Annotated in this window: 107 protein-coding genes and 2 tRNA genes (1 of these 109 cut by a window edge); 52 read left to right on the top strand and 57 right to left on the bottom strand. The window is 64.3% G+C overall.

Features of this window, described 5'->3' with window-relative positions; translation table 11 throughout:
• From NZK81_RS02875 to NZK81_RS02865, 3 genes are all read left to right on the top strand, one after another.
• On the top strand, window positions 1-135 hold the 3' portion of the coding sequence (locus tag NZK81_RS02875; protein ID WP_260043639.1) for a tyrosine-type recombinase/integrase. It extends 1005 nt beyond the left edge of the window; the window shows 135 of its 1140 coding nt (coding positions 1006-1140); its start codon lies beyond the left edge, outside the window; its stop codon occupies window positions 133-135.
• 49 nt (window positions 136-184) lie between these two features.
• Window positions 185-258, top strand: a tRNA-Gly gene (locus NZK81_RS02870).
• Window positions 259-263: 5 nt separating this feature from the next.
• Window positions 264-494: a cysteine hydrolase family protein gene (locus NZK81_RS02865; RefSeq protein ID WP_260043638.1), complete on the top strand. Its 231-nt coding sequence runs from the start codon at window positions 264-266 to the stop codon at window positions 492-494.
• On the opposite strand, the gene NZK81_RS02860 is transcribed toward NZK81_RS02865, so the two are convergent.
• Window positions 471-884, bottom strand: coding sequence for a hypothetical protein (locus NZK81_RS02860; protein WP_260043637.1), 414 nt, complete (start codon window positions 882-884; stop codon window positions 471-473). The two genes, NZK81_RS02865 and NZK81_RS02860, sit on opposite strands and share 24 nt — an antisense overlap.
• A 191-nt stretch (window positions 885-1075) precedes the next feature.
• On the opposite strand from NZK81_RS02860, the gene NZK81_RS02855 reads away from it, so the two are divergent.
• From NZK81_RS02855 to NZK81_RS02840, 4 genes are all read left to right on the top strand, one after another.
• Entirely contained in the window at window positions 1076-1657 is a 582-nt protein-coding gene (locus tag NZK81_RS02855) for a GbsR/MarR family transcriptional regulator (RefSeq protein WP_260043636.1), read from the top strand.
• Between the two features lie 63 nt (window positions 1658-1720).
• On the top strand, window positions 1721-2422 hold the full coding sequence (locus tag NZK81_RS02850; protein WP_260043634.1) for a DUF4166 domain-containing protein: 702 nt from the start codon (window positions 1721-1723) through the stop codon (window positions 2420-2422).
• On the top strand, window positions 2415-3917 hold the full coding sequence (locus NZK81_RS02845) for a TIGR01777 family oxidoreductase (protein WP_260043632.1): 1503 nt from the start codon (window positions 2415-2417) through the stop codon (window positions 3915-3917). Before NZK81_RS02850 ends, NZK81_RS02845 begins: the two co-directional genes overlap by 8 nt.
• Window positions 3918-3920: 3 nt before the next feature.
• Window positions 3921-4811 carry an oxygenase MpaB family protein gene (locus tag NZK81_RS02840; RefSeq protein ID WP_260043630.1) on the top strand — a complete coding sequence of 297 codons (891 nt, stop codon included), beginning with the start codon at window positions 3921-3923 and terminating at the stop codon, window positions 4809-4811.
• Between the two features lie 570 nt (window positions 4812-5381).
• Here the strand turns inward: NZK81_RS02840 and NZK81_RS02835 are convergent.
• Window positions 5382-6074 carry a GntR family transcriptional regulator gene (locus tag NZK81_RS02835; RefSeq protein ID WP_260043627.1) on the bottom strand — a complete coding sequence of 231 codons (693 nt, stop codon included), beginning with the start codon at window positions 6072-6074 and terminating at the stop codon, window positions 5382-5384.
• A 156-nt stretch (window positions 6075-6230) separates the two neighbouring features.
• Between NZK81_RS02835 and NZK81_RS02830 the strand changes: the two genes are divergently transcribed.
• From NZK81_RS02830 to NZK81_RS02800, 7 genes are all read left to right on the top strand, one after another.
• On the top strand, window positions 6231-7235 hold the full coding sequence (locus tag NZK81_RS02830) for a bile acid:sodium symporter family protein (RefSeq protein WP_260043625.1): 1005 nt from the start codon (window positions 6231-6233) through the stop codon (window positions 7233-7235).
• On the top strand, window positions 7232-8065 hold the full coding sequence (locus NZK81_RS02825; protein WP_260043623.1) for an aspartate dehydrogenase: 834 nt from the start codon (window positions 7232-7234) through the stop codon (window positions 8063-8065). Before NZK81_RS02830 ends, NZK81_RS02825 begins: the two co-directional genes overlap by 4 nt.
• Window positions 8066-8140: 75 nt before the next feature.
• Window positions 8141-8884, top strand: a complete 744-nt coding sequence (locus NZK81_RS02820; protein ID WP_260043621.1) for an iron-containing redox enzyme family protein — start codon at window positions 8141-8143, stop codon at window positions 8882-8884.
• A gap of 71 nt (window positions 8885-8955) precedes the next feature.
• A complete protein-coding gene (locus tag NZK81_RS02815) occupies window positions 8956-9297 on the top strand; it encodes a Rieske (2Fe-2S) protein (RefSeq protein ID WP_260043620.1) in 342 nt (113 codons plus the stop codon).
• 60 nt (window positions 9298-9357) lie between these two features.
• Window positions 9358-10938, top strand: coding sequence for an FAD-dependent oxidoreductase (locus NZK81_RS02810; RefSeq protein ID WP_260043619.1), 1581 nt, complete (start codon window positions 9358-9360; stop codon window positions 10936-10938).
• Complete coding sequence (locus tag NZK81_RS02805) at window positions 10938-12365, top strand: hypothetical protein (protein ID WP_260043617.1); 1428 nt, start codon at window positions 10938-10940, stop codon at window positions 12363-12365. Before NZK81_RS02810 ends, NZK81_RS02805 begins: the two co-directional genes overlap by 1 nt.
• Before the next feature lie 14 nt (window positions 12366-12379).
• Window positions 12380-13870, top strand: coding sequence for a gamma-glutamyltransferase family protein (locus tag NZK81_RS02800; protein ID WP_260043614.1), 1491 nt, complete (start codon window positions 12380-12382; stop codon window positions 13868-13870).
• A 9-nt stretch (window positions 13871-13879) separates the two neighbouring features.
• On the opposite strand, the gene NZK81_RS02795 is transcribed toward NZK81_RS02800, so the two are convergent.
• From NZK81_RS02795 to NZK81_RS02785, 3 genes are read right to left on the bottom strand one after another with little or no spacing between them, the layout of a single operon-like run.
• Window positions 13880-14647 carry a sulfite exporter TauE/SafE family protein gene (locus NZK81_RS02795; protein ID WP_260043939.1) on the bottom strand — a complete coding sequence of 256 codons (768 nt, stop codon included), beginning with the start codon at window positions 14645-14647 and terminating at the stop codon, window positions 13880-13882.
• 5 nt (window positions 14648-14652) lie between these two features.
• Entirely contained in the window at window positions 14653-16098 is a 1446-nt protein-coding gene (locus NZK81_RS02790; RefSeq protein WP_260043613.1) for an aldehyde dehydrogenase family protein, read from the bottom strand.
• A complete protein-coding gene (locus NZK81_RS02785; RefSeq protein ID WP_260043612.1) occupies window positions 16095-16565 on the bottom strand; it encodes a GlcG/HbpS family heme-binding protein in 471 nt (156 codons plus the stop codon). The genes NZK81_RS02790 and NZK81_RS02785 overlap by 4 nt, the downstream gene beginning before the upstream one ends.
• A gap of 273 nt (window positions 16566-16838) precedes the next feature.
• Here NZK81_RS02785 and NZK81_RS02780 point away from each other — a divergent pair, with 273 nt between their 5' ends.
• The gene (locus NZK81_RS02780; protein WP_260043611.1) at window positions 16839-19439 is read left to right on the top strand and encodes a TonB-dependent receptor plug domain-containing protein; all 2601 of its coding nucleotides are present in this window, start codon (window positions 16839-16841) and stop codon (window positions 19437-19439) included.
• A gap of 376 nt (window positions 19440-19815) precedes the next feature.
• Here NZK81_RS02780 and NZK81_RS02775 read toward each other — a convergent pair whose 3' ends face one another.
• Together NZK81_RS02775 and NZK81_RS02770 are read right to left on the bottom strand one after the other, a co-directional pair.
• On the bottom strand, window positions 19816-21243 hold the full coding sequence (locus NZK81_RS02775) for a hypothetical protein (RefSeq protein ID WP_260043610.1): 1428 nt from the start codon (window positions 21241-21243) through the stop codon (window positions 19816-19818).
• 2 nt (window positions 21244-21245) lie between these two features.
• Window positions 21246-21830, bottom strand: coding sequence for a MarR family winged helix-turn-helix transcriptional regulator (locus NZK81_RS02770; RefSeq protein WP_260043609.1), 585 nt, complete (start codon window positions 21828-21830; stop codon window positions 21246-21248).
• Window positions 21831-21933: 103 nt separating this feature from the next.
• Between NZK81_RS02770 and NZK81_RS02765 the strand changes: the two genes are divergently transcribed.
• From NZK81_RS02765 to maiA, 3 genes are read left to right on the top strand one after another with little or no spacing between them, the layout of a single operon-like run.
• Window positions 21934-23253 carry an amidase gene (locus tag NZK81_RS02765; protein WP_260043608.1) on the top strand — a complete coding sequence of 440 codons (1320 nt, stop codon included), beginning with the start codon at window positions 21934-21936 and terminating at the stop codon, window positions 23251-23253.
• 17 nt (window positions 23254-23270) lie between these two features.
• Complete coding sequence (locus tag NZK81_RS02760; protein WP_260043607.1) at window positions 23271-23636, top strand: antibiotic biosynthesis monooxygenase; 366 nt, start codon at window positions 23271-23273, stop codon at window positions 23634-23636.
• Window positions 23633-24280: a maleylacetoacetate isomerase gene (gene maiA / locus NZK81_RS02755; RefSeq protein WP_260043606.1), complete on the top strand. Its 648-nt coding sequence runs from the start codon at window positions 23633-23635 to the stop codon at window positions 24278-24280. Before NZK81_RS02760 ends, maiA begins: the two co-directional genes overlap by 4 nt.
• Window positions 24281-24292: 12 nt before the next feature.
• On the opposite strand, the gene NZK81_RS02750 is transcribed toward maiA, so the two are convergent.
• The gene (locus NZK81_RS02750; protein ID WP_260043604.1) at window positions 24293-25540 is read right to left on the bottom strand and encodes a flavin-dependent oxidoreductase; all 1248 of its coding nucleotides are present in this window, start codon (window positions 25538-25540) and stop codon (window positions 24293-24295) included.
• Between the two features lie 206 nt (window positions 25541-25746).
• Window positions 25747-26130 (bottom strand): ribonuclease HI, encoded by a 384-nt coding sequence (locus NZK81_RS02745; protein WP_260043602.1) that lies wholly within the window; start codon window positions 26128-26130, stop codon window positions 25747-25749.
• A 342-nt stretch (window positions 26131-26472) separates the two neighbouring features.
• Here NZK81_RS02745 and NZK81_RS02740 point away from each other — a divergent pair, with 342 nt between their 5' ends.
• The 5 genes from NZK81_RS02740 (at window position 26473) to NZK81_RS02720 (ending at window position 34170) form a co-directional block, all read left to right on the top strand.
• Window positions 26473-27009: an RNA polymerase sigma factor gene (locus NZK81_RS02740; protein WP_260043601.1), complete on the top strand. Its 537-nt coding sequence runs from the start codon at window positions 26473-26475 to the stop codon at window positions 27007-27009.
• A 45-nt stretch (window positions 27010-27054) separates the two neighbouring features.
• The gene (locus NZK81_RS02735) at window positions 27055-28002 is read left to right on the top strand and encodes a FecR family protein (protein ID WP_260043600.1); all 948 of its coding nucleotides are present in this window, start codon (window positions 27055-27057) and stop codon (window positions 28000-28002) included.
• 2 nt (window positions 28003-28004) lie between these two features.
• On the top strand, window positions 28005-30371 hold the full coding sequence (locus tag NZK81_RS02730; RefSeq protein WP_260043938.1) for a TonB-dependent receptor: 2367 nt from the start codon (window positions 28005-28007) through the stop codon (window positions 30369-30371).
• 68 nt (window positions 30372-30439) lie between these two features.
• The gene (locus NZK81_RS02725; RefSeq protein ID WP_260043599.1) at window positions 30440-33652 is read left to right on the top strand and encodes an autotransporter outer membrane beta-barrel domain-containing protein; all 3213 of its coding nucleotides are present in this window, start codon (window positions 30440-30442) and stop codon (window positions 33650-33652) included.
• Window positions 33646-34170, top strand: coding sequence for a DUF6438 domain-containing protein (locus tag NZK81_RS02720; RefSeq protein ID WP_260043598.1), 525 nt, complete (start codon window positions 33646-33648; stop codon window positions 34168-34170). The genes NZK81_RS02725 and NZK81_RS02720 overlap by 7 nt, the downstream gene beginning before the upstream one ends.
• 15 nt (window positions 34171-34185) lie before the next feature.
• Here NZK81_RS02720 and NZK81_RS02715 read toward each other — a convergent pair whose 3' ends face one another.
• From NZK81_RS02715 to NZK81_RS02665, 11 genes are all read right to left on the bottom strand, one after another.
• Window positions 34186-34587 (bottom strand): hypothetical protein, encoded by a 402-nt coding sequence (locus NZK81_RS02715; protein ID WP_260043597.1) that lies wholly within the window; start codon window positions 34585-34587, stop codon window positions 34186-34188.
• Complete coding sequence (locus NZK81_RS02710) at window positions 34584-35450, bottom strand: F0F1 ATP synthase subunit gamma (protein ID WP_260043596.1); 867 nt, start codon at window positions 35448-35450, stop codon at window positions 34584-34586. Before NZK81_RS02710 ends, NZK81_RS02715 begins: the two co-directional genes overlap by 4 nt.
• Window positions 35443-36972, bottom strand: coding sequence for a F0F1 ATP synthase subunit alpha (locus tag NZK81_RS02705; RefSeq protein ID WP_260043595.1), 1530 nt, complete (start codon window positions 36970-36972; stop codon window positions 35443-35445). Before NZK81_RS02705 ends, NZK81_RS02710 begins: the two co-directional genes overlap by 8 nt.
• Window positions 36962-37702: a F0F1 ATP synthase subunit delta gene (locus NZK81_RS02700; protein ID WP_260043593.1), complete on the bottom strand. Its 741-nt coding sequence runs from the start codon at window positions 37700-37702 to the stop codon at window positions 36962-36964. The genes NZK81_RS02705 and NZK81_RS02700 overlap by 11 nt, the downstream gene beginning before the upstream one ends.
• A gap of 20 nt (window positions 37703-37722) precedes the next feature.
• Window positions 37723-37965 carry a F0F1 ATP synthase subunit C gene (locus tag NZK81_RS02695; RefSeq protein WP_260043591.1) on the bottom strand — a complete coding sequence of 81 codons (243 nt, stop codon included), beginning with the start codon at window positions 37963-37965 and terminating at the stop codon, window positions 37723-37725.
• A complete protein-coding gene (locus NZK81_RS02690) occupies window positions 37962-38663 on the bottom strand; it encodes a F0F1 ATP synthase subunit A (RefSeq protein ID WP_260043590.1) in 702 nt (233 codons plus the stop codon). Before NZK81_RS02690 ends, NZK81_RS02695 begins: the two co-directional genes overlap by 4 nt.
• A complete protein-coding gene (locus tag NZK81_RS02685) occupies window positions 38660-38938 on the bottom strand; it encodes an N-ATPase subunit AtpR (protein WP_260043588.1) in 279 nt (92 codons plus the stop codon). The genes NZK81_RS02690 and NZK81_RS02685 overlap by 4 nt, the downstream gene beginning before the upstream one ends.
• The gene (locus NZK81_RS02680; RefSeq protein WP_260043586.1) at window positions 38938-39216 is read right to left on the bottom strand and encodes an AtpZ/AtpI family protein; all 279 of its coding nucleotides are present in this window, start codon (window positions 39214-39216) and stop codon (window positions 38938-38940) included. Before NZK81_RS02680 ends, NZK81_RS02685 begins: the two co-directional genes overlap by 1 nt.
• Window positions 39213-39659, bottom strand: a complete 447-nt coding sequence (locus NZK81_RS02675) for a F0F1 ATP synthase subunit epsilon (protein ID WP_260043584.1) — start codon at window positions 39657-39659, stop codon at window positions 39213-39215. Before NZK81_RS02675 ends, NZK81_RS02680 begins: the two co-directional genes overlap by 4 nt.
• Window positions 39656-41059 carry a F0F1 ATP synthase subunit beta gene (gene atpD, locus NZK81_RS02670; protein WP_260043936.1) on the bottom strand — a complete coding sequence of 468 codons (1404 nt, stop codon included), beginning with the start codon at window positions 41057-41059 and terminating at the stop codon, window positions 39656-39658. Before atpD ends, NZK81_RS02675 begins: the two co-directional genes overlap by 4 nt.
• Before the next feature lie 115 nt (window positions 41060-41174).
• Complete coding sequence (locus NZK81_RS02665; RefSeq protein WP_260043582.1) at window positions 41175-42719, bottom strand: bifunctional aminoglycoside phosphotransferase/ATP-binding protein; 1545 nt, start codon at window positions 42717-42719, stop codon at window positions 41175-41177.
• A 257-nt stretch (window positions 42720-42976) separates the two neighbouring features.
• On the opposite strand from NZK81_RS02665, the gene NZK81_RS02660 reads away from it, so the two are divergent.
• The 7 genes from NZK81_RS02660 to NZK81_RS02630 all read left to right on the top strand — a co-directional run bounded on the left by NZK81_RS02660 (window position 42977) and on the right by NZK81_RS02630 (window position 49938).
• Window positions 42977-43660 (top strand): Fe2+-dependent dioxygenase, encoded by a 684-nt coding sequence (locus tag NZK81_RS02660; RefSeq protein WP_419181633.1) that lies wholly within the window; start codon window positions 42977-42979, stop codon window positions 43658-43660.
• Between the two features lie 98 nt (window positions 43661-43758).
• A complete protein-coding gene (locus tag NZK81_RS02655; protein ID WP_260043581.1) occupies window positions 43759-45996 on the top strand; it encodes a TonB-dependent receptor in 2238 nt (745 codons plus the stop codon).
• 62 nt (window positions 45997-46058) lie between these two features.
• Window positions 46059-46871, top strand: a complete 813-nt coding sequence (locus tag NZK81_RS02650; RefSeq protein ID WP_260043580.1) for an energy transducer TonB — start codon at window positions 46059-46061, stop codon at window positions 46869-46871.
• A gap of 3 nt (window positions 46872-46874) precedes the next feature.
• Complete coding sequence (locus tag NZK81_RS02645) at window positions 46875-47555, top strand: PepSY-associated TM helix domain-containing protein (RefSeq protein WP_260043579.1); 681 nt, start codon at window positions 46875-46877, stop codon at window positions 47553-47555.
• 29 nt (window positions 47556-47584) lie between these two features.
• Window positions 47585-48100, top strand: coding sequence for a DUF2271 domain-containing protein (locus NZK81_RS02640; RefSeq protein ID WP_260043578.1), 516 nt, complete (start codon window positions 47585-47587; stop codon window positions 48098-48100).
• A 13-nt stretch (window positions 48101-48113) separates the two neighbouring features.
• Entirely contained in the window at window positions 48114-48941 is an 828-nt protein-coding gene (locus NZK81_RS02635) for a DUF4198 domain-containing protein (RefSeq protein ID WP_260043577.1), read from the top strand.
• Window positions 48942-48948: 7 nt separating this feature from the next.
• A complete protein-coding gene (locus NZK81_RS02630; protein WP_260043575.1) occupies window positions 48949-49938 on the top strand; it encodes an FAD:protein FMN transferase in 990 nt (329 codons plus the stop codon).
• A 52-nt stretch (window positions 49939-49990) separates the two neighbouring features.
• Here the strand turns inward: NZK81_RS02630 and NZK81_RS02625 are convergent, their stop codons facing one another.
• The 6 genes from NZK81_RS02625 to NZK81_RS02600 all read right to left on the bottom strand — a co-directional run bounded on the left by NZK81_RS02625 (window position 49991) and on the right by NZK81_RS02600 (window position 52454).
• A complete protein-coding gene (locus tag NZK81_RS02625) occupies window positions 49991-50626 on the bottom strand; it encodes an SCO family protein (RefSeq protein ID WP_260043574.1) in 636 nt (211 codons plus the stop codon).
• Window positions 50613-51092: a copper chaperone PCu(A)C gene (locus NZK81_RS02620; RefSeq protein ID WP_260043573.1), complete on the bottom strand. Its 480-nt coding sequence runs from the start codon at window positions 51090-51092 to the stop codon at window positions 50613-50615. The genes NZK81_RS02625 and NZK81_RS02620 overlap by 14 nt, the downstream gene beginning before the upstream one ends.
• Window positions 51089-51283, bottom strand: coding sequence for a hypothetical protein (locus NZK81_RS02615; protein ID WP_260043572.1), 195 nt, complete (start codon window positions 51281-51283; stop codon window positions 51089-51091). Before NZK81_RS02615 ends, NZK81_RS02620 begins: the two co-directional genes overlap by 4 nt.
• 3 nt (window positions 51284-51286) lie before the next feature.
• Entirely contained in the window at window positions 51287-51817 is a 531-nt protein-coding gene (locus NZK81_RS02610; protein WP_260043571.1) for a DUF2244 domain-containing protein, read from the bottom strand.
• 78 nt (window positions 51818-51895) lie between these two features.
• The gene (locus tag NZK81_RS02605; protein ID WP_260043570.1) at window positions 51896-52303 is read right to left on the bottom strand and encodes a DUF2946 family protein; all 408 of its coding nucleotides are present in this window, start codon (window positions 52301-52303) and stop codon (window positions 51896-51898) included.
• A gap of 77 nt (window positions 52304-52380) precedes the next feature.
• Window positions 52381-52454, bottom strand: a tRNA-Gly gene (locus NZK81_RS02600).
• Between the two features lie 264 nt (window positions 52455-52718).
• Between NZK81_RS02600 and NZK81_RS02595 the strand changes: the two genes are divergently transcribed.
• Window positions 52719-53834 carry a VIT1/CCC1 transporter family protein gene (locus NZK81_RS02595; RefSeq protein ID WP_260043569.1) on the top strand — a complete coding sequence of 372 codons (1116 nt, stop codon included), beginning with the start codon at window positions 52719-52721 and terminating at the stop codon, window positions 53832-53834.
• A gap of 448 nt (window positions 53835-54282) precedes the next feature.
• Here the strand turns inward: NZK81_RS02595 and NZK81_RS02590 are convergent, their stop codons facing one another.
• Window positions 54283-56709, bottom strand: coding sequence for a PQQ-dependent dehydrogenase, methanol/ethanol family (locus tag NZK81_RS02590; protein ID WP_260043568.1), 2427 nt, complete (start codon window positions 56707-56709; stop codon window positions 54283-54285).
• Between the two features lie 195 nt (window positions 56710-56904).
• Window positions 56905-57132 (bottom strand): DUF2171 domain-containing protein, encoded by a 228-nt coding sequence (locus NZK81_RS02585; RefSeq protein WP_260043566.1) that lies wholly within the window; start codon window positions 57130-57132, stop codon window positions 56905-56907.
• Between the two features lie 150 nt (window positions 57133-57282).
• Between NZK81_RS02585 and NZK81_RS02580 the strand changes: the two genes are divergently transcribed.
• Window positions 57283-57705: a PepSY domain-containing protein gene (locus NZK81_RS02580; protein ID WP_260043932.1), complete on the top strand. Its 423-nt coding sequence runs from the start codon at window positions 57283-57285 to the stop codon at window positions 57703-57705.
• Between the two features lie 105 nt (window positions 57706-57810).
• On the opposite strand, the gene NZK81_RS02575 is transcribed toward NZK81_RS02580, so the two are convergent.
• The gene (locus tag NZK81_RS02575; protein ID WP_260043565.1) at window positions 57811-58062 is read right to left on the bottom strand and encodes a DUF2171 domain-containing protein; all 252 of its coding nucleotides are present in this window, start codon (window positions 58060-58062) and stop codon (window positions 57811-57813) included.
• Between the two features lie 294 nt (window positions 58063-58356).
• Between NZK81_RS02575 and NZK81_RS02570 the strand changes: the two genes are divergently transcribed.
• Window positions 58357-59409, top strand: a complete 1053-nt coding sequence (locus NZK81_RS02570; RefSeq protein WP_260043564.1) for a ribonucleotide-diphosphate reductase subunit beta — start codon at window positions 58357-58359, stop codon at window positions 59407-59409.
• A gap of 82 nt (window positions 59410-59491) precedes the next feature.
• Here the strand turns inward: NZK81_RS02570 and NZK81_RS02565 are convergent, their stop codons facing one another.
• The 5 genes from NZK81_RS02565 to NZK81_RS02545 form a co-directional block, all read right to left on the bottom strand.
• Window positions 59492-60793: a UDP-glucose dehydrogenase family protein gene (locus NZK81_RS02565; RefSeq protein ID WP_260043563.1), complete on the bottom strand. Its 1302-nt coding sequence runs from the start codon at window positions 60791-60793 to the stop codon at window positions 59492-59494.
• Between the two features lie 255 nt (window positions 60794-61048).
• Window positions 61049-62092, bottom strand: coding sequence for a glycoside hydrolase family 5 protein (locus NZK81_RS02560; RefSeq protein ID WP_260043562.1), 1044 nt, complete (start codon window positions 62090-62092; stop codon window positions 61049-61051).
• 244 nt (window positions 62093-62336) lie between these two features.
• Entirely contained in the window at window positions 62337-63455 is a 1119-nt protein-coding gene (locus NZK81_RS02555) for a glycosyltransferase family 4 protein (RefSeq protein ID WP_260043561.1), read from the bottom strand.
• Window positions 63456-63522: 67 nt separating this feature from the next.
• The gene (locus NZK81_RS02550; RefSeq protein ID WP_260043560.1) at window positions 63523-64725 is read right to left on the bottom strand and encodes a beta-ketoacyl-[acyl-carrier-protein] synthase family protein; all 1203 of its coding nucleotides are present in this window, start codon (window positions 64723-64725) and stop codon (window positions 63523-63525) included.
• Window positions 64722-64979 (bottom strand): acyl carrier protein, encoded by a 258-nt coding sequence (locus NZK81_RS02545; RefSeq protein ID WP_260043558.1) that lies wholly within the window; start codon window positions 64977-64979, stop codon window positions 64722-64724. Before NZK81_RS02545 ends, NZK81_RS02550 begins: the two co-directional genes overlap by 4 nt.
• A gap of 495 nt (window positions 64980-65474) precedes the next feature.
• Between NZK81_RS02545 and NZK81_RS02540 the strand changes: the two genes are divergently transcribed.
• The 5 genes from NZK81_RS02540 (at window position 65475) to NZK81_RS02520 (ending at window position 69804) form a co-directional block, all read left to right on the top strand.
• The gene (locus NZK81_RS02540) at window positions 65475-65921 is read left to right on the top strand and encodes an acyltransferase (RefSeq protein ID WP_260043929.1); all 447 of its coding nucleotides are present in this window, start codon (window positions 65475-65477) and stop codon (window positions 65919-65921) included.
• Between the two features lie 42 nt (window positions 65922-65963).
• On the top strand, window positions 65964-66218 hold the full coding sequence (locus tag NZK81_RS02535; protein ID WP_260043556.1) for an acyl carrier protein: 255 nt from the start codon (window positions 65964-65966) through the stop codon (window positions 66216-66218).
• Window positions 66215-67537 (top strand): AMP-binding protein, encoded by a 1323-nt coding sequence (locus NZK81_RS02530; protein WP_260043554.1) that lies wholly within the window; start codon window positions 66215-66217, stop codon window positions 67535-67537. The genes NZK81_RS02535 and NZK81_RS02530 overlap by 4 nt, the downstream gene beginning before the upstream one ends.
• Before the next feature lies 1 nt (window position 67538).
• Window positions 67539-68258, top strand: a complete 720-nt coding sequence (locus NZK81_RS02525; protein WP_260043552.1) for an SDR family NAD(P)-dependent oxidoreductase — start codon at window positions 67539-67541, stop codon at window positions 68256-68258.
• Window positions 68259-68529: 271 nt separating this feature from the next.
• Window positions 68530-69804 (top strand): oligosaccharide flippase family protein, encoded by a 1275-nt coding sequence (locus NZK81_RS02520; RefSeq protein WP_260043550.1) that lies wholly within the window; start codon window positions 68530-68532, stop codon window positions 69802-69804.
• Window positions 69805-69942: 138 nt separating this feature from the next.
• Here the strand turns inward: NZK81_RS02520 and NZK81_RS02515 are convergent, their stop codons facing one another.
• Window positions 69943-71910 (bottom strand): calcium-binding protein, encoded by a 1968-nt coding sequence (locus NZK81_RS02515; protein WP_260043549.1) that lies wholly within the window; start codon window positions 71908-71910, stop codon window positions 69943-69945.
• 261 nt (window positions 71911-72171) lie between these two features.
• The gene (welK, locus tag NZK81_RS02510; protein WP_419181632.1) at window positions 72172-73206 is read right to left on the bottom strand and encodes a beta-1,4-glucuronosyltransferase WelK; all 1035 of its coding nucleotides are present in this window, start codon (window positions 73204-73206) and stop codon (window positions 72172-72174) included.
• Between the two features lie 450 nt (window positions 73207-73656).
• Between welK and NZK81_RS02505 the strand changes: the two genes are divergently transcribed.
• Genes NZK81_RS02505 through NZK81_RS02480 form a run of 6 tightly spaced genes read left to right on the top strand, consistent with a single transcriptional unit; the run spans window position 73657 to window position 80371 of the window.
• Window positions 73657-74889, top strand: coding sequence for a polysaccharide pyruvyl transferase family protein (locus NZK81_RS02505; protein WP_260043547.1), 1233 nt, complete (start codon window positions 73657-73659; stop codon window positions 74887-74889).
• A complete protein-coding gene (locus tag NZK81_RS02500) occupies window positions 74886-76106 on the top strand; it encodes a Coenzyme F420 hydrogenase/dehydrogenase, beta subunit C-terminal domain (RefSeq protein ID WP_311202065.1) in 1221 nt (406 codons plus the stop codon). Before NZK81_RS02505 ends, NZK81_RS02500 begins: the two co-directional genes overlap by 4 nt.
• Window positions 76107-76156: 50 nt before the next feature.
• Window positions 76157-77386: a porin family protein gene (locus NZK81_RS02495; protein WP_260043546.1), complete on the top strand. Its 1230-nt coding sequence runs from the start codon at window positions 76157-76159 to the stop codon at window positions 77384-77386.
• 19 nt (window positions 77387-77405) lie between these two features.
• Window positions 77406-78212 carry an SLBB domain-containing protein gene (locus NZK81_RS02490; protein WP_260043545.1) on the top strand — a complete coding sequence of 269 codons (807 nt, stop codon included), beginning with the start codon at window positions 77406-77408 and terminating at the stop codon, window positions 78210-78212.
• A 28-nt stretch (window positions 78213-78240) separates the two neighbouring features.
• Complete coding sequence (locus tag NZK81_RS02485; protein WP_260043544.1) at window positions 78241-79569, top strand: Wzz/FepE/Etk N-terminal domain-containing protein; 1329 nt, start codon at window positions 78241-78243, stop codon at window positions 79567-79569.
• Between the two features lie 34 nt (window positions 79570-79603).
• A complete protein-coding gene (locus tag NZK81_RS02480; RefSeq protein ID WP_260043543.1) occupies window positions 79604-80371 on the top strand; it encodes a CpsD/CapB family tyrosine-protein kinase in 768 nt (255 codons plus the stop codon).
• 33 nt (window positions 80372-80404) lie between these two features.
• Here NZK81_RS02480 and NZK81_RS02475 read toward each other — a convergent pair whose 3' ends face one another.
• The 8 genes from NZK81_RS02475 to rfbA all read right to left on the bottom strand — a co-directional run bounded on the left by NZK81_RS02475 (window position 80405) and on the right by rfbA (window position 87980).
• Entirely contained in the window at window positions 80405-81322 is a 918-nt protein-coding gene (locus NZK81_RS02475) for a glycosyltransferase family 2 protein (protein WP_260043542.1), read from the bottom strand.
• Entirely contained in the window at window positions 81322-82242 is a 921-nt protein-coding gene (locus tag NZK81_RS02470) for a glycosyltransferase family 2 protein (protein WP_260043541.1), read from the bottom strand. Before NZK81_RS02470 ends, NZK81_RS02475 begins: the two co-directional genes overlap by 1 nt.
• Window positions 82239-82871 carry a CatB-related O-acetyltransferase gene (locus tag NZK81_RS21605; protein ID WP_311202064.1) on the bottom strand — a complete coding sequence of 211 codons (633 nt, stop codon included), beginning with the start codon at window positions 82869-82871 and terminating at the stop codon, window positions 82239-82241. The genes NZK81_RS02470 and NZK81_RS21605 overlap by 4 nt, the downstream gene beginning before the upstream one ends.
• Window positions 82872-82920: 49 nt before the next feature.
• Window positions 82921-84081, bottom strand: coding sequence for an AAA family ATPase (locus NZK81_RS02460; protein ID WP_260043540.1), 1161 nt, complete (start codon window positions 84079-84081; stop codon window positions 82921-82923).
• Between the two features lie 559 nt (window positions 84082-84640).
• Complete coding sequence (gene rfbB, locus NZK81_RS02455) at window positions 84641-85693, bottom strand: dTDP-glucose 4,6-dehydratase (protein ID WP_260043539.1); 1053 nt, start codon at window positions 85691-85693, stop codon at window positions 84641-84643.
• The gene (rfbD, locus tag NZK81_RS02450; protein ID WP_260043537.1) at window positions 85686-86543 is read right to left on the bottom strand and encodes a dTDP-4-dehydrorhamnose reductase; all 858 of its coding nucleotides are present in this window, start codon (window positions 86541-86543) and stop codon (window positions 85686-85688) included. The genes rfbB and rfbD overlap by 8 nt, the downstream gene beginning before the upstream one ends.
• Complete coding sequence (gene rfbC / locus NZK81_RS02445; RefSeq protein WP_260043535.1) at window positions 86540-87085, bottom strand: dTDP-4-dehydrorhamnose 3,5-epimerase; 546 nt, start codon at window positions 87083-87085, stop codon at window positions 86540-86542. The genes rfbD and rfbC overlap by 4 nt, the downstream gene beginning before the upstream one ends.
• A 16-nt stretch (window positions 87086-87101) precedes the next feature.
• Window positions 87102-87980: a glucose-1-phosphate thymidylyltransferase RfbA gene (gene rfbA / locus NZK81_RS02440; protein ID WP_260043533.1), complete on the bottom strand. Its 879-nt coding sequence runs from the start codon at window positions 87978-87980 to the stop codon at window positions 87102-87104.
• Between the two features lie 179 nt (window positions 87981-88159).
• On the opposite strand from rfbA, the gene NZK81_RS02435 reads away from it, so the two are divergent.
• The gene (locus tag NZK81_RS02435) at window positions 88160-89230 is read left to right on the top strand and encodes a glycosyltransferase family 2 protein (RefSeq protein ID WP_260043531.1); all 1071 of its coding nucleotides are present in this window, start codon (window positions 88160-88162) and stop codon (window positions 89228-89230) included.
• Here the strand turns inward: NZK81_RS02435 and NZK81_RS02430 are convergent.
• From NZK81_RS02430 to NZK81_RS02405, 6 genes are all read right to left on the bottom strand, one after another.
• A complete protein-coding gene (locus tag NZK81_RS02430) occupies window positions 89227-90252 on the bottom strand; it encodes an NAD-dependent epimerase/dehydratase family protein (protein WP_260043529.1) in 1026 nt (341 codons plus the stop codon). The genes NZK81_RS02435 and NZK81_RS02430 overlap by 4 nt on opposite strands.
• A gap of 520 nt (window positions 90253-90772) precedes the next feature.
• A complete protein-coding gene (locus tag NZK81_RS02425; RefSeq protein WP_260043528.1) occupies window positions 90773-91909 on the bottom strand; it encodes an acyltransferase in 1137 nt (378 codons plus the stop codon).
• Window positions 91910-91946: 37 nt separating this feature from the next.
• Entirely contained in the window at window positions 91947-93299 is a 1353-nt protein-coding gene (locus NZK81_RS02420) for a glycosyltransferase family 2 protein (protein WP_260043527.1), read from the bottom strand.
• Window position 93300: 1 nt separating this feature from the next.
• Window positions 93301-94473: a glycosyltransferase family 2 protein gene (locus NZK81_RS02415; RefSeq protein ID WP_260043526.1), complete on the bottom strand. Its 1173-nt coding sequence runs from the start codon at window positions 94471-94473 to the stop codon at window positions 93301-93303.
• Window positions 94470-95744: an ABC transporter ATP-binding protein gene (locus tag NZK81_RS02410; RefSeq protein WP_260043525.1), complete on the bottom strand. Its 1275-nt coding sequence runs from the start codon at window positions 95742-95744 to the stop codon at window positions 94470-94472. Before NZK81_RS02410 ends, NZK81_RS02415 begins: the two co-directional genes overlap by 4 nt.
• Window positions 95741-96517, bottom strand: a complete 777-nt coding sequence (locus tag NZK81_RS02405) for an ABC transporter permease (RefSeq protein WP_260043524.1) — start codon at window positions 96515-96517, stop codon at window positions 95741-95743. Before NZK81_RS02405 ends, NZK81_RS02410 begins: the two co-directional genes overlap by 4 nt.
• 259 nt (window positions 96518-96776) lie before the next feature.
• On the opposite strand from NZK81_RS02405, the gene NZK81_RS02400 reads away from it, so the two are divergent.
• Window positions 96777-99134: a glycosyltransferase gene (locus tag NZK81_RS02400; protein ID WP_260043523.1), complete on the top strand. Its 2358-nt coding sequence runs from the start codon at window positions 96777-96779 to the stop codon at window positions 99132-99134.
• On the opposite strand, the gene NZK81_RS02395 is transcribed toward NZK81_RS02400, so the two are convergent.
• Window positions 99131-100150 carry a glycosyltransferase family 2 protein gene (locus NZK81_RS02395; RefSeq protein ID WP_260043521.1) on the bottom strand — a complete coding sequence of 340 codons (1020 nt, stop codon included), beginning with the start codon at window positions 100148-100150 and terminating at the stop codon, window positions 99131-99133. The genes NZK81_RS02400 and NZK81_RS02395 overlap by 4 nt on opposite strands.
• Before the next feature lie 429 nt (window positions 100151-100579).
• On the opposite strand from NZK81_RS02395, the gene NZK81_RS02390 reads away from it, so the two are divergent.
• Window positions 100580-101530, top strand: coding sequence for a sulfotransferase (locus tag NZK81_RS02390; protein ID WP_260043520.1), 951 nt, complete (start codon window positions 100580-100582; stop codon window positions 101528-101530).
• Between the two features lie 116 nt (window positions 101531-101646).
• The gene (locus tag NZK81_RS02385; RefSeq protein WP_260043519.1) at window positions 101647-102453 is read left to right on the top strand and encodes a right-handed parallel beta-helix repeat-containing protein; all 807 of its coding nucleotides are present in this window, start codon (window positions 101647-101649) and stop codon (window positions 102451-102453) included.
• Between the two features lie 13 nt (window positions 102454-102466).
• Here NZK81_RS02385 and NZK81_RS02380 read toward each other — a convergent pair whose 3' ends face one another.
• Complete coding sequence (locus tag NZK81_RS02380) at window positions 102467-104065, bottom strand: O-antigen ligase family protein (RefSeq protein WP_260043518.1); 1599 nt, start codon at window positions 104063-104065, stop codon at window positions 102467-102469.
• Window positions 104066-104235: 170 nt separating this feature from the next.
• On the opposite strand from NZK81_RS02380, the gene NZK81_RS02375 reads away from it, so the two are divergent.
• Both NZK81_RS02375 and NZK81_RS02370 read left to right on the top strand, forming a co-directional pair.
• Window positions 104236-105303, top strand: coding sequence for an acyltransferase family protein (locus NZK81_RS02375; protein ID WP_260043517.1), 1068 nt, complete (start codon window positions 104236-104238; stop codon window positions 105301-105303).
• Window positions 105304-105373: 70 nt separating this feature from the next.
• On the top strand, window positions 105374-106666 hold the full coding sequence (locus NZK81_RS02370; protein ID WP_260043516.1) for a GumC domain-containing protein: 1293 nt from the start codon (window positions 105374-105376) through the stop codon (window positions 106664-106666).
• Between the two features lie 125 nt (window positions 106667-106791).
• On the opposite strand, the gene NZK81_RS02365 is transcribed toward NZK81_RS02370, so the two are convergent.
• The 3 genes from NZK81_RS02365 to NZK81_RS02355 form a co-directional block, all read right to left on the bottom strand.
• Window positions 106792-107253: a PilZ domain-containing protein gene (locus NZK81_RS02365; RefSeq protein ID WP_260043515.1), complete on the bottom strand. Its 462-nt coding sequence runs from the start codon at window positions 107251-107253 to the stop codon at window positions 106792-106794.
• A 194-nt stretch (window positions 107254-107447) separates the two neighbouring features.
• Window positions 107448-108791, bottom strand: a complete 1344-nt coding sequence (locus tag NZK81_RS02360) for an HlyD family type I secretion periplasmic adaptor subunit (protein ID WP_260043514.1) — start codon at window positions 108789-108791, stop codon at window positions 107448-107450.
• Between the two features lie 22 nt (window positions 108792-108813).
• A complete protein-coding gene (locus tag NZK81_RS02355; RefSeq protein ID WP_260043513.1) occupies window positions 108814-110550 on the bottom strand; it encodes a type I secretion system permease/ATPase in 1737 nt (578 codons plus the stop codon).
• A 305-nt stretch (window positions 110551-110855) separates the two neighbouring features.
• Between NZK81_RS02355 and NZK81_RS02350 the strand changes: the two genes are divergently transcribed.
• Window positions 110856-111101, top strand: coding sequence for a hypothetical protein (locus NZK81_RS02350; protein WP_260043512.1), 246 nt, complete (start codon window positions 110856-110858; stop codon window positions 111099-111101).
• A 140-nt stretch (window positions 111102-111241) separates the two neighbouring features.
• Complete coding sequence (locus NZK81_RS02345) at window positions 111242-111673, top strand: MAPEG family protein (RefSeq protein ID WP_260043511.1); 432 nt, start codon at window positions 111242-111244, stop codon at window positions 111671-111673.
• A 3-nt stretch (window positions 111674-111676) separates the two neighbouring features.
• On the opposite strand, the gene NZK81_RS02340 is transcribed toward NZK81_RS02345, so the two are convergent.
• Together NZK81_RS02340 and NZK81_RS02335 are read right to left on the bottom strand one after the other, a co-directional pair.
• Window positions 111677-111964: a ribosomal protein L7/L12 gene (locus tag NZK81_RS02340; protein WP_260043510.1), complete on the bottom strand. Its 288-nt coding sequence runs from the start codon at window positions 111962-111964 to the stop codon at window positions 111677-111679.
• Complete coding sequence (locus NZK81_RS02335) at window positions 111961-112299, bottom strand: hypothetical protein (protein ID WP_260043509.1); 339 nt, start codon at window positions 112297-112299, stop codon at window positions 111961-111963. Before NZK81_RS02335 ends, NZK81_RS02340 begins: the two co-directional genes overlap by 4 nt.
• Window positions 112300-112420 lie beyond the last annotated feature (121 nt).

Genomic DNA, 112420 nt, shown 5'->3' with positions numbered 1-112420 from the left:
GGAAGCCTGACCGACGATCAGATCGCGATGATCATGGGATGGAGCGCCAACCAGGTCGCCGCTATCCGCAAAAGATACGTTGACGAAGCGGCCATCGTCGTGGCAATCGGCAAGCGCATCAGCGGCCAGTTGTAAAACGCGCTGTAAAACACGGTTACCACATCAGGCATAAGTGCTTGATTTAGCGGGTATAGCTTAGTGGTAAAGCCCTAGCCTTCCAAGCTAGTTATGCGGGTTCGATTCCCGCTACCCGCTCCAATTCCTTGACCGCCTTCATTGAATTCCTGAAAACGCCTCAGGTCGAGACCGTGACGGTGATCGGGGTCGCTGCGGACTACTGCGTGGGCTGGGCCATCGAGGGGCTGGTTGCAAGAGGCTTTGGTGTCACGGTTCGCGAACACCTGACACAGGGAATCGACCGGCAGATTTGGCAGGTTGTCGACGAAGAATTCGCCAACCTGCCCGTGCGGCTAACCAGCCCCGTCAACACCTGAGCTTGAGCCGCGGTGAAAACTGCGGTCCGCTTCCGCGTCCTGGATATCATAGGCGAACCATGCACTCTCGCCGTGATCGTATAGCTGGACGAGACCATCGGTTACATGGACCTCGAAGTGCGTTGATGTGCCGCGATCGTAGCCCCGGGCTTTCATGCCGTCGGCCTCGAACGACACGAAAGTCCTGTCGCCGGCATCGTAGATCTCGGGAAGGGTGCCGCCAAACTTCACGCCGCGATCGCCGTCAAAGCCCTGCACTCGGCTTCCCCGGCATTCAGCGGCAATCCGCCTGTCCTGTCCGGCCGCGTGATCGAAGATTCCGGCAACGTTCTTGCCGGTGATGAAGGCAAAGGCAGCCGCGGCAACGATGGCGCGAGTATGGGAGAGCATTCCTCCACTAGGACTGTCTCGCCCGGGAGATCAAGCCGTCGTTGAAACTGTGCGTACCGGCAGTTGGTGTGAAGCTTCCGGATACCCGGGCCCGAAAGACAGGCTTCACAGGATGATCGCGGATTCCGGGCCGTGCTGAGCGCTGGAATGTATCGCTTGACTCTGCAGCCTTAAGATCAGATATTTCTGTTATGACAGAAATTATCGACGAGTCGGGCAATTTACCGCCAGCGGTTGAGGCGTTCGTGCTGCGCTGGGGGGATCTGGGCGGCCAGTGGGGCGTCAACCGATCGGTGGCGCAGATCCAGGCGCTGCTGCTTTTGTCTGATCGTCCGCTGACGGCCGAAGACATTTCCGAGAAGCTGGGCATGGCCCGCTCCAACGTATCGAACAGTCTCAAGGAACTGCTGAACTGGAAGCTCGTCATGCGGGTTCCGGTGCTGGGTGACCGGCGCGACCACTACGTGGCCGAGACCGATCTGTGGCAGATGGCCAGCAAGGTTGCGCAGGGGCGCAAGGAGCGGGAGATCGATCCGATGGTGGCGGCCATCCGGGCCGCCATGGAGCATGCGGACGATCCGAAGATCAGCCCGGTCGTGCGCGAACGGCTGCATGGCATGCACGATTTCATCAACACGGTGGAAGGCTGGTACAACCAGATGATCAACGTCCCTCCAGCCCAGATCATGCGGCTGATCCGGCTTGGTTCCAAGGTGGTCGGCCTGCTCAAGTTCGTCGGCCGCAAGGATGCTTCCGGCAAGGGAGATGGCTGAAAAAATTTTGCCGCCAAATTTCTCTTTATACAGAAATAACTAACACTACAGGAGATCGGGGAGATGCGTAGTTCGACACAAGTGCGCCGCCCCTGCCGGGGTGAAGGTGGGGAAACACGGGCACCGGGAAGTCTGACCGATCTGCGTTTTCGAGCGCTGCTCGGCGCCGATGCGTGGAACGGCTTGCCCGAAACCGTCCGCATTCGCTTCGGCAAGCGGCTCGGCCTGGGCCAGTCGGCCAACTATGCCGGGCACGTGATGTCCTGCCGCATGAGCCTGGGCGGCTGGCTGCTAGCCCAGACCTGCCGCCTGATCGGGGCGCCCTTGCCGCTGGAGCGCGATGGCGGCGTGGCGGCCGTGGTCAGCGTGACCGAGGACGGAGCCAGCGGCGGCCAGGTCTGGACGCGCATCTACGCCCGCAGGCGCGGCTTCCCGCAGGTGATTCACAGCGCCAAGCGCTTCAGCGGACCAACAGGCCTTGAGGAGTATCTGGGAGGCGGCTTCGGCATTGCGCTTGCCGTCAGCGCGGACGCGGCAGGCATTCGCTTTTCGAGTGACCACTATTTCCTGCAGCTGGGCCGTCTGCGGTTGCGATTGCCGCCGTGGCTCGGCCCGGGCCGTCTCACCATCGACCATTCCGATTGCGGCGCGGGTCAGTTCACTTTCACGCTCACTCTGCGCCACCGCCTGCTTGGCGAGCTGATGCATCAGCACAGCCTGTTCGCCGATCAGCCCGCTTCCAAGGAGGGACGCGATCATGACTGACATTCTCTGGACGGCCATCTTCGTGCAGATGATGATGGGCGCTTTCGACACATTCTATCATCATGAAGGCACCGAACGACTGGCCTGGCGCCCTTCGCAGCACATGGAGCTGCGCCTGCATGGCGTGCGCAACCTTGCCTACGCGGTGATGTTTGCGATGCTCGGCTGGAGCGAGCCGCAAGGGCTTTGGGCGGCCGGGCTTATCGCGCTGATGGCCGGCGAACTGCTTATAACCTTGTGGGACTTCGTCGAGGAGGACCGCACGCGCCATCTGCCGGGCACCGAGCGCGTCACGCACACTTTGCTGACGTTGAACTATGGCGTGATCCTGGCCCTGCTCATTCCCTGGCTTTTCGAGGGAGCCTCCGCTCCCACCGCGCTGAAACCAGCCTTCCATGGCCCCATGAGCTGGCTTTGCGCGATCGCAGCCATCGGTGTCATCATCTCGGGCCTGCGCGATCTGGCCGCGGCGGCGCGCTGCAAGCGTCTTGTCGACACGGAGGCCGCCAGTCTCGCTGCCGTTCTGACGGCACGTAAGTCGGTGCTTGTGACGGGCGGAACCGGCTTTGTCGGGAGACGGCTCGTGGACGCGCTGGTGTCCGCCGGGCACGAGGTCATTGTGCTGACGCGCAACCGGAAGGCGGCGCAGGGTGCCCTCGGGCCGGTCCGCATCGTCACGTCACTCGATGAAATCAGCGACGATGCGCGCATCGATGCGGTGGTGAACCTTGCCGGCGAGCCGATCTCCGACAGCCCATGGACCCGGGACAAGCGCATCCGCATCGTCCGTTCGCGGCTCGACGTGACGCGTGAGGTTTTGCGCCTGATAGCCCGGCTGGATCGCAAGCCCGAGGTGCTGGTGAGCGGATCGGCAATCGGCTGGTATGGCCTGCGCGGTGACCAGCCGCTGACCGAGAGCAATCTTGGCACGCCGTGCTTCTCGCGCCGCATCTGCGTGAGTTGGGAGCGGGCCGCGAAAAGGGCCGAGGCCATGGGGGTGCGCACCGTGCTGCTGCGGACAGGGCTCGTACTGGACCGGCATGGCGGAATGCTCGCCCGGTTGCTTGCTCCCTTCGAGTTCGGCCTGGGCGGACGGTTTGGCGACGGCCGTCACTGGATGAGCTGGATCCACCGCGACGATCTGGTGCGGCTGATCGCCCACGCCATTGCCGAACCCGGTCTGTCCGGACCGGTCAACGGCACTGCCCCCGGTCCGGTCACCAATCGGCACTTCGTGCGCGCGCTGGGCAAGGTGCTCCATCGCCCGGCCCTGGTGCCGATCCCGGGTTGGCCCCTGCGCCTGGTCCTTGGCGGGTTCGCGGAGGAGCTGCTGCTATCCGGGCAGCGCGTCTATCCCGATGCGGCGATGCGCAGCGGCTTTGTCTTTCACTACGCCACAATCGAGGAAGCCTTGTGTAAGATCGTTGGCAACGATCCCGCGCCGCATGGAGTCGCAGCTCGGTCCGCGAACCATCGGCAACTTGCAGGAGTGTGACCCATGGCCGTTCGTTCCCCATCCGACATGCTGCGCGGCCGGCTGGTCCGGCAAGTGCAGGCCGTGTTCAACGACCGCTCGAAGGGAGAAACCCCTGTGGTCCGCTCGTCGAATGCCCTGTTTGCCCCGGGCTCGGTGATCTGGCGTGTGCATGGTGATGTCACCACCATGATGATCGGGGGCATTGCAGCCCTGCTGCTCCAGATGCTGCATCCCGCCGCGCTCGCCGGGGTCTGGGATCACAGCGCGTTTCGCGACGACATGCTGGGCCGCTTGCGGCGCACCGCACGCTTTATCGCCGTCACGACCTTTGCCGACCGGGATCAGGCTATGGCCTTGATCGAGCGCGTGAATACGATCCACGGGGCCGTGCACGGGACACTGCCCGACGGGACACCCTATAGCGCGCGCGACCCTGAACTGCTCGCCTGGGTTCATACCTGCGAAGCCTATTGCTTCCTTGAGGCATGGAAGCGGTTCGGCGAAGGCGGCATGGCCCGCGAAGATCAGGACACCTATTTCCGCCAGGCTGCCGTCATTGCGCGGATGCTGGGCGCCGATCCGGCGCCGGATTGCCGCAGCGGGGCCATCTGCCAGATCCTGAATGGCTGCAAGGACCTGGTCGCCGATGAACGAACGCGCGCCGTTGCGGAGCGGATCGTGAATCAGAAATCCACCCATCCGGCGTTGGCGCCTGTCCAGAAGGCTCTGGTCCTCGCCGCCATAGACATGCTTCCGGATTGGGCGAGAGCCATGCATGGGCTGGAACTTCGCTCCGTGACCGCACTTGCCGCGAATGCTTCTGCCCGCGTGCTTGCCGGGACGCTTCGCTGGGGGTTTGCACAGCGGCAAGTCCCGGCGCCGCCGGTTTCGCCCATGCGGCTGGTCGGTTGAGACGATTGCCGGTTTGTCGCCTGATTGCGGTCCTCTACAGTTCGGTTTCTGCCCCCCCCCCCCCCCGCGCGCGGGCCGCACGGCCGGGCTCTATGCGCTTGCGCTCAACCGAGCCACCTGTTGCGCCGCGTCTCGTCCCTGTCGGGCTGGCAGGCGTTGGCCCTTGCGTACTGACATGTCGCCATCGCTCTGCTCGCGATGACGTGGTTTGTCTGGCCTGCCGGACCGCTCCTGCTCCTCCCTCTGCTATCCGGCGGGCCAATGGGGCGAAAGAGGATGCACATTGATATTGATCGGCGCTTTATCGCATGCAGGATCGACCTTTCGCAGCAGCTAGGCAGCGAGCCTCTGCTGACGGTCGGCTAGGCAGAAAGCGCCGGCGTTGCTGGCTTCGGTACACGGGCTGACGCGGGGGGACCTTGCCGTGGTTTCTCGCCAGTTGCTTCATGATCCGGCGCGCGATGGAGAGGAGGTCGTTGCCCGGCTGCGTGCGGAAGTGGCGGCCAGGCCGCCGATCGGTTTTTAGAGAGCATCAATGCCAGGGTTCAGCGATGGCCCTCGGTGTGGGCGTTAACGGTCGACTTCCAGCCCCTTGACCAGGCTTTCTCCGACTTTCTGCACATGCTCGAATGCCATTTTAGCAGCACGTTGGGCATCGCCTGCGATGACCGCCTCGAGCACGGCCGCGTGTTCATTCCACGACGTGGTGATGCGTTCGCGGGCGGTGCGTGAAAACAGCCAGTGAGTCCGGTCGCGCAGAGAGCGCATGAACTCGGCGAGATAGCGGTTGCGCGCTGCTCCCGCGAGGGCGACGTGAAACTCGCTGTTGCATTCGAGCAGGACTTCTTCGTCCTGCGCCTCGAGCGCCGCATTTCCCCGCTCCAGAAGAGCGACCAGAGCCTCGCGTGTTTTCCCGCTGCAATGACGCGCGGCATTGCGGGCGCTGATCCCTTCGAGCTCGGCGCGCAGTTCGATCGTCTCGAGCAGCTCCTCGGGGGAGAGAAGGGGCACGCGCGCGCCCTTGCGCGGGCTGATTTCGACGAGACCTTCGTTCGACAGAACTTGCAGCGCTTCGCGAATGGGGTTGCGCGAGACGCCGAACATCTCGGCGAGCTGAGGCTCGGGCAGGCGGTCGCCCGGCTCGAAGCGGCCGGACAGGATCGCCTCGCGCAGGGCGTCGGCCACAACGTTGTTGAGAGATTGCCGGCTGGTGCCGATTGCCTGCCATCTTTCCTCGGCATCCGTCGCCGACTTAGCGCTCATTCTTCTTTGCCTCGCAAGCTTGGAACTGTCCCATTCCCTGTCCCCCTACATCACTCGCGTTCATACGTCTCTACAAAATGCATTAGGTATACAGTAGACATATCGTGCATGTCCTCGTAACGATCCGCCGGGAATTCCAACGAGGTGAGGTTGCCCATGACGCGTCTGAAACTGGACGGTTTTACAGGACTTCTGCTGCTCACGGTCGCGCTGACCAGCATTCTGCCTTGTCGCGGCAGTGCGGCCAGCGTTTTTGCCGTGTTGACCAAGGCGGCCATTGTCCTGCTGTTTTTCATGCATGGCGCGAAACTCTCGCGCGACGCGGTCCTTGCGGGGCTCGGGGCATGGCGCCTGCATCTTCTGGTGCTGGCCGCGACTTTTGGTCTGTTTCCCCTGCTTGGCCTGGGCATCGCCCGGATACCCGCTTCCGTGCTCGATCCCGACATCGCACAGGGGATGGTTTTCCTGTCGATCCTGCCGTCAACCGTACAGTCCTCCATCGCGCTGACCGCGATCGCTGGCGGAAACGTGGCTGCGGCCGTGTGCAGCGCATCCCTTTCGAACATTCTGGGGGTCTTCGTGACGCCGGCCCTCGCCGCCGTCATGCTGCCGCACACCACGGGGGCCGGGCAGGGCGGTTTCCTGGCGGCCGTGACCGACATCGCCACGACCCTGCTGCTGCCGTTCCTTGCCGGCCATATGTCGCGTCGCTGGACCGCACACTTCGTTCACCGGCACAAGGCGTTGCTGATGAGGCTGGACCGGGGATCAATCCTGCTTGTCGTCTACACGGCGTTCAGTGCGGCCGTGGTCGAGGGCCTCTGGCAGCGGATCACGGCGGCTGACCTCGTGGCGATCCTCGTCCTCGATGCCCTGCTGTTGGCCGTGGTCCTGTTCGTCACGACGCGCGTGGCGCGGCTGTTCGGCTTTGCGCGGGCAGACGAGATCGTCGTCGTGTTTTGCGGTTCCAAGAAGAGCCTCGCGAGCGGCGTGCCCATGGCGGCGGCGCTGTTCCCGGTCAGCCTGGTGGGGACGATGGTGCTTCCGCTGATGTTCTTCCACCAGCTGCAATTGCTCGTCTGTGCCGTCCTGGCCCGCCGTTATGCTGAACGTACGGCCGAAAGCGCGGCGGCCGGCGCACCGGTTCCGGAAGCGGCATGATGGGCAACGCTGCGAACGTGCCCGGAACCTTGCGGGTTGTCGTCGTCGGTCTGGGCGTCATCGGCAGATCGGTGGTCTCGGCGCTTGTCCGGGGCATCCCGGGCCTCACTCTTGCCGGCGTCGCCGTGCGTGATCGCGAAAAGGGCCGCATGACGCTCGATTTGCTCGGTAGCGATGCGCCGGTCGGCGTGCTCGAAGACCTCGCCGGATCTGCGGATGTCGTCTTCGACTGCGCTGTGGCGGCATCGCACCCGCAGGTCGCCGCCACCGCGCTGGCGGCGGGGTGCACATTCCTGACCATGAACTCGGGTGCGCTGATGGCGCATCCCGAACTGCTCGAACTTGCGCGTGAGAAGGGCGCGCGCATCGTTGTGCCCACCGGTGGCCTGGCGGGGCTCGACGGGTTGCGGGCCATGGCCGGCGGCCACTTGCGCGAGGTGCGCCTGACCAGCCGGAAGCCACCGGCCAGCCTTGCCGATGCACCGCACGTGATCGAACAGGGCTTGGACCTCGCCAGTCTGGAAACCGCGCTCTGCGTCTTCTCGGGCACGGCCCGCGATGCCGCCCGGCTGTTTCCCGCCAATGCCAATGTCGCCGCGACGCTCAGCCTCGCGGGGCTGGGGCCCGATGCCACCATGGTGGAGATCTGGGCGGACCCGCAGGTCTCGCGGATTACCCAATGGGTCCACGTGGTGTCGGACGAGGCGGAACTTCGCCTCGAGATCTACAGCAATGCGATGCCGGACAACCCCCGCACCGGCAGTCTCACGCCGCTCAGCGCGATCGAAGCGCTGCGGTCGCTGGCAACGCCTTTGCGCATCGGCAGCTGACAAAAAATCGCAGTTTCAGGCTTGTGTCACCAATGTGTATACAGTATGTAACATGGAAAGACATGGAGGCATTAAATGGCTGAGCTATTGAATCCCGTTGAATTCCGCGCTGCTATCAAGGAGGCCATGAAGGGCCGCGAGGCTCGCAATGCCTCCTTCAGTCTGGCTTGGGCCAACGGCGAGTTGACCCGCGACGACTTTGCCCGCTGGGCCGAGAACCACTATCACTACGTCGGTCCCTTCGCCGACTATCTGGGCTACATCTACGCGAACGCCCCGCTGGACGCGATCGACGCCAAGGACTTCCTTCTGCAGAACATGTACGAGGAAGAACTGGCGGACATTCGCCACACGGACCTGCTGATCCGCTTTGCCGAGGCATGCGGCACCACGCGTGAGCGCGTCATGGACCCGCGCAATGCCAATCCCGTCACGCGCGGCCTTCAGGGCTACTGCTATGCGATGGCGATGCGTCGCAACTGGGTTGTGGCGACCGCGTCTCTCGTCGTCGGCCTGGAATCGCAGGTGCCGGACATCTATCGTCGCCAGTATCCGGCGCTGATCGAGAAGTATGGCTTTACCGAGGATGAGGCCGAGTTCTTCGAGCTGCACATCTCGTCGGACGAAGTCCATGGCGAGCGTGGCTACGAGATCGTCCTGAAGTACGCGGACACCCCCGAATTGCAGGAAGAATGCCTGGAGGCGATCCGTGAAGGTGCCGACATGCGCTTTTCCTACACGCGTGCGCTCTACGACTACCACGTCCTTCCCGCCCGCGAGGCGCGCGAGGCCGGCGTCAAAGAGACGGTTGCAGCCTGAACATCCCGCGGCCGCGCCGGAGCCCAGACTCCGGTGCGGTTCCCCTTCGGCTCATGCAATTTCGAGGTACGATGACAGACTGGGTCGATGTCGGCAGCCGCACGGAGATCATGCGCAAGCGCAAGATGGTGGTGCATGTCGATGAAACGGACATCGTGCTGTTCACGCACGAGGACAGGATCTACGCCTTGGCCGACCTGTGCGTGCACAAGCAGAAACGGCTTTCCCGAGGCCTGCTCTTCAAGGGCAAGGCCATATGTCCGGGGCACCAGTGGGCCTTCGATCTCGAGAGCGGGTGGACTGACGAATGGTCGGTCTGCCAGCCAACCTACCGGGTCCGCTGCGAGGAGGATCGCGTCCTGCTCGACCCGGAAGCGCGCATTCTTGCCGAGAAACCGGCCGCGACGGGCTGAACGCCCGAACGCGAACCTGTTCCCGGATTTCACAATTTCATCGGTCGGAGACTCCAAGCGATGCAGCAAGTAGTGCTGATCGGCGCGGGCCATGCGTCGGCGTCGGCTGCGAAGACATTACGGCGTGAAGGCTTTGCCGGTACGATCATAGTCGTTGGCGATGAAGCCTATCCTCCTTACCAGCGTCCCATGCTGTCCAAGGAATTCCTGCTGGAAGATGCCGAACAGGATGAACTCTGGTCGATGTCGGAAGACTGGTGCCGTGAAAACGACGTGACGCTGATGCTGGGGCGCCGTGCCGACCGGATCGACATCGAGCAACTCGCTGTCGAATTGGCGGATGGCGAAAGGCTTCCGGCCGACGCCGTCCTGATCGCGACCGGCGTGCAGCCGCGCCGCCTGCCATCGGCGCCGTCGCCGCGTGTTCATTATCTCAAGACGCTCGATGAGGCTCTGGCCCTGCGCGGGGCGCTGCGCGAGGGCGCCCGCGTCGCCATCGTCGGCGGCGGCTTCATTGGCCTGGAAATTGCCGCCGCGGCAAGGTCGCGCGACTGTGCGGTCACGCTCTTCGAGGCCGACAAGCTGCCGCTGGCGCGCATCCTCGGCGATGAGCTTGGCGCGGCCATGGCGCGCTTGCATGCGGATAACGGCGTGGATCTGCGCACCGGCGTCAAGGTGGCGGAAATCGTCGATCTGGGCGATGCCGGAATCGAGGTCGTGACCGATGACGGCCAGCGCCATCAGGCGGACATTGCCGTCGTCGGTATCGGCGTCACGCCGAACGATGCCATCGCGCGCGTGTCCGAGATCACTGTCGGCAACGGCATTCGCGTCGACCAGTTCTGCCGCACTTCGGCCATTGGCGTGTTTGCCGCGGGCGACGTCGCCAACCACTATCATCCGGGCCTCGATACGCGTCTGCGCGTGGAGCATTTCGACAATGCCTCGCGGCAGGGTGCTGCGGCCGCCCGCAACATGCTGGGCCAGCGAGTCGTCTATGACGACGTGCACTGGTTCTGGTCGGATCAGTACGACCACGGTCTCCAGTTCGTGGGACATGCGGCCGACTACGACCGGATCGTGGTGCGCGGCGATGTCGATGCGTTCGATTTCGCGGCGTTCTATATGAAGGGCGATCGCGTGGTTGCCGCCTTCGGCATCGACAGGGGGGCGGAAATCCTCGCGGCGAAGTCGCTGATTGCCGACAAGGTGCCTGTCGACGACGCGCAACTGGCCGATGAAGACGTCGATCTGCTCGAACTCGGCTCGACCGAGGCCGCCGATGAGGTCGACGACGAACTGCCCCAGACCCCGGATGCGCTTGCCGACACGCGGTTCGAGCGCGTGGCCCGCAGTGGACAGGTGACCGAGGGCAACGCGCGCCGCTTCATGATCGGCGAGACCGAAGTGGCCGTGGCCCGCTGGGAAGGCAAGGTTTACGCCCTGCACAACCTGTGCACGCACCTTGCCTGCAGGCTTACCGCCGGCAAGGTCGATCAGGCCGGGCTCACCTGCCTGTGCCACGGCTCGATCTTCGAACTGGCGACCGGTTTCCCGGTCAACCCGCCGGCGACCAAGCCGGTCCGCACCTTCCCGGTCATCGAAACGGAAGGCCAGATCTACGTGCGGGTTCGCGACTGATGACAACGGTGGCGCTGACCGCAGGGCACTGGACTTTCGCTGCGGTCGTCGTCGCCATTGTTCTGGCGTTCCTGTTTCGGCGCGGCGTCACGATTCTCGCGATCCTGGGGATCATGGCGGTGGCGGCCCAGTCGGGCAACGCCGGCGGCGGGCTGCTGAACCATTCGATTTTCGCGGTTCAGGGCGTGTTTCGGGCAATGCTGCTGGCCGGGACCGAACTGTTCGATGTGATCCTGCTGATCGCCGTGATGCTGGCCTTGCTGCGAAGCCTGCAGACGCAGGGTGTGAACCAGTTGATCATGGCGCCGCTGCGCGCGACGATGAAGGGGCCACGTTCCTCTTTCCTCAGTCTCGCGATCATCACTTATGTCACTTCGGCATTCTTCTGGCCTTCACCGGCCATCGCGCTGATCGGTGCGGTCCTGCTGCCAGCTGCGGGACGGGCAGGCCTTTCGGCCATTTCCGCCGCCGTGGCGCTGAACCTGGCGGGTCACGGCATGGCACTTTCGGCGGACCCGGTTCTTCAGGCGGCAACTCGCATCACGGCGGGTGCGGCGACCGAACCGGTCCAGTCGATATTTCCCTATACCCTTCTGTTCTCGCTGATTGTCGGCGGTGTTGCGCTCGGCCTTGGCGCCATTCCGGTTCTGCGGGGCGAGCATGCCGACCATGTGCCTGCCGAGAGCGCCTCGTCCTTCAACGGGCTGCAAGAGGCGCCGACCGAACGCAGCCGCCACGCGCTGCTGCTCGCCATACTGGTGCCCGCGGTCCTTTTCACCGTCACGCTGACCCTGGCCTGGCGCGACCTGGCAGACCCGGCGCGCGCCATCTTCGGTGCGGACGCCACCGCCTTTCTGGGCGGCACCGGACTGGCGCTGCTGATCATATCCTGCGCGCTCGACGACGGTCATCGTGCGCTCGAAACCGTGGTCGAGCATCTGACCACCGGCGTTGCATTCGCCGTCAGCGTGTTCGCACCGGTATTGCCCATCTATTCCTTCTTCCTGCTCGGGGACACCGAGCACGCGCGCCAGATTCTCGGACCGGGCACGCCGGGGTACATGCTCGACCTTGGCAGCATGCTGGGAACCCAGATGGGCCACGGCACGGTTCCGCTCGTTGTCGGGATCGTCGTGGCCGGCGCCCTGTGCGGGATCGATGGCACGGGCTTCGCCGGTCTGCCGATCGTCGGCGCGCTGAGCGCGACAGTGGCGCCCGACGCGCCGGAGCATGTCGCCGTGCTCGCGGCCATCGGACAGATCTCGACGATCTGGGTGGGCAGCGGGACGTTGATTCCCTGGTCCAGCGTCTGCGTCGTCGCGGGCATCTGCGGGGTTTCGCCCGAAGCGCTTGTACGCCGTAACCTCGTGCCCGTTCTGGGCGGCCTTGGGGCCGCGATGGTGGTCGCGATCCTCCTCCTCAATTAGACGTAGGAATTTCGATGCCGAAAGCCGATGGATCGAGCGCGCAGAAGGCCGCCAGGTGGCGCGGGACCGGCGCCGAGGCGATCATGGCAGAGCAGTGCCAGGCGCGGGGCGTCTGGGGTATCTGCGGGGCGGCGGCGCCCGGTGCCGCGCGCATTGGCGCCGGTGTCCTCGATCGGGGTGGCAATGCCTATGACGCGGCGGTGGCGGCGGCGTTGGCCGAGACGGTTCTGCTGCCGCCCAAGTGCGGGCTGGGAGGCGACCTGATCGCGATCGTCTGGCCGGCTGGCGCGGAGGAGCCGGAATGCCTGATCGCCGTCGGCGGCGCCCCTGCCGGCCTTGCGGAAGCGGCCCGTGCGGGGCAGCTCGATGATACGGGGCCCTTTTCGGTTGGCGTCCCGGCCGCGCCGCACGGCTATGCCGCCTTGGCCGAACGGGGGCGCCTTGGCCTTGAGGCACTGGCCGAGCCTGCCATCGCGCTTGCTCGCCGGGGCATAGCCTGGGCGCGCATCTGCGCGGTTCTCTCGGACGAGAGCCGTGATCTTGTGCTCGGGCTCAACCCCCAGGGCACGAGCTACTACCCGGGCGGCAGGGGGCTGGAGCCGGGCGAGACAATCGCGCTTCCCGGAATGGCCCGCCTGATGGAACGCTTTGCCGAGTATGGGGCGGCCCTCTACGAGAGCGATGTCGGCAGCCATGTCGTGGAACGGGTGCGGGAGGCGGGCGGCGTTCTCACCGCTGCGGATTTCGCCTATGCCCGTGCCGAGTGGATCGCGCCGGCGCGCGCCGCGAGCGCGGGCCTTGCCCTTTTCGCGACGCCTGCACCCACGCACGGCGCATCGCTGTTGGAAGCGGTGTCGCGTCTCGGCGCGGCGGATGGCCAGGTGGCCGGCTACGATGCGGCGCTGGAGGCTATTGCGCGGCGGCGCGACACGCTGTCCGACCCGTCCGGCACCTCGATGGTGTCGGCGGTCGATGCGGAGGAGACGATGGTGGTGATCGTCCATTCCAACTCCTATCCGCGCTTTGGCAGCGGCCTCATCGTGGAGCCGTACCAGCTCATCCTCGCGAACCGGGCCGGAAGGGGCTTCAGCGCCACGCCCGGACATCCCAACTTCCCCGCCGCGGGCAAACGGCCGGCGACGACGCTGCATGCCTGGGGCGTGCTGTGCGATGATGGTTCGCGCATGCTCGGGGCGACGCCGGGCGGCACCAACCAGATGCCGTGGAACGTGGCTACCCTCGGACGCATCCTGAATGGGCAGCGGGACGCAGGCCACCTTATCGTGGCGCCGCGCTGGGAATGGCGGCCTTCGGATGACGGGGTGCTGCTGGAAGCGGGATTCGACGAAGCGACCCGCGAGGCCTTTCGCGACCGGGCTCCGTCATTCGCCGAGGTCGATCGCTGGGCGATGCGTTCGGCCATGCAGATCGTCACGCGCTCGCCGGACGGTGTCGCGACCATCGCGGCTGATCCGCGCACGGTGGGAACCGCGCTGGCGCTTTGACGCCGGGGCTCAGATCAGGGCCAGCAGAGAACGCGCTACCAGCGCGGTCGCGGAAAGAGCCGCAACGATCAGCACCGTGGCCCTCACCTGCCGGGCGCTGACCCAAGGCGCGATCACGCCCGACACGAGGAAGCCGAGTACCATCGCGGGAACGAAGACAAGGCTCTCCAGGGCCTGCTGCAGGCTGAACCTGCCGGTCAGGAGCAACGCAAGGATGGAAATCGCGGAACTCGCGCAGAAAAACGCGGCCAGCGTGGACTTGGCCGTGTCGCCATCGCTCTTGTGGTAGATGAGCGCGATCGCCGGGGAGCCGGCGGACGTCAGCGTGCCCATGACCCCGGAGATGAACCCCGCCGACACGAGGTTGCCGCGCGTCCGCTCGACCGAAAAGCCCAGGGCCGTCAGCAGTACGCCGAGCAGGATGAGCAATCCGAAGACGAGGCCGAAGACGGACAGAGGCAGCAGCGCATAGGCCCCGGCCCCGGCCAGCGAGCCGACTATGCGACCCGACAAGGTCAGGGCGAGGCCGGGTCGGTCCAGCGGTCCGTGGCGGCGCAGCAGCATCAGGATGGAAACAAGCATCGCCAGGACCAGCAGCGGGCCGGGGCCGATCGACGGATCGATCAGGATGACCACCGGCGCCGCCACCAGTCCCAGGCCCACGCCGCTCAGGCCCTGCATCACCGAGCCAAGCAGCACGGCCAGGCAGGCAAGCAGGAAGATCTGCGGCGTGGCGACGATCGACACGCCGAGAACGTCCGCGAGTGCCTGGCCCATAGCGCTCACGCGGCGAGGTATACCGTGCGGGTCGTGGTGTAGAAGTCCATGACGCCCAGGCCCGCCTGTTCGCGGTAGGTCTGGTTGCTGGAATTCTTGATGCCGCCGAACGGTGCCGCACCGGAAACGCCGCCGGTTGCGCTGTTGATCTTGACGATGCCGGCATCGATGTCGCGCGCGAAACGCTCGATCGTGGCATAGTCGTTAGTGACGATCGAAGCGGCAAGGCCGTAATCGGTGGCGTTGGCGAGCGCGACCGCTTCTTCATAGCTCGCGGTACGGTGGAAGGCGAGGACCGGGCCGAAGATTTCCTCCCGCGACAGCATGGAGCTTGTCGGCACGTTGGCGAAGATCGTCGGCGTGACGAAGAAACCGCCCTGTTCCTCGGTGAGGTCCGGCAGCGAATCGGAACCGAGCGCCAGTTCGAGACCTTCCGCGCGTGCCATCGCGATGGCCTTGCGCACCTTGTCGTATTGCGCGCGCGTGGCCACCGGTCCGATCTTGGTGGCCGGATCGAAGCCGTCGCCCGCGACCATGGTCGAGGCGATTTCCGCGACCCGGGCCACGATGGCATCGTGGTTGTCGCCGACGATGATCGCTCGGCTGGTCGCCGTGCATGCCTGGCCCGTGAGGTTGAAGGCCCCCTGGGCGATGATTGCCGCGGCGCGGGAGACATCGGCATCGGGCATGACGATGCAGGCGTTCTTGCCGCCCATCTCCAGTTGCAGGCGCCGGCCGGGCCCGGCGGCGCCGTGGATGGCGGCGCCGACCGCGTAGGACCCGGTGAAGGTCACGGCCTTGACCTGCGGCGCGGTCACGATCGCATGCCCCAGTTCTGCGCCGGTGCCCTGCAGGAGCGCGATGGCATCGGTCGGAACGCCCGCGTCCAGCAGGACCTGAACGAAGTTGCGGCCGGTCAGCGGCGTGGCTTCGGACGGCTTGAACAGCACGGCGTTGCCTGTCGCGAGGGCAGGGCCGATCTTGCGCGAAGGCAGCGAGATCGGAAAGTTCCACGGCGTGATGACTGCAATGACCCCCAGGGGCGCACGCACCGAATAGACGAGGCCGTCGGCGGAGGGGTAGGTCTCGCCCCGCATGCGAACCGCTTCGCCCGCATAGAGCCGCAGGTTCGCCGCCGCGCGCTTCCATTCCATGCGCGAAGCCCCAATCGTCTTGCCCTCTTCGCGGGTGAGATCTTCGGCATAGGCCTCCACGCGCTCGATGATGAGGTCCGCGGCACGATTGAGAATCTCGACGCGGCGTTCGTGGGGCGTGGCGGCCCATTCCGGCCAGCCGGCCTCCAGAGCCGCGCAGGCCGCATCGACATCGGCCGGTCCGGACCGGGGGATGATCCCGACAAGGTCCTCGCCGCGCGCGGGATTTCGCCGTTCGTAGCTGCCGCCGCCTGCGGCGCCGCACCAGGCGCCGGCAATGAAATTGTGCTCGCTCATGCGCGCTTGGCCGCTTCGGGGATGGTCACTTCGCCGCCGCCGGTCTCGCGCATGTGCTCTGCGAAGGCCTCGATCGCGGCTTCGCACACGGCGATGTCCTGTTCGCCGTTGCCACCGGAAACGCCGATGCCGCCGACGACCTTGCCGTCAACGTAGATCGGGTAGCCGCCGACGAACACGGTGATGCGGCCATCGTGCTGGGTGAAGATACCCCACGCTTCCTCGCCGGGGTAGGTGTTGGTGAAGGTGTGCGTGACCCGGCGATGCGCGGCGGCCGTGAAAGCCTTGTTCTGCGCGATCTGCACGCTCGTCACCTTGCCCTTGTCGAGGCGGCGTAGTGCGATCGGGTAGCCGGCATCATCGGCGATGCAGATGACATGGGCGCCGCCCAGTTCCTCGGACTTGGCCTGTGCGGCATTCAGAAGCAGTTCCGCTTCGGCGAGACTCAGCACGTTTTTCGTAAGCAAAAGGCGTACTCCACTACATTTACATACTGTATACACACTAGCAGCCAAGCGCTGTCAAGCGCCGGAAGCGCGCGGGATGGGTGGGAAAAAGGGGTTGTGCGACGCACTTGCAAAATGCCGCTTGACAATCAGTATACCTCGCATAATCTCCAAATCGCACACTGTATACCGCATGCGATTTATCATGCGATAAGTGGCTCGCAGGAAACGGCATCAGCGACGCATATAAAGTGCGGGCTGTTGGGATCAGGCATCTTTCATGAGGGGTATTCCATGCGTTTGAGCAGCGGACTTTCGATTTCCAACAGACATCTGTGGTCTACAGCGTCTCCACTCGTCCTGGGGCTGGCGAGTGTCCTGACGGCGACGCCGGCCTTCGCCGAGGCCGCTGCGGCTTCGGCGGCCAGCGTGGATGCGGGCACTTCCGATGAAGGCGCCTCCATTGTCGTCACCGGCTCGCGCCGCGCGGCGCGCTCGCCTTCCGATGTGCCGGCACCGGTGGACATCGTGAGCGCCGCCGAACTGAGCCAGCAGCCGAGCCCCGACGTGTCGAACCAGCTTCGCCTCGTGGTGCCTTCGCTCAACGTCAACGACAATCCGATCAGCGGTACGTCGGCCGGCATTCGGCCTGTCACGTTGCGCGGTCTTTCGCCCGATCACACGCTGGTGCTGGTAAACGGCAAGCGCTTCAACCGGTCGGCCGACATTCCCAGCTTCTCCGGCGGTCTATCCGATGGCTCGCAGAGCCCCGACATCTCTGTCATTCCCTCCATCGCGCTGAAGCAGGTTCAGGTGTTGCGCGACGGTGCGGCCGCGCAATACGGCGCTGACGCGATTGCGGGCGTCGTCAACTTCATCATGAACGACGATGTCTCAGGCGGCCTGATCCAGTCGCAGTTCAGCAGCACGTACGAGGGCGACGGCGACACCTACCAGGTCGCCGGGACTTACGGCGTGCCTGTCGGCGATACCGGCTTCGTGCGGCTGAGCGGGGAATACAGCAGCGCCGACCGTGCCGTGCGTGCCGTGCAGCGCGACGATGCGGCCGCTCTGCAGGCAGCGGGCTATACCGGCGTGCCGGATCCCGCGACCCGTTTCGGCACCCCGCAGATCCGCGATAACATCAAGCTGTTCCTGAACAGCGGCGTCGATGTCGGCATCGGTGAACTCTACGCCTTCGGCGGCTACAGCAGCCGTAAGACCAGCGTGGACTTCTTCTATCGCAACCCGATCGACCGCGACGGTGTCTTCACCGACGGTGCCGGCAACTTCCTCGTCGGTGACATGACGCCCGACGATGGGGTCGCCTGCCCTGGCACCGGAGCCGATGCTATCCCCGTCGGTTCGGCGGATGCCGCCGCGCGGCTGGCGGAAGTGATCGCGACGCCGAATTGCTTCGCCACTGCGAGCCTCTACCCGGGCGGCTACAGCCCCTACTTCATCAACAAGGTGAAGACCGTGTTCGGCACCGCCGGCCTGCGCGGCGAGCTGCTTCCGGACCTCCAGTACGACCTCAGCTTCGGCGCGAGCCGCTACAAGATGTCGATCTACGTCCATAACTCGATCAATCCGAGCCTGGGCAGCGACAGCCCGACCGAGTTCTACAACGGCTCGCGCATTCAGGAAGAGCAGGTTGCCAACCTCGACTTGAGCTATCCGCTCGAGGTGGGCTTTGCGACGCCGCTGAACATTGCCGGGGGTGTCGAGTGGCATCGCGAGAAGTTCACGGTCAAGGCGGGTGAGCCGGCGTCTTATGAGGCCGGCGTGCTGGCCACGCAGGGCTTCACGGTCGGCGAGGATGCCTATGCCGGTTATTCGCCCGACATCGCGGGTAGCCGGTCGCGCGACAACTGGTCGTTCTACCTGGATCTCGAGACCAATCCGATCGAGCAGCTCGATCTCGGTCTCGCCGCGCGCTACGAAAGCTTCAGCGACTTCGGCGACAAGGTTACCTACAAGGTTTCCGGACTGTTCCACATCACCGACAGCCTGGGCGTCCGCTCGACCTATGCGACCGGCTTCCACGCGCCGAGCCCCGGCCAGCAGGCCTACACCGGCCTTGGTCAGCAGCTGACCGCCGATGGCACCCTGGTCCAGACCGGCATCATTCCGGCGGACAACCCGATCGCGCTCGCGGTGGGCGGGCAGAAGCTGAAGCCGGAAACGTCGAAGAGCTTCAGCGCGGGCCTGGTCTTCGACGAGCCCTGGCTGAATGTCACGATCGACTACTTCAACATCAAGATGAAGAACCGCCTGACGCAGTCGCAAAGCTATTCGCTGACCGACCTGCAGCGTGCCGACCTGATCGCGCAGGGCTACGCCTTCGCCAGCCAGATCGGCACCTTCAAGTTCTTCACCAACGACTTCTCCTCGACCACGCAGGGTGTCGACGTCGTCGCGACGGTGCCGCTCAACTTCATTCCGGCGGGGCAGACGGCCTTCAGCGCGGCGATGAACTACACCAAGAACGAGGTCACGTCCTACGATCCCAGCGATCCTAACGAACTGCTGGACGAAGGCCGCGTGATCCAGCTTGAGAAGATGCTGCCGCGCTGGCGCGGGAATGCGACGATTACGCATAGCAGCGAGCGCTGGCACGGCCTTGTCCGCATGAACTACTTCGGCAAGTACACCGAACTGCACGTCAACTCGCTCGGCCTGCGTTTCGACCCGGGATCGGAGATCACCTTCGACGCGGAAGTGGGCTTCAAGCCGCTCGAGAACCTCGACATCGCGGTCGGTGCGACCGACATCTTCGACAACCGCCCCGACCTCAATCCCTACCGCGGCATCCTCGGGTCGAAGTATCCGACGACCTCGCCGATGGGGCTTGCCGGTGGCACCTACTACATTCGCGCCGGTATCACCTTCTAACGATTACCCAACCTGCATGACAGCCGGTCTGCCCGATACCAAAGGGCAGGCCGGCTTTTTTTTTGTTCGAAGTATGTGCCCGACATGATCCCGGATTTGGCTGGAACGGCACCGTCCATGTTTTGTTAGGGGGCTGTCTTGCGGGACGTTCCAGTGGACGGGGAGCGGGAGCCTTGCAGCCTTTGCGCAGGATGTCGCGTGGAAGGCGAGCCGGTTCCGCCACGGTCGGGCTATTGGCCAGTTGTGGGCTTCAGGTCTGTCCTATGGCCTCGGGTCTTGCCGCAGGTCGTGTCTCGGCCGAAAAGACGAACCCCCGGGTGCGCGGGATGCGCGCCCGGGGGCCATGTCCTGAAAGGTCCTTGCGGACCGCAGGCTCTTATTTGTTCGCGTATATCAGGAACAGGGCGAGCGTGGCCGCAGCCAGGAAGCCGAGGGCCACGGGCAGGAAGTTGCGCCGGGCCAGTTCGTCGGGGTTCACATCGGCCATGGCCGCGGCCACGCAGACGCCCGACCATGGGACGATGGTGCCGCCCCCGACCCAGACGCTGCCGATCTGCCCGATACTGGCGAGGATCGCGGCATTAGCGGGAACCGTACTGGCGACGGCACCGGCGATGCTGCCTGTCAGCGGCAAGCCGGAAAAGCCGAAGCCGTCGATGCCCGATAGAATCCCGACGACCATCACGCCGAAGGGCAGGATCGGATTGTCCTGTCCCAGAAAGCTGCTTGCGGCCTTGCCGAGATCGAGGAGGAACCCCGGGGTGCCCGGACCGAGGACTTTGGCGGCATGCTCGGGGTCGCCGAGGAAGAAGAAGGCGACGATCGGCAGGACGGGCGCAAAGACCTTGACGGCAAAGGCAAATCCTTCGCGAAGATGGACGATGACCTGTTCCAGCGCGTGATGCCCGTCCTGCACGACGCAGGCGATGACGAGGATGCAGACCGCGCACCCGCCGAGAAGCGCCGTGGCATCGCCGCCGTAGATGGCGTGAGCAGGGTCGAACAGGGCGCGCGAGATGATGAGGGTTCCCATTCCGAACAGCACGGACGGTGTCAGAATGGCGAGGAAGCGGGCATGGGGGCCGAACTCGGAGCGCCCCTGAGAGTCGCCGAGCGGCAGGGTCGAAGCGCTGGCAACCACCTTGCCGCGTCGCATGTCCCGTCCGAGCAGCAGGCCGAAGACCGTAAGCGCGATCACGCCGACGACACCCGCGAACAGTACCGTGTAGAAAAGGACAAGGCCGGGGGACACATGGGCCGCGCCTGCGGAAATGCGGGTTGCCGCCTGGATTACCGGGTCGGAAGAGAGAGCCATCCCGTGCCCGGCGATGTTGACGGCCGCCACCGCGCCGATCGCAGGCAGCCTTGCCCGGATCGCGACCGGCACCAGGACCGTGCCGACCAGCGCCGTCGCCGGCGAGGGCCAGAAGAAGATGCCGCACACGTATGTCGTGCAGGCGAGCGTGATGAACGCGGAACGCGGGCCGACGATCAGCCGGCGCACCGGGATGATCATGAGTTCGTCCGCGCCCTCCTTGCTCATGGCTTTCAGCATGGCCAGCATGAGGGCCACCAGCAGCATGATGTCGAACAGGCCGATGCCCGCCATCAGGATCGCACGGAACAGGCTTTGCGTGGCGAAGATCATGCGATCGGGCAGCGTCGTGCCGGCATTGGCGGACATGAAGGCCAGAGCCACGGTACCGGCGATGGCGACAATCGCGACGTTGCGGCGCACCACCATCACGAAAATGATGGTGGCGACGGTGAAGAGGAAGACCCAATGGGCCGCGGTGATCGGCATGATTACTCCGTGCTGCGCTTCTTGCGACCTCGCGCACTCTTTGTCTCGGTCCCCCCGGCCTCGTTTGTGAGGCTGGAACGGCCGAACTGGTTGTTCGCTTCGATGATGGTGACCAGCGCATCGAGAAAGGCTTCGCGCTGCTTGCTATTGAGGCATGCCAGCAGCCGGGTCTGCGCACGCGTCATGTCGGGATAGTGCCGACTGAGCATCTCGCGTCCGGCCCGGGTCAGGCGCACGAGCTTGGCCCTGCGGTCGATTTCGCTCTGGCGGCGCTCGACGAGGCCGGCGCGTTCCAGCCGGCGCAGCACGTCGGCGACGTTGGTCCGGTCGATGCCAAGCTTGGTCGCAATGGCGATCTGGTCGATGTCCGGGTTGGTCGAAAGGATCGTCATCAGCCCGTACTGGACAGGGGTGATGTCCGAATCGCCGACTTCCTCGAAGAACAGCGCGTAGTGCAGCTGGTGGACCCTGCGGATCAGGTATCCGGGCCGCTTCCACAGCGGCAGATCCTCCATCAACTGGCGCAGGGAACCCTGTTCCTCACCCGTGTCCCCGCGTGCCGGCTCCACCCGATCAGTTTTTGCCATGCCTCTGAAATCCTTGATCCGATCTTGTGTCGTTTCGTCCTTTGGAGGGTTGAACACAATATTATCGATCAGTATACCCCTTTTTTATCAAAAGGGGCTCGAAATGCAGGCAGGCGTCGCCGTCGCGACAAATATCGAGGCCGTTCAGTCAGCCTGGAACCCGTTCAGCGCGATACTGGAGGCGCAGCCCGACCCGTCGACTCCAAAGGGAACGCTGGCGGGGGTGGCCGTGTCCGTGAAAGACATTCTCGATGTCGCCGGCGCGCCGACGCGCTGGGGCTCGCTCGCTCTGCAGGATGCCGCGCCCGCGGAGCGTGACATGGAAGCGGTGGCGCGGCTGCGGCAAGCCGGCGCGAGCATCGTCGCCAAGACCACCACGACCGAATTTGCGCACAGTCCGCTCGGCTATTCTTCGCTGACGGGCATGACGCTCAATCCCTGGAATCCGCGCATGACTTGCGGGGGATCATCGAGCGGAGCGGGCGTGGCCGTGGTTACCGGCGCAACCCCTCTGGCCCTTGCCACCGATGCGGGATGTTCGACGCGTCTGCCTGCCGCCCTGACCGGGGTCTTCGGCCTGAAGGCCACCTCGGGCCGCATCCCGCACGAGAAAGTGCCGGAAGGGTTCGCCAGCATCGTTCACCTGGGGCTTCTGGCACGCGACGTGGACGTGCTCGAGCGTGGCCTGGTCGCGGTCGCGGGGCCGCACCGGTCCGATCCGCAAAGCCTGTCGCAACCGGATCTGCGTATCCCGCATCCGGGCAGCGATGGCGATGCCCTTGCGGGGCGGCGCATCGCGATCTGGCGGTTTGCCGGCAATGCGGTCCTCGATGACGACGTTGAATGCCAGATGGTCGATGCGGCAAAGGTGCTGGCGGATGCGGGCGCGCGGGTGGACTGGCTCGAGTATCCGCTGGAAAATCCCACGCGGCACTGGGCCGTGCTTCAGGAAGTGTCGTGGGCCGCGCGCGTTGCCGCCCTGCCCGCGCGGTTGGGGGAGCGCCTGTCCCTGACGTTTCGGGACGGCGCGGCCCGGGGGCGTGAGGCCACAGCGCTCGGGCTCAGCGCAGCTCTGGCCGGTCGCACCGCTGTTTTCCGGGCCGTGCAGCGGGTCTTTGCGGCCGGATACGACTTCATCCTCACCCCATGCGCGGCTGCGGCGGCGATCGCGGCGGATCATCCTACCGATGCGCCGCTGGAAATCGGCGGACGGAGTGTCGGGCCGCTACGCGACGCGTGGGTGCCCTATCTGTCGCTTTTCAACCTTTCCGGTCACCCCGCGATAACGCTGCCGTCGGGGCTGGACCGCAACGGCGTGCCCATGGGGCTGCAGCTCGTCGCGCCCTGGTGGGAGGAGCACCGACTGCTCGCCGCTGCCCGGGCATGGGAAGCCGCCTGTCCGCCGCCGACTATGGAATCTTGACCGAAAAGGACACCTTGATGGCAATGGAACCGCTCGCGACAAAGGGTAACTACCTCCACATCTACGACTTTCGCGTCGAGCCTGGCCGCGAGGAGGAGTTCATCGCCCTGTTCGACGAGTTCGATTATTCGGACGGCAATCCGATGCACAAGTCACCCGCGCAGGTGCAGGATGGAGTCCTGTGCCGCGATACCACCGACCCGCAGCGGTTCTTCCTCATCGCCGAATGGTCCGACATCGCCGAACATGCCCGGATCCGCGCGATCCTGGCGGAAGAGATCCGGCCGGCCTTCATCAGCCTGATCGAGGGGCGGCGGTTCGTGCCCACTTATGCGGAGGTCGTTTCTTCCACGCCGCATCATATTCTCAACGATCCGGAATGACCGCGCGCGACGTCTACGGCTTCTTTCGAAGCTCCACGTCCTACAGGCTGCGTCTGGCTCTTGCCGCAAAGGGGCTCGACTACTCGCAGCGCTTCGTAAGCCTGCCCGAGGGGGCGCATCGCACCGAGGCATTCCTTGCGGTCAATCCGCAGGGGCTGGTGCCCGTTCTTTGCGAGGACGGGCAGGCCTTCACGCAGTCTCTGGCAATCATGGAATACCTTGAGGAACGTTATCCCGAGCCGCCGCTGATGCCCGCCGGCCTCGTCGAGCGCGCCTATGTTCGGGCCCTGTCGCAAGTTATCGCTTGCGACATTCATCCGCTCAACAACGTGCGGGTCCTCAAGTTGCTGCGGGAGGATTTCGGGGTCGACGAGCCCGGCGTGCAGCGATGGTACGAGCACTGGATCGCAACCGGCATGGCGAGCTTTGAATCCATGCTGTCGCGCGAGCGTCGCCACGGGCGCTATTGTCTTGGCGAACAGCTTACGATCGCAGACCTGTGTCTTGTCCCGCAGGTCGCCAATGCGCGCCGCTTCGCGTGCGACCTGTCGCCCTTTCCGCTGTCGCTGGGCATTGCCGAGCGGGTGGAGGCCCTCGATGTGCTTGCCTTGGCCGCACCGGGGCGGCAGGCCGACGCTTTCTGAGGGGCTGGCCCGTCAGCCGGCCGGCCGCACCTGATCGCGGGCGTACCCGGCCACGGCCTTGTAGCTGTTGCTGATGGCGGCCAGTTCGGCCGGGTCGATGACATCCTCGATGCGTTCGAAGGGACGGTCGCCCGAGCGTTCGTGCACGACTTTCAGGATCACGTCGGGCGGCGTGGTGCGGTTGGTGCGCACGACGTCCGCAGTCGCGGGCAGGCGCTGGTCCGCGTATGCCTGAAGAGCTGCTTCGACGTTTCCGTCGGCCGCCAGCGCGTCTGCCAGCGCCCGCGCGTCGAGAATGGCCTGGCCGGCGCCGTTGGAGCCGCGCGGATACATCGGATGGGCCGCGTCTCCCAGCAATGTGACCGCGCCGCTGGTCCACCATGGCAAGGGGTCCTTGTCGACCATGGGATATTCCAGGATCGTGTCGGCCGCACGGATCATCGCGGGCACGTCGAGGAAATCGAAATGCCAGTCCTCGAACGCGTGGATGAAATCCTCGATGCGGCCCCGGCGGTTCCAGTCCTGCCGCGTGTGTTCGGGCGTCTCGATCTCGGCGACCCAGTTTATCAGTTGGGTTCCCTCGCTGTCGATATTGTCGCGGATGGGGTAGATGACCATCTTTCCATGGCTCAGCCAACCGGCCCTGACGTAGCTTGCACCGTCGAGATAGGGCTTCCAGCGCGTGACGCCGCGCCACATGTTGACGCCCGAATAGATCGGTGGGCCATCATCGGGATGCAGCAGCTTGCGGACGGCGGAATGGATGCCGTCCGAGCCCACCAGCGCCGAACCGCGCACGCTCGGCAGGGGGGCGCCCGTCTCGTCCACGAAGTGAACGAGGACACTGTCCTCGCTCTGCTCGAAGCCGGTGCAGCGGTGGCCTGTCACGATGGTCCGCGTTCCGGTGCGCGCCACCAGCGCACTTGCCAGGATTTGTTGCAGGTCGCCGCGATGAATCTGGAACTGGGGAACATCATAGCCGGCAGAGAGACCCACGGCCTCGGTATGCACCAGCTGCCCGAAGCGTGTGTAGAAGCATGAATTGCGCGCCGAGATCGCCGTGCGCTCAAGCGCTTCGCGCAGGCCGAGTTGACAGAGCTGCGCACTGGCGTGGGGCAAGACGCTGATACCCACCCCCAGCGGAGCGAGTTGCGGCGCGCTTTCGAAGACCGTGCTTCTGATGCCACGCTCGTGAAGCATGAGGGCCAGGCTCAAACCGCCGATCCCGGCGCCTGCAATGATGATTTCGTTCGCGTTCACGCCCGTACTCCGTCCGTGCTTGCCCGACGAGTGATAACCGCTCGGCCCGCATAGTCAATATAAGATGTATACTGATTAAATTGTGTGGACTGAGGGGAGGGGATGTCGTGTGCGGAGCGTGCAGGCGTCATGACGTCACGAGGTTGCGCGACGCTGGCGTGTGGCCGGTCGTGCCCGTTCCCTTCGACGGCAAACCGGCAGCAGCGTTATCGTGGATGCCGGGCTGCCAGCGCAATGCCGGCGAGGTTCTGTTCGCGCTTGATCCAGCGGACCCGGGCAGGCGGCGCTTCGATCGCCAGGGCCAGGAACCGGGCTGCATGGCGGTGCGGCGCTTGGCGACTTGCCAGAACCGCATTGGCCTGCCTCGTCACCTCGACCGCGTCGCCGATCAGTTCGACATCGGCAAGACCGGCCGCTTGCGACAATTCCAGAGCGAGGATCAGTGCCAGCCATTCGGCGTCGGTATTCGTCCCGGTCCCCAGGTCATCGAACAGATGCTCTACGCCGCGCACCACCACGGCCGCCTCCATGGGGCCGGGGTTGGGGCGACAACCGCCATCGAAGAAGACTTTCACCCTGCGACGCGCCATCGGCGTTTCCATCTGCCTCGATCGATTGCTGTCGCATCAAGCTGTTGCAAAGCGGGCCTCGCCAATCAAGTGCTTCGCCGGTGGTCGGCACGGCGGCGGATCGCGGGAATTGCATTCCCGATGACTGCGAAAACACGCCTTTTCCAAAGTACATGATCCATGTGCCCTGCGATCCCTCCAATCGGCCCAAGTTCTGATCTCGAACAGGTCGCGAAGGACAGGCTGCCGGAAATCATCGGCAAAGTTGCGCGCAGCAGAGATCGCGCGGCCATGGCGTGCTGTTTCGCGCTTTATCTGATCGTTGAGACAGTCTAGCCACGCCGACTGGTGCAACGATTCCCCGTGTCCGTGACAGATCCATCGTCTTCATCCGGCCTAGAAAGCGCGCTTCTGACTTATCGGGAGCAACTGCTGCGCTTTCTTCGCGCGAGGGGGGCGGGGGATGCCGCCGAGGACATCCTGCAGGAAGTCTGGATCCGTATCACCACGAGCAACCTCGGGCCCGTGGCATCGCCGCTGGCCTATCTTCATACGGTCGCGAACGCGGTCATGGTCGATCGCTACCGTTCGGTGCGCCAGGCGGAAAAACGCGAGAGGGACTGGGCCGATGTCCATACCGGGGAGGGCGAGGTTTCTTCAGAACCCTCTGCGGAGCGGCAACTGACCGCGACGCAGGAAGCCGCGAAGGTTCTGGCCATGCTCGACAGCCTTGGCCCACGCGTTGCCGCCATCTTCCGCCGCCATCGGGTCGACGGCCTTCCCCAGAAGGCCGTCGCTGCCGAACTCGGCGTGAGCCTGAGCACCGTGGAAGGGGACCTGCGCACGGCCTATCGCGCCCTGGCCGAGTGGAAGGCACGAGCCGATGGAGAGGAGCGATGAGGCTGTCCGCGATCGACTCCGTCGTGCTCATGAAAGGAATGCGCAATGGCCAGTAGCGAGGCAATCCATGAGCAGGCCCTCGACTGGGCCGTCCGCACCGGCGATCCCGCCTTTACCGACTGGGCGGGCTTTACGGCGTGGCTGGAGGCCGATCCCGCGCATGCACAGGCCTACGACGCGATCAGCGCTTCGGTGGCAGAGGGCGCCGAACTGCTTCGTGTCGCCGGCCCGGCGAACGACATCTCAGCGTCGCATGAGCCGGTTTCCCAAGCGCCTGTCTCGTCGCGCCGCCGCTGGCTGGGCGGCGTGCTGGCGGCTTCGGTCGCCCTGGTGGTGGGTGTAGGGCTGTGGCAGCGCGAACGGGCCGACCTTTATGAGATCGCAACGGCCCCCGGCGAAATCCGAACGCTGACGATGCGGGACGGGACCTCGATCGCGCTGTCCGGGCAGACGACGATCGAGCTCGATCACAACGATCCGCGGCGGGCCCGGCTCAAGCATGGCGAAGCGCTTTTCACTGTGCGCTACGATGCCGATGCACCCTTCCGTGTCGCTGTCGGGGAGGACCGGCTAGTGGATATCGGCACGGTCTTCGACGTGCGCCTTGACCGACAGGGGATGAGCGTTGCCGTCTCGGAAGGCGCGGTGCAGTTCAATCCCGATGCGCAGAACGTGCGTATCGATCCCGGCCAGCGGCTGTCGCACGACATCGCTACGGACCGTTACGTGCTTTCCGCCGTAGCCGTCGGACAGGTCGGCGAATGGCGCCAGGGCCGGCTGACTTTCGAACAGGCATCGCTCGAACGGGTGGCCTCCGATCTCACGCGCGTTACCGGCATTCCGTTTTCGGCGGGTGCGCCGGGCGGGAAGCCGGCCAGCATTTCCGGGTCCGTGCTGATCGCCCCGATCAGGAAGGACCCGCAGGCGATAGGCGATCTCCTCGGTCTGGAGGTGATCCGCACCGCCGATGGGTGGAGCCTCGCTCCTCTTTGACGATGCATATCGGCCGAATCCTTCTGGCGATCGCGATGGTCGCGCCGGCTCCTGCCCTTGCCGGAACCTCAAGGGTGGCGACGGGCCCCGGCAGCGCGGGCAGCGCGGCCATCGAGATCGCGCGCCAGACGGGAAGCAGCATCGTCATAACCGATCCGGCGCTGGCCGCCCGTCCGGTTCCGCCGATCAGCGGGCGTTTCGATGCCGAAGAGGCGGTTCGCCGGCTGGCGCGTGCCGCCGGCGCGCGCGCCGTAGCCACCGGACCGGGGTCCTGGCGGATAGAGAGGGTTCCCGCCCGCCGCATGGCTGCGAGAGCCCCCGCTTATGCGGTAAGGGCGAACCTTGCCGGGGCCGGTGACGAAGTGGCGGCGGAACCGATCGTCGTCGTCGCGACCAAACGCGATCTCACCATCGATCAGGTGGCCGGGCAGGTTGCCATTCTGGACGGCCAGACACTTGCTGCCGGGGGCGTCGGCGGGACCGAGAAGATCGCGCGCGAGCTTGCCACCGTGGCTTCCACCCACCTCGGCAGCGGGCGCAACAAGCTGTTCATTCGCGGGATCGCGGATTCGAGCTTCACCGGGCCGACACAGGCGACCGTGGGGCAGTACATCGGCGACCTGCGCCTGACCTACAATGCCCCCGACCCCGACTTGCGGCTTTCCGACATGGCGCGGGTGGAGGTGCTCGAAGGACCGCAGGGCACGCTTTACGGTGCCGGTTCGCTGGGCGGCATCATCCGCCTCGTGCCGAATGCGCCGCAACTGGACGTGACCAGCTTTTCCGGGATGCTCGGCGGCTCGCTGACCCAGCATGGCGATCCCGGCGCGGATGCCAGCGCGACGGTCAATTTGCCGCTGGCCGAAGGCACAGCCGCGCTGCGCGCAACGGTCGATGCCATGCGGCTGGGCGGCTATATCGACAAGCCGCTGCTCGGCCGGCGCGACGTGAACCGGACCGACATCCTCGGCGGCCGCGTCGCGCTGCGCGTCGAGCCGGCGCCTGGCTGGTCGGTCGACGTGGCGGTGCTGGGCCAGTCGACCGATACGGCCGACAGCCAGTATGCGGACCGCGACGGCGTGCCGCTCGAAAATACCGCGCGCGTGCCCGAAAGCGCGCGCGCGGACTATGGTATGGGGCAGATTGTCGTTTCGGGGCGGATCGGTGCCGTGCACCTGCGTTCGACCACCGGACTGGTCCGCCAGAACCTGCGCGAGAACTACGATGCCTCGTTGCCTGATGGGGCGCCGCGTGTCTTCACCCAGACCAACCGTACCCGCATGGTCGCCAACGAGACGCGGCTGTGGATGCCCGAACGCGGTGGTTTCAGCTGGCTTGCCGGTGCCAGCTTCACGCATAACAGGACGACTCTGAGCCGCCTGTTCTCGTCCACTGGCTTGCGCAGCGCGACGGCTGGCGTGCGCAATACCATCGACGAGGCCACGCTTTATGGCGAGGCCAGTCTGCGGTTGACACAGCCGCTGGTGGCGACGGCGGGTGGCCGCGTGACCTGGTCGCGACTCGACGGCGAGGGCGAGGACATCCTGCCCGAAGTGCTCATCGTCTATGCCAAGAGCGGCATTGCGGCCCGGCGTACCTTCACGACGGTCCTCCCCTCGCTGGCACTGCATCTGGAGATCGCCCCGCATTCCGCGATGTACATGCGGTATCAGGAGGGCTTTCGTCCGGGCGGTCTCGCCATCGACAGCAACTATGTGCGTCGCTTCCGCAACGACCGCACGCAGACCTTCGAGGTGGGCGCTCGGCATGGCAGTCGCGGTCGCGGCGCGTTCGATCTTGCCATGAGCCTGTCCTACACGCGCTGGCAGGACATCCAGGCCGACTTCATCGATGCCTCCGGCCTGCCGAGCACGGCCAATATCGGTGATGGCCGTATCTGGACCGCCAGCCTCAGCGGCGGCGCGCAAGTGCTGACCGGCCTGCGCCTCGAAGCGGGTGTCGCGTGGAACCAGAGCAAGGTGGACAAGCCCTCGCTGCCCGTGGAGCTGCTGCAGACGCGGGCGATGCAGGTTCCCAACATCGCCAATGTCGCCGCGCGGCTGGGCTTGCGCTGGGAGCGCGAATTGCGCGGCGATCTCAGGCTGCAGGCGCAGGGGTGGGCCAGCTATGTCGGCCGCTCCCGGCTCGGCATCGGGCCCGAACTCGGCGATCCGCAAGGCGACTACCTCGATACCGGCATCACCGCGCGGATCGGCACCGACCGGATCGGGCTGACGCTTGGGATGACGAACATCGCCGACGAGCGCGGCAACCGCTTCTCGCTTGGCACGCCCTTCGGCACCGGGCGCGAGCAGGTGACGCCGCTGCGCCCGCGCACGGTGCGCATCGGCATCGACACCCGCTTCTAGAAACTTTTTTCAAGGCTGCACGCGCACCGCTCCGTCCAACGGGTCGATACGGACCTGAAGGGATTGAGATGTCGCGTTACCTGCTTGCTTCCACCGCATTCCTCGCACTCGCTGCCAGCACCCAGACGGCCCGTGCCGAGGACATCACGACCAAGAAGACCACCCCGCTTCGCACCTCGACGATAAAGAACGGTGCGGCGGACACGATCACCATCACTACGGACGGCTCCGTTGTGCTGACCGGTGGCACGGCCGTCACGATGGACAGCGATCACGCCGTCAGCAATGCCGGGACGATCGATGTCAGCAACGGCACCGCGGGCATCGTGGCGCTTGCCGGTACCAGCGGGAACATCGTCAATTCCGGCACGATCACGGTCGACGAGCCCTATGCGCCGGCCGATGATGACAACGATGGTGATCTGGACGGCCCCTTCGCGCTTGGCGCGAACCGCTACGGCATCCGCACCGAGGGCGCGCATGGCGGCAATATCTCCAACAGCGGCAAGATCACCGTGGTGGGCAATGATTCCGCCGGTATCTCGCTGGGCGGTCCGCTGACAGGGGATTTCACCCACAATGGCGAAACGGCGGTGACCGGCGATCGTTCGGTCGGCATCGAGGCTGGCGCGATCGATGGGGACGTTCGTCTCGCCGGCTCGGTTTCCGCGCGCGGCGAGGATGCGGTCGGTGCGCATTTTTCCGGTGACGTCGACGGCGCGATGGTCGTGCAGGGCAATGTCGCGGCAACCGGATACCGTTATACGACGGTTCCCTCCGATCCCTCCAAGCTCGACGCGGACGATTTGTTGCAGGGCGGGTCGGCGCTGCTCATCGAAGGCAACGTCTCGGGTGGCATCGTCCTGGCCGTGCCGCCGGGGGATGCCGATCCGGACAACGCTGACGAGGACGCGGACGGCATTCCCGACAACGAGGAAGGTTCGGCCAAGGTCGTGTCCTATGGCGCCGCGCCGGCCATGGTGATCGGTGCCACCGATCACGCCGTTGCCATCGGTCCGGTCGCCGGTACCGCGAGCGGGTATGGCCTGCAGATCGACGGTGCGATCGAGGGCCGCGGCCTCTATTCCGGCGTCGATGCAACCGGCCTGGCGATCGCCGGGCGCGGCGGCGAAGTGACCATAGCCAACGGCATTGGCATCGGCGGGACGGTCATGGCCGTGTCCAACGGCGGCAGCGCGACCGCCGTGCGGATCGGCGCGGGCGCGTCGACGCCCGAACTGCGGAATTCGGGAACGATCAGCGCGAGCGGTGGAAATGCGGCTTCGGCCCGCACCACCGCGCTCCACGTCGCAGCCGGGGCGAGCCTGCCGACGATCCGCAACAGCGGTACGATCAAGGCCGTCGCCGGAGCGGACGGCACCGCCACCGCCATCCTCGACGAGAGCGGCTCCGTCACGCTCTTGGAGAACAGCGGCGCGATCACGGCATCCGGCGCGGCGGCGGCATCGGGCCGCAATGTCGCGATCGATCTTTCGGCCGCGACGCAGGACCTGACGGTACGCCAGACCCAGGTCGCTTCCGGATACGATGCCCCGTCGATTTCCGGCGACGTGCGCCTGGGCAGCGGCAATGACCTTCTCGCCATCGCCGACGGCAGCCTGACGGGCGATGTGACGTTCGGCGGCGGCGACGACCGGCTCGCGCTGTCGGGCGATGCCGTGCAGACGGGCAAGGTCACTTTCGGTGGTGGTGCCGACACGATGACGCTGGAGGGCAGTTCCTCCTTTTCCGGCACGCTCGATTTCGGCGGCGGCGCGGACTCACTGACGCTGGCGGGCACTTCCGCCTTTGGAGGCAGCCTGCTCAACGCGTCCCAAGCCTCGGTGAAGGTGTCCGGGGGCGCTCTCGACATTCGTATGCCCACCCAGGTCGGCTCGCTCGAGATCGGCGAGAACGGCGTGCTGGTGGCGACGCTCGATGCCGCGAACGGCCAGGGCAGCGCCTATACGGTGGGCGGCACTGCCAGCTTTGCCGAAGGGGCCAAGCTGGCGATCCGGCTGGCCGACGTTTCCACCGCAGAAGGCAGCTATCAGGTCCTGACCGCTTCGGCCATCGAAGGTCTCGACAAGCTGGAGACGGTGACCGATCTTGTCCCCTTCATGTTCAAGGCCGAACTCGACGAGGGTGCCGCCGACAACACGATCGTGGTCGATGTCGCCCGGCGCTCGATCGGCGAACTGGGGCTCAATCGGTCGCAGGCCAGTGCCTACGATGCGGTTTTCGCGGCGCTTTCGACCGACGAGGAAATCGAGGACGTCTTCCTGTCCATCACCGATGGCGGTACGTTCCGCGACGCCGTTGGGCAGATGCTGCCCGATCATGCGGGCGGCGCGTTCGAGGGCATCAGCCTGGGTGTTCGCACGCTGGCGCGCCAGTTGCAGGATCCGCCGACCCCGCTCGGGCATGAAGGCAAGATCGCAACCACCGTCAATCTCGCGTTCTGGGGAAGCGACAAGAAGGCGGGCCCGACCGCGGCCTACGATCTGAGCGGCTATGCCTGGTCGCTTGGCGGCGAGTACGAGACCGGCCTCGGCTATTTCGGTGCGACGGTGTCCTACCTGTGGAACCGGCATACGATCGGTGCCGCCAGCGAAGTGAAATCGGGATCGGTCGAAGGCGCGGTGCATTGGCGCGGTCACTGGGGCGCCTTCGGCGGCTTCGCGCGCGCCTCGATCGGGCATGCCGATTTCGACAGCGAGCGAAAGTTCACGGGCGTGACGGCGGACAAGGAAATCAAGCGCACCATCGACGGGAGCTGGAACGGCAGCTTCGTGACATTCGTCGCGGGCGCATCGGCCGAGGGCGGAACCCAGTTCTTCTTCTTTCGTCCGCAGGTGTCGGTGGACTACGTCCGGCTCAGGGAAGACGGCTATGCCGAAACCGGGGACGATGCGCTCGGCCTTGTCGTCGACAAGCGCACCAGCGACGAGTTCGGCCTCAACGGCGGCATGACCGTCGGCTTCGATCTCATGGGGATGAACGCCCGCGACGAGAACTGGATGCGGATCGAGACCGAAGGCGGCTGGCGTGAAGTGCTGGGCGGAAGCCTGGGCGCCACCACGGCGCGGCTCGGCACCGGGGACGTCGCGCCCGGAGAGGCCTTCACCCTCTCGCCCGAGGGCTCGACGAGCGGCTGGTTCGGGCGCCTGCGCGCCTTCGGCGGTTCGGTCGGGTTCATCATGGGCGGCGAACTGTCGGCGGATCGCCGCCATGGCGAGGTCAACCTGGCCTTGCGCGGCAGTGTGACCGTCAGGTGGTGAAGATCCTTGTCCTGATCGCGGCAGGGTGCGTTGTGCTGGGCATCGGTCTGCTCGGCGCGTGCACGCTGCCGCTTCGGGAAGGCGGGCCCGCCCGGCCGCGCGAGGAAATCGTCATTGCGCGCGGCCCCTGCAACGGTTTCTGTCCGGTCTACCGGGTCAGCGTGACGCCGGGAGGTCTGGTCGACTTCGAGGGGCTGCGCCATACGGCCCTGATCGGGTCGCGCATGCGCGCGGTGTCGCGCAGGACTTACGACGAGGTGCGCAAGGCCGTCTTGCCGCTCCGTCCGCCGACGGGCACCACGCGCGACTGGCCCTGCGCGAATCCGCCCACGGAGACGTCGCAAGTCACGGTCGAATGGCGCAGCAAGTCCGGGACGCAAACGACGTTGCGATTGCGCGCGGGGTGTCGGGAGGCCGACAGCGAGATGATCGAGCGCCTGCTCGACCGCCAGATAAAGGTTCTCGGCGTCGAGGCATGGGTGCGGCAGGCGCTGCGGGATGGCGTGCCGAAAGGCTAGCGGCAACCGGCTTCATCACCGCTGCCTCGAAGAGCTTCTCCTAGCGTCCGTCACGCAGGCCAAGCAGCGGCCCGGCTGAGGCTGGCGAAGGTCGTTCGGATCGTCATGGAAGGCTGTGCCGATCGGCCGGCGATCGGTCACTTTGCGCGTGAACTGGTAACCGATCCGCATAGCGGGCGCAGGGGCACGCACCTGCTCGACCGGTTCGAAACCGTGAGCTTCGGCGAACTCTGGCGGCGGACGCGCGCCATTGCCGCCGACTGGCACGCGGATGCGGGGAACCCGGTCAGGGGGGGCTTCGTGGCGGTGCTGGAGTACTTCACCACCGACAAGCCCCATCCGCGTGGCGAGTTCCTGGTCGAGATCCCCAAGTTCATGGCCGGCTACTACAAGCGGCCTGACCCGACCGTCGCTCATTCCTTCACGGCAGAGGCGAGTTCGATCAGTTCCTCGGTGATCTGTTCCTGGCGGAGCCGCCGCGCCGTTGCGGTCAGTTCGTCGACCTTGCGGGCGACGTTCTCCCGGGCGGCAATCATCGCGCGCATGCGGGCCTCGTTTTCCGCTGCGTAGGACAGCGTCAGGGCTTCGCACAGCTGGGCGAAGACATATTCGTTGGTGAGCCGTTCGAGCAGGATCGGCGCCGGCAGGTGCACGAGCGGGGCTTGCGCGCGATTGGTTGCGGGAAAACGCGCGAAGTCGAACGGAATGAGCGTTTGCGGCACCACGGTATCGGTTGTCTTCCGGGCCTCGGGCGGCTGGGCGCCGACGATGACGACCCGGCTCACCGCGCCACCCTGGAGCCGGGCGAAGAGCCGGTCGGCGAGGCGGTTGGCCAGGGCGGTGAGCTGGTCGGCATGGCCGGTCATGACCATGCTCTCGGCTGGCTCCAGCCCGCGTTCGCGGGCCGCGGCAATGCCGCGCGTGCCCACCATCAGTATGTCGCTCCGATCGGCGCCGGCGGCATCGATCAGGGCCTGCACGGCATCGAGGATATGCGTGTTGAAGGCCCCGACGAACCCCTGCTCGGCGCACAGTGCCAGCACCAGCAGCCGCCCCGATGCCTCGCCGTCGGCGTCCGGTGCGATGTCCGCGCCCTTGAACAGGGCAAGGGCCTGCGCGATGGCGCTGCCGATCGTGTCGGCATAGTCGCGGATGCCCGGCAGGCGGGCGCTGGCTTCGTGGCTGCGGACCGAAGCGATCCCGCGCATTGCCGAAATCACCATGGAAAGTTGGCGAACGCTGTCGATCCGGGCTTCGACGTCGCTCAGCCGTTCAGCCATGGCCGGACTCCACAAGCGTGCGCACCACGTCGGCCAGCCGCGTCTGCGCGGCGAATTCGAGTTTCTCTCCGGCCTCGATCGCCGCGACCAGATCGCTCGCCGCATCGTCCAGCGCCGGCGCGATGCGGGGGCGCAGCGCGGCGATGGCTTCGGGCGTCAGCGTATCGAGCACGCCGGTATTGAGCGCGGCAAGCAAGGCTACCTGATCGGCCTGCCGCAACGGTGTGAAGCGTGGCTGGGAAAGCACGGCGCGGATGCGCTCGCCACGCGTCAGGGTATCCTTGAAGCGGGTGTCGCTGACGCCGCCCAGCCGGGTGAACATCTCCAGCTCGAGGAACTGCGCGTAATCGAGCCTGATGCGACCAGAAACCTGCCGCAGCGCAGGCTTCTGGGCCTTGCCGCCGACCCGGCTGACGCTCAGGCCGACATCGACGGCGGGGCGTTGGTTGGCGGCGAACAGGCGGGTGTCGAGCACGATCTGCCCGTCGGTGATCGAGATCAGGTTGGTGGGAATATAGGCGGAAAGGTTGCCCGCGTCGGTTTCGGCTATGGGCAGTGCGGTCAGCGATCCGCTGCCCAGCTCCGGCGCGAGGCGTGCGGCGCGTTCGAGCAGGCGGGCGTGGAGGTAGAAGATGTCGCCGGGGTAGGCCTCGCGCCCCGGTGGCTCGCGCGTGAGCAGGGCCAGCTCGCGGTGCGTGGCGGCATGCCGGGTGAGATCGTCGATGACGATCAGCGCGTGCTGTCCCTTGTCGCGGAAATATTCGGCCATGGTGAAGCCGGCGAAGGGCGCCAGCCATTGCAGGCCGGGCGCCTCCGCCGCCGAGGCGGCTACGAAGATGCAGCGTTCCGGCGCGCCGTGGGCCTTGACGGCCTCGATCGCTCTTTCGATCGCGGTCGCGCGCTGCCCGACGGCGACATAGACGCAGATCATGTCGCTGTGCTTCTGGTTGATGATGGCGTCGAGCGCGATCGAGGTCTTGCCCGTGGCGCGGTCGCCGATGATCAGCTCGCGCTGTCCGCGCCCGAGGGCGAAGAGCGAATCGACCACCAGCACGCCGGTTTCCACCGGCTGGGAGACCAGATCGCGCTCGATGATCGCGGGCGCCGGGCGCTCGACTGGCAGGCGGTCGGTCTCGACGATGGGCGGGCCACCGTCGACCGGCCTTCCGAGCGGATCGACGACACGCCCGAGAAGGCCGTTGCCCACGGGCACCCGCACTACCTCACCAGTCCCCGAGACCCGCATGCCCGCCTCTACGCCGGTGGCCTCGTCGAGCAGGACGGCACTGATGCTGTCGGCATCGAGCGTCAGCGCCAGACCCATCTCGCCGCCCTCGAAGCGGAGCTGTTCGTTGAGGCGGACATCGGGCAGGCCGGAAATGCGGGCAATGCCGTCGGCCACTTCCTCGACGAGGCCGAAGGTCTCCGCGCGCGGAGCCAGGTCCACCGATTTCAGGCGCTCGCGGCCGTGTTCCAGCCAGCGTTCGCCAAGGTCCTGCGAGGCATGCGCGTCACCCGTCACGGCTGTCCAGTCCTGCTAGCACGCGGTCGAGGTCCGCGCGCAGGTTGACGTCGAGCACGACCATCCCGCTGCTCAGCCGAAGTCCGGCAACGAGGCTAGGATCGGTGTCGAACGAAAGGGTCGCATCATGTCCGAGGGCGCCGCTGACCGCCGTGCGGGCCGCTTGCGCGTCATCGTCCGCCAGAGGTCGGGCGCTGATCAGCGAGGCCGGCGCGGCGGGGGTGGCGATGGCCGAGCGAGTCCTGCCGGGCAGTTCGGCAAGCGCCTGTTCGAGTTCGGGCAGGAAGGCGCCGACCGGCAGCCTTGCCCCCGGCCCTTCGAGAAGATGGGCGGCGACATCGGTTGCCAGCACGTTGGCCTGCCGGGCCAGCTGTGCTTCGGCCTCGCTGCGGGCATGATCGATGGCGGTCTCGGCTTCGGAACGCTTGCGCAGGGCTTCGGCATGCGCGGTCTCGATCAGCTTGGCGCGCTGGGCCTCGGCCTCCTTGCGCGCGGCGTCCAGCACGGCCTCGCGGGCCGCGGCGGAACGATCGCGTTCGGCCTGGGCTTCCTGCACCGCGGCTTCGGCCTTGTCCTGCGCCTTCCTGGCGGCATCGAGCAATTCGTTGGCGGCCGCCTGGCGCTCGGCCACGATCTTCGCCATGGGGCGGAAGAAGAACCGTCCCAGAAGCCAGAGCAGCACCAGCAGGTTGATGGTCTGCAGGCCGAGGGTCCACCAGTCGATGCGCATGGGCGGCGCTGTCCTGCGGGCTACTTCACGAAGGGATTGGCGAACAGCACGAGCAGTGCGACGACAAGGCAGTAGATCGCCGTCGTCTCGATCATGGCGAGGCCCACGAAGAGCGTACGCGAGATCGTGCCCGAAGCCTCGGGCTGGCGGGCTATGGCGTCTACGGCCGCGGCAACTGCCCGGCCTTCACCCAGTCCGGGGCCCAGCGCCCCGAAGGAAACGGCGATGGCCGCCGACAAAATGCTGATCTCTTCGACTGTCATGCAGCACTCCGTTCACGAGAATTCTTTTCGGCATCGCCTCGTTCACTGACTGCGGCGCCGATGAAGACGCAGCCGAGAATGGCGAAGATATAAGCCTGTACCGCGCCGGTCAGCAAATCGAGCGCCATCAGCGGGATCGGCACCAGAAACCCGGCCAGCGAAAGCATGATGGCGATGATGAAGACGCCGCTCATGACATTGCCGAACAGGCGGATGAAAAGGCTGAACGTGCGGGTGATCTGTTCGACGAGGTTGAGCGGGATCATCACCCAGTGCGGATCGGCGAAAGTCTTGAGGTAGCCGACCACCCCGTTCACGCGCACGCCGTGGTAGAGCGTGGCGCCGAACACGATCAGCGCCAGCGCGGCATCGGTTTCCAGATGCGCCGTCGGCGGTTCCACGCCGGGCAGGGCACCCGACCAGTTGGCGACGAAGACGAACAGGAAGATCGTGCCTATCAGCGCGCGGTAGGGCGCCGGGTCCGATTGCACGACATCGCCGATCTGCTGGTCGAGCGCGCCGGTGATGAGCTCCATGACCGTCTGAGTGCGTCCGGGCCGCTGCTTCAGGCGGCGGGAAAGCAGGACCGAGAACAGGACCATCAGCGCCATGATTGCCCAGGTCGTCAGCACGGGCTGGGTGATCGGCACGGGGCCGAGATGGAACACCGGTTCGGCGGTGAGCGGTGGCTGGATCATGGCTCGGGCCTCCGGCGACGCAGCACGATCGCCCGCGCGGCGATGATGCCGAGCGCCCCTGCCAGAAGCGGCAGGGCACCCAGGCGCACCAGTGCGAACAGTACGGCCCCCAGCACGGCGAGGCGCAGGACCTGCACGATCACCGCCCGCATCGCGCGGCCGGCCAGGTAGTCCTCGGTCACCGATGCGAGCATGCCGAAGTGCACGAACCCGAGCACCAGCCCGATGACCAGCGCGGCAAGGGCCTTCAGCCAGAAGAGGAGATCGGGCGTCATCACAGGCGTCGGTGCATCCAGCGCCAGGCGAGCGTGAAACCGATGGCGGCGCCGATCATCAGGGCAGGGGCGGAAAAGAAGATGCCGGTGCCGAACCGGTGGTCCAGCCAGCGCCCGAATGCCAGCATGGCCAGTATCGGCAGCACCACCATCCAGCCGAGCACGCCAATTTGCGCGAAACGCGCGCCGAGCGAAGGTTCCGGATCGGCCTTTCCCGCCTTTTCGCGTTCGTGGGCCTCGTGGGCGGCGCGTGCCATCGGATCGCCCTCGCCGGTCATGTGTTGTGCTCTGCCAGGACGGCGTTCAGCGCATCGCCGCCGTCGTGCATCATGTAGCGCATCAGTTGCCGCACAGCGCGCGCGTGCATCTGTGCCTGTTCGACCCGGGCACAGCGCTCCTCTTCCTCTTCCTGTTGGCGGGCCGCTACGATTTCGGCCTCCAGAACGTCCAGCTTGTCGCCCAGCATGGCCTCGCGACAGGCAATGGCGACAGTCTTGCCCCCGCTCACGGTCAGCACGCCGCTGCGCACGGCGCAGTAGTGGAGCGCGTCCTCCTCGTCACGCCAGCGCACCAGCGAGGAGGGCAGCACGGTCAGGAAATCGGCATGGCCGGGCAGGATGCCGAAGCTGCCGCTCTCGTCCATGGCCCGCACCATGCGTGCTTTCACGTCGACCAGCGCGGTTTCGGGCGTGGCGATCGAAAGGTGCAGGGTCCCGGTCATGCCGCCAGCGTTCCCTTGGCAGAGGCTTCCTTGGCGCGGGCTTCTTCCAGCGTGCCGACCATGAACAGCGAGCTTTCCCGCCAGTCGTCGCATTCGCCGTTCAGGATGGCGCGGCACCCGGCGATGGTGTCCTCCGGCTTGACCGAGCGGCCCGGTGTGCCGGTAAAGGCCTCGGTCACGGTGAAGGGCTGGGTGAGAAAGCGCTGCAGTCGCCGTGCCCGCTCGACGATGCGGCGGTCCTGCGTCCCCAGTTCCTCGATGCCCAGCAGCGAGACGACGTCCTGCAATTCGCGATAGTGCTCGATCGTGCGCCGCACCTCGTTGGCGACGCGCACGTGCTCCTCGCCGAGAATGTCCGGGTCGAGCAGGACCGAGGTCGATGCGATAGGATCGATGGCCGGGTACATGCCTTCCGCCGCCATGGCGCGGGACAGCACGATCATCGAATCGACATGGCCGGCGATGGTGGTGACGGCGGGGTCGGTGAAGTCGTCGGCGGGGACATAGACCGCCTGGATTGCGGTGATGGCGGCATCGCCGATCGAGGCGATCCGTTCCTGCAGCCCGGCCACTTCGCTTGCCAGCGTGGGCTGGTAGCCGACGCGTGAGGGCAGGCGACCGAGCAGGCCGGACACTTCGGCGCCCGCCTGAACGAAGCGGAAGATGTTGTCCATCAGCAGCAGGACATTGCGGTGCTTCTCGTCGCGAAAATACTCGGCGACGGTCAGCGCCGTCATCGGCACGCGCCAGCGCGCGCCCGGCGGCTCATTCATCTGGCCGTAGACCAGCACGGTGCGCTCGAGCACGCCCGATTCGGTCATGTCGAGCAGCATCTCGTGCCCCTCGCGCGAGCGTTCACCCACGCCCGCGAAGACCGAAATGCCCTGATAGCCGGTCACCATGGCCTGGATCAGTTCCATCACCAGCACGGTCTTGCCGACTCCTGCGCCGCCGAACATCGCCGCCTTGCCACCGCGCGAGAGCGGGGTGAGCAGGTCGATCACCTTGATCCCGGTGGTGAAGGTGTCGATCACACCGGTCTGGCTGGCCAGCGGGGGTGGCGCCCGGTGGATCGGCCAGCGCGGAACGTCGTCGGGCAGCGGTCCGCCCTTGTCGCCGATTGCGCCCGAAACCGTGAGCAGCCGGCCCAGCACGGCCTCGCCCACCGGCGTCGTCAGTGGCTTGCCCATGCTTCTGGCCGCATCGCCGCGGCGCAGGCCCGATGTCGGCTCGAGCGCGATGGCGCGCACGGTATGGGCATCGAGGTGCGCCTGCACTTCGGCCAGTACGGCAGTGCCGTCGCGTTCCTCGATCGTCACGGCCTCGTCGACGGCCGGCAGGTCTCCGCCCGGAAAGGCAATGTCGATCACAGCCCCGCGCACGGCTGTCACCTTGCCCATGGCCTGGCTTTGATCACGGACGGACAATTTGCGCGGCGCTCCTTGGACTTACTGCGGAATGGTCGGCGGTCGGGCCGGTCGTGTCAACCTGGGGATGTTCCCGTTCATGGTGTCATCACCCTAGTGTTTCGTCGATATGACGAAGGGCCTCGGCAAGGACTTCATCCGGCGTTCCTGCCGCGTTTGTCCGCCGCCATGCGCCGAGGTCGCCCAGCGCATAGTCGAGCTGCCGGTCGACAACGGCGGAATCAGCATCCGAGGCGTCTGCCTTCCGCGTGTCGACGCGCGTGCGCATTACTTCGGGCGGTGCCTCCAGCCACAAGCCGGTGAAAGGCACGCCGCAGCTTGCCGCGACGTCGGCAATGGCGGCCCGCTCGGCAGGATCGGCGAAGACGGCGTCGACGATCACGTTCATTCCCGCCGCGAGTGCGCCTCGGGCGTCCTGCGTAAGCTTGCGATAGACTTCGTGCCCGCGCTCCTTGGTATAGGCATCGGCGGATAGCCGGTCTTCGGGCCTGACACCGGCCAGCCGCTTGCGCAGCACATCGCTGCGCAGCCAGCGGGCGCCCGGTGCGGCGCCGATGCGCGGTGCCAGGTGCCCGGCCAGCGTCGACTTTCCGGTGCCGCTCAGGCCGCCGATGGCGATCAGGCGCGGGCCGGGCCGGTCAAGCATGGCCAGCGCGGTGGCCAGGTAGTCACAAGCCGCCCGCCGCTTGTCGGCGCGCTGCGCGGCATTCGCCTGCCGTTCCGCCGCACTGGCGCTGACATGGGCCCGCACGGCCGCGCGCATCGATAGGAACAGCGGCATGGCGGCCAGCCCGTCGCGTTCATCGCGCATGTCGCAATAGCGGTTGAACGTCAGCGAAGCCTCGGCATGCAGGTCCCGCTGCCAGAGGTCCATCAGCAGGAACGCCAGATCGTAGAGCACGTCGGTGGTCGCCAGTTCAGGGTCGAATTCGAGGCAGTCGAACAGCGTCGGCCGGCCGTGCCACAGGCAGATGTTGGCGAGATGCAGGTCGCCGTGGCAGTGCTTCACGTGGCCGCTGTCCGCCCGCCGGTCGAGCAGGGGCGACAGCGCCTCGAGAGCGGCGATGCTGCGATCGTGGAGAAGGTCGCAGTCGTTGGCGGGCAGCAGGCCTTGCGCGAGTGCGACCATGCTGGCGCGGTTGCCTTCGATCACCCTGCGCACGCGTTCGGCGCCGGGGCCGGGCACCGTTTCGGCCTTGTCGTGAAATGCGGCGATCTCGTCCGCAAGGTCGCGGATCAGGGACGGCGGCAGCGGGCCCTTGCGCGCCATGGTGTCGAGCAGGCATTCGCTTGCGAAGCGGCGCATGACCACCAGCCAGTCGACAGGCGTACCGGCACCGAGCGCGAGACGTCCGTCGTCGAGCCGGCCGACGGGCCGGACATCGCGATAGATCTCGGGCGCGGTGCGGCGGTTGAGGGCAAGTTCGGCTTCGCATACGGCCCTGCGTTTCTCCGCAGTCGAGAAGTCGAGATAGGGATAGCGCACCGCGCGTTTGAGCTTGAAGGCATGCTCGCCTGCCAGAAACACGATGGCGGCGTGGGTGTCGATGCGTTCGACCGGACCGGCAAGGCCATATGTCGCGGCCCGTGAGAGGAAGGTGATGGTTTCGGCCTGGTCATCGCATTCATCCATGGGGACGAATCTCCTTCCCGGCTACCGATACCGCGCGGACTTGCCGCTGGCGAGCGTCCGCAGGCATGCGTCGCCCTGGGGCAAGGATAGACGCAGCAAGGAGATGATCCCACCTCGTAAATTTACTGCAATTGACTCGCAATAGTATTCGCACTACCCGCGTCGCGGGCCGAGGTTTGTTGCTGGGAGCGGCGTGCGGCGAACGCTCGAAATGCGAGTTCCGGTCTGTCCTTTCGCCGTGTCCAGGAGGTCCGTTCGTGCTTCTCAAACTTGCCGCCGTCCTTTCGCCCGAAGAGGTCCGCGCATGTCGGGCCGTGATCGACGCGGGAGACTGGGTCGACGGAAACGAGACGTCCGGCCACCAGTCCATGCTGGCCAAGAACAACCGCCAGCTTCGCCATGGCAGCGAGGCCGAACGCGAAGCGGGCAACCTGATCGCCGCCGCGCTCGGCCGGGCGCCGCACTTCGTGGCGGCGGCCTTGCCGCTGAAGGTGTTTCCCCCGCTGTTCAATCGCTATTCGGGCGGAGAGGAATTCGGGAGCCACGTCGACAATGCCGTTCGCCAGCTCAAGGGGACGGAGTTTCGTATCCGCAGCGACCTGTCCTGCACGCTGTTCCTGGCCGATCCGGATAGCTACGAGGGCGGAGAGCTCGTCATCGAGGATCTCTATGGCGAGCAGCGGGTGAAGCTGGCCGCCGGCGACATGGTGCTCTATCCGGCCTCCAGCCTCCACCACGTGACGCCGGTGACGCGTGGCGAGCGCGTCGCCAGTTTTTTCTGGTTGCAAAGCATGGTGCGGGATCACGTCCAGCGCGAACAGCTCTACCGGCTGGATTGCTCGGTCCAGACGCTGACCGCCGAGCGCGGTGGCGAAGATGCGGTCGTGCGGGACCTGACCAACCTCTACCACAACCTGCTGCGCCTCTGGGCCGACACCTGACAGGGCAGCACGCCTTTCTTGAGATCCATTCGCATTAGTGGTTGACTAAATGCGACTAAGTCGCAATAGCGATTCTCGTCCAGTTTCAGGGGAGAATTATGAAACGTCTTTCAACCGGTCGCGGGCAAGTTGCTGCAGGATTTGTCGCATTGGGCTGCGTGGGCTTCATTGCCACCGCTCATGCGCAGGCACATGCCCGGGAACCGGATAGCGAGCCGACGCGCCTCCAGGGCGTCAGCGTCACCGACACCGCGGTCACCGATGAGTACAGCGTGCCGCAAGTGCAGTCGCCCAAGGCCACCGCGCCGCTGGTGGATACGCCGCGCACGGTCAACGTCATCACCGATCAGGTCCTGCGGGATACCGCGTCGTTCGACTTCGCGGACGCCCTGCGCACGGTTCCCGGGATCACCCTCGGCGCCGGCGAGGGCGGCACGGCCAGCGCCGACATCCCCGTCATTCGCGGTGTCGATGCCACCTCGGATACCTATGTCGATGGTGCCCGCGATGTCGGCTCGCAGACCCGCGAGACGTTCGCGGTCGAGCGCATCGAGGTCTTCAAGGGCCCCAACAGCGCGTTCGGCGGACGCGGCGCGGCGGGCGGTTCGATCAACATCGTCAGCAAGATGCCGCAGGACGGTACCTTCGCGAACCTCGACGTGACCGGCGGCACCTCGGATTTCAAGCGCGTCACCGTGGATGCCAATGCCAAGCTTGCCGACAAGCTGGCGGTGCGCATCACCGGCATGTGGCAGGACGCCGACGTTGCCGGCCGCGACAGCGTGTTCCAGAAGCGCTGGGGCTTCTCGCCTTCGGTCACCTGGGGCCTGGGCACCGACACGACGGCAACCCTGTCGTACTACCACTACGAGACCGACGACATGCCGGACTACGGCCTGCCGCTCACGTCGCGCAACCAGCTCGACGACGTCCTGCCCGAAGGCAGCCGTCGCCCGGCCGATGTCGATTACGACAATTTCTACGGTCTGACCGTGCGCGACTTCCAGAAGACCAAGGTGGATTCGGTCACGTTCCAGTTCCAGCACGACTTCGGCGGCGGCTGGATCCTTTCGGACACGGCGCGCTGGTCGCACTCGCGCAACAACTACATCGTCACCAATCCCGACGATAGCGCCGGCAACGTCGCCGAAGGCTATGTCTGGCGCAACACCAAGAGCCGCGACTCCCGCAACGATGGCCTCGTCAACAACCTGAACCTCGCGGGCAAATTCGATACCGGCGGCATCAAGCACAGCGTAGCCATGGGCTTCGAGCTTTCGGCGGCCGATACCGATGCCTATAGCTACAGCGTCGAGACCGCGGGCCGGACCTGCGATGCCGCGATGCTGGCCGACTACAACTGCACCACGCTCGACAACCCGAACCCGTCTGATCCGTGGGTCGGTGCGATCACGCACGGCACGACGCCCAACCGCACCAGCGTCGAGGATTACAGCTTCTACGCATTCGATACCATCGAGCTCATGCCGCAGCTGCTGCTCAACGGCGGCGTGCGCTGGACCAGCTTCAATGTCCGGTCCAACGGCACGAGCCGCGGCGTGGCCTACAATGTCGACAAGACGAGCGACTTCGTGACCTGGCAGGGCGGCGTTGTCTTCAAGCCGACCGAGAATTCGAGCCTCTACTTCTCCTATGCGGACTCGGCGACGCCGCCGGGCTCGGACGTGGGCGAAGGGTCCAACGGCGCCAACGCCAGCAACGAGGCCTACAAGCCCTCTCGCATCGAGAACTGGGAAGTGGGCGGCAAGGCCGACCTGTTCGATGGCGCTCTCAGCCTGACGGCGGCCGCGTTCCAGATCGATCGCAGCAACATCCAGCAGGACGATGGCACCGGAACGCTTGAGCCGGTGGCCAACAAGGCCCGTATCAGGGGCTTCGAACTGGGTGCCAGCGGTCGTGCCGGGCCGGTCACGCTGCTCGCGGGCTACACCTATATCGACAGCGAGATCCGCGCGAGCGGCATCTTCGACGAGACTGGCGAGGACATCCAGACCGGTATCGGCAATGCCCTGCCGAACACGCCCAAGCACAATGTCGCGCTTACCGCGAATGTCGACGTGACCGATCGCTTCACGGTCGGCGGCGGCGCCTATCACGCCTCCAAGCGCTATGCCGATACGGCGAACCTCGTGTCCTCCGAGGGTTACTGGCGCTTCGATGCCAATGCCGGGTTCCGGTTCAACGAGAACTTCTCGGTCCGGCTCAACATCCGCAACCTGACCGACAAGCGGTATATCGTGAAGTTGCGCAACCCGCACTTCGCCGTGCCCGGGCCCGGTCGCCAGGCCCTCATAACCCTCAGCGCCAGCTACTGATCCGCTGGCCTGACCATGCCGCTCCCGCACTCCGGAAATCGAAAGTCGAGGAAACCATGAACATGACCATGTCCACGACCCTTGATCCTGTCGCCGCCGCGCGCAGGACCGGAGTGACCCGGCAGCCGGAGCGCCCTCGTGGCGCTCCGGTCTCGCGTTTGCCGGTCGGCGACGAGCCGGTGCCGGTGGCGCCTTGCGCCGGGGAAGAGGATGTCTTCGTGTCTTCCGGGCGGGGGGGCTATCGCACGGGCGGGTTCAGCCTGCGCTCGTTCCTGATCGTCGGCGGGATCCACCTTGTCGCCATTGCCGGTCTGCTGGGCCTTGGCGTCGTCGCCGCGCAGCCCGTGGAGCGCAAGCACCTGACCGTCTTCAACGTGGCGTCTCCGCCGCCCAGCCCGGACACGCCGCCGCAACCGGACGTGCAGCCCGAGCCGGCGCAGATCGTGCCGGACGTCGCGGCCGTTCAGCCGCTGATCGAACTGCCTTCGAAATCGCCCGTCCGGATTGCCGCGGCGCCGGTCGTTCCCGCCACCAGCCCGGTCAGGGTCGATGCCCCGCCGGCACCTGCGTCTCCGCCTGCGCCGCCCGCGCCGGTGACGCCGCCCGACTTCTCGGCCGCCCAGCTCAACAATCCGGGGCCCACTTATCCCTACATGTCGCGCCGCAACCGTGAGGAAGGAACGGTCCTGCTCAAGGTGCTCGTCACTGCGGAAGGGCAAGCGGGAACGATCGAGATCCGCGAGTCCAGCGGCTTCGAACGCCTCGATCACGCTGCCCTCAAGACCGTGCGCAAGTGGCGCTTCGTGCCCGCCATGCAGGCCGGCAAACCCGTTTCCGCATGGGTGATCGTGCCCGTGGGCTTTTCACTGAGCTGATTGATGCACGACCCTGCCCGTTCGCAAAGATCGTCCGCCGTCGCCGCGCCGCAGCCCGGGGCCCGGCCGCGCCGGAAACTGACGCGCGGCTTCTGGCTCCGCCATCTGCACACCTGGCACTGGATCAGCTCGGCAGTGGCGCTGGTCGGCCTGCTGCTGTTCGTCCTGACCGGCTTCACGCTCAACCATGCGGCCGATATCGGCGCGAACCCCAGCGTCGTCGAGGGGGCGGCCGAGCTTGATGCCGAAGCCCTGGCCCTGGTCGCTTCGTTGCCGGAAACCGGCACCCGCCCGCTGCCGTCCGCCCTGCGGAAGGCCCTTTCGGGTCGGACCGACCTCGCCGTCACGGATGCCCCCGCAGAGCTGGGTGCGGACGAGATCTATCTTGCCATGCCACGACCGGGCGGCGACACGTGGATCGCCATCGATCGCACGAGCGGCGTCGTTGAATGGGAAGCCACCGACCGCGGATGGATCGCCTACTTCAACGACCTGCACAAAGGCCGCGATACCGGCGCGGTCTGGCGCCTGTTCATCGACGTGTTCGTGTTTGCCTCGCTGGTGTTCATCGGAACCGGGTTCGTGCTGCTCTGGCTGCACGGGAAGAACCGTCCGTCTACCTGGCCGCTCACCGGCCTAGGGCTGCTGGTGCCGCTCCTGCTTGCCCTGTTCTTCGTTCACTGAGGCCTGTCGGCCTTTCATTGAGGATTGCCATGCGCACGACTTCGCTTTTCGTCCTGACCGGATCGGCTACCGTGGCCGCAACAGCGGCCAGCCCGGCTCTGGCCGATACCATCACTATCGACATCACCATTCCGCGCCTGGCGGTCGCCGAATACCACCGGCCCTATGTCGCGGTCTGGCTTGAAGGTCCCGGCGGCACGGCGCGGACGCTGTCGGTCTGGTACGACAAGGACAAGCGCGGCGGCGAGGGGCGCAAGTGGCTCAGCGACATGCGCACGTGGTGGCGCAAGGCCGGGCGCAGCGCCTCGATCGATGGCGTTTCGGGCGCCACCCGCGCGCCGGGGCCCCAGACGCTCTCGATCCCTGCCTCGGCCCTGCGCGGCCTGCCCGCCGGCCAGTACCAGCTCTGTGTTGAAGCGGCCCGCGAAGTCGGCGGCCGCGAGGTCGTGAAGCTTCCCGTCACGCTTGGCGGCGCGAAGGTCGCAAAGGCACGTGCCAGCGGCAAGAGCGAGCTTGGCACCATTGTTTCCACCGTTACGCCCTGAAAGGACTGATCCGATGAAATTGCGCAGCGCGATTTCCGCCATTTCCCTCGCTTTGCCTCTCGCTCTGGCACTGCCGGGTGCGGCCGATGCCCACCGGGCGTGGCTCCTGCCGTCCGAGACGGTCCTTTCGGGCGATGATGCCTGGATCACCGTGGACGGCGCGATTTCCAACGACCTGTTCTATCCCAACCACCATGCGCTGAGCCCCGAGGGCATCGCGGTGGAACGGCCCGATGGCAGCGATGGCGCGATCGAGAATGCGGCCACCGGTCGCTACCGGTCGACTTTCGATGTCCACCTGACCCAGCAGGGCACGTGGAAGATCGGCACTGCACGCACCGGCGCCTTCGGGCGCTACAAGCTCAATGGAGAGGAAAAGCGCCTGCCGCGCGGGGCCGATGCCTCCAGGCTCGACACGTTGATTCCCGCGGGCGCGACCGATGTCCGGATTCGCGAGATGCAATCGCGCAACGAATTCTTCGTGACGCTCGGCGCGCCGACGCAAACGGTGTTCGAACCGCAGGGCACGGGGCTGGAAATGGTCCCTGTGACCCACCCCAACGATCTCGTTTCCGATGAAGACGGCGTGTTCCGCTTTCTCGTCGACGGCAAGCCGGCGGCCGGGATCAAGGTGACTGCCGTCCTTGGCGGGTCGCGATACCGCGATACGCCCGTGCAGCTGAGCGGAACCACCGATGCTGCGGGTGAAGTCCATCTCGCCTGGCCCGAGCCGGGCATGTACTGGCTGGAGGCTGAAATCGAGGACAACCATACCAGCGTACCCGGTGCGACCGAGCGCGGTCTCGGCTACGTGGCGACGCTGGAAGTCCTCGCGCCCTGATCTCCTGATGCGTATCGCCATTCCGCCGCTGGCCGAAACGGATATCGTCAGGCCCGCCGGCGGCGGGACAGCGACGTTCGGCGGGCAGACCATGGGGACGACATGGTCCGTGCGGCTGGTGGCCGATCCGGACGAGGATCTCTCCCCGCTGAAGGCGGCCTGCGAGGACGTGCTGGGCACTATCGTCGGCCAGATGAGCCAGTGGGAGCCGGACTCGCTGCTCAGCCGCTACAATCGCGCCGTCACAGGGAGCTGGCATGCTCTGCCGGGCGACTTCGCGCGGGTCCTTGCCGAGGCGCTCGATGTCGCTGCGCTCACCGACGGCGCCTTCGACCCCACGGTCGGCGCGGCGAGCGAGGCCTGGGGCTTCGGCAGCCGCGCGGTGGCCGGCCTGCCCGATGCGGCTGCCTGCGATGCCATTCGCGGGGCGACGGGGTGGCAGGCGGTGGATTTCGACCGCTTCCGCGCGCGCCTGCGGCAACCGGGCGGGCTCCGGCTCGACTTCAGCGCCATTGCCAAGGGTTATGGGGTGGACCGGCTTGCCGAAACGCTGGCGGCTTATCCGGTGGCCTCGTTTCTGGTCGAGATCGGCGGCGAGTTGCGCGGTGCGGGGCTCAAGCCGGATGGGCAGCCCTGGTGGGTCGATGTCGAGCCCGGCGAGGAAGGTGCAGACAGCCTGTCCCTGCGCGTCGCGCTGTCGGGATGGGCCATCGCGACGAGTGGCCATTCGAGGCGTTTCCACCTGATCGACGGCCAGCGTCTCGGTCATACCATCGACCCGGCCTCGGGCGCGCCGAGCACGAGCGGCATGGAAAGCGTCAGCGTCGTCGAGCGGAGCGCCATGCGCGCCGACGCCCTGGCGACGGCGTTGATGGTCCTTGGCCCGCAAGCCTGCGATTTCGCCCGTGCGCACGGCATAGCCGCCCGCATGCTGCTCGGGACCGGCGCGGACCGGCGCGAGATCGTCTCGCCGTCGCTGCAGCGGATGTTCGAGTGACGGCCGGGCGCACGCACCGCGCGGCCCGGCCTGTCGCCAGGAAAACCGGCCGTCAGTCGAGCATCAGCCGGAGCTTCTCGATGCCGGTCTTTTCCGGTTCGCCATGGCTGATGGTCCCGGCCAGTTTCCCTTTGGCATCGATCAGGAAGACCGCCGCCGTGTGGTCGATGGTATAGTCCCCGCCAGGCTGCGGGACTTGCTTCACGTATACGCCGAAGCCCTGTTCGATCTGTTCGAGTTGCGCCGTGCTGCCGGTCAGGCCGAGTATCGGCGTTTCGAACAGCGACACGTATTCCCCGATGGCCGCAGGCTTGTCGTGCCCGGGATCGACCGAGACGAACACGATCCGGAACCTGTCTCCGTCCGTCCCCAGTGCCTTTCGCATGCGCGCGAGGCTGGCGAGCGTCGTCGGGCATACGTCGGGGCAGCGGGTGAAGCCGAAGTAGATGGCGAACGGCTTGTCCGCGATGTCGGCGCGGGTGACTGCCGAACCGTCCGGCGCCACGAGCGTGAAGTCGCCGCCGAACGCGGGTTCGTCGCCCGGGCCCGCGTCATTGCGGCTGCCTGCCCAGGTGAGGGCGACAAGGATGACGACGATTCCGGCCAGCAGCCAGATCATCCAGCGCAGCGAGCCCGTGCCCGGCGGTGCGTCGTCCGCCGGTTCCAGGTCGAGGTCAGTGTCCGCCATGCCTGCCTCCCGGCCCCATCGCGCCCACCGGTTGCACGGCGAAGTTCACCTTCACCGTACCGGCTCTGGCGAAGCGCAGGGTCACCGGCACGTTCTCGCCACGCTTCAGCGGGTGCTTGAGACCGATGAACATGACATGCAGCGAACCCGGCTTGAGCATGACCGTCTGCCCGGCTGGAACCGCGATGCCGTCGGTCAGCTGCCGCATGCGCATCACGCCGCCGTCCATGCTCATGGTGTGAAGCTGGACTTCACTGGCGACAGGCGAGGCGGCGGAAACGAGGCGGTCGTCGACCGTTCCCGTGTTGGCGATGGTCGCGAAGCCGCCACCGTTCACCTGGCTCGGTGCGGTTTCGCGCGCCCAGGCGTTGGTGACGGATACGGTGGGTGCGGGCTTGCCGGCGGCGGCAAGAGGTGCCGTGCCGAGGCCGGCAAGAAGGCTGATGGAAAGAACGGTACGTTTCATGGCTGGCACTCCGGTGCGATGACAGGGGCGGGTACGGACCCGGCCTGCGTGGTCGTGGTGGCGAGAAGACCGAGGCCGAGCATGGCATCGGCAAGGCGCAGCGCCGCGCAAAGGGCGATCGCCTTCCAGGTGTTGCGGCGGAAGCGGCGCAGGGCGTCGGCTTGTCCGGGGGAAAGGGTGGCAAGGCCCATGGCTTACCTCCCCGGAAGTCGGGCGATCGCGGCCTCGACGATCGGCACGACCGCGCGTTTTTCATCGAGGCTGAGGCATCGGCCGAACTCGATCTGGCGTTTGCCCGAACGCAGGAACAGCCGCAGGTCGCTCGGCGTGCGCTGTTCGGCATTGAGGCGCAGCCAGAACGTGGGCAGCTCGACCATGCGGCCGGCCCGGTCGCGATGCCGCACCAGTAGCTCCGAGAACTCCAGCGTCTCGATCATCGCCTGACCGCGCGCGTGACGGTCCAGCGCGAACGTGAGCGTGGCCATGGCCGCGATCGAGAACAGCGGGACCAGCCACAGGCCCTTGAAGGCGAAGACCAGCGTGGTGCCCATGAACAGGACGGCAAGGGCGGTGATGGCGGCGCGGCCGTCGCGCGAGATCTGCGAACGGTTTTCGCGCATGCGCAGGACCAGCGAGGTGGCCTGGCCTTGCGCGCCGAGGGCGTCCGGCACGGCGTCCGGCGGTGCCCAAGGCCGTTCGTGCGAACGGCGCAGGATTTCATACATGAAGAAAGTACTCCGGCAGGGCCGGCCCACGCTGTGGAAAGCGTGGCGCCGGCCGATCCGACAAACGGGTTCAGTTCGTCAGATGCGTGCCGGCGGGCCGCGCAGGGGCGGCAGGATATAGGCGGCGCGGCGGGGCAGCGCGAAGCGGACGGGCGCAAAGCCCAGCGCGATGATGAACGCGAGAGCCAGCGCCAGCAGCGCGACGTCGGCCCCTGTCATCGAAGCCATCGCCAGCGCGGCATAGGGGCACTCGCCCTTGGCCGGCTTGCCCGGCGCTTCTTCGGCGCCCTTGTTCATCGGGATCGAGAGCTGCCGGGGAGCGGCGTCGCCACTGGCGTCGTGACAGATCGTGATGGTGATCGTGCGCGATGCATCGGCACCAACCATGAAACCCGTGGGCACCGCGAGCTTCAGCAACAGCGCCGCGACGACCAGTACACCGGCCAGTCCGCGATACCGCAGAAAGAAGGCGCGAAGCGATTCCATAGAGAGGCGCCAATAGGCCGATCGGCGAGCTTTGTCATCAACGCAGCCGGGTGACACGAGGGTCTGCAAGCGGGAATTGGAGCGGGTGAAGGGAATCGAACCCTCGTCGTAAGCTTGGGAAGCTTCTGCTCTGCCATTGAGCTACACCCGCATTTCAAGCACTTGGCTTGTTCCATGCGTGCCGTTTCCAGTGCATTTTCCACTGAGGCGGCGGCCTAGTGCCACGACGATGCCAGCGCCGTCAACGTACCTCTTGTGAATTTTGCCAACCCGTTCCTTGCTTCAGCCGGGCCGCTCGCTGATTTAATCAATGGAGCAGGTGGTGAGGAGGGCGTGGGTGGGGCCCGCGGAATCAGATCCAGGGGACTTGCCCGACAGCAGTTGACCTTTGTTTCCGGACGTTGGACGATTGGTCATGGCAACTCCGGACCCCGTGCCTCGTTATCGCGCCAATCTGCGTGGCGAAGTCGATGGCGCGGCGATTTATGAAGCGCTCGCCGCGAACGAAGCCGACCCGAAGTTGGCCGAAGTCTTCCGGCGGCTGGGTGCGATCGAGCGTGCGCACGGGGATTTCTGGCGCAAGCGCCTGGCCGAGGAGGGGGCGTCCTATGCGCCGCAGCCCTCGCTGCGGGCGCGCATCCTGAGCGCGCTGGCGCGGCGTTTCGGGCCAGCTTTCGTCCTGCCTGCGCTGGCCGCAGGCGAGGCGCGTGACAGTGCGGCCTATGACGACCAACCGGAAGCCCGCGCCGCGGGGCTGCCCGCCGACGAACGTTCGCACGCGGTGCTGATGCGCGCGGCCGCCGGCAAGGGCGGCCTGTCCGGGCCGACGCTGGCATTGATCGAAGGGCGCCACCGCGGCGGCGGCAATACGCTGCGTGCCGCCGTGCTGGGCGCGAACGACGGTCTCGTGTCCAACCTGAGCCTCGTGATGGGCGTTGCCGGCGCAGCTACCGACCAGCGTGCGTTGGTGCTCACCGGGCTTGCCGGTCTGGTCGCGGGTGCCTGTTCGATGGCCATGGGCGAATGGCTGTCGGTCACCAGTTCGCGCGAACTCTACCGCAGCCAGATCGAGACCGAGGCGGAAGAGCTGCGCGAAGTGCCCGAGGAGGAGAAGGAGGAACTCGTCCTCATCTATCAGGCCAAGGGGATCGACGAGCCCCAGGCCCGCGCGCTGGCCGAGCGCCTGCTGAGCCAGGAAGACAGCGCGCTGGACACGCTGGCACGCGAAGAACTGGGTATCGATCCGAAGGATCTGGGCGGATCGGCCTGGGGGGCTGCGGGATGGTCCTTCATGCTGTTTTCGGCCGGTGCGATAGTGCCCGTCGTGCCCTTCCTGTTGCTGTCCGGACGAAGCGCCTTCATCGCGAGCATCGTCGCGAGCGGCATCGCGCTTGCGACGATCGGTGCGGGCACGAGCCTCTTTACAGGACGCGGCGCGCTCTTCTCCGCGGCGCGCCAGCTGCTCATCGGCCTTGCCGCCGCAGGCGTCACTTACGGGGCCGGCGCTCTGGTCGGCGCATCGCTGGGCTAGCGCATTGGAAGGAATGCCCGGCGGAAACGCGTGGGTGCCGGGTTGACCTCCTCTCTTCCCAACGCGTCCATCGATACCTCGTTCGCAGATATGACGGTCACGTTGCCCGGGTTTTGAAGGGGTGGCAGAAAATCGGAAATAATAAGTTGTCTTGTGGGGATCATGTGGACGCAGGCATTCGATTTGCTGGGTTCTGCTGAAGTTGAATGCATGCGTACGGAGGTGCGCCGATTTCACGACTTCATGCCTTACAGCAATATTGTGGATGTGCCCGCGAACCATGTGCGAGGGCGGCAGCGGTCCGCTAGGACGGATCGACATTCAGAAGATGGCGAGCCGAAAATGGTGTTTTTACGGGATCCGGAGCGCAGCGTACTTTTAGTACGTGAGCACCGGAAGCGCGGAAAAGCGCCATTTGCAGGCCGTCAGGGCTGAATGTCGATCCGCCCTAGTGCGTTCCGGTTACCGGGAACGTGCCGAACGGGCCGTTGGAGTTTTCGCCTTCGAGTTCGCCGTCCTTCACCGTCAGGTCGTAGGCGACGGTGATCGGCATCGGCATCGAGGCCTTGCCCTTGATCTTGATCCGCCCGTCCTTGAACGCCCCCGCCAGATCGACGCTACCCTGTTCGGCCTTCGCCGTGCCGGTGACGACATTGCCGTCCACCTTGAGCTCGAGCACGGCTTTCTGCGGCCCTATTGGCGACTGGATCACGATGTTCCACTTGCCGGGGAAGTCCTGCGGTCTGGCCGTGCTTGCCCTGGCGGCCTTGAGCTTGTCCATCAGCGCTTTCTTCTCGGCCGGAGCCTGCTGCGCGCGCGTGCGCAGGTAGAAGCGCAGGTTCTCGAGATCCTTGTCGGAGATCTGCGGGAAAGGCGGCATGCCGTTCATCTTGAGCCCGCCTTCCTTCACGATTGCATGGAAGGTCGCGGCGTCGGTGATGACGGGCGAATAGCGCAGGTCCGGCGCGGCACCGCCGCCGACGGCGTTCCAGCCGTGGCAGACGAGGCAGGCATTGCCGGCGAACGCCATGAACCCGGCCTGGCTGCGCGCCGGATCGGGCTTGTAGCCGGGGTCGGCGGGCGGGGTGGGCTCGGTGTACTGGAAGGGCAGCAGCGTGTCCTTGCCATCGAGCGAGAAGGTCAGCACGCGGCGTGGCAGGCGGTAGTCGGTGCGGTAGGGCGCATCGGCGATCGTCTGCATCCCCGCGCCCTGACCGCCCGCGCCGGTGATGACGGTGACGTACTGCCTGCCGTTCATGCGATAGGTGATCGGCGCGCCGACGATCGGGCTGACGGCCTTGAACGACCACAGTTCCTTGCCGGTCTTCGCATCGCGCGCGACGAACTTGCCGTCGATCTGCCCTTCGAAGACGAGGTTGCCCGCGGTCGCCATCACGCCGCCGGGCCAGGCACCGGGCAGCTGGACCTTCCAGACCTCGGTCTGCGTCACCGGGTCCCAGGCCTTGAGGAAGCTGCGGTGGCCTCCGGGCAGGTCGACTTCGGGGATCAGCGTGACGCCCATACCGCGGGCAATCTCGCCGCCGCCGTCCATGCCGTCGCCGATCAGCGCGCCGTTCTCCAGCACCGGGATGTACACGAGGCCGGTGTCAGGGCTGTAGGCTTGCGGCATCCACGAATGCGCGCCCGTCGGCCCGGGCCACATCTCGAACATGCCGGGCTTGCCGTTGTAGCGGATGCCGGGGTTCTCGACCGGGCGGCCCGTCTTCATGTCGATGTGATCGGCCCAGGTGACCTTGGCGATCTTGCCCGGCTGGTTGAGCAGTTCGCCGGTCTCGCGGTCGAGCACGTAGAAGAAGCCGTTCTTCGGTGCCTGCATCAGCACCTTGCGTGCCTTGCCGTCGATCTTGAGCGTGGCGAGGGTCATGTCGGTGGTGGCGGTGCAGTCCCACTGCTCGCCGGGGCAGACCTGATAGTGCCACTTGTATGTGCCGGTATCGGCATCGACCGCGACGATCGAGGCGAGGAACAGGTTGTCGCCTCCGCCGGGGCTGCGCCGGTCGCGGTTGTAGGGAAAGCCGTTGCCGACGCCGAGGTAGATCAGGTTGAGATCGGGATCGTAGCTGAAGGCGTTCCACATGGTGCCGCCGCCGCCGCGCCGGGTGCCGTCCTCGTTCTTCCATCCGCTCGGCCATGTCTTGCGCATGACCGCCTCGGCCTTCTTGTTGGCCGGGGCCACGGCATCGCCGGGGGTGGTGTAGAAGCGCCAGGCCTGCTTGCCGGTCTCCTCGTCATAGGCAGTGACGAAGCCGCGCGCGGGGCTGATGTCCGCGCCGCCGAAGCCGACGATCACCTTGCCGCCGAACACGCGCGGCGCGCCGTTCGAATTGCGCGGGGAATCGTCGGGATAGTCGTAGGTCTTCCAGGCTTCCTGGCCGGTTTCGGCATCAAGCGAGACGACGTAGCCATCGGTGGTGGCGAGGAAGACGTGCCCCTTGTCGTAGGCGATGCCCTTGTTGCCCCACGACATCTGCAGCGCCGAAGTCGCGCGCTCGCGCGTGCCGCCGTCGTATTCCCACAGCAGCTTGCCGGTCTCGGCATCGAAGGCGCGGATGTGCGAGTGGCCGCTGGTGATGAACACCTTGCCCTCGGCCATCAGCGGGGTGGTGGGGGAATAGCCGGGCTCCAGGTCGAAATGCCAGGCGAGCCTGAGGCCCGCGACATTGTCCGCATCGATCTGGTCGAGCGGGGAATAGTGGGTTTCGGAGCCGGTGCGGCCCCAGCTCGGCCATTCGTCGGGATCGGCCGTCATCAGCTTGGTGACGGGCTGCGCGGGGCGGTCGCAGGCTGAAAGCGCCAACGGGCCCGTTATCGCCAGAGCCGTTGCCATCGCGAGCTTTCCGTATCCTGCCTTCACGCCCATTTCTCCCTTCGGCCTTGTTGGTGCCCGACCTATCAGCACCCCGTGCGGAAGGAAATAGATGTCATCCACTGTGTATCATAACTTCGCGGAGATGATCCCCGGCCATGCAGGCACAGGCAAAATGCCCGGACGTCGCAACAGTGAGGCCCGGCCCGTTGTCAGGGGCTGGCATGCGGCTGGCGCAGCGCGTCAGGGCGCGCCGGCGCCCATCGGGATTGGCGTGCCCTGTTTCAGGTAGATGCGGTTTCCCTCGACCTTCTCGACGTTTTGCAGCGAGATGTAGTGATAGGTGCCGTCCGAACTGTCCGCACGAGTCAGCTTGAGATGATCGCGGCTGATGCCGTCGACCGTGCCGACGTGCGTGCCGGTATCGGTGGTGACTTCCATGTCGTGGCGGATATGGAACTTTTCCAGCATGAGAAGGCCTCCTTTCCCTCTTGCCCGATGCGATACCGATTCAACGCCGTCCGGCGGCCAATCGTTCCCGCGCCGCGTTGATCCCGATCATACCAACTGCGACAATTTGCTGCTTGAGAATGCGGGACAAATCCGCTTGCATAACTTGCAATTACTCGGCCCTCACAACAGGATTCTTCCATGCGTAAATGGCACCGATGGATTTCGGTATTTTTTGGCGTTTTCATGCTCTGGATTGCGGTGACAGGCGTGCTTAGCCAGGTTGCGGTGCTGTGGCCTGCCGGCGCTCCCGATCCGGCTGCACAGGCCGCCGCCACGCCGCCGCCGGGCTTCGCGTGCCCCGAGGGCTGGCGTTGCACGCCGCCGCGTGCCGATGCTACCGGCATCCGCTCGATGGTGGGCCTGTTCCATCATCTCCACTCCGGCGAGACGTTCGGAACGGTCGGCACGGTGATCTCGGTTCTTTCGGGGCTCGCGCTGGTCTTCTTTTCGATCTCGGGGATCTGGCTCTACGTGCAGATGTGGAGCTTCCGCAAGGGTCGCAAGCTCTCCCCGCGCTGGTTCTGGAAGTAAGGCTTCCGGCCGGAGATCGCGCCGCCATCCGCGCCTCTGCCCGGTCTTTCCCGGAGTGCAATTCCGGGAAGAGGCAGGGTGAGCGCGCGGACCATGCCTGCCTGCCTAGGGCTGTCCACCCAGCCCGAAGGTCGCGTCGCCGCGTGTGGAAAGCAGCACGCCTTCCTCGCTGACGCCGTCGATCTGGGTAAGCGAAATGAAGTCGTCGCCGCTGCCGCCTTCCAGCTTCACGGCGTCGTGATCGATGCTGGCGACCGTGCCCAGGCACGAACCGTCCGGCGCGATCACTTTCATGCCCTTGCGGATCGTTCCGACCACGGTCGTCCAGACCTGTTCGCCCGATTGCATCTGACTCATCGTCCGTCCTCCATTCGCTTGCGCCTCCATGGGGGAAACCCGCGGCATGCCTGCCCGGTTCCGGGCGGTTCGGCTGTTATATTGCCTACAAGCGCTTGCGTCCCCATATCCGTTGACCCGCAAGATATATGCAAACGTGACTGTGGATCGTTGCGCCAGATCACTCCTCTTGCGGCTAAATTTAGGTATCGTGAGATTTCGTGCTCCGGCCTGAGGGGCGCGTCGAAATTTCCCCGCCCGGCGCGCAGGAAGCGCCGGGAAACGAAGCCGAATCGCACACCGGAGTAGTCGCTCATGTCGCTGTTGGAAGCCCGCAAGACCTACAAGCCCTTCGAATACCCCTGGGCCTACGACTTCTGGAAGCGCCAGCAGCAGGTTCACTGGCTGCCCGAGGAAGTGCCGCTGGGGGAGGATTGCCGCGACTGGGCGCAGAAGATTTCGGAGCACGAGCGCAACCTGCTGACGCAGATCTTCCGTTTCTTCACGCAGGCCGACGTGGAAGTGCAGGACTGCTACCACGAGAAGTACGCGCGCGTCTTCAAGCCGACCGAGATCAAAATGATGCTCACCGCCTTCTCCAACATGGAGACGGTGCACATCGCGGCCTACTCGCACCTGCTCGACACCATCGGCATGCCCGAGAGCGAATATGGCGCCTTCCTCGAATACGAGGAACTGAAGGCGAAGCATGACTACATGCACACCTTCGGCGTCGACAGCGACGAGGATATTGCCCGCACGCTCGCTATGTTCGGCGGCTTCACCGAGGGGCTGCAGCTCTTCGCCAGCTTCGCGATGCTGATGAATTTCCCGCGCTTCAACAAGATGAAGGGCATGGGCCAGATCGTCACCTGGTCGATCCGCGACGAATCGCTGCACTGCGAAGGCATCACCAAGCTGTTCCACACCTTCGTGAAGGAACGCGGCTGCCTGACCAAGGCGGTGAAGGAAGACATTATCGACTGTTGCCAGAAGACGGTGCGGCTGGAGGACAACTTCATCGACCTCGCCTTCGAGATGGGCCCGGTGCCCGGCATGAGCGCCAAGGACATCAAGAAGTACATCCGCTACATCGCCGACTGGCGCTTGGGCCAGCTCGGCCTGCCGGCGATCTACATGGCGGACGAGCACCCGCTCCCCTGGCTGACCCCGCTGCTCAACGGTGTGGAGCACGCCAACTTCTTCGAGACCCGCGCCACCGAATACTCGAAGGGCGCGACCCGCGGCGACTGGAACACCGTGTGGGCCAACTTCGACCAGCGTCGCAAGGCAAAGGCGAACGACACGGACGAGACCGACGACGGCAGCGAGCCGGATATGTTCGGCGGGACGCAGGCGGCGGAGTGAGGCCGGGCCTCATTCCCAATCAGTAGTCTCAGTGTTGCCCTCCTGTTCGCAGCGAGGGTAACGCTCTGAATCTACAGGCGAACTACCGGCCGACGGCCGTATACTGGAAGCCCAGGTTCTCGACCTCCTCGCGCGGGTAGATATTGCGCAGGTCGACGATCACCGGCGCCTTGAGAAGGGCCTTGATGCGGGTCAGGTCGAGTGCGCGGAATGCATCCCATTCGGTCACGATTACCAGTGCATCAGCCCCCTCGATCGCCTCGTAGGCACCGGCACAGTAAGTGACGTCGTCCAGCATGAGCCTGGCCTGCTCCATGCCTTCCGGGTCGTAGGCGCGGATGCGGCCGCCGCCATCCTGTATCGTGCGGATGATCGCGATCGCCGGCGAATCGCGCATGTCGTCGGTGTTGGGCTTGAACGTCAGCCCCAGCACCGCGATCGTCTTGCCGTGGACGTCGCCACCGCAGGCGGCGATCACCTTGCGGCCCATCGCGCGCTTGCGGTTGTCGTTGGACGTCACGACCGTTTCCACGATCCGCTGCGGCGCGTTGTAGTCCTCGCTGGTCTTCAGCAGCGCCAGCGTATCCTTGGGAAAGCAGCTTCCGCCGAAGCCGGGACCGGCGTGGAGGAACTTGGGACCGATGCGGTTGTCCAGCCCGATGCCGCGCGAAACGTCCTGGACGTTCGCGCCGACCTTCTCGCACAAGTCGGCGATCTCGTTGATGAAGGTGATCTTCACCGCGAGAAAGGCGTTGGCGGCATATTTCGTGAGTTCGGCCCCGCGCCGGCTCATGCGCACCAGTGGAGACTTGTTGAGGTAGAGCGGCCGGTAGACTTCCTCCAGCACCTTGGCGGCACGCTCTTCCTCCACGCCGATCACGATGCGGTCGGGGCGCTTGAAATCGTCGATCGCGGCGCCTTCGCGCAGGAACTCCGGATTGGATGCCACCGCGAAGTCCGCTTCGGGATTGGCCGCGCGGATGATGCGTTCCACTTCGTCTCCGGTGCCCACGGGTACGGTGGACTTGTCAACCACGACCACGAACCCGTCGATGTACCGCGCAAGCTCGCCGGCCGCACCATAGACATACTGCAGGTCGGCATGCCCGTCGCCGCGGCGCGACGGCGTGCCGACCGCAATGAACACGATCCGCGCACCCTTCATGGCCTCGCCGAGATCGGTCGTGAACGAGAGCCGTCCGGCGGCGACATTCTTGGCGACGAGGTCTTCGAGGCCGGGCTCGAAAATGGGCATCTTGCCAGCCTTCAGCGCCTCGATCTTCTTCGGGTCCTTGTCGACGCAGACCACATCGTGTCCGAAGTCCGCAAAGCAGGTGCCCGAAACCAGCCCTACATAACCCGAGCCGATGATTGCGATCTGCATGTTGCCAGCGTTCCCCCGAGGAATGAGCCTGTCGATCGGGCATTGCTTTGCATCATTCCCCATCTACTGCAAATGCGAAATGGGTTATGCTGCGGTTGCGAAACAAGAATGCCCGCAGTCATCCGGGCACAGGTGTCGGATGACTGTTTTTGTCACGAAAGTGACTGGTTTGGGGACAACGAGGAGGCCGTTGCCAGTAGTCCTCGACACGGAAATCGGCACTGTGCGATTCGGGCCGGCGGAGACGTTATCGGTTCATTTGGTCGTGGTGGTCGCGATCAGGTCCGTGATCTCGGTAATCCAGCCGGAACTGTCGCGCAGCTGGAACGTGTTCACATAGGACCAGGCGCAGCTCTGTATTCCGATCGATGCAAAGGCGTGGCTGACCGCGCCGTAATACGTGGCCCGCTGGTCCAGCGGAATGTCCTCGTAGGCGCCATATTCGCCGATGAACGGCACCCGGCCGGTCCGCGTGTAGTAATCGGTGACCAGATTCAGGTCCGCGCTGAGATTGGCGTAGTCCGTGTCGCTGCCGAAGGTCACGCCGACGGGCGGCGTCGGCGTTATGAATGTCGCGCCCTGGTGGGTGAACTCGAACGGATCGTAATAGTGGAACGTCGGCACGACATAGGGGTCGTTGGGCATTTTCAGCGTTGCCAGCGACTGGATGTTGGACGTGAGGCCGCCGCCGATGATTACGGAGCGGGTTACATTGGTTTCGCGGATGGCGGACAGGGCCGGATTGTAGAAATTGAGCAGGTTGCTGTTGGTCAGCACGTTCTTCGGCTCGTTCAGCAATTCGAACCAGACGGTGTCGGGCGCGTTCCGGAACGTGGTGGCGATCTGCCGCCACATGGAGACGAAACGGTCCAGCTGCCCCGTCGGATCATCGTTCATCTCGTCATAGTGATGCATGTCGATGATGACGTTCAGACCCGCGTTGGTCGCGGTCGTCACGACATGTTGCACGCGGCTCATGAACGCGGAATCGATCGTGTAGGGCGCCGTGGTCGCGGCATGTCCAGAGAAACGGATCGGGATGCGGACCGTGTCGAACCCGCCGGCCTTGATGAACGGAAAATCGGAATCGGCGATCTTGCGTCCCAGGTCGCCTTCGTTGGGTGCCTCGAGCTGGTTGCCCATGTTGACGCATTTGCCCAGCGGAAGCCTCGGGCCCACCGATGCAGTCAGCGCAGCGATGGGCGTGTAGGGGAAGCTCTGGGTTGGCGTCGGCGTCGGGGTGGGAGTTGGCGTCGCCGTGGGTGTCGGCGTCGGGGTGGAAGTCGGCGTCGATGACACGGGAGTGCCACCGGAGCCATCGCCGCAGCCAGCAAGCAGTAACAGTGCCGCTAGCGGTCGCAAAAGCTCATTGCGCATTCCTGGACGTCTCCACCTTCTGTCAGTTTACCGATGCAACGCGGACTGTGGCGTCATCGGGCGCCGGGGTCCAGTGCCTGCTTGCGCGAATGGGGGGCGATGCCCGCCTCGTGCGTTGGCCGGAGGCTGCAGGTGGCGATTTGTCTCCGTTCGCGGGGCCCGCCGGTCAATGGCCCGAGACGGCCTCGTTGATCGCCGTCTCGACCGACTGCCCCCACTGGGTCCAGTTCAGCCGCTCCTCGAAATCCTTGCGGGCTGCGTGGCACATGGCCCGGTAGCGGCCGGGATCCGACCACAAGGCAAGAATGCGATCCGCATAGGCCTTTGGAGAGGCATCGAAGGGCAGGATCAGGCCGGTCTCGTTGTCGCGCACGATCGTCGGCACGCCGCCGGTCTCGGTCCCGATCGAAGGCCGGCCGAAGGCGGCAGCCTCGCAATAGACGATTCCGTAGGCTTCCTGGCGGCTTGGCATGAGCAGGAAATGCGCATTCTGATACAGGTCGATGAAGGTGCGGTAGGCAGCCGGGTCGGTCTTGTCGATCGCGCCGTGCACGATCACGTTTTCCAGCCCGAGCGCAGCCTTGGGGCGCGATCCGATGATGTGCAGCTCGACATTGCCGTCCGTCCGGCCATGCAGTTCACGCCAGATGTCGAGCACCAGCGGGCCGCCCTTGCGTTCCCAGGCGTAGCCGACGAAGATCAGGCGGAGCGGACCGTCCAGCGGGGGCTCCGCGAAGGTCGGGACGCTGTCGATGTTGGCCCCCATCGGCACGACGCGGACCTTCTCGTGCGGAAGGTCGTAGCGTTCCATTGCGTCCTGCGCCGCCCATGACGAGGCCAGCAGGACGCGGTCGGTGCGCTTGAGGAGTTCCCTTTGCAGCTTGTTGCCCTGCCGCCGCGTGCGCTCGGTATAGCTGTGGTACTTGAGGTAGTAGTCCACGACCGTGCCGAAGAGCGCATCGGACGCGTAGACCATCGGCCACTTGGGATCGATGAGCGCAAGCTTGTGGGCGGCGGCGACGCCCACCACCACATCGGGCTGGATCTGTTCGAGCGCGGCATTGATGGCGCGGCGATAGAGCTGCGAAACGAGCGGATTGCGCCGGACATTGACGCGGAAGCGCTCGGCGGCCGCCAGCGTTTCAATGGCCCGGTCCAGACGGGGCGTGTCGATTACATGCGTGTCGGGAAAGCGTTCCCGCAGCGCCCTGAGCGAATACCAGGGAATGCCGCTCCACGACCGACGGGACGAAGGTGTCGCTACTGAAACGTAGGCTACCCGCACAGGCACCCCACAAGGCTGGCATCAGGGTTGGCCGACTGGCCGGCGTGTTCCCCCTTGCACATGGCGATCAGGCCCGGCCCATCAGCAAGACGGCGTTCAGGCCGCCGAATGCGAAGGAATTGGAGAGGGCGGCCGAGAATTCCTGCTTGCGGGCGCCTTCGGGAATCATGTCGATGCCAAGCGCGGTATCGGGCTCGGTGCAGTGGGCGGTGGGCGGCATGACCTGTTCGTGCAAGGCCATGGCGGTCAGCAGCGCTTCCATCGCGCCGGTGGCGCCAAGGCTGTGCCCCAGCACGCCCTTGGTCGAGGAAACCGGAGGTGGGGCGCCTTCGAAGACCGCGCGGATCGCGGCGCTTTCGACGGCGTCGTTCATCGCCGTTCCGGTGCCGTGGGCGTTGACGTAGCCCACCTGGCCGGGTGTCAGGCCCGCGTCCCTGATCGCCATGGCCATCGCCAGTTCCACGTATTCAGGATCCGGAGATGTGAGGTCGCCTGCGTCCGAGTTCGTGCCGAAGCCGAGAACCTCGGCATATATCCTGGCGCCGCGCTCGACGGCATGGTCCCATTCCTCCAACACGAGCATGGCGCCGCCCTCGCCCAGGACAAGGCCGCTGCGGTTCTTCGAAAATGGCCGGCAGGTGTCGTTCGACAGGACGCGCAGGGCCTCCCATGCGACAAGGTTGCCCGTGGTCATGCACGCTTCCGAACCACCCGCGAAGGCCATTCGGCTCACGCCCGAACGGATGAGGGCAAAGGCCTGGCCGATAGCGTGCGTGCCTGAGGCGCAAGCGCTGCTTACGGCATAGGCCATGCCATGCAGTCCCAGGTTCATCGAAACCTGGCTGGCGGCGGCGCTGCACATCAGCCGCGGCACGGTGAAGGGGTGGATGCGGCGCGAATTCTCGCCGTAGACCCGCCAGAACGAGTTATCGAACGTTTCCAGGCCGCCGCCACCGGTGCCCACGATGGCCGGAGCCATGCGCACCGCGTCGGATTCCGGATCGATACCGCAGTCAGCCAGTGCTTCGCGGGCCGCGACCACGGCGAACTGTGAAAAGCGGTCCAGCGGCGTGATCTGCTTTGTCGTGAAGTAATTTGCGGGATCGAAAGCCTTTACCTGAGCAGCCACGGGGCAGGTTACAAGGTCCTGTCGTTCGATCTGCAACGGACCGATCGCGCTGCGCCCCTCTTTCACCGCATCCCAGGTTGACGGCGCGTCGAGCCCTGTCGGCGAAACCGCGCCGAGACCGGTTATAGCTACGCGTTTCACTTGGTGGCCTTTTTCGCCAGTTCTTCCTCGACAGCCTTGACGATGTCGCCAACCGTGATGAGGTCCTGAGCCGCGCTCTCGTTGGCGTTGAAATTGATGTCGATATCAAATTCTTCCTCGACCGCGAACACCGTCTCGATGACATCCAGCGATTCGAAGCCGGCCTCAATCAGGTTGGTATCCGCTGTGAATTCGGCTGCGTCGCGACCAAGTTGCGTCGCAACGATTTCCCTCACCCTATCAAGCGTAGACATTGGCCCCCGGCTCCTCGATGCACTGCCCAGATTGTGCATTTGCAGCAAAACTCTAAAGGATTATTCAATCCCGTCCAGCCACGTTATGCCAGTTAACCAGTACCGTGACCCCCAAGATTGCACTTGTTCCAATATCATACAACCGATCTGGGCCGTTGACTCCGGAAAAATCGATGTAGAGGTGGTGTCATGGAAATTGCGCGGCGCCGGTGCATGTGTGCGGTCAGGGTTGTGCGCAAGCGAAAGGTTGAACGATGCCGGGCCTGAACAAGTCTAAGTTGCTGTGCAGGGGCAGCTGCCCATCGTCTGTTCCAGTGATCTGCTGCCCGGATACGAGCCCATCTTCAGGCCCTTGCAGTGCGGGCGCAGCCAGACAACTCCGTTGACACGGAACGAGCGATATTGGATGTCCGATTGAGATCTCTCCTGATCAGATTGACCTAAATTTGAGGCAGAAATTGGATGGCGCGAATCAGGAAAACTCCCTTGACCCGGATGCGAACATTTCTGCACCGCAATGGAATTGGCCTCGTCAGAAATTATTATAACAAAGTTTGGGGAACTCAAATCGGAGAAGGGACGCGCATTTCGCTGTCCGCAAAGATTGATCTCACCAATCCAAAAGGTGTAATAATTGGGAAGTATACGGCGCTGGCTTTTGGTTCCAGTGTTCTTACTCATGATTTTATTCATTCGAAGCATGTTGTCACAAAAATCGGTGATTATTGTTTCATCGGTGCTCGTGCTATCATTATGCCGGGCGTGACGGTTGGCGATCATTGCATTGTGGCGTCCGGGGCGGTTGTGATGAAAGACGTGCCGCCCAATTCTGTCGTAATGGGGAACCCCGGTCGGGTGATGGAGCGGGGGATCATGACGGGCGATCATGGCCGGCGCATCCATGTCGCGGAATCGGTCGAGCCGAGTGCGATTGCTCCGTAATTCAAACGCTACAGAATTTGCAGTATTTTGGAGAACATTTTGATGAGTGGCTTGCGCGATAGAATTATTTCTACTTTTGAAGAGTTGTGGGCTGAGGATCATACGGATCCTGCGCCTGAACTCAAAGACGACACAGTGCTACTCGAAACCGGCATCGACAGCATGGGCTTTGCTGTTTTTGTCACGATGCTGGATGACGAACTGGGATTTGATCCCTTTGCCATGGATTCCGAGGCCGTCTATCCGGTTAGTTTTGGTGAGTTCGTCGCTTTCTATGAAAAGCATGCGCCTGCATGATCGGATTGAGGGAGCTGGTCATTCGCTCGGGCTATGGGCCGGACGAGGAAATATTGAAGGCCCCCGAGGGTGCGGCAACAGTTGAGCAGCTCCTTGGTTTGGCGAAGGACCTGCCTGCAAGATACGTTGGATCTTCGGTTGCGCTGAAATTGGCCAGCCCGTTTCAGTTCGTAAAGGCGTTATTTTACCTGGACGGTCGAGCAAGTAATATCCTGCTGCTCGCAAGTGATTTGAAATCGGAAATTGTCGAGACGCTTATTGAAGCGGCGCCAGGGACTGAATTAATCGATGATATGTCGCTGGTTGGCGAAAATTGCGCCGATTCCTCACACCTTTCCAAGGAGGGGATGGCGCCTTCGACATGGTGCCTGTCGACCTCCGGCACCACTGGCGTACCAAAGATTGTAAGGCATCAGTTTCCCAACCTGATTAGATCAGTCAAGCTGCCGAAAGCGGGGCAGGAGCGCCCGGTATGGGGCTTGCTCTACGAGCCGAGCAGGTTCGCCGGACTGCAGGTAGTGCTTCAGGCGTTCGGCGGAGGAGGGATTCTGGTGCTCACAGATCCTGAAGCCGATTTGCAGAGCCGCCTCGAATTTCTTGCCAGGCATGGCTGTACCCATCTTTCCGCGACGCCGTCTCTTTGGCGGAAGATTTTGATGCTCCCCCATTCTCATGACCTGGACTTGCGGCAGATAACGCTTGGCGGCGAGATCGCTGACCAGCGTGTGCTGGACGGTCTGCGGCAGCGTTTTCCCAACGCACGATTGACCCATATATTTGCATCGACTGAAATCGGGGTCGGTTTTTCCGTTGTGGATGGCCGCGCCGGATTTCCGGCCTCGTATCTTTCCAAATCATTGAGCGGCCTTCGACTGAAGGTCAAAGAGGGTGTGCTTTGGGCTTGTCCGCCCGATGGAATGCCCAGGACCGTCGCCAATCATATCCAGGCGGATGACGAGGGCTATATTTGCACGGAAGACCGTGTCGAAGTGAGCGGCGATCGGGTTCTTTTCCTGGGGCGTCAGGCGAGCCAGGTGAATATCGGCGGCATAAAACTTCAACTCGAGGAACTTGAACGACAGCTTCGCGATCACCCCGATATCGCGGAGTGCGCGTTGTCTGCAATTCCGAACCCCATCGTTGGAAATATTCTGGTGCTGGATGTCGTTCCAAACATGCCTGTCGAAGACGAGGGAGCCTTCAAGCGGTCTTTGAAGAAATGGTGCCGGACACATTTTCAACCCGAAGCCGTGCCTGCAAAAGTAATGATCGTATCTAGCCTTGCGCTAGCATCTTCCGGTAAGGTTCGGAGACACTAAATTGAAAAACGTTGTTGTTACAGGTGCTTCTCGCGGGCTGGGGTTGGCAATCGCCCATTGTCTCGTCAATGATGGTTATCGGGTTTTCGGGCTGAGCCGCACGTTGACGGACGAGCTGCAGAGCCTCATCGAAAGTAATAAGGGCAAGGTTGAGTATATTCCCTTCGACGTGAGTGAAATAGATTCAATTCCTGATTTTGCACGTGGTTTGTCGAAGGACATCGGGGACATTTATGGGCTGGTCAACAATGCAGGGATTGGCCTTGATGGCGTTCTTGCGACCATGCATCAGTCTGACATCGAAAAAGTTATACGAACTAATCTCTTGGGTCCCATTACGCTGACCAAGTTCCTGGTGCGCCCGATGCTGAAGCGAAAAGCGGGGCGCATTATCAATATCAGTTCCATAATAGCGTCGACGGGTTTTAATGGACTTGCCGTTTATGGCGCTACCAAGGCGGGCCTGGAAGGTTTTACCCGCTCGTTCTCCCGCGAGGTCGGTAAACTATCGATAACGGTAAACTGCGTTGCGCCGGGCTATATGGAGACGTCGATGACGGAGGCCCTGCAAGGGGAGAAGCTCAACTCTGTGCGGCGGCGGGCACCCTTGGGGCTTCCTACGCCGGAGCAGGTGTCTGGCGCCGTCAGTTATCTTCTCTCGGAATCTGCCTCGGCAGTAACCGGTACTGTAATTACTGTCGACGGAGGTGCTACCGCCTAAGTCACAGCCTCGTCGAGGTGCGTGAGGTTGTGCGCGGAACTCTGGGCTGTTCTGGTGACGTGTTGGCGGAAGTGCTTCAATCTGGGAAGCCGTACTTGATCGGTTTGCGCTGGCGATAGAGCTATCTGTGAAGCGGACTTGCCGCGCGTTCAATTTTGTGGGTGGGAAGGGGGTGAGGCTGTGATGCTGGCCCCCCTTTTTTTGTTTTGACAGGGCGCTTTTGGGAAGTGAAGAGCGCCGCATCGCATTGTGGGCAGGGCACGGCAAACCAATGATTGCAAAGATCAAATATCATTTTCAATCTCTGGCGGCGCTCACAATCCGCGGCTCGGCCGTATTGGCGGGGTTTTTTGTGACGTTCTTCATTGGACGTACAATGGGGCCGGAAGCCAACGGAACTTATGCGCTTGTAACGCAAACGGCGATGTTTCTTTCCGTGGTTGCCGTTGGAGGCGTGGATATGGCAGCGGTTCGCGAGCTGTCGCGGGCAATTGCGATGAAGACCTCTATCGATCGCAGGACTTACGTATCGCTTATTGGTTGGTCCATGCTTATTGCACTCATTATTAGTGCAGTCATCGTTTTCGGAGGGCATCGCGTTACCGGTCTTCTCCTAAAAGAAATGATGCCGATAAATATCATAATTATATTGGTGGTAATTTTCATTGCACGCACTTTGACGCGTTTGATGAGTGCAATACTCCGGTCTCAAAAGTCTTTTATTTTCGGGCAGTCGATCGAGGGATTGTTTATTCCCACCATGGTTAGCATGGTATTGCTAACGGGTATGCTCCATACGGTTGAGGAAGTCTTGCTTGTTACAGCGATCGCAGGGATCGCCACAGGAATTTTCGCCGTTCTGATGGGGTTGAAGCACACAGTAACTGCGGGATCGGGCCTGCATATTTCGTTTTCCGAAATTCTGAAGGTCGCAATTCCTTTGTGGAGCGTTGGAATAGCGCTCAATATCGGGGATTGGTATGGCCTGGTTACGGTTGCCAGTGTTCTGGGCGTTTACGATGCTGGTTTATATCGAGTGGCTTTTCAAATTGCGAGCGTGCTTTCTATCATCACCATTGGCTTGTATAGTGTCTTTTCAACCCAAATCGGTGCGGCGCGTGCTGCCGGAAATTTGGAACGAATTGCCAAGCTGGGGAGGAGCGCGACGCGCCTTTCGATTGCTTTCGCGGCCCCGGTCGTCCTGATCATTCTTATTTTTGCGTCGCAATTGCTTGGTATTGTCGGTGAGGAATTTATTGCCGCCGCTGAGATACTTCGCGTCATGGCGTTCGCGCAAGCCATCTATGTCATGACCGGGCCGTGCGGGCTGACACTGGCGATGTGCGGTCATGAAAAGGTCAACATGATCATTGCGCTCACAGCGCTTGCATTGCTTGTATTCACGGCGCCGATAGCAGCGCGGTGGGGAGGGCTGACTGGCGTGACCGCCTGTATCGGGCTCATTATGGCCGGGCGAAACATAGCAAGCTTCTTCGCAGTTCTCAGACTGACGGGCATTAACGTCGTAACAGGTACAGTGCGGTAGGGCGTTTGGCCCATCCGGTTGTCTCGTGTCGGCAGGGCGGTCGCGGGCCGGCAGGGCGAACAGCGAAGCGCCTCTGGACCAGACGCAGGTAGCCCGGTCGCATCAGGAGGATACGACCGGGCAAGCATTCGGACCGGATTACAGGATCAGGTCGCTGCTGCTGAGCGTGGAGACACCAAGTAATTCAAGGTGGAAGTCGGCGACGCCGTCCCCGTTCGTGTCGCCAGAGATGATCGCGTTGCCAGCGGATACTTCGTAGCGCAGTTCGCCTGCCTTGCCGGAGAAGTGATGCGTGCCGATCCACGAGAACGCTTCATTGCTCCAGGTGGCCGCATTCGCGTCGAGGGCGGACAGGTTCAGGCGTTCGCCCTGAGCCCGGCTGAAGTCCCCGATGACTTCCGGGTTCTGATACGTCGTTCCGTCCAGATCGCCGGGACGGAATACGAAGGTATCGCGGCCGTCGCCGCCCCAGAGCGTGTCGACACCGGCGCCGCCCTCGATCACGTCGTTGCCGGCACCGCCGAAAATCACGTCGTTGCCATCCTCGCCGCGCAGGCGATCGTTGCCAGCATCGCCGTACAGCGTGTCGTTGCCGGTACCGGCCACCAGGACGTCGTTGCCATTGCCGCCGTGCAGGACATCGTCCCCAGCGAGGCCCTGGATGACGTCGTCGCCGTCCATGCCGTAGAAAGTGTCGGTTCCATCGCTGCCTATCATCCGGTTGTCGAGGGCATTGCCCGTGCCCGTCAGCCCTTCCGAGGCCATGCGCAGGATCTCGACATTGTCGGTCAGCGTATAGTCGATGGCGGCATAGACGGTATCGTTGCCCCCGTTGGCCTCCTCGATCACGACATCGCCCGTACCGTTGACGTGATAGACGTCGTTGCCGTTGCCGCCCACCAGTTCGTTGTGAAAGAGGCCCCCGGTAATGATGTCCCTGCCGTCGCCGCCATCGATATGGGTGTCGCCGAGGTTGGTCACGCTAAGGCGATCGGAGCCATCGGTGCCCGTGATATATGTGACTTCCGGCTGCGCAGCCAGCGTTTCGGCGAATTGCGTCTTCGCCATTTGCACCAGATCGCTGCCCGGCAGGTCGGCCAGAGGCGGCAGGATCGATGCAATATAGTCGCCGTAGATGTTCATCAAGGCGACGCCGCCATCGTAGATGGGGTCAAGTACGGTGTTGTGGTAGAAATCCGCACCGCCGCCGCTTGCGTCGGTGATCGTCGTGCCCGTGTTGTCGTGGACGGTTACGTTCCAGCTTTCACCCACCCGGAGCCACGACGTGTTGTCGCCAAGCCCGGCGACGATGTTTCCGCTGATTGTGCCGCCGTCGATATGCTCCGCGGCAATGCCGTTGCCGCGGGCACCTATGACCACATTGCCCGTGATCGAGACGTTCGTGTAGTACTGATCGCCGGCCTGGTCACGGATGAAGATGCCCTGGGTGGACTGGCCGTCGGGGCAATAGATGACGTTGTCGCTGATCGTCACGTTGTCGGACGGTTGCGTCATGCTGTTGGCCCACAGCTGAATCGCATCGGGGTGGTCCGTCGCTGACGGGTGGAAATCGGTGAAGTAGTTGTTGCTGATGACCGTGTCCGAATTGCCGCCGCCACGGACGCCGTCGGTGCGGATGTCGTGAATATAGTTGTCCGCAATCGTCAGCCCGGTGTTGTTGAGGATGCTGACTGCGTGCCAGAGATGCGAGAATTCCGAGTTCGTCACGCTCACGTCGCTGCTCTCGCGGATCATGAATGCCGCGAGATTGTAGCCTGCGTCGCCCTCGGGCCCGGTGACGGTGATGCCGTCGAAATGGATGTTCGACGACTGGTAGGTCAGCAGGCTGTGCGACTTTGCATCTGCCGGCGGCGTGAAATCCACGTTGCTGAACGTGATGCCGCTGCTGCCGATGATCTTGAAGCCATCGATCTGGGCCCGGTTGTCGGGATCGGCGGACGTGATCGTGATGCCGCTGCCGAAGTCCTTGTTCTTGATCGTGAGGGACGAATAGTCCCCCGCGGCCAGTTCGATCGTGTCGCCTCCAAGAGCCTGCTTCAGGGCCGCGTTGAGTTCAGCAGCCGAACTAACTGAGAAAACCGTCATAAAAACCCCTACATGAAAGCTCCGAAGCAACTTCGTGCTTTGCTGTCATGATGATGGCGGGTTTTTGATTGAAGCGGCCTTGCAGGTAATGGTTACCGGCCGATTCATGGTTTGTGCGTAAGATTGGTTGCGCCGAGGCCGCAGACCACGGAGGGGCGTGAGTAAATAGCTAAAAATTATAATGAAAATGATCGGCTTTCGCTGGCCGTGATCGTCACGGCATCGCCGATGACCCGTGTGGCCGAGAGAATGTTCCCGAGTTTACAACAGTCGGCGGAAACCATGTTGGCGTGCCGATTCGTCATCTTCCCATTTGTGCATCACGGCTTTCAGTTCGCCGATGAGGGCGTCCGGGGCCAGAGTGGCGCAGACCGGTTCGGTGGCGCGTGCGCTTGCGAGCGCGCCTGCGATGTCGTCGTCGTCGCCGACCATCGTCAAGAGCCCCCGGCCGGCAAAGGCGCGCGCGATCTCCCACTGGTGATCGTCGTAGTGCTCGCCGCGTGTGTAGCTGCGTGGGACCGCGATGACCCGGCAGCCCTGCTGCAGGGCGGTGATGATCGATCCTGTTCCGCCGTGGCAGATGACGATGTCCGCTCGTGCGAGAATTTCACCGACCTGATCGAAGGGAATCGCATCGCGAACCTCGATCGACGGGTCGACCTCGGTTTTCAGCGGTTGTCCTGTCTGCAGGATTACCTTTTCCGGAAGCAGGCCCTGACGCTTGGCCTGGTCGACGAGTTTGACCAGCCGGTCGAACGGGAGCGTGGCACCCACGGTTGCGAAGACCAGCCGCTCCTTTTCAGGCCGCATCTTTTCAAGGCGGCGGAAGGGGTCGAACACCTGGGCGCCGGGCCAGTTGCGTCCGGCTTCCTGCGATTGCGCGACACGGATGTGTGCGAGAGGCGCTGCAATCCGCGCGAAGGCGGACGGCCCGTTGAACCGGGCAAAGGAATCGATGAGGACGATCTTCGCGCCGAGCATGCGTGCGAAAAGAACGGGGAAATAGGAGGATCCCGCTCCTGTCGTGATGACGGCCGCCGGGCGTTCGCGCCACATGATTCGCCACGACTGCAGGACGCTGCGCACAGCGGCGGCGAGCATGGCGATGGGTTTGCCGAGGCGGGCCTGACCCAGGGCGACATGCGGGACGAAGAACGCGCGGTGCCGCTTGGCAATGTCGCGAGTAAGAGCAGTTTCTTCGGTCACGAAGAAGTAGTCCGACGACGACCACAACGGCTCGAGATCGAGTAATTGGCGAACATGTCCGCCACCAGAGGCTACCAATGCAACGCGCATTGTTCCAACAACCCTTAATTCCAGACCCTGGGAAGGGTATTGCCGATCGGGTGACTGCTGGCTCTAGTACCGAGTTGCATCACCGCACAGAATTCCTTGCAGGCAACCTGTGCCAAAGGGGATGCTCCAATTCTACCGCGCTGCAACATGAACTAGTCGTTAATGTCAAGTATGTCGAATCGATGGTGTCCACCTTTTCAATCAAGCCCGATCCACGACTGATACCATGTTTAAACAATACCTCGGTAAAAATTTCCTTATGCAATTGTGCCAATTTGAGCCTCTGATATAGCTGGCATACTGAAATTCCAAGCCTAAACAGGGCGGTGCAGCATTCGTGAAGGGCGATGCAGCATTTTACCGTATCGCAAGTGCAACATTTGCAATGTTGCAATCGCAGTATGGGTTTGATCTAGGACACGAGCCGATGGCTTCAGGAGGTGACCGGACGTGAGCAGGCTAGAGCGGGTCCTGGAAGGGGATGATCCGGCAAGGCATGTCCGGATCGGTCTGCTGTGGCATTCCGTGAGCTCGGGCAACCTCGGCGTCGGCGCGCTTACGCTCGGCAACATCGCGATCGTCAGGCAGGTTGCGGAGCGGATGGGGCTGGTTCCGCACTTTGTCGTCATGAGCATGCGCGACGGTGATGCGCCGGCCCTGCTGAAGGGAGAAGTCGAGGTCTTCGTGATCGATTCCCGGGCCATGCTGTCGCCGGCCGGGTTCTGGAAGGCGGTCGGCGACCTCGATTGTGTGCTGGATATCGGAGCTGGAGACAGTTTTGCCGAAATCTACGGGGCGAAGCGGTTCGGATTTCTCTGGCTGACGAAGATGATGGCGGTCGCGCGCCACGTACCGCTGGTCCTGTCGCCACAGACGATCGGCCCGTTCACGAGTTGGGGATACCGGCGTCTTGGCGCGATGGCCCTGCGCAATTGCGACACCGTGTTGTCGCGTGATCAGCAGTCGCTTGATGTGTCCCGCGCGCTTGCGCCGCGTGCGCGCAACGAGATGTCGGTCGATGTCGCGTTCATGCTGCCCCATGTCGATCGGTCAGCCGAGCGGGGCGGTGCCAGGCTGCGGGTCGGGGTGAACGCATCCGGGCTGCTCTACCATCAGGCGGAATCGGGAAATAACCGTTTTGGGCTGAGCTACGACTACGCCGAGTTCACCCGCGTGCTTCTTGAGCGTTTGTGTGCACGCGATGACGTCGAAGTGCACCTCGTGCCGCACGCTACCAGCAAGACCGATCCGACCGATGACGACAATCGCCTGGCCGACCGACTGGCGGTGGATTTTCCGTCGGTCGTCCGCGTTCCCGCCTTCGATGGCCCGTCGCAGGCCAAGAGCTATATCTCGAGCCTCGATTTCCTCGTCGCCGGCCGGATGCATGCCTGCATCGGTGCCTATTCCGCAGGTACGCCGGTCGTCCCGGTGGCCTATAGCCGCAAGTTCAGCGGCCTGTTCGGTCTTCTGGAGTACGATCATGTGCTGCCGATGACGGGCATGAGTGTCGGGGATGCGGTGGATTTTGCGCTCCGGTCTCTCGACGAACGCGATCGTCTGGCGCAGGCCGAGCGTGAGGGGATGAAGAAGGTGGACGCCCTGCTCGACGTCTATCGATCCGCGTTGTCCGACCTTTTCACGGAAACGCTGCGTAAACGTCAGGTCAAACTGGCCGCATGACCTTGCCATCGTCGCCAACTATCGACCGCGTGCTCAAGGCGGAATTGTGTAGCGGATGCGGTCTGTGCGCGGGCGTTGCGCCCGAATCCGTGCAGATGGAGACGGTGTCGCCCGGATACAGCCGGCCGCGCCTTGTCGCGCCGCTGCAACAGGATGCCGAAGCCCGGATCGCCACTGCATGTCCCGGCGCGGTCGTTGCCCCGTGGTCCGATGCACCCGCGCGCGATTCCTACTGGGGTCCGTCTTTCCAGGTTCTTGCGGGCCACGCGACCGATCCCGACGTGCGTTTCTCAGGTTCATCGGGTGGCGCGCTTTCCGCCTTGCTCATCCAGGCGCTTTCAAGCGGACTGGTCGAGCGCGTGCTGCACGTAGCGCCGGACCCGGACTATCCCACCCGCAGCCGGCTGCAGTATTCGACAAGCGCGCAGGAAGTGATCGCGAACGCAGGATCGCGTTACACCGCGTCCTCGCCACTGCAGGAGATCGATCGCATTCTCGGGGAAGACGTGCGAACTGCTTTCGTGGGCAAGCCTTGCGACGTTTCGGCTTTGCGTCAGCTGGCGACGGTGGATGCGCGGGTGGCTGAACGGATTCCGATCGCGCTGTCTTTTTTCTGCGGTGGGATGCCCAGCCACGCCGGTGCCGATCGCATCGTGCGCGAGATGGGGCTCGACCCGGCAAAGCTCGCGCGGTTCCGATATCGCGGCAACGGCTGGCCCGGCGTGGCGCGGGCGGAAACCGTGGACGGACAGGTCGCGGAAATGAGCTATGCCGACAGCTGGGGTGCCCACCTTTCCAAGGAGGTCCAGTTCCGTTGCAAGATCTGTCCGGATGCGGTTGGCGGCGTCGCGGACATCGCCTGCGCCGATGCATGGTACGGCGATGCCGACGGTTATCCGTCCTTCGAGGAGCAGGAAGGGCGCAGCCTGATAGTCACCCGGACCGATAAGGGGGAGGCCCTGTTTCGCAGTGCCGTCGAGGCAGGGGCGCTGACGGCGTCTCCGATCCCCGTGCGCGACATCGATCTGATGCAACCGGCGCAGGCCCGAAGGAAGCGTCTCGTGGTTGCGCGCACGATGTCATGCCGCCTTGCCGGGCACGCTGTACCAAAAATGAACGGACTCGATGTTAAAAAAGCGGCAGGCGATGCAAGTTTAGGCGAGCAAAGTCGCAATTTCTTCGGCATGCTACGCCGCATCCTGTATCGTCGTAAATGACGAGAACGTAAGAACGTATTGGTTCAGAGGATATGAGTTTGGGGGGTGTAATGCTCAAATCGAAGCTTGTTGGACTGTGCGCCGTCGGCTGCGTGGCGCTGGCGTCTCCGGCTTGGGCGCAGTCGGCACCGGTCATGCCGCAATCTCCGCATACCGATATCGTGATTACGGCCCGCGGCCTTTACGATGGCAACGTCGTGCGCGGCACCGAGGACCTTGCCCTGCAGCGCGACCTCAAGAGGCGCGACTTCCGGTTCACGCCGTCTGTCGATGCCGACATCTACCAGCCGCTCGGCCCCGGCTATGTCTCGCTGACAGGCTCCGTGGGTTACGACTTCTATGCACGCAACACCCGCCTCAATCGCGAGCGGATCGACGCCAACCTGGGCGCGGGCGGCGTGTTCGGTCCTTGCGGTGTCGAAACGAAGGCCGGCGTCAGCCGCAAGCAGAGCGAACTGGGCGATCTCAACACGGCGCCCGGCGTGAATGGCAGCACCAAGAACACCGAAACCCGCTTCAGCGGAGGCACGATGGTCGGGTGCGGGGGCTTTGTCGGAATCAAGCCTTATGTGCTGATGGATTTCGAGACCGCCCGAAACAGCGCGCAGCAGCGCAAGGGATCGGACTACAACAGCGTCACCTATGGCGGCGGGTTGATGTATTCGCAGCCTTCCATCGGCGAATTGCGGGTATTTGCCACGCAGCGCGATGTCGATTTCGTGAATCGCGACCAGTTCGACTACTTCGGTGCCCCCAAGCTTCGCATCCGGTCGGCGGGCGGACAGTTTTCGCGCGACATCGGCGCCAGGCTGGGCGCGTTCGTCATGGTTGCCTACACCAATCTCAAGCAGCAGGGCGTGGGCGCAGGAAAGAACGGGTTCGACGGTCTTACGTGGCAGGCCAGATTGACCCTGAAGGCCAGCGATCGACTGAGCCTTAAGGCTACCGCAAGCCAGGACACGATACCGACTCTGGGCTTCAACGTCGATTACATGAAGCGGACGGACTATGGGCTCCAGGCCGATATGGATCTGAACAGCCGCATGAGCTTGCGCGTTATGGCATCGCATCGCACCCGGGATTTCAAGTATTCCCCCTTGGCCACGATGATCAATATCACGCATGACCGGCTCAACAGCATTGGAGCTGCACTCAAAATCGAACCGATAGGGCCGTTTTCCCTGTCACTCGACGCCATGTACGAGAACCGCAATGCGGACCTCGCCATTTACGACTACGATGCCCTGCGTGCCGGCATCACCCTGCAGATGCAGATTTGAACGCGCAAAGGATTTCACGATGCAATTCAAGCCGAGAAAGACCATCGCAGTTCTGGCCATGGGCGTAGCATGCCTTGCGGCGGGCTTGGCCCAGGCCCAGCCGGTTCCGCCTCCCCCGGCCATGGCCGAGGGCTATGTGCTTGGCCCCGGCGACATGATCGAGGTGTCGGTGGTGGGCGGCAATGAGGGCCCCATGCGCGTCCAGATCCAGTCGGACGGCTCGATCCTGCTTCCGTTGATCGGCAATGTCACCGCAGGCGGGAAGACCGTGCTGCAGCTTCGCGACGATATCAGCACGGCCCTCCAGGCCGGCGGCTTCTATACTACCCCGGCCGTCAACGTGACTATCGTTACCTACGCGAGCCGCTATGTCACCGTGCTTGGTGCGGTTGCCCAGCCCGGGGCCGTTCCCATCGAACGTGCCTATCATGTCTCCGACATCCTCGCCCGCGTTGGCGGCGTGAAGGACGGCAGTGCGAAGATCGTCAAGATTCGTCGTGCGGACGGTACCGAATTGTCGCTCGACATCGCCGGTATCGCGACAGGGGGGCCGGATGAAGATCCCATCGTCGCTCCGGGCGACAAGATCTTCGTTCCCACCGCCCAGACCTTCTATGCGCTGGGCCAGGTTACGCGGCCGGGTAACTATGCGGTCGAGGAAGGGATGACCCTGCGCAAGGCCCTGGCCGTGGCGGGCGGGCTGACCCAGCTCGGTTCCAAGAAAAAGGTCAAGGTGATCCGCGACGGCAAGGAACTGGAACACGTCGGCCTTGATGACCCGATCGAGATCGGTGACGTGATCGAAGTGGGCGAGCGCTTCTTCTGATCGTCTGGAGCCAGCCAAGGAAACGCACATGAGCCTTATCCAGCTTCTTCGCATCCTCTGGGTCCGTCGCGCGGCATTCGCGATTTCGATGGTGGCCTGCCTGTTCATCGCGGTGATCGCGATTCTCGTGCTTCCTCAGCAGTACGAGGCCAAGTCGCGCGTCCTGCTCGATCTGATGAGGCCCAACGCGGTAACCCAGCAGGCCATGTCGAATGCCATGGCACGCGCCTACATCGCGACCCAGTCCGAACTGATCACGGACTATCGCGTGGCCGGCGAGGTCGTCGACGCGCTCGGCTGGACCAAGGATCCGAAAAAGATCGCCGCCTACGATCGCAGCGGTGCGAGAGGAACGGTCGATCTGCGCCGCTGGCTTGCGGACGGGATCATCGAAAATACCGAGGCCAAGGCCCTCGCCAGCAGCAGCATTCTGGAGATCACCTACAAGGGCAAGTCGCCCGATGAAGCGCGCGAGATCGCCGATCTGCTGCGTACCTCCTACATCGAGCAGAGCATTGCGTTTCGCCAGGAAGGTGCCGAGCGGAATTCGGAATGGTTCCGCCAGCAGGCCGACAAGGTCGCTGCGGAGCTGACCAAGGCCGAGAATGCGAAGACGGCCTTTGAAAAGGAGACGGGCGTCGTTCTCCAGGACGACTACAGCGATCCGCAGACCGAACGGCTCAAGGCGCTTTCGAACCAGGTTCCGGTGCAGATGCCTGGTGCCGCGGCGCTGGTGTCGACGCCGTCGAGCGCGCAGCTCGCGCAGGTCGATGCGCAGATTGCCTCGATGTCGCAGACGCTGGGCCCCAACCATCCGCAGATGGTGGCGCTCAAGCAGCAGCGGCAGGCACTGGCCACGGCTGCAGCCCAGGAACGCGCGGCGGCCATCGCCGCGTCTCGTGCCGCCTCCGCGACGGGGCCGTCGCTGACCAGCCAGGTGGCAAGCCAGCAGGCCAAGGTGCTCGCGCAGCGCGGCAATGTTGACCAGTTGCGCAAGATGCAGGCGCGCATCGATGTCCTGCGCGACCAGTACAACAAGACCATGCAGCGTGCGAGCGAGCTCAGTCTCGAAGCCGCCTCGCGCGAAAGCGGCGTGACGCTGCTGGGCAATGCCGTTGCACCCGAAAGCCCCAGTTCGCCCAACATTCCCCTGATCCTCGTCGGCGCCATTGCCGCGGGTATCGGTCTGGGTTTCGTGGCGGCGATCGCGGCCGAGTTGTTGAAGCGCAGGGTGCGCAGTATCGACGATCTCGCTGTTGACGAAGTGCCGGTGATCGGGCGCATTGTCAGCAGCGAACCGGCCGAGGGCGGCGCGTTGCCGTCCTGGTTCGCACGTTTTGGCAGCAAGGCGGCTTGAGATGACTGCACCGAAGGGTAAATCCGGAGAACCCATGGACGAAAATCCGACCGATGTTGTCGCCGAGGCCGAGGATACCGTCGGCGCGGAGACTCCCGAGGAGATCGTGACGGCGGATGCCCCCGAGCAGGTGGCAGCCGAGGACGAGCAGGCCTCTCCGATCACCTTCGGGTTTTCCCAGAGCGTGGTCGTTCTGTCCGATCCCAGCTCGGCGGAGGCGGAAGCGATCGCCGCCCTGCGTACGCACCTGCTTGCGCACCACGTGCGTGCGGGACGGCGCGGGCTGGCGATCTGTTCGCCGAACGCGAAGAGCGGGACGACTTTCGTCGCGGCGAATCTGGCCGTGTCGTTGGCCCGTGCGGGAATCCGGACGCTGTTGATCGATGCGAACCTGCGCAAGCCGGCGATGCATCGGATGATCGTGCCCTCGCGTGAGATGCCTGCGCTCAGCGATTGTCTCTCCGACAGTTCTATCGCCTATGGCAGCGTGATCCAGGAAGAAGTGATGCCGTCGCTTTCGGTCATCTATGCCGGTGGCAGGAACGAGCGTGCGCAGGAACTGCTGGCCGGGGCATCCTTCAAGTCGCTGGTCGACCTGTGCATGCGCGACTTCGAAGTCACGATCATCGACACGCCGCCCAGCAACAACAGTTCGGATGCTCGACGGATAGCCTCGATCGTGAGGCACTGTGTCGTCGTTGCGCGCAAGGACGTGAGCTACGTGTCCGACATCAAGACCCTGATCGACGAACTGAAGTCCGACAAGGTCAACGTCATCGGCACGGTGCTGAACGAGTTCTGATACTGCGCGAGGGCCGCGGTCGGTCCTCGCGCCTCAGGCCATCCAGGGCGGCAGGCCGCGCCGGTTGCGCAGGCCTGCCAGCCAGCCCGACAGTCCGTAACCCAGCTGGCGGAATGCGCCGCGGCGTCCGTAGCGCGCGAACAGCAGCATGAGCGAGCCGAGCGCGGCGAGGGGCAGTTTGCCCGGCGTCGTGTCGCGCACCACGTTCAGCTTGTTGCGCTCGTCCAGATAGATCGGCAGGCGCGGGCGCTTGCGGTGGGCATCGCCCGAACCGGTGGAGCCTCCCTGATCGTGGCAGACCAGGGCATCGGGGGCAAAGCCGAGCTTGAGCCCCGCGGCCACGGCGCGAAGGCACCACTCGACTTCCTCGCAATAGAGGAAGTAGTCCTCGCGCATCAGCCCGACGCGATCGACGAATTCGCGTCCGATCAGCATCGAGGCGCCGAGCAGATAGTTCGTCCGGCGCTCGACCTCTGCTGGATCGGGATGTTCGGAAAGCGATGCGCCATTGCCGATCGAAACCGGGCGGGCCCAGGCCGCGCGCCACTGGCCGCCATAGGCCTGGATGCGTCCCTGCGGATTGTGGAGGACCCCGCCCACTGCGGCCACGTCGCCGAGTTGCAGCCGCGCGACCAGAGCGGCGAGCGCGCCGGGGGCCGGTACGGTATCGGGATTGACGATCCACCATGCGTCCGCATCGGGCGATGCGGTCATGCAGACGTTGACGCCGCCGGCATAACCCAGATTGCCGGGGGCTAGGATGGCCCGCACGGCCTGTCCGCCGGGCAAGGTATCCGGCGTGACGGCGCTGAGTGCCTCGAAGGCTTCGGGCCCGCCGTTTTCGCAGATCACCACGTCGAAATCGGGATAGGTACTGGCGGAGAGCGCGGAAAGGCATCCGGCGATCTCATCGGCGTTGCGAAAGGCGACGATGGCGATCGAGACGTGCATCAGGGCTCCTTGCCGAAAACGAGGATTAGCGAGTTGGCGAGGCGCCAAAGTCGGATGCGAACCAGTGTCCCCAGCGCCCGTGCCTTGTTTTGCGCGCCGGGAACGGCCGGGCTCGAAAGTATGCGCGGTACGTGCGCCAGAATGGTCGCCGGCAGCGCAAGGCTGCGCAGGGCCCATTTCACGCGCCCCAGCGGCTTTCCGGCATAAAGGCCGAAGGTCTCGGCATTGATCCGGCGCCACTTGTGGCGCAGCTGGCCCCAGTCGGCTCGGGCCGGATGGCCGACCACGGCATCGGCGGCATATCCGATCCGGTAACCGGCGTCGCGGGCGCGGTGACACCATTCCAGATCTTCGGATACGCCGGTGCGGAATCCGCCCACCGTATCGAAAAGCGCGCGCGGACAGAACAGGTTTGCGGTGACCGTGAAACCCTTCTCCTCGACATAGGCGCGATTGTTGAAGGCGAACACGCGTTCGAACCCTTCCGCCCCGCTCATCTTCGCCGGATCGGGAACGAGCACGGTCATACGTCCTCCCACGAAGTCATGGCTGGCAAGCGCGGCCACGCCGGCCTGAAGCCAGCCGGGGTCGGGGATGCAGTCGCAGTCGGTGAAGGCGAGGATCCGGCCACGTGAGGCCGCCACACCGGCATTGCGGGCGGGCCCGGCGCCTTTCTGCGTCGCGATGGTCAGCCGTGCCCTGCCGTCGATCACGCGGCTTACGGCGGCTTCGCCGCTGGGCGACATGTTGTCCGCCACCACGATCTCGAAGTCGAGATCGCCTTCCTGCCGCATCAGCGCATCCAGGCACAGGCCGAGGCTTGCCAGATCCTCGTAGTGCGGAACGATGATGCTGATGTAGGGGGTGTCGGGACTGCCTGGCGACGCATCGCCCGCCCCGGCCTCGGTCGCGATGGTCACGGGCGACTTCCCCGGGTTTCGGTCCAGGCGCGGATGCGTTCCGCCGAGGGGTGGTAGACCAGTTCGTGGTCGCTTTCGACGAGGGCGCGCAGTTCGGGCGGATCGAGTTCCCACCACCGACTGGCCTCGAGGGCTTCGATCATGTCCGGCGAAAAGCGGTCCCGCAGCTTGCGCGCCGGGTTGCCGGCGACGATCGCGTAGGCGGGCACGTCCCTGGTGACGATCGCCCCCGCGCCGACAACAGCGCCGCGGCCTATGCTTTTGCAGCCGGGCAGGATCATCGCATAGTGGCCGATCCAGACGTCGTCCGAAATGTCGAGGACGTCGTCCCAGTGGATGTCCTTGTCGACGACGCCGAACTTGCGCTCGTAAAGCGCGGGATGGGTCGTGATCGCGTCGACCGGATGATTGATCGGCGCCGAGCGCACCGTGTTGGCTATGGAGCAGTAGCGTCCGATCCGGATCGGCCCCGGCATGCGCCACTGGTCGAAGCAGCCATAGGACTGAAGGCCGACGTCGATCCGGTAGCGTTCGCGAAAGTAGGCGCGCAGCTTGAGGTTGTCATGCTGGTTGCGGCGCCACAGGCGCAAACGTACGTGCTCGGCAATTTTCGACAGCAAGCCCGACATCCGGTCTCCATGGAATTCGGCCCTGGGCCGCAGAATGCGAGGAAGCGGATCAGCCGGTCGTGATCATCGGCCTGCCGTGTTCCTCGATCTGGGTGAGCGTCAGGCGTATCCAGATATAGGCTGGTGCGCCTTCCTCGCGAAATTCGTACACGCCCTCGTCGGGGTCGCCGAGCGGGACGACCAGATCGTCGGCAAGGGCAATGTCGCGGACGATGCGTTCGCATTCGCGGCCATTGTCGGATGCAAGTCCCGAGCCGCGCGTTTCAAGACGCCCGCCGTTCGCCATGGCAAGGCATGCGATCGTGCCGAGGTCCACGCTGTTGCCTTCCGCGAAGGCGCGCTTGACCGCTTTTACGGTCCGCTCGGAGATGCGTTGCTCGATCTCGTCGGCGGCAATCCGTACGCCTGCAGCGACATCGCTCGCGTCCACCTCCTTGGCATCGCGTTCGACCGCTTCGATCGCGGCGTGCTGCCCCAGCAGGCTGGCCAGGTAGGGTGAGCCCTTCGCAATCGTCGTGATGAGATCGGCGGCCTTGTCGTTGAACGGCATGCCGCTCGCTTCTTCGCCGATGGCGATCAGTTCGCGTGTTTCTTCTGCGTTCATGGGCGGGACGCGCAGGCCGATGACGTTGCGTCGTACCGAAGGAATATGCTCGACGAGTTCGGCAAGGTTGCTCGCCACGCCGGCGATGACGAACTGCACCCGGATCGAGCGGTCGGACAGGTTCTTGATCAGTTCGGCGATGATCCTGCGGAAATTGCCGTGCGGACTGCGATCGAATTCGTCGAGGATGATCAGCAGGCGCGTGCCGGAGAGACGCGAAAATATGTCGCAGACCTGGTTGGCCGTTACCGGGCCGGGCGGTAGCAGCGAGTCAAGGGACGTGCCCTGCTCGATCTCTTCGTCGGTCGGATCGTAGTCCGCATGGTAGAGCAGCGGTATCGTGCCGACGACCGACCGCATGAGCGTTCCGAAGTCCGATTCCTCGCCGCACGAGACATAGCGCACCAGGTACTGGGCTTCTTCGGCGAGTTGCGAAACGACGTGGAGCAGCGAGGTCTTGCCGATCCCGCGCTCACCATAGAGCACGACATGGAGGCGCTGATCCTCGATGGCGCGAATCAGGCCATCGAGAATTGCGGTGCGGCCCGCGAACTGCTTCGTGCTGGATACCGGTTGCGACGGCGTGAAGGCATCGCGCAGGCGCATCCGGACGCGATCCGAAGGGCTGCCGCGAAGCCCGCGCAATTCATCGGTCGCGGAGCCGTGGAACCGGGGCAGAAGGGCCTTTCGACCGCTCGGAGCAAGCGGCTTCGCGAATCCCGAGAGGGAATAGGTGGAAGGAACGCTATCGTCCTCCTCCATTTCGGGACGCGAAAATAGTCGATCAAACCAGCCCACATCATTCTCCATTCACGTGCCCGGCACGGTAACGCGGAGACTGCTGACATGCCATAGGGCACAGTCTCCTGACGACCCATAATATCGCGCAAATTCCTTTCGATGCGGTATCAAACTGAAACACGAAAACCGATTCTTGCAGTATCGCCGATGGCGGGCGTTCGTTTGGGCGGCGCATCTTCAGCCGGGTATGGTGCGGAGATGCGCAGCATACACCAAATCTTCAAAGGCTTTACAAATGGCAAATTTGTAACACCACAGCCTGCCGCCACGTGCGACTAGCGCATAAATCGCGTTATTTGTTTCTTCGCGTCCCGCTGTCGGTTTTGCGGCTCTTCGCGCCGGTCGCGACGGAGCGGGCGTGACGTTACCCGAGGAGGGCGCGCCACCACGGCTCGTTGGCGAGGTACCAGTCGATGGTGTCGCGAATGCCGGAGGCAAAGTCGCGAGCCGGTGCATAGCCGATCGTGGCGCGGGCCTTGGTCTCGTCGATGGCGTAGCGGCGATCGTGCCCTGCGCGGTCGGTCACGAAAGTCTTGAGCCGGGCGGTCTGCCCGCCCTTCGCCGGCGGGGCATCGGGATAGCGGTCGGCGAGCGTGGGGTCCTTCTCGAACGCGGCGTCGACGCCGCGGCAGATCTCTTCGATCACGGTCAGGTTCGGCAATTCGGCGCCGCCCCCGATATTGTAGGTCTCGCCGAGAGCGCCGTTCGTCAGACATGCCTCGATGCCGCGGCAGTGATCCTCGACATGGAGCCAGTCGCGCACGTTGAGGCCGTCGCCGTAAATCGGCAGCGGCTTTCCGGACAGAGCATTGATCAGGAACAGCGGGATGAGCTTTTCCGGATACTGGTAGGGGCCGTAGTTGTTCGAGCAGTTGCTCGTCGTGGTCTGCAGGCCGAACGTGTGGTGATAGGCCCGAACCAGATGGTCCGAACTCGCTTTCGAGGCGGAGTAAGGCGAGTTGGGCGCGTAAGGCGTATCTTCGCGGAACGGCGGATCGTTGGGGCCGAGCGAGCCGTAGACCTCGTCGGTGGAAATATGGTGGAAGCGGTGGTCGCGCCCGCTGCCCTGATCCAGCCAGACCGCCCGCGCGGCCTTCAGCAGGCTGTTGGTCCCCAGGATGTTCGTGTCGATGAACGCGTCGGGGCCGCTGATCGACCGGTCGACGTGGCTTTCGGCGGCGAAGTGGACGATCGTCGCGATGTCGCGTTCGCGCAGGAGTTTCTCGACGAGCGCCGTGTCGCGGATGTCTCCTTCGACCAGTTCCATCCGCTCGACGCCCTCGATCGTCGAGCGGTTGCCGGCATATGTGAGCAGGTCGAGCACGATGATGGTGTCATCGGGATGACGGGCGCTCCAGTAATGGACGAAATTGCCGCCGATGAAGCCTGCGCCACCCGTAACCAGAATATCAGCCAATGCGCAGTTCCTCTTTGAGCATGGTACGCAGATTTACCCGCCAGTGGGGCGGTTGATCGCCCAGCAGCGCCCGGGTGGCACTGTCGTCGAGCAACGAGAAGGCAGGGCGGACGGCCCGCGTGGGATAGTCGGCGGTCGTGACCGGGCGGACCGGAACCTCGCGGTCGAGCAGGCCGATCGCGAGGGCTTCCTCCTGAATCGCCACGGCAAAGTCGTACCAGCTCGCCACCCCGGCGTCGCGGTGATGAAAAAGCCCTTTCGCGCCGTGCCCGAGCAGCGCCCAGATGGTGGCGGCCAGGCCCGGTGCCCACGTCGGAGCGCCGATCTGGTCGGCTACGACGCGCACCTCGTCGCGCTCGCGCATCACGCGCAGCATCGTGCGCACGAAATTGTGACTTCCGGCGGAATAGACCCACGACGTGCGCACGATGGCAGCATCCGGTCCCGCAGCCTGTTCGCCGGCCAGTTTGGTGCGTCCGTAGGCCGAAAGCGGTGCCGTGGCGGCGCCTGGCCCGTAGGCGCGGGACGATCCGCCATCGAAGACGAAATCGGTCGAGACATGCACGAACCGGCATCCAAGCTGCGCGGCGGCCCGTGCCATTGCGGAAACGGCGGTCGCATTGACGGCCAGCGCAAGGGCCTCTTCGTCCTCGGCGCGGTCAACCGCCGTATAGGCGGCGGCGTTGAGGATCGCATCGGGAGCCTCGTCAAGCAGGAAGGCCTCGACCGCCTCGGGCTCGGTCAGATCCAGGCGGCCGCGGTCGGTGCCGGTTGCCGTCCATCCCTGCGGGACGCTGTCCAGCAGGGCCCTGCCGAGCTGGCCGTTCGCGCCAATGACGACTGCCTTCACGCATAACTCCTGATCTGCGTGAGCGCGAGGCCGACGCTGTCCTTTTGCGACAGCAGCGGCTGGACTCCGTCGAGCGGCCATTCGATGCCGACATCGGGGTCGTCCCAGGCAAGGCTCTGTTCGTGCTCGGGCGCGTAGGGCGCGGTGCACTTGTAGAGGAAGTCGGTGTCGTCCTCGAGCGTGAGAAAGCCGTGCGCGAAGCCTTCCGGCACCCAGAACAGGCGCTTGTTCTCCGCGCTCAATTCCACCCCGACCCATTGGCCGAAGTGTGGCGAGGAGCGTCGCAGGTCCACGGCCACGTCGAACACGGCCCCGCGGACCACGCGCAGGAGCTTGCCCTGCGGGCCGGGGTTCTGGAAATGCAGGCCGCGTAGCACGCCTTTTTGCGAATGGCTGTGATTGTCCTGTACGAAAGTGAGATCGAGCCCGGCCTCCTTGAAGACCGCCGCGTTCCAGCTCTCCATGAAGAATCCCCGGGCGTCGCCGAAGACCCTGGGTTCGATCACCAGAGGGCCGGGGATGGCGCAAGACTGGATATGCACGGTCTGCTCCTCTCCCTCAGCGCAGCAATTGCATGAGGTATTCGCCGTAGCCCGACTTGCGTAAGGGGGCTGCGATTCGTTCCAGGGCGGCATCGTCGATGAAGCCGCTGCGCCAGGCGATTTCTTCCGGGCAGCAGATCTTCAGTCCCTGACGCTCCTCGGTGATGCGCACATATGTGCAGGCATCCAGCAGCGAGGCGTGCGTGCCCGTGTCGAGCCAGGCGTAGCCGCGTCCCATGATCTGCACGTTGAGCTTGCCATCCGCCAGATAGAGGGCGTTGAGATCGGTGATCTCAAGCTCGCCGCGTGCCGACGGCTTGAGATCGCGGGCCCGGTCTACGACCGTCTCGTCGTAGAAGTAGAGGCCAGTCACCGCATGGTTCGACTTGGGGGCCTGGGGCTTTTCCTCAAGGCTGACCGCCTTGCCGGTCTCGTCGAACTCGACGACACCGTAGGCTTCGGGGTTGTTGACCCGATAGGCGAAGACGCTTGCTCCGCTATCCAGATCGTTGGCGTCGCGCAGCAGTTCGGGCAGGCCATGCCCGTAGAAGATGTTGTCGCCCAAAATCAGTGCACTGGGGCCGCCGGCCACGAAATCGGCACCGATGTGGAAAGCCTGCGCCAGTCCGTCAGGGCTGGGCTGCACGGCGTAGCTGATGGAGATGCCCCATGCGCTGCCGTCGCCCAGCAAAGTCTGGAAGGCGGGCTGGTCGTGCGGCGTGGTGATGACCAGAATATCCCTGATCCCGGCGAGCATCAGCGTCGCCAGGGGATAGTAGATCATCGGCTTGTCAAACACCGGCATCAACTGCTTGGAGACTGCACGGGTGAGGGGATAGAGTCTCGTGCCCGATCCGCCTGCCAGAATTATGCCTTTGCGCGACTTCAACGTCATTTCATATTGCCCGATGTCGCCAGAAAATTTCGATGCTGCATTGCGTCATGTCGCTGCCGGGGTCAATCACCTGTTTCTCAGGTGGACGACAACGATACAGTTTCGAAGCATATATTGAAGATGCGCAGGCAGGTTATAGTCTGGTGGCCTGCGTACACAGCGAGACAGGAATTCTTGGCATGAACCCGGCCATTACGGTGGTGATACCTGTGTACAACGCTGAACAGACGATTATGCGGACGCTCTCGTCCATTCAGGCGCAAACGGTCGGGGACCTGGAAATTCGGGTGGTGGACGACGGGTCGCAGGATGCGACGGCCGCAATCGTCGAGGGCGTCCGGGCGCAGGACTCGCGCGTCGTTTGCCTGCGGCAGGCGAATGCGGGCGTTGCTGCAGCGCGGAACACTGGCATGGAAGGTGCGCGCGGCCGGTTCACGGCGTTCTGTGATGGTGATGACATCTGGCATCCCCAGAAGCTGGAACGTCAGATCGCCGCGCTCGAAGCCGATCCGGGGGCCGGGTTGTGCTATTCCTGGTATCGCCGCATCGACGCGCATGACTGCGTGCTGCCGGTCTCTCCGGCGCCGCGCATCGAAGGGGCCGTGCTTTACCGGCACCTGGAATGGAACTTCATCTCGAATGGCAGCACCGTGCTGGTCCCCACGCCGCTCGCACGGCGGACAGGCTTCGAGCCAGCGCTGCGCGACGCCGGGAACCAGGGGTGTGAAGACTATCTTTTCCAGTTGCGGATTGCGCAGGCGCACCGGTTTGTGTGCGTTCCGGCCTATCTCGTGGGATATCGGATGAACGCGCAGAGCATGTCCCGCGGCGTGGATCGCATGATCCGGTCTCATCTGCAGACATATGCGATCATGGAGGAGAGCCTTCCTGCCGACCGGGCGGTTGCGAAAATCCTGGCCCGTCGCCGCGCGAAACTGCTGGTCGAGCTTTTCCGCAACCGCGTGCGGCGCGCCGACCTGCCCGCGGCTGTCGCGGCGCTGGCCGGGGCACTGCGCGCGGCGCCGCGCCTGGTGCCGGGCTTCGTGATGGAAGAGCTGCGGGAAGGCATGGCGCGCTCCGGCCGTGCGCGTACCGATGCCGGGGACAACGTGCCGCCGCCTTTGCGTCCTTTCCAGGATTTCGGCCCGGAAGAGCCGGATGGATCGTGGCGGTCCCGCCGTTCGCCCGCATATCTCGCCTGGCTGGGCGAGCTCGACGCGGCGCAGCAGCCTGCGGCGGTCCCGGTCTAGGCGCTCGACGCCATATTGTTCCGGGCCCGGGCCTCTTCAGCCAGCCGCAGCGGTGACGGGGCGTCGGTGCTGGCACCCTTCATCACCTTTTCGGCAAACCATTCCAGAGTGCGCCGGACGCCTTCCTCGTAATTGATCCCGGCTTCCCAGCCGGGAAGGATACGGCGACACAATGTCAGGTCGGGCCGGCGGTTGGTCGGGTCCTGCGGAATCGGCGGGCACATCTTGAGACGCGCGCCCGGTATCAGGTCGGCAATGAAGCGCGCCACGTCGATCACCGGGATTTCGCGATCGTTGCCGACGTTCAGCGGGCCCGCATAGTCTATGTCGTCGGCCCAGAAGTACCGTTCCAGCGCGTCGACGATGTCGTCGACATAGCCCCAGCTGCGGGACTGGAGGCCGTCGCCGTAAATCGTCAGTTCGCCGTTCGTCAGGGCCTGGCTGAGAAAGTTGGAGATCGCGCGTCCGTCGTCCGGCCGGGTGCGCGGGCCGTAGACATTGAAGAGGCGCACGATGCGCAGGTCGATGCCGGTCGTGCGGCGAAGCTCGAACAGGAGCGATTCGGTGCAGCGCTTGCTCTCGTCGTAGGACGAGCGCGGTCCGGTGCAGTCGACCTGTCCGCGATAGCTTTCCGGTTGCGGGCTGATGACGGGATCGCCGTAGACTTCGGAGGTCGAGGCAAAGCTGATGCGTCCGCCCGGGACGAGCTTGTCAACGCAGTTGAGCGCGCCCATCAGGTTGGCCTTGATGGTGCGCACCGGCTCGCGCATGTACCACGGCGGCGAGGCCGGCGAGGCGAGATGGATGATCTCGTCGAAGCGTTCGTCGGTGGCAAACGTCTCGATGTCGGCGATTTCCAGGTGCAGCCTCGGATCGGTGACGTGCGCGAGATTCTCACGCTTGCCCGTCCAGAAGTTGTCCACCACGACCAATGTGTCCAGGTCGGCGCGCTTGATGAGGCGGTCAACGATATGCGAACCGATGAACCCCGCACCCCCGGAAACCAGAACCTTTTTGCCCATGCCGTATAACTGTCCCTGTCAGTTCTGAAACGATTCGATGTGCTTTCACAACCGAACGCCACCTAGTAAGGAAATTTCCAGTATAAATTGTTGCATTGCAACTGAATTATTCGACACCCCGAAGGGGTTTTGCAATGTCGTTTTTGCGTATCTACTTAAAGATCACATTGTTAAAATTTTTTAACATTATAAATTTCATTGTGTGTGTCGAAAATTACTGCGCGTGACCTGTTGTTGTAAAGACTATAAATACTCTTTCAAAGTCAGTGGCGGTAGGAATTATCGCGCCTGCGCGCTAAAATTTTACTAAGAGAGTGATACATATTTGTTGTCGTGATTTCTGGAATCGAAGAGACTAGACACCCTTGTCGAAATTGAACTGGTCTGCCTGATTTGAGAACTGCACGCACAGGCCGTCAAGGATGGCACGCGAAGCTGGCCCATTTCGGTACGACCGTTCTCGAACGGGTGCTGACGGATCGGCTCCTGCGCCCATAAGCCGGAATCGGGTACATGGCGGTCATGCCGCCTGCGGGCGTTTCCGCTGCTTCGCGGTCTTGCTGCGCTGGCCGATGCGGCTGATGGCGAAAACCTGCATCTGCAGCCAGTTGAGCGGGGTTCTCAAGCAGACGTAGAGCAGCGCGTGCACGACGATCGCCGCGCTGAAGATGCCGACGAACAGGAACGGCGTTTCGAACTTGGGCATGCCTGTCAGCATGCCGGGATAGAGCGTGAGCAGCACCCAGCCATGCAGCAACAGGATCGCCAGCGATGCCTGTCCGAAGAACTGTCCGACCTTGCCGATCATCATGCCGGCTGAGCGCTGCGCGGCCCAGACCAGAAACAGCCCGAAGAGCAGTTGCTGCGGCACGTAGACGAAAATCGATCCATACTGGCCGATCATCGGTTGCGGCACGAAGTGGAGATCGCAACTCAGGCAGGGACCGGCACGAAACAGGCCGTGACGGTTGATGAGCGCCAGCACCGTGGAAAGGATCAGCGCGGTTACTGCGGCCCAGTTGGGGATGGCCTTGCCGTGCGGCATCTTCATCCCGATCAGGAAGAACAGCGTGGCGGTCGGCCAGTTTCGCCATTCGTAGATGTTGTCCGGCAGTCCCAGCTTCTTGGTCGTCCAGACGAGTGCGACCAGTGCGGCGGCGATGACGCCGAAACGGATCCACGAGCGCAGGAAGAGGTAAGCGAGCACGCGCGCGATCGCGAGGACCACGAAGAACCAGGCCACGAAGCTCGAGTAGCCCACGCCATAGACGAGCGGACGGCCAAAGGCCTTGGCCGCATCCCAGGCACTCGGGAAACTCTGACCGATGAGAATGATCGCGAAGCCCACGACATGGGAAATGATCGCGAACAGCAGCAGCGTGGCCGAATTGCGCAGGACCGGCTCGATGCCCTTGTTCGCCAGCTTGGGGGCGGCCATGCCGCTCAGCAGGAAAAAGGCCGACACGTCGGGGGCCAGGAGCTTGAGCTGATATAGCGAGGCCCAGGCATTCGGACCCATGTGGATCGAGACGCCGATCATGGCGTGGATGTAGAACACGCAGATCAGGAGGTATCCGCGCGCGACCTCTTGCGTGCGCCCGTGGCTGTCAGTCTGCGAATCCAGCAGGATGCCGTTGCCCAGAATGTTGCGTGCCATGCGCCCGGTTCTTGCGAGCCAGTCCTGTTGCGGCGGTTCAGCGTTCAACGGATCGTCTCCATTGCCTTTGACTTTCGTGGAGCTGGGCGATGAAGTCGGTGACGCCGATCATGTGCAGCGGGGCAAGGCCGTTCCAGTCGGCCGGGTCTCCGCCGAATTGCGATGCGGCCAGGATGGGAGCGAGTTTGCGCAGCGTGTGCGGGTGCGTGAGGTAGGCCCGCAAGTGACGTGCATCCCATGGTTCTGCCGCAGGCGAATAGGGTAATGCCGCGATCTCGTATCCGCGATGGTGGAGGCGCACCGCGACCGGCCTTTGTTCGGCAAGCATGGCCTCCGCGCGCTCGATGCCTTCGGCGAGGTCGATTTCCAGAAGCGGTGGAGGGGCCTCCGCGCTGCTGCCCGTTCCGAACGTGGCGAAGTGCCGGCCCAGTGCCTCGATGCTGCCGCGTTGATAGCAATAGAGCCGCAGCTGCCGGTCGAGCCAGCGTCGCAGCCCGCCAAGTCCCAGCCGTTCGACAAGTCTCAGCAACGGCGGGCCCGCAGCCATGACGGGGCGGTCCATAAGGCCCAGCCGTGGCAACAGGATCCTGCGGAGGCGGCCTGACCAGCTGCGTTTGCGCAACTGGCGCGGGGCCGCATGAAGACGGACAAATCGAGGGTGCTTGAGGGCCATCAGGGCATCGGAGCGCCCTTCTTCCTTGGCCCGGCGCAATGCGCCGTTCGGGGTGGTGGTGAGATGTTCCTGGTGCCAGCCAAGGGCCTGCGGCGCATAGATGAAGGGCGCGCCGTGTTCCATGAGGCGCACGCCGAGTTCCCAGTCTTCGCGGGCTTTGGCGAATTGCGGATCGAGGCCGCCGACCTCGTCCCATAGCTCGCGGGACATCGACAGGTTGCCGGTCAGGAGATCGCGGTAGGTGAACCTGTGCCCCGGGGCGGCAACCTCTTCGAAATGCGAAGTCCACCAACGCCGCGCATCGAGACGGAAGCGTTCGCCCGATGCGACGGGTTCCGGTGGATAGGGGCCCAGAACGGCCGCGCCGGGGTTGGCTTCATGGGCTTCGGCGTGGGCCGAGACCAGGCGGTCGGTGGGGATGACATCGTCGTCGAGGAACAGCAGCAGGCGGCCCGTCGCCTTGGCGACACCGGCATTGCGGGCTTTTGCCGGCCCCGTTCCCGGCAATTCCACGACAGTGATCGAAAAGGGATCGGAGCGTCCGGCAAGCATGGCAGGCGACCCGTCCCGGCAGCCGTCGAGTACGACGACGACCTCGAAGGCCGGCGTTTGCGGTATTTGCGCGGCGAGTGCGTCCAGCACCTGTGCCAGCAGTGCCTGCCGGTTGTGCGAGGGGATCACCACGCTGATCATGGGGCTGTCGGCAGAGCTTGGCATGCTATGCCTGCCTGGCCTGCCGACGAGCGCGGAAGTAGCCTGCGGGACCGGCCGATGCGCCGCGTGCCTGTGCCACGGGAATACTGAACGGAAGGCCGTTGTCGGCTGCGCGCCGCCTTTCGCGGACAAGGGCGGGAATCTGCTGGCGCAACCATCGGACAAGGCGCATCACCGCGCGCGGATTGCGCTCGAACAGCAGGGCCTTGGTGAGTATCGCGAAGGAGCCGCATTCGTACGCGTAGATCTGCTGTTCGAGTTCTTCCATAGATCGGCGATGCCGGTGCCAGTTGAGTGCCTGCGGATCGTAGGCGATCTTGTAGCCCGCTGCGAGCAGGCGGCGGAAGAAGTCGGTCTCGTCGCCGGCATGCGCGGCGGTTCCGGCACCCAGCGCGGGATCGAACCGTCCCACTGCATCGGTCGCCGCGCGGCGGACGGCGAAATTGACACCGGCGCCTGCCTTCCAGCTGTCGAATGGATCGACCACGACCGCATCGTAGATGACCCGCTGGAAGCCGCGCCCGAACCCCCCGAGCCGCTGAAAGGCGACTTGTGCATCGCTTTCCAGTTCAAGCGCCATGGTAAGCCCGGCTGCCGCCATGACCAGCGGATCGTCGAAATTGCGCAGCAGGCAGGAGAACCAGTCGGGATCGGGGACGGCATCATCGTCGGTGAACGCGATGATCTCTCCTTCGGCCTGATCGAGCGCGGTGTTGCGGGCGTGATCGAGACCCGGTTTCGGTTCGACCACGTAGCGGACCGAGGGATACTGCGCGACGAGTTGGCGCGTGGCATCGGTCTTGGGCGCGTTGTCGACGACCAGGATCGACGGCTGTCCGGTCATGGCCAGCAGGCCGTCGAGGCATCGTTTCAGGTCATCCGGTCGCTCGCGCGTGCAGACGGCCACGGAGGCGCTGGGAATCTGGCTCGGTGCCGGTTCGGCCGGTGTCATGCCGATCTGCCGGGTGGTCCAGCATTCCCAGAACGATGAGTTGGCCGCCCGGGCCAGCTGTCGGGCGAGCGGCGCTTCGGGATCGTATTGATCGTACCAGATGATGGCCTGCCCGCACGGGCGGCCATCGAGACGCAGCAGCACGAAAGCTCCGTCGTAGCCCTCTGGTCGGTCAAGATGTTCGGGAAGGGCATCGAAGGACAGGTCGAGAACAGAAAGTTTCACGACGTTTCCCTTGTCAGCAGAGGCTCCTTCAGGCGTGCCTCGGCTTCCCATTGGACAGGCGGATTGAGCAGCCCCTTGGCGGAGCGCGAACCGATGATCCGCAGCGGATAGACTTCCGCATGATAGTCGTAGACTTCTTCCCAGTCGGCCGAGAAGAGGCCGACCGTCACCCGATATTGCGCCGCCGTCAGGTCGAGCCGGTCGATCGACAGTGTCAGCGTCCCGTCGGGAACGGGGACCACGATGTTCCCCAGCAATGAATTGGTCTCGTAGCAGCAGGTGCCGTCTTCGGCGTAGATGCCCATCACGGCAATGGCTTCCTCGACCTGCGGGGAGCCCTTGTATTCGAAGGTCACGCGCAGTGGCCCGCCGGTGCGCAGCGCTTCGACGGGCTCGCCGGCATGGTCGCGCAGTTCCACGGCCCCGATCTGCATCTTGCCCGAGCCGAACCGGTTGACCTCGTGCTCGAGGCGCGGATCCGCTTCCACCTGGGGCAGCAGTTCGCGGCTTTCGCTGGAAAGCTTGGACTCCAGCGTTGCCGCGTAGAGTGCGAGCGTTTCCTGACGCGGTCCGTAGGCGATCATTTGGCCGCCTTTCAGGAACAGGACGTCGTCGCACAGCGCGTCGATCTGCTCGACGTCGTGGGACACGAGGAAGATGGTGCAGCCGGCCTCGCGGATTTCGGAAACGCGCGCGAAGCACTTGTGCTGGAATGCCTTGTCGCCGACGGCGAGGGCTTCGTCGATCAGCAGGACTTCGGGCCGGGTATGGATTGCGACGGCAAAGGCCAGCCGCATGCGCATACCGGTTGAATAGGTGCGCACCGGCGCCTCGATGTATTCCTCGAGTTCGGCGAAGCCGACGATGGCATCGAACTGTTCCGCGATTTCGGACCGCAGCATTCCGGCAATGACGCCCAGCAGGAAGACGTTCTCCCGCCCGCTCAGATCCTCGGTGAGGCCGGCCCCGATGTCGAGCAGGGCGCCGATCCGTCCGGCAACCGTTATGCTGCCTTCGTCGGGCCGGCCGACCCCGCCGATCAGGCGCAGGAGCGTGGACTTGCCGGCCCCGTTCAGGCCGACGACCCCGACCGACCGGCCGCGGGGAACCGTGAAGCTGACGTGGCGCAGCCCCCAGTGTTCGGCTTCGTGCTGGGCGCGTCTGGCCCCGCGGCCGGACAGCAGGTAGCCCTTCAGCGTCGTCGGCCGGCCGGCGTTGCGACTGGGGTAGTACTTGCCCAGGTCCTGAACGATGATTGCGCCCTGCGTCATAGCTCGTCCACGAAACGATAGCTGACGTGGCGGAAGACCCATGCGCCGATCGCCACCAGCGGGACGGACACGACCAGCAGCTTGGCCAGTGTGATCGCATCGGGAAATGCGTGGCCGAGGAAAATCGACCGATAGCATTCGAGCAGCCAGGCAAACGGGTTGAGCGTCGTCAGGAACGCGAAGGTGTGGTCGGCCTGAATGGGCCTGTAGAACACGGGCGTGACGTAGAAGCCCAGCATGACGCAGATCCCGACGAGATGCTCGACGTCGCGAAAATAGACGTGGGCGGCGGCGGCCAGGTAGCAGACCCCCAGCGTCAGCAGGAACTGCATGACGATGACGAGCGGCAGCGAGACGATCGCGGGGCCGGGCAGCCCTGTCTGGACAACGGCGCAGATCAGCAGGAGCGGCAGCGCCAGCAGGAAGTGCACGCCCTGGCTGACGATGGTCAGCACCGGCAGCAGGAAGACGGGAAAGCCGGGGCGACGGACCAGTTCCCGGTTGGCGGTCACGGCTATCGTGGACGATGTGAGCGACGTGCTGAACCAGCTCCACGCCAGCACGCCGGTAAAGACGAACGTCGTGTAGTTCTCGATATTGAGCGGCAGCACCTTGCTGAACACGGTTGCGAACACGAGCAGCTGGCTGAGAGGCTTCATCAGCGACCATCCGAGACCGATCGCTGAACGTTGATAGCGGATCTTGAGGTCGCGGCCGACAAGTTCGAGAAGCAAATCCCGCCAGTGCAGGGCGGTGCGTGATCGCAGGTTCACTTATACTCCCCAATATCGCCGCGCCGGGACATCGGCTTAGTCTCCTCTTCGTGTAGGAGCAGTAAAAGGCCAGCCCTGTTTCGCTACGGACGACCCTGTAATTCGAGGATATGTCAGGCTTATAGCACCCATGCCGCGCCGCACAATTTTTTTTTAGAATCAATGAACAGACCTGCTATCGTAGCGTGAACTGCCAGTTCCTGTCCTTCGCGCACGCTGCGTTTTGCACAATAGCATGCACGGACACGCCGGAGACACGATGCCTTCCGTTTCCGTTATTATTCCGGCCTATAACGCTTCGGCTACCATCGGTAGTACGATCGAGAGTGTTCGGCGGCAGAGCTTTCCCGATTGGGAAGTCGTGATCGTCGATGACGGCTCAACCGATGGGACAGTGTCTGCCGTCGAGCGTCATGTTGCGGGAGATGATCGCTTCACCCTTGTCAGGCAGGCGAATGGCGGGGCGGCAGCGGCGCGCAATACCGCCCTTGCCACCGTGCGTGGTACGTGGATCCAGTTCCTCGATGCGGACGATCGGCTGGCCGAAGATCATTTCGAGACGATGCTCGCAGCCGCGGCGGCCACGCCTGGGGCTGGCCTGCTCCATTGCGGGTGGCGGCGTATCCGCAACGGGGTGCCATGGTGGACGTCCCATCCGGCGGCGGACCTCGACAACCCGTTCGCCGTGACGGCCCGGTCCTGTCCTTTCGCGATCCATGCCGCCTTTACCCGCAGCGAGGTTATCCGTGCGGCGGGAGACTTCGATACCGCGCTGCATGTCTGCGAGGACTGGGACTTGTGGCAGCGCATTGCGCGCATGGGTACCGTATTCAAGGCTGTTCCCGGCCATTGGGTCGATGTTCATGCGCGTGCGGGTTCGCTTTCCAGCGATGTCACCCGGCACCTCGAGGATGGTCTGCGCGTCATTCGCCGTGGCCACCAGCCCGACCCTCGCCTGGCAACGCCCTTGCCGGTGCTTGCGCAGGGCGCGCCAGCGGAAGGTCTGCGCGATGCGGTGTGGTCTCACGCCTTGTGGGTAGCGGCGGTGGGGATTGGTCGGAACGCCGATCCGGCGGCGCTTCTCTCGCGCGTGCCCGAGCAGGTGGAGACTGGTCTGGACATTGGCATGGCTGCCGCCATCGTGGAGGATGCACTGGTCGTGGGGGGCTTTGCGGCGTCTCCGCCCTGGCCGGACCTGTGGCCCCGGGTCGATGCCGGCGTGCGTCGTCTTGTGGATTGGCTGGACCGTCAGGATCGGGACGGGAAGATGGGCAGCCGGATTCTCTCGATGCTGTCCTTGCGCATCCTGGATGAACTCGATGGTACGCGGGCCGTGACGGTCGGCAATGCCCATATCGAACCGATCGACATTGCCCGGACGATCCCGAACCTCGATCTGCCGGGCAGGGAACGGCTGCGCTGCGTCGTGCTCTTTCGCGGCCGCGAGCTTTGCCGTTTCGATGCGGTGGTCTTCGGGGGCATGTCCGGCGAGGCGCTTGCCGCAGCCGTTCGGTCGCGCGTGGATTCGCCCGAGCTGCGCGAGCAGCTTGCCGGCGTGCGCCTGCACGAAGGGCCGCTGAAGCGATGGAAGGGACGTTTCGTTTCCTGGCGCAATACGCGGCGGTTGTGGCGCGCGGCGGTGCGGGCCCGGCTGAAGCGGGACGTGCGGGCGGGGCGCTGGCCTTACGCCAACGTACTGGATCTTCTCTATGATGCGGCTCCGGCCTACCCCGCAGCGCGGCTCGCGGATGCCGCGGTTCAGGGCATCGTTGCGGAGGAGCGCGAAAAAGCAGGCAGGATCGCGCCTGCGCTCCCGCGCGAGCAACGCCCGACCCCTGCGGCGGATGAACGCGGCGGCAATGACGCACGCGCGGTGCCCGTCGCCAGCGCGTGGCACCCGTTTCCCATCCTCATGTATCATCGCATTGCCGATGTTGGCCCGGCGGCCCTTGCACAGTGGCGCACGAGCCCCGCTGCCTTCGAAGCCCAGCTGGGTTGGCTGCATGACAACGGTTTCACCGGCATAACGCTGGAAAGGCTGACTGCGGTGTTCGCCTCGGGGCAGCCGTTGCCCCAGCGTTCGGTGGCGATCACTTTCGACGACGCGACCCGCGACTTCATGGAAACGGCCTTGCCGCTGCTCCAGCGATATGGTTTTCCGGCGGCCCTCTATGTGCCCACCAATGCTGTGGGAGGCCATGCGGACTGGGATAGCCGATATGGCGAGCCCGCGCCGCTGCTCGACTGGGCAGAGATTGCATCGCTGCAGGATCACGACGTCACGATCGGAGCGCATGGTGTCAGGCACGTAGGTCTCACGGGCCTCGCGCCCGAGGAGTTGGTGCGGGAACTGGCGGGGTCGAAGGCCGTGCTGGAAGCCCGGCTCGGGCGGGAGGTGACGTCCATCGCTTATCCGTTCGGGGCCTTCGATCCGGCGATCCGCGACATGGCGGCGCTGTGCGGGTATCGTACCGGCCTCACGTGCGTCGAAGGTCTGGTCGACGCCAGTGCCGATGCCCTTGCCCTGCGCCGGCAGGAGGTCAGGGGCGGTATCGCCCTCGATGCGTTCGCCACCCTGCTCGGCAACAGTCGGGCGAGGGGGCCGGTCGAGGTTTAGCCTTCGAAGCGGCTGCCGACCGGAAAGCGCAAGGTATCGGCAGCCGCGGCTGGGGCGGGCTTGCGACGGCGTGCCTTGCCGCGGATCGGGAGCCGCCACAGCAGCGAATCCAGCGCCGCTGCCGGTGCGGTGCGCAGGAGCATGCCCGTGGCCAGCCCCGGCGAGCGTTTGGCCACGAGGCGTGCCAGTTCCAGAACCGTGGCGGGCTGGCGGCGATGGACGGCGCGTCTGACGGCCCAGTTCGCGTAAGTGCGAAGACCCTTGCGGACCAGCTTCTTCTTCTGCGGGTACTTCGCCAGCATTTCGTCGAGCACCATGGTCCACGAGCGGAGCATGCGCGGCAGGTTGGCGGACATGGCATCCGGCAACTGCCGGTATCCGATCTGGTAGTCCTCGACGACGGCAAACTCGTAGTGTTCGGCGACACGGCAATAGAACAGGATATCCTCGCAACCCTGCGCGCCGGCGGCAAACAGTGCTGGTTCATAGCCGTTCGCGGCCTCGAGCGCCTCGCGGCGTACCAGCGCCGCGCTGCCGTTGCCGATGAAGTTGCTGATGAGCAGCGCATCGAGCACGTTGCCCGAGAATTTGGGGCTGTCGTCGCGATAGGTCACGCGGTTGTCGCCGTCGATCATCACGTATCGTGAATAGACGAGGCCGACCCGCGGGCCCGCCTCCGACAGCACGGCAAGCTGGCGCTCGATCTTGTCCCGCGTCCACAGATCGTCGGCGTCGACGAAGGCTATGAGGTCGGAGCTGGCCTGCCGCCAGCCGTTGTTGCGGGCGGCCGCCACGCCTGCGTTTTCCTGCAGCACGTGCCGGAAGCGCGGATCTGCGGCGGCAAATTCCCCGATGATCCGGGCGGTGTCGTCGCGCGATCCGTCGTCGACGACGATGATCTCGAGCGCATCGTGCGTCTGCGCCTGTACCGATCGTAACGTGTCGGCAATTGTATCCTGTGCATTGTAGGCGGGAATGACGACACTGATCAGAGGGAGGCGGCGATCGCCGGTCATTGCTCGAAGACTTCCTTGCCGCAGCGCAATAGCGCCATATGATTTCGCCCGGAGCGACATTGCATGATTTCTTTAGACCGTGGGAGTAAATTGTTGATGATTGAAGCCCCGTGTGCATATCAAGTCGCCGGCGGACGGGGGATAATCAGAATTCGCGCGTGCAGCATGGTCGGTTTTGGCCTGTTGCAGGGTGCGGCAGGTTGACAGGTATTTGCCAGAAGATTGCGCGGGTCCCGACTAGATGATCGCAAAGTTGAAGCAGCACTTCCAGCCGATCGCTGCGTTGGCGATTCGTGGCGGTTCGGTCCTTGCCGCGGGCGAGCTGTCACGGGGCCCAACATCGCGAGCTTCATGGCTGTCTGCTATTTCAACAAAATCAATACCATGCATGATCGGGCAGGTGGCGCCCATTAACCGGAAAGTCGTATTATGACCTTGCTGATCCATCCCGGGTTCCACAAGACGGCCACTACTTGGCTGCAGAACGAGCTATTCACCGATCCGCGCTGGTTCCGCATGCTGATGCAGCCGGAGGATGTGCAGAAGTGGATCGTCCGCCCGCATGATTTCGCCTTCGATGCCGACGCCGCGCGCCAGGAGATCGCCGCGCGCCGGGCAGCGGGGACGCCGGCGTCGATCGACGTCATCAGCAACGAGAACCTGGTGGCCAACCCGTTCTTCGGCTCGCGCGAATCGAAGCTGCTGGTGGAACGTCTCCGCCTCATTGCCCCGGAAGCGAAGATCCTTCTGACGGTGCGCAGGCAGCCTGCGGCGATGCGCTCGCTCTACCAGCAATATGTCAAGCGTGGCGGATCGCTGTCGGTTGAGGACTTTTTCGACCAGAACGAAAAATGCGAACCGGGCTATTACGGGTTCGATCCGCTGTGCCTGCGCTTCGATCTGCTGGCCGACGAATATGCCAGGGCGTTCGGCCCGGACAATGTGCTGGTCCTTCCCCAGGAACTTCTGGCGAAAGACGCGCGGGCCTTTCTCGGCGCCATCCTGCAGCACTGCGGGATGGCCGGACCGGCCGAAGGCGAGACGCCGTCCACCAAGATGGGGGCGGGCAAGAGTCCGCCCGATGGCGGCGTGCCGCTGCTGCGTCTGGCGAACCGGTTGCGTCCGACCCCCGTCTATCCGGCGGGACCGCGTTCGCTGGCCCCGATCGGGAACTTCCTCTATCGGCTGGCGTACCATCAGCACGCGTTTTCCTCGTACTATCGCAGAAAGCTCGAGGGTGCGATCGAGGAGCGGGCATCCGGGCACTACGCTGCCGGCAACCGCCACCTGCAGTCCTACTGCCCCGTGGACCTCGCGAAGCTCAAGTACGAGATGGCCGAGGACGTGTCGCTGCCGGGCGTAGCGGCGGGCGGACAATAGGCGCATTGCCCGGATCGCGACAGCCCTTGTTCAGGCCGTCGGTATATTACGCTGCCGGAGGACTGGTGCTGGCGGCGTTCCTGGCCGGTGCATGGGTGTTTCTAGGAGGCAAGATCATGTCGATCCTCATGATGGCGCTCGGCTCGACGCTGTCGGCCACGCCAGCCACCGTCGAAAGGGTGATCGAGGATGCCCCTCCCGGCGCGGTCATCGTGCTGGCGCCGGGCGATTACGGGAAGATCCGCATCCAGGGCAAGACATGGTCCGAACCGGTCACGCTCAACATGACCGATGCGCGCGCGACGCTGGAAATCGGCAACGCGCAAGGGGTGCGCGTCGTCGGCGGCACATTCGGCCTGGTGAGCCAGGGCTATGCGATCCACGTCCTCAACAGCCGGGACATCGGCTTCGAGAATGTGAAGATGACGTCCGCGCAGCGCGGCCTTGTCATTGCCCAATCCCAGGACGTCTCCGTTTCGCACGCCCGGATCGTCAACATGACGATCGACGGCATCAATATCGGGTCATCCCAGCGCGTGACGGTGACGGACAGCTCGTGCAGCGATTTCAGGACGGGCAAAGCCCATCCCGACTGCATCCAGATGTGGTCGTCGCCCACGAGGGGGATCACGCAGGACGTGAAGTTGCTGCGCAACAGTTCCGACGGCGACATGCAGGGCTTCACGGCGTTCAACCACGTGCGCAAGGGCGTCGACGACGGCGGTTTCGACCGGATCACGATTGCCGACAACCGGGTGCGTGCCTACCGCGTGAACGGCGTGGCGGTCTACGATTGCCGGAATTGCGTCATCGTCAACAATGTCGCCGAAACGCCGAAAGACGCAAAGCGCCACGTCGTGATCCGGGTCTTTCGCTGCACCGATTGCACGGTGAAAGGCAACGTCAACGGACGGCGTCCCTAAGGGGCAGGTTGTCCTAAAGCCAGCGGCGCGTCGTCGACACGCCTGCGGAGGGCGCGTCCTGCCGAACCCGGTAGGCGCATGCCGCGATCAGCCCCATCATCATGAAGACGACCGAGACGTTGTCTTCCTGGGCCAGCACGATCTTGGCGACCATCCAGACGGCGATACTGGTTGCCGCCGCGATCGCCACGCTGGTTTCTCCCTTGCTCGCTTGCCCGACCTGTATTCCCTTGAGGACGAACAGGCCGAACATGGCGGTCATCACGAGGAAGCCGACAAGGCCGTAGTTCAGGGCCGCGGCCAGGATGTAGCTGTCGATGGAAAGCTCGCCCGCGGGGTTGCGGTAGCCGAGCACGCCGGCGCCTTCGCCGGGGCCGTATCCGATCACGGGCCGCTTGATGATGAGCGGGATGGCCGCCTTCATCTGTTCCACGCGGCCCTGCGTGCTGGCGGCATGCGCACCGCCGCCCAGCGTCATGATCCTCAGGCGCGGTACGGTCAGCACTGCCGTTGCCGAGAGCGCCAGCAGGACCGGCATGAGGAACAGCAGCGCGGCTGCGACGATGTTGGTGCGTTCGAGGCGCCACTTGCGGATCGTCCATGCCGCGAAATAGACGCCGTGGGCAGCCAGGGCGCCGACGATGCCCACGCGCGCCTGGGTGAGAAGGATGCCATAGAACACCAGCGCATGGCACAGCAGCGCCACGGCGCGCAGCCACAGCTTCCGGCCCTCGACGATGTAGTGGAGGAAGAACGGCATCGCCATCGCCATGAATTCGCTATAGGACAGCGAGGTCGAGAACGGTCCGGTCACGCGGTATTCGCCTTCGCGGAACATCGGGTCGAGCAGGTTGATCATCGCCGGGTCGCTGACCTTCAGGAACCACGGGATGTGATTGGCCCACAACAGGCCCTGATTGCGGTATTCGAAGTAGCCCAGCACGACCAGGAACACGGCGAGCGCGCGGATGATATTGGCGAAACGGTCCACGTTGCCCGGCTTCGACATCACGTAGGCAACGATGAAGAAGACCGCCGTCCAGCCCAGCTGGTTCTTCACGAAAGTGGGTATCGATCCCGCCACGTCGACGGAGAAGGGGACGGAGAGCGCCTGGAAGGCGACGAAGGCCCAGAGCAGTTTTACTTCCAGAGAGGAAGCGCGGCAGATGCGCCACAGCTCGTCCCGGAAAGCCCGGGAGGTCGAATAGCAGATCAGGAAGCCCAGGATCGACAGCGCGACGAACAGGCGGCGAATTTCTATCAGCGGCAGGCCCGGCAACTGGATGGCGAGATAGTAGGGCCAGACCACCACGGCCACGAAATAGGCAAAAAAGGTGAAACTCATGAACCGGGTCGGCGGATTGCGGTTTTCCGGCAGGATCCAAATGATGAGCAGCGTCAGGACGACGAGCGGCAGCAGCGGAACCACGATGCGGTTCAGCGGCAGGCCACCGATGGCCAGTCCGAGTATGGCCGCTACCAGAACGATCGCCGCCTTCAGGGCGAACTTGGCAGCAAGCCCCGATTCGGAGGGGTGGTAACCGGATAGCGTGAAGGGGCGACGTGTCTGCCTGTCTCTGGACCAGAACAGGAATCGGACCGTTTGCTGCATGACCACCTTTCCGGGAACCTTTCTCACGCCCGAAACCGGGGTGAGGCGGGCCGCATGCGCTTGCCCACACTTGCTTTTTGCGATGTACCCTATAGAGCCGGAATGGCAAAGGCGGGATTAAGCGTACGGTCTGTATCCTGCCGGCTGGTGAAGTCATCCAGGCAGGATCAGTGACGACGACTTCCAATTCGCCCACGCTTCCCGAAACCGCCCGTTCCCGGCCTCGCCTCGATGATCTTACGCGATGCAAGGGGCTCGGGATCGTTCTCGTGGTGATCGGCCATCTGCTGGTGGCGCCGGCACCGCCGGGCGCGCATTGGTTTTTCGTCATGCGCACGGCGATCTATTCGTTCCACATGCCGTTCTTCCTGTTCGTGAGCGGGTTCCTTTTCTACTACACCGGCGGCGACAAGAAGGCGCAGGCCGCGCCCCTGCGGTTTCTTGCGCAGCGAGCCTACCGGCTGCTCGTTCCCTTCACGATTTTCGGCATGCTGCTGGTGGCGGCCAGTTTCGTTGTCGAGGGGCAGGCCCGTATCGCGCTCGCGGGTTCGGGGGGCATGTCGCATCTGCTGCAGGCATTCCTGGCCTATGCCGGCGACAGCCTGGTCGTGCATACGGCCGAGAGCCCGGCGCAGTTCCTGTGGTATGTGGCGGTGCTGTTCGAACTGATCGTTGTCGCGGTGCTGCTGCGGCCGATCCTGCCTACGCCGCTGCATCTGGCGATCATCTTCATTCCGCTCATGCCGCTGGTAACGACGCCGGGGCTCGACGTTCTCTACGTGAACCGGCTTTTCATTTACGGCGGCTTCTTCTTTGTCGGAGGCGTGGTGGCGGGCGATGCCGGGCGCTGGACGCGCATGGTGGACGAGAACCTGCTTTCGGCCATTCTGGTGTTCGTGCTGGTGCTGGTGATCACGCGCCTGTTGAGGATCTATTACATATCGATCCTGTCCTGCGGTCTGGCGTCGCTGGCCGTCCTGCATGGCCTGTGCCGGCGGGACTGGCCGCGCTTCAACCGCTTTACGCAGTGGATTGGCGAATACAGTTTCGTAATATACCTTCTCAACACTCTCTTCATTTTCTCAAGCAAGTTCATCATGGACCGCTTTTTTACGTGGAACGATACGTTCTTTCCGCTTTATATGCTGGTCATGCTGTCTTGTGGACTGTTCGGACCGATCTTCGTGAAGGCCATGATCTTTCGCCGCATTCCTTTTTTCGACAGGATAACGAGTTGAGCGAATCCGGAAGGGCACTGTCGCGGCGTGACGTCCGCCCTGTTCCGGGCGTGGGGCGGGGGCTCGTGCCATGCTTGGCCTGAACTGGCTGCGCATATGCCGCGCGCACTGGGTCACCATTGCCCTGGCCACGGTGACGTGTCTGCTGACCGCCCTTATGGTGGCGCGGTCGCTGCCCAAGACATATGTCGGGTCGGCGCGCGTCGAGGCGGACAACCTCGAACCTGATCCGCTCACGGGCAAGTACCTGTCGCGAACGGTCCTTTCGCGCTTTTCCGAAACCCAGACCGCGATCATCGGGGATCCGCTGGTGACGGAGCCTGCCGCGCTGAAGCTGGGCTACGTCATATCGCCGCCGGGCGGCGATACCTCGAATCCCGCCTATCTGCGCAGCCTTCGCTCGAGCGCCCGCGGCGTCAGCCAGCAGACGGACGTTCGCTGGGACGCGAACGCGCCGTTCTTCGACATCAACTTCTTTTCGGATTCGCCCCAGGATGCGCAGCACGGGGCCGCGATCGTGCGTGAGGTCTATCTGGACCGCATGCTTGAGGTCAGGCGGAAGAACGACCTCGAGCGGCTGGAAACGATTCGCGAAGAGGGGGCGAAAGTCGCCAGCGCGCTCGACAGTGCGATGAAGCGCAAGCGTGACTTCGAGCAGGCCAACAACGTGCACCTGTTCGATGACAACAGCGACAGCATCAGCCTTGCATTGCAGGCGCTTTCGGGCAGCCCGCGCCTGGCCCAGGAGGCCGCCGCTCGGCGTGTGCCGCGCAATCAGCAGGCTTTCGGCCAGATTGCGAGTCTGGATGCGGCGCTGGCTTCGGCGCAGATCCAGCTTGGCCCCAATCACCCGACGGTCCTGGCATTGCAGGCGCGTCGTGCGGCGCTCGTGGCCCAGGCGGTCAACCCTGCCGCCAGTGCCGGATCGGCGCCGCAAGTGGTAGGGACGGCAGGCGCGATTACCGCGCAGACCGCCCGGTTGCTGGAAGACCGGGGCAAGCTTCAGCCGGCGCGGCTGATCGCCAGCGAAGTCTCCGTCCTTTCGCAGCGGGCGATCGTGCTTACCGGGCAGGCCGCCGTATTGCAGCAGGCCATCGCTTCGAGCCATACCGGGCTGAAGCCGATAGGGGATGCCACGGCCTCGCCCAAGCCGGTTTCGCCTAACATACCCGTGATTGCGGCGCTGGCGCTGGTGATCGGCTTTGTCCTGGGCGTCCAGATCTCGGTGGTGATCGAACTGCTGAACCGGCGCGTGCGCGGTGCCGACGATCTGGATGATTTGGACGTTCCCGTGCTCGTCGCCTACAACAGGAAGAAGGTCTATCAGACCGACACCGGCGAGCCCGAACCGCTGGTAGCCTAGGGCACGATCGTCTTATCTTGAAACGTGATTGTACCGCCCGCGGCAAGGCCGGGAGTGGTCAAGGACGCAGGGTGTCGAGATTTTCCGGATGGAATGCGGCGGGGGTCAAAGGCGCCAGCGCGGCTTCAGGATACGACGCGGCGCCTCAGGCCTTCGCCGATCGCTATGAAGGTTTCGGCCGTCGCGAGTGCAACCGACCGGACGACGCCGAGCCGTACGGGCCGTTCGACCAGCGGGGCTGCGTCCTGTTCCGGGGGAAATGCGATATTGCCGAGCGGCTCGACGTTTTCGATCGCCTTTGCGGCCAGGACATCGGAAGTCTGCAGCGGGGCATCGAAAGCGAAGCCGTAGCGCGGGTGCATCGCCCAGACCACGCGCGCTGTACGGCGTCCCAGCCATGCCGCGCCGATCGACACACTGTCACCCTCTTTCAGGATGGAGTTCAGGCTTGCGCGGAAACCGGTGACGGAGAGGTTTTCGATCTCCACGTCGATGGGGGCGCCCGTCTTGCGGATGGTTGCCGGGATCGCGACATCGCGACGGTCGCCCGCGCGCTGTTCCAACTGCAGTTGTACTGCCAATCCCATGGCATGTGCTCCCTCGATAAGGTATCGCGGATTCATTACAGCCGTCCGCGTTAAAAATGCTTTAACTTGCGGCATGCGGTAGGGCGATAGGGCCGGCGAAAGTACCGACATCTTTTTACTAAGGCCTTGTCGCCAAAGGTGTCGTGGCAGCATGAAAGCCTGCCCGACGCGCGATCATCCGGCCAAATTCAGGGTCAGCTTTCGAGGAAGGCCCGGGCGAACTGGTCGCGTAGCGGCTTGGTGATGTAGGACAGCATCGTCCTGTAGCCGGTGGTGATGAACACTTCGGCGGGCATGCCGGACTTCAGCTTCGTATCGCCAATCTTCTTGAGGTCGTCGCGGGTGAGGGCGATGCGGGCGCGATAGTAGCTGATCCCCGTGCGGTTGTCCTGCGCGCGGTCGGCCGACACGAATACCACCTTGCCGGTGACTTCGGGGGTCGAGGGGGCGCTGAAAGCCGTGAAGCGGACGCGCGCGTCCTGCCCGACGCGGACCTGATCGATGTCCATCGGATTGATCTGCGTGGTCACTTCCATCCTGTCGTCGTCGGGCACGATTTCGACGATTTGCTGCGCCGGCGGAACGAAGCTGCCGATGGTGTTGAACGCCAGCTTGTCGATCACACCGCCATAGGGTGCGCGCACGGCGCTGCGGTCGTAGGTGTCGCTGGCGGACGCGGCGCGCACCCGCTGGTCGTTGAGCTGGGAATTCACCGTCATCAGCTGGGTGCCGGCATCGGACCGGACGGTCTGTTCCATATTCAGGATCTGTTCGCGTACTTCGCCGATGCGGGCGCGGCTCTGTGCCATCTGGGCGGAAAGGGAGGCGGACTGGCCTTTCAGTTCCACCGCCGTGCGCTCGATCTGGTTGAGGCGGTTGATCGACACCAGGCGCTTGTCCCACAACTTGCGCAGGCCGTCGCGTTCGGGAACGATCAGGGCGTATTGCTGGTTCATCGCCGCGGCCTGGCGCTGGCTGGCGACGATTTCCTGCTGATACTGGGCAATGCGCTGCGTGAGCTGGGCGCGCATGCTGGCATTCTTCTGCTGGTCCAGCTCGAACAGGCGCTGCTGGTCTTCCATGGCCTGCTTGGCGGCAGGGTCGGTGCTGTTGGCCAGTTCGTCGGGGAAGGTGATCGAAGGCCGTGCGAGCTGTACCGCCTGAAGCCTGGCGCGCGTGGCCAGCAGCTGGGTCACCGTCATGCCCGAGTATTCCGCGTTGGCGCCGCTGACCGTCGAATCGAAACGGATCAGGACATCGCCTTTCTTGACGTGATCGCCTTCCTTGACGAGCATGGCCGAGATCACGCCGCCGGTGGGGTGCGAGATTTCCTTCACGAGCGATTCCGCCTGTACCTCGCCCGAGCCGACGACCGCGCTGCCCATCGGCAGGAGTGCTGCGGACCCGACGATTCCGACCGTGAACAGGATGATAGAGGCCGTGGCGGTGCGAACGGTCTTGGACATGCCTTCACGCATCGTGTCGGCGGAGTGGATGGCGCGTTCGACCGTATCGATTTCCATCAGCATCGTGGACATGGGTGGGTTCCTGTCAGGCGGTTCAGGCTGATGCGGCAACGCGCACGGGTGGCGCATTGCGCTGGCTGGGCAAGAGGACGCGCGAGAGCACATCGTTCTTCGGACCGAAGTCGCGCGCCACGCCGCCGTGGATGCACAGGACGTAGTCGAGCGCGTTCAGGACGACCGGGCGGTGCGCGATGACGACCACGATGGCGCCGCGGTGCCGCGCGTTCTCGATCGCCTGGATCAGCGCGGTATCGCCTTCGCTGTCCAGATTGGCATTGGGCTCGTCCAGCACCAGCAGGAAGGGGTCGCGAAACAGGGCGCGGGCAAGGGCGATCCGCTGGCGCTGGCCGCCAGAAAGCGCCAGTCCGTCGGACCCCACCGGGGTTTCATAACCGTCGGGCAGCCGGACGATCAGGTCGTGGGCATTGGCGGCGCGGGCCGCGGCGATGATGTCATCGCTGGTCGCGTGCGGGTCGAAGCGGGCAATGTTCTGCGCGACGGTGCCGTCGAAGAGCTGCACGTCCTGGGGCAGGTAGCCGATGTGGCGGCCCAGTTCGTCCGAGTTCCACTGGTCGATGGTCGCACCGTCGAGGCGCACGCTGCCGGCCATGGGCTGCCAGATCCCCGTCAGGGCGCGGGCCAGCGTCGACTTGCCCGAGCCGCTGGGGCCGATGATGCCGATGCCGTCGCCGGCGGAGAGCGAGAAGCTGATGTTGCGAAGCGTGGGCATGCCCAGCGCGGGCGGGCCAAGCGTGAGGGCTTCCACCGTGAGTTCGTTTTTGGGCGCGGGCAACTGGGTGATTTCGGCGTGATCCGGAAGCCGGGCGATCAGGGTGTTGAGCCGCCGCCAGGCATCGCGCGCGCCGGCGAAACCGCGCCAGTTGGCAATGGCCTGATCGACCGGGCCGAGCGCACGGGCGGACAATATCGAACTTGCGAATATGATGCCGCCCGAAGCCTCGCCGCGAATGACGAGCAGGGCGCCCACGGTCAGCACGGCCGATTGCAGGAACTGGCGAAAGCCCTTGCTGGCGCCGCCGAGCAGGCCGGCAAGCCGCGAGAAGTGCTGCTGCCGGTCCAGATACACGGAATTGACCGAGAGCCAGTGATCGTTGATCCGGCCTTCCATGCCGAGCGCCCGCAGGGTTTCGGCGTGGCGGCGGTTCGCCTCGGCGATCGCCGAGCGCGTCGCCGACATGCTGGCCAGCTCGCGGACCCCGGTGGCGGTCAGGCGGGCGTTGAGCACGGTCAGGCCGATCATGACGATGGCGCCTGCCAGGACGGTCACGCCCAGCCAGATGTGCAGCATCGAGATGAATACGAGGAAGAACAGGATCCAGGGCAGGTCGATGAGGGCGGTCGGCCCGGGCGAAGCCAGGAAGGAGCGGATCTGGTCGATGTCGCGAACCGGCAGCATGGCTTCGACGTCGCTATGCCCGTTGACGGCAAGATGGCTGATCGCCTGTTGGATGCGGGGGGCCATCTCGAGGTCCATCGAACCCGCGATCTGTGTCAGGATATTGCTTCGCAGGATGTGGAACAGGCTCTGGAAAGCATAGACGACCGTGATCATCAGCAGCAGTCCGAAAAGCGTCGGCATGCTGTGGCTGGGCAGCACTTCGTCATAGACCAGCATCATGTAGATCGACCCGCCGAGCAGCAGGATGTTGAGCAGTACGCTGAGCAGTACTACGGAGATGATGCCGGTCCGCGCCTTTTTCAGCGACTGGTAGAGCGGGCCGTCCGTCTGTCCTCGAAAAGCTAAGGCCATTCTAACTCATAACCTTCATGCAGCAGCACACGTGTGCAGGCGCTGATCTCAACCGGATTCCGACGTCGTGTATGCCGTTTCTGGCGCACTGCCATGTCCGGCCGCAGTCCACGGTTTTCCAATGCCGGTAGCTAATGGGATGTGGTTAATATTTGGTAATCGGCAGTTCCGCTTTTGCGGGTGCGCGTGGACGGCACGATGCAGCCGGGTGTAGAGATGCCGATTGTGTAGGGGGGGAACTTTTTGCTACCACCCGCTTTGCATCAGTGCAGTGTTTTGCACCCGCTTTACAAGGGAGAGTGCTCATGGCCGATCCTGCGCCTACCGGCCGCGCCAAGTGGTTCTGGATCATCATCATCCTGCTTCTGCTCGTGGTTCTCCTGGTCTGGTTGTGGGATCCTTCGGGCGACACCAGCGACATCGTTGCTGCGCCGGAGCCCACCGGGCAGTCGACCGAATGGGCGGTCGAGCCGGAAGGCCCCAAGGTGCCGGTCGACTTGCCGACGACCCCGATGACCAATGTTCCCGCGGACGAGACTGCCGGCAACTGACAGGTGGCCCTGTCCGAGGGGCCTGTCTTTCGGCTGACAGAGTAAGGCGAGCGGCCTCCTGCTGCGCTCCGTCGCGCTTGCGGGCGTGTTCCGGCTTGGGCATCCTTCCGGCCAGATGGGAATATGGGGGAGAAACACGCATGCACGCCACCAGCCAGACCTTGATCTTTTTGCCGGTGCTCACTGTCGTCGCACTGACCTTTGTCGCGTTCGTGAAAATGGCGATTGCGCGCGGGGCAGCCGTGAAGGCGGGGCAGGACCCGGATTTCTACCGGGCGCATCTAGGTGCACCCGAGCCCGAGGCGGCGACCGCGGCAGCGCGTCACTGGGACAATCTGTTCGAACTGCCAACGCTGTTCTACGCGGCCTGCATCACGGCCTTTGTCATGGGCGCGGTCGGGCTGTGGACGCTGATCTTCGCCTGGAGTTTCGCAGGCGCTCGCATCGTGCAGAGCGTCGTGCACATGACGACCAACAACCCGGGCCCCCGGGGGCTGGCTTTCTCGCTGGGCGCGGTATTTGTGCTCGCGCTGTGGGTCGATATTGCGCTGGCCGTGTTCGCGGCGATCTAGGCTCTAGCGACGCTCCATCGCCTCAACGGCTTCCTTCGCTTCCTTGAGGCCCATGCCGGTGGCTTCGCGAAGGAGCTTGATCGCCTCGATCTTGCGCCCTTCGGCGATCGCGGCCTCGATCTCGGCCCGGACCGAGGGGCCAGGATCCGGGCGAGGCTGCCGGGTGGGTGGTTGCGAGGTGGCGGGTGGCCCTGACAGGTCGCGTTCGGTTCTGGACGTTCGCCCGGAGAGCCAGCCCAGCACGAAGATGGCCAGTGCGACGAGTGCGATCAGTGGCCAGCTCAAGGTCATGAGCCCTTGTCTCGCGCCTTGATGCCCCGGATCTGCGCCAGGTCGCCCTTGAGGACGTCCAGCGCATCCTGTTCCGACTGGCCCAGGTCCTTGAGGTCGAGATGGCGGATCAGCACTTCCAGCGCATCGCCGATGTGCCCGATCTGCCTGCCGTAGCTGCCGACTTCATCGAGGATCGCACGTTCGGTTTCGGGGCGCTTCGTGGCGCCTATGTTGACGTTGATCAAGCCGATGGGGCCGGTGTCCAGATTCCACGTCCAGGGGTTGATCGCCTGCCACAGGCGGTCGGGCGCGAGCTGGAACTGGTAGGGCCGAACATTCGAGTCTGTGAGCATCGCGCTCCCCCTTGGTCGTTTCCCCCGTGGCGGCTTGGGCAGAATAGCACGAAATGGCGGGAGAAGGCATGAAGTTCGTCTGCGCCTTGCCAGCGCTCCCGGGCCCCGGAACCGCCGCCTC

This window comes from Novosphingobium mangrovisedimenti (genome assembly GCF_025153475.1).
Lineage (GTDB): Bacteria > Pseudomonadota > Alphaproteobacteria > Sphingomonadales > Sphingomonadaceae > Novosphingobium > Novosphingobium mangrovi_A.
The sequence above is the reverse complement of the archived record's forward strand: the minus strand, read 5'-3'. Positions and strand labels throughout refer to the sequence as shown.

Excerpts from the sequence above, each read along its gene's own strand:
- NZK81_RS02435 (WP_260043531.1), top strand. The coding sequence starts at position 88,160 with ATGAACCCGGCCATTACGGTGGTGATACCTGTGTACAACGCTGAACAG.
- NZK81_RS02765 (WP_260043608.1), top strand. The coding sequence starts at position 21,934 with ATGCAGGCAGGCGTCGCCGTCGCGACAAATATCGAGGCCGTTCAGTCA.
- NZK81_RS02490 (WP_260043545.1), top strand. The coding sequence starts at position 77,406 with ATGCAATTCAAGCCGAGAAAGACCATCGCAGTTCTGGCCATGGGCGTA.
- NZK81_RS02735 (WP_260043600.1), top strand. The coding sequence starts at position 27,055 with ATGGCCAGTAGCGAGGCAATCCATGAGCAGGCCCTCGACTGGGCCGTC.
- NZK81_RS02830 (WP_260043625.1), top strand. The coding sequence starts at position 6,231 with ATGACGCGTCTGAAACTGGACGGTTTTACAGGACTTCTGCTGCTCACG.
- NZK81_RS02710 (WP_260043596.1), bottom strand. The coding sequence starts at position 35,450 with ATGGCTGAACGGCTGAGCGACGTCGAAGCCCGGATCGACAGCGTTCGC.
- NZK81_RS02545 (WP_260043558.1), bottom strand. The coding sequence starts at position 64,979 with ATGTCTACGCTTGATAGGGTGAGGGAAATCGTTGCGACGCAACTTGGT.
- maiA (WP_260043606.1), top strand. The coding sequence starts at position 23,633 with ATGACCGCGCGCGACGTCTACGGCTTCTTTCGAAGCTCCACGTCCTAC.
- NZK81_RS02715 (WP_260043597.1), bottom strand. The coding sequence starts at position 34,587 with ATGAGCGACGGTCGGGTCAGGCCGCTTGTAGTAGCCGGCCATGAACTT.
- NZK81_RS02565 (WP_260043563.1), bottom strand. The coding sequence starts at position 60,793 with ATGCAGATCGCAATCATCGGCTCGGGTTATGTAGGGCTGGTTTCGGGC.
- NZK81_RS02350 (WP_260043512.1), top strand. The coding sequence starts at position 110,856 with ATGGCCGATCCTGCGCCTACCGGCCGCGCCAAGTGGTTCTGGATCATC.
- NZK81_RS02800 (WP_260043614.1), top strand. The coding sequence starts at position 12,380 with ATGCCGAAAGCCGATGGATCGAGCGCGCAGAAGGCCGCCAGGTGGCGC.
- NZK81_RS02425 (WP_260043528.1), bottom strand. The coding sequence starts at position 91,909 with ATGGCACGCAACATTCTGGGCAACGGCATCCTGCTGGATTCGCAGACT.
- NZK81_RS02760 (WP_260043607.1), top strand. The coding sequence starts at position 23,271 with ATGGCAATGGAACCGCTCGCGACAAAGGGTAACTACCTCCACATCTAC.
- NZK81_RS02365 (WP_260043515.1), bottom strand. The coding sequence starts at position 107,253 with ATGGGATTGGCAGTACAACTGCAGTTGGAACAGCGCGCGGGCGACCGT.
- NZK81_RS02820 (WP_260043621.1), top strand. The coding sequence starts at position 8,141 with ATGGCTGAGCTATTGAATCCCGTTGAATTCCGCGCTGCTATCAAGGAG.
- NZK81_RS02675 (WP_260043584.1), bottom strand. The coding sequence starts at position 39,659 with ATGACCGGGACCCTGCACCTTTCGATCGCCACGCCCGAAACCGCGCTG.
- NZK81_RS02860 (WP_260043637.1), bottom strand. The coding sequence starts at position 884 with ATGCTCTCCCATACTCGCGCCATCGTTGCCGCGGCTGCCTTTGCCTTC.
- NZK81_RS02650 (WP_260043580.1), top strand. The coding sequence starts at position 46,059 with ATGACCATGTCCACGACCCTTGATCCTGTCGCCGCCGCGCGCAGGACC.
- NZK81_RS02430 (WP_260043529.1), bottom strand. The coding sequence starts at position 90,252 with ATGGGCAAAAAGGTTCTGGTTTCCGGGGGTGCGGGGTTCATCGGTTCG.
- NZK81_RS02690 (WP_260043590.1), bottom strand. The coding sequence starts at position 38,663 with ATGATCCAGCCACCGCTCACCGCCGAACCGGTGTTCCATCTCGGCCCC.
- NZK81_RS02605 (WP_260043570.1), bottom strand. The coding sequence starts at position 52,303 with ATGGAATCGCTTCGCGCCTTCTTTCTGCGGTATCGCGGACTGGCCGGT.
- NZK81_RS02645 (WP_260043579.1), top strand. The coding sequence starts at position 46,875 with ATGCACGACCCTGCCCGTTCGCAAAGATCGTCCGCCGTCGCCGCGCCG.
- NZK81_RS02685 (WP_260043588.1), bottom strand. The coding sequence starts at position 38,938 with ATGACGCCCGATCTCCTCTTCTGGCTGAAGGCCCTTGCCGCGCTGGTC.
- NZK81_RS02815 (WP_260043620.1), top strand. The coding sequence starts at position 8,956 with ATGACAGACTGGGTCGATGTCGGCAGCCGCACGGAGATCATGCGCAAG.
- NZK81_RS02845 (WP_260043632.1), top strand. The coding sequence starts at position 2,415 with ATGACTGACATTCTCTGGACGGCCATCTTCGTGCAGATGATGATGGGC.
- welK (WP_419181632.1), bottom strand. The coding sequence starts at position 73,206 with ATGCGCGTTGCATTGGTAGCCTCTGGTGGCGGACATGTTCGCCAATTA.
- NZK81_RS02395 (WP_260043521.1), bottom strand. The coding sequence starts at position 100,150 with ATGACCGGCGATCGCCGCCTCCCTCTGATCAGTGTCGTCATTCCCGCC.
- rfbA (WP_260043533.1), bottom strand. The coding sequence starts at position 87,980 with ATGACGTTGAAGTCGCGCAAAGGCATAATTCTGGCAGGCGGATCGGGC.
- NZK81_RS02835 (WP_260043627.1), bottom strand. The coding sequence starts at position 6,074 with ATGAGCGCTAAGTCGGCGACGGATGCCGAGGAAAGATGGCAGGCAATC.
- NZK81_RS02500 (WP_311202065.1), top strand. The coding sequence starts at position 74,886 with ATGACCTTGCCATCGTCGCCAACTATCGACCGCGTGCTCAAGGCGGAA.
- NZK81_RS02805 (WP_260043617.1), top strand. The coding sequence starts at position 10,938 with ATGACAACGGTGGCGCTGACCGCAGGGCACTGGACTTTCGCTGCGGTC.
- NZK81_RS02485 (WP_260043544.1), top strand. The coding sequence starts at position 78,241 with ATGAGCCTTATCCAGCTTCTTCGCATCCTCTGGGTCCGTCGCGCGGCA.
- NZK81_RS02370 (WP_260043516.1), top strand. The coding sequence starts at position 105,374 with ATGCTTGGCCTGAACTGGCTGCGCATATGCCGCGCGCACTGGGTCACC.
- NZK81_RS02745 (WP_260043602.1), bottom strand. The coding sequence starts at position 26,130 with ATGGCGCGTCGCAGGGTGAAAGTCTTCTTCGATGGCGGTTGTCGCCCC.
- NZK81_RS02695 (WP_260043591.1), bottom strand. The coding sequence starts at position 37,965 with ATGACAGTCGAAGAGATCAGCATTTTGTCGGCGGCCATCGCCGTTTCC.
- NZK81_RS02340 (WP_260043510.1), bottom strand. The coding sequence starts at position 111,964 with ATGACCTTGAGCTGGCCACTGATCGCACTCGTCGCACTGGCCATCTTC.
- NZK81_RS02730 (WP_260043938.1), top strand. The coding sequence starts at position 28,005 with ATGCATATCGGCCGAATCCTTCTGGCGATCGCGATGGTCGCGCCGGCT.
- NZK81_RS02625 (WP_260043574.1), bottom strand. The coding sequence starts at position 50,626 with ATGGCGGACACTGACCTCGACCTGGAACCGGCGGACGACGCACCGCCG.
- NZK81_RS02775 (WP_260043610.1), bottom strand. The coding sequence starts at position 21,243 with ATGCCGATCACCGCGGCCCATTGGGTCTTCCTCTTCACCGTCGCCACC.
- NZK81_RS02725 (WP_260043599.1), top strand. The coding sequence starts at position 30,440 with ATGTCGCGTTACCTGCTTGCTTCCACCGCATTCCTCGCACTCGCTGCC.
- NZK81_RS02380 (WP_260043518.1), bottom strand. The coding sequence starts at position 104,065 with ATGCAGCAAACGGTCCGATTCCTGTTCTGGTCCAGAGACAGGCAGACA.
- NZK81_RS02700 (WP_260043593.1), bottom strand. The coding sequence starts at position 37,702 with ATGCGCATCGACTGGTGGACCCTCGGCCTGCAGACCATCAACCTGCTG.
- NZK81_RS02530 (WP_260043554.1), top strand. The coding sequence starts at position 66,215 with ATGATCGGATTGAGGGAGCTGGTCATTCGCTCGGGCTATGGGCCGGAC.
- NZK81_RS02680 (WP_260043586.1), bottom strand. The coding sequence starts at position 39,216 with ATGACCGGCGAGGGCGATCCGATGGCACGCGCCGCCCACGAGGCCCAC.
- NZK81_RS02355 (WP_260043513.1), bottom strand. The coding sequence starts at position 110,550 with ATGGCCTTAGCTTTTCGAGGACAGACGGACGGCCCGCTCTACCAGTCG.
- NZK81_RS02360 (WP_260043514.1), bottom strand. The coding sequence starts at position 108,791 with ATGTCCACGATGCTGATGGAAATCGATACGGTCGAACGCGCCATCCAC.
- NZK81_RS02790 (WP_260043613.1), bottom strand. The coding sequence starts at position 16,098 with ATGAGCGAGCACAATTTCATTGCCGGCGCCTGGTGCGGCGCCGCAGGC.
- NZK81_RS02630 (WP_260043575.1), top strand. The coding sequence starts at position 48,949 with ATGCGTATCGCCATTCCGCCGCTGGCCGAAACGGATATCGTCAGGCCC.
- NZK81_RS02335 (WP_260043509.1), bottom strand. The coding sequence starts at position 112,299 with ATGCTCACAGACTCGAATGTTCGGCCCTACCAGTTCCAGCTCGCGCCC.
- NZK81_RS02780 (WP_260043611.1), top strand. The coding sequence starts at position 16,839 with ATGCGTTTGAGCAGCGGACTTTCGATTTCCAACAGACATCTGTGGTCT.
- NZK81_RS02585 (WP_260043566.1), bottom strand. The coding sequence starts at position 57,132 with ATGCTGGAAAAGTTCCATATCCGCCACGACATGGAAGTCACCACCGAT.
- NZK81_RS02540 (WP_260043929.1), top strand. The coding sequence starts at position 65,475 with ATGCGAACATTTCTGCACCGCAATGGAATTGGCCTCGTCAGAAATTAT.
- NZK81_RS02665 (WP_260043582.1), bottom strand. The coding sequence starts at position 42,719 with ATGGATGAATGCGATGACCAGGCCGAAACCATCACCTTCCTCTCACGG.
- NZK81_RS02840 (WP_260043630.1), top strand. The coding sequence starts at position 3,921 with ATGGCCGTTCGTTCCCCATCCGACATGCTGCGCGGCCGGCTGGTCCGG.
- NZK81_RS02770 (WP_260043609.1), bottom strand. The coding sequence starts at position 21,830 with ATGGCAAAAACTGATCGGGTGGAGCCGGCACGCGGGGACACGGGTGAG.
- NZK81_RS02655 (WP_260043581.1), top strand. The coding sequence starts at position 43,759 with ATGAAACGTCTTTCAACCGGTCGCGGGCAAGTTGCTGCAGGATTTGTC.
- NZK81_RS02595 (WP_260043569.1), top strand. The coding sequence starts at position 52,719 with ATGGCAACTCCGGACCCCGTGCCTCGTTATCGCGCCAATCTGCGTGGC.
- NZK81_RS02810 (WP_260043619.1), top strand. The coding sequence starts at position 9,358 with ATGCAGCAAGTAGTGCTGATCGGCGCGGGCCATGCGTCGGCGTCGGCT.
- NZK81_RS02610 (WP_260043571.1), bottom strand. The coding sequence starts at position 51,817 with ATGTATGAAATCCTGCGCCGTTCGCACGAACGGCCTTGGGCACCGCCG.
- NZK81_RS02410 (WP_260043525.1), bottom strand. The coding sequence starts at position 95,744 with ATGACGCAGGGCGCAATCATCGTTCAGGACCTGGGCAAGTACTACCCC.
- NZK81_RS02475 (WP_260043542.1), bottom strand. The coding sequence starts at position 81,322 with ATGCACGTCTCGATCGCCATCGTCGCCTTTCGCAACGCCGATGAGATC.
- NZK81_RS02855 (WP_260043636.1), top strand. The coding sequence starts at position 1,076 with ATGACAGAAATTATCGACGAGTCGGGCAATTTACCGCCAGCGGTTGAG.
- NZK81_RS02385 (WP_260043519.1), top strand. The coding sequence starts at position 101,647 with ATGTCGATCCTCATGATGGCGCTCGGCTCGACGCTGTCGGCCACGCCA.
- NZK81_RS02460 (WP_260043540.1), bottom strand. The coding sequence starts at position 84,081 with ATGCGCCTGCGCGATGCCTTCACGCCGTCGCAACCGGTATCCAGCACG.
- NZK81_RS02535 (WP_260043556.1), top strand. The coding sequence starts at position 65,964 with ATGAGTGGCTTGCGCGATAGAATTATTTCTACTTTTGAAGAGTTGTGG.
- NZK81_RS02575 (WP_260043565.1), bottom strand. The coding sequence starts at position 58,062 with ATGAGTCAGATGCAATCGGGCGAACAGGTCTGGACGACCGTGGTCGGA.
- NZK81_RS02390 (WP_260043520.1), top strand. The coding sequence starts at position 100,580 with ATGACCTTGCTGATCCATCCCGGGTTCCACAAGACGGCCACTACTTGG.
- NZK81_RS02480 (WP_260043543.1), top strand. The coding sequence starts at position 79,604 with ATGGACGAAAATCCGACCGATGTTGTCGCCGAGGCCGAGGATACCGTC.
- atpD (WP_260043936.1), bottom strand. The coding sequence starts at position 41,059 with ATGGGCAAGGTGACAGCCGTGCGCGGGGCTGTGATCGACATTGCCTTT.
- NZK81_RS02400 (WP_260043523.1), top strand. The coding sequence starts at position 96,777 with ATGCCTTCCGTTTCCGTTATTATTCCGGCCTATAACGCTTCGGCTACC.
- NZK81_RS02520 (WP_260043550.1), top strand. The coding sequence starts at position 68,530 with ATGATTGCAAAGATCAAATATCATTTTCAATCTCTGGCGGCGCTCACA.
- NZK81_RS02850 (WP_260043634.1), top strand. The coding sequence starts at position 1,721 with ATGCGTAGTTCGACACAAGTGCGCCGCCCCTGCCGGGGTGAAGGTGGG.
- NZK81_RS02795 (WP_260043939.1), bottom strand. The coding sequence starts at position 14,647 with ATGGGCCAGGCACTCGCGGACGTTCTCGGCGTGTCGATCGTCGCCACG.
- NZK81_RS02495 (WP_260043546.1), top strand. The coding sequence starts at position 76,157 with ATGCTCAAATCGAAGCTTGTTGGACTGTGCGCCGTCGGCTGCGTGGCG.
- NZK81_RS02825 (WP_260043623.1), top strand. The coding sequence starts at position 7,232 with ATGATGGGCAACGCTGCGAACGTGCCCGGAACCTTGCGGGTTGTCGTC.
- NZK81_RS02570 (WP_260043564.1), top strand. The coding sequence starts at position 58,357 with ATGTCGCTGTTGGAAGCCCGCAAGACCTACAAGCCCTTCGAATACCCC.
- NZK81_RS02615 (WP_260043572.1), bottom strand. The coding sequence starts at position 51,283 with ATGGGCCTTGCCACCCTTTCCCCCGGACAAGCCGACGCCCTGCGCCGC.
- NZK81_RS02635 (WP_260043577.1), top strand. The coding sequence starts at position 48,114 with ATGAAATTGCGCAGCGCGATTTCCGCCATTTCCCTCGCTTTGCCTCTC.
- NZK81_RS21605 (WP_311202064.1), bottom strand. The coding sequence starts at position 82,871 with ATGTCGGGCTTGCTGTCGAAAATTGCCGAGCACGTACGTTTGCGCCTG.
- NZK81_RS02640 (WP_260043578.1), top strand. The coding sequence starts at position 47,585 with ATGCGCACGACTTCGCTTTTCGTCCTGACCGGATCGGCTACCGTGGCC.
- NZK81_RS02515 (WP_260043549.1), bottom strand. The coding sequence starts at position 71,910 with ATGACGGTTTTCTCAGTTAGTTCGGCTGCTGAACTCAACGCGGCCCTG.
- NZK81_RS02345 (WP_260043511.1), top strand. The coding sequence starts at position 111,242 with ATGCACGCCACCAGCCAGACCTTGATCTTTTTGCCGGTGCTCACTGTC.
- NZK81_RS02420 (WP_260043527.1), bottom strand. The coding sequence starts at position 93,299 with ATGCCAAGCTCTGCCGACAGCCCCATGATCAGCGTGGTGATCCCCTCG.
- NZK81_RS02620 (WP_260043573.1), bottom strand. The coding sequence starts at position 51,092 with ATGAAACGTACCGTTCTTTCCATCAGCCTTCTTGCCGGCCTCGGCACG.